Annotated in this window: 77 protein-coding genes and 2 pseudogenes (1 of these 79 cut by a window edge); 51 read left to right on the top strand and 28 right to left on the bottom strand. The window is 63.1% G+C overall.

Going from position 1 to position 91,152, the window contains the following annotated elements:
* The first annotated feature begins 255 nt into the window (after nucleotides 1-255).
* The 5 genes from E5X88_RS20895 to E5X88_RS20875 all read left to right on the top strand — a co-directional run bounded on the left by E5X88_RS20895 (nucleotide 256) and on the right by E5X88_RS20875 (nucleotide 6,752).
* Nucleotides 256-882: a CDGSH iron-sulfur domain-containing protein gene (locus E5X88_RS20895; protein WP_292164631.1), complete on the top strand. Its 627-nt coding sequence runs from the start codon at nucleotides 256-258 to the stop codon at nucleotides 880-882.
* 60 nt (nucleotides 883-942) lie between these two features.
* Complete coding sequence (locus tag E5X88_RS20890) at nucleotides 943-1,245, top strand: cupredoxin family copper-binding protein (RefSeq protein WP_292164629.1); 303 nt, start codon at nucleotides 943-945, stop codon at nucleotides 1,243-1,245.
* A gap of 251 nt (nucleotides 1,246-1,496) precedes the next feature.
* A complete protein-coding gene (locus E5X88_RS20885; protein ID WP_292164627.1) occupies nucleotides 1,497-3,518 on the top strand; it encodes a hydantoinase/oxoprolinase family protein in 2,022 nt (673 codons plus the stop codon).
* A 252-nt stretch (nucleotides 3,519-3,770) separates the two neighbouring features.
* Nucleotides 3,771-5,945: a malate synthase G gene (locus tag E5X88_RS20880; RefSeq protein ID WP_292164626.1), complete on the top strand. Its 2,175-nt coding sequence runs from the start codon at nucleotides 3,771-3,773 to the stop codon at nucleotides 5,943-5,945.
* A gap of 264 nt (nucleotides 5,946-6,209) precedes the next feature.
* A complete protein-coding gene (locus tag E5X88_RS20875; protein ID WP_292164624.1) occupies nucleotides 6,210-6,752 on the top strand; it encodes a hypothetical protein in 543 nt (180 codons plus the stop codon).
* A 107-nt stretch (nucleotides 6,753-6,859) separates the two neighbouring features.
* Here E5X88_RS20875 and E5X88_RS20870 read toward each other — a convergent pair.
* Nucleotides 6,860-7,762 (bottom strand): annotated as a pseudogene (locus tag E5X88_RS20870) (ATP-binding protein); the annotation flags it as partial.
* Between the two features lie 34 nt (nucleotides 7,763-7,796).
* On the opposite strand from E5X88_RS20870, the gene E5X88_RS20865 reads away from it, so the two are divergent.
* Nucleotides 7,797-9,359, top strand: a complete 1,563-nt coding sequence (locus tag E5X88_RS20865; protein ID WP_292164622.1) for a recombinase family protein — start codon at nucleotides 7,797-7,799, stop codon at nucleotides 9,357-9,359.
* 85 nt (nucleotides 9,360-9,444) lie between these two features.
* On the opposite strand, the gene E5X88_RS20860 is transcribed toward E5X88_RS20865, so the two are convergent.
* Nucleotides 9,445-10,380, bottom strand: coding sequence for a nucleotide-binding protein (locus E5X88_RS20860; RefSeq protein ID WP_292164620.1), 936 nt, complete (start codon nucleotides 10,378-10,380; stop codon nucleotides 9,445-9,447).
* Nucleotides 10,370-10,666, bottom strand: coding sequence for a hypothetical protein (locus E5X88_RS20855; protein WP_292164619.1), 297 nt, complete (start codon nucleotides 10,664-10,666; stop codon nucleotides 10,370-10,372). Before E5X88_RS20855 ends, E5X88_RS20860 begins: the two co-directional genes overlap by 11 nt.
* 142 nt (nucleotides 10,667-10,808) lie before the next feature.
* Between E5X88_RS20855 and E5X88_RS20850 the strand changes: the two genes are divergently transcribed.
* The gene (locus E5X88_RS20850) at nucleotides 10,809-11,057 is read left to right on the top strand and encodes a hypothetical protein (protein ID WP_292164617.1); all 249 of its coding nucleotides are present in this window, start codon (nucleotides 10,809-10,811) and stop codon (nucleotides 11,055-11,057) included.
* A 20-nt stretch (nucleotides 11,058-11,077) separates the two neighbouring features.
* Nucleotides 11,078-11,443 (top strand): hypothetical protein, encoded by a 366-nt coding sequence (locus E5X88_RS20845; protein WP_292164614.1) that lies wholly within the window; start codon nucleotides 11,078-11,080, stop codon nucleotides 11,441-11,443.
* A gap of 15 nt (nucleotides 11,444-11,458) precedes the next feature.
* Here E5X88_RS20845 and E5X88_RS20840 read toward each other — a convergent pair whose 3' ends face one another.
* Nucleotides 11,459-12,271, bottom strand: coding sequence for a thermonuclease family protein (locus E5X88_RS20840; RefSeq protein ID WP_292164612.1), 813 nt, complete (start codon nucleotides 12,269-12,271; stop codon nucleotides 11,459-11,461).
* A gap of 166 nt (nucleotides 12,272-12,437) precedes the next feature.
* Here E5X88_RS20840 and E5X88_RS20835 point away from each other — a divergent pair, with 166 nt between their 5' ends.
* The 3 genes from E5X88_RS20835 to E5X88_RS20825 all read left to right on the top strand — a co-directional run bounded on the left by E5X88_RS20835 (nucleotide 12,438) and on the right by E5X88_RS20825 (nucleotide 14,995).
* Nucleotides 12,438-13,322 carry a hypothetical protein gene (locus E5X88_RS20835; RefSeq protein ID WP_292164609.1) on the top strand — a complete coding sequence of 295 codons (885 nt, stop codon included), beginning with the start codon at nucleotides 12,438-12,440 and terminating at the stop codon, nucleotides 13,320-13,322.
* A gap of 682 nt (nucleotides 13,323-14,004) precedes the next feature.
* Nucleotides 14,005-14,166, top strand: a complete 162-nt coding sequence (locus E5X88_RS20830) for a hypothetical protein (RefSeq protein ID WP_292164606.1) — start codon at nucleotides 14,005-14,007, stop codon at nucleotides 14,164-14,166.
* A 196-nt stretch (nucleotides 14,167-14,362) separates the two neighbouring features.
* Nucleotides 14,363-14,995, top strand: coding sequence for a recombinase family protein (locus tag E5X88_RS20825; RefSeq protein ID WP_292164605.1), 633 nt, complete (start codon nucleotides 14,363-14,365; stop codon nucleotides 14,993-14,995).
* On the opposite strand, the gene E5X88_RS20820 is transcribed toward E5X88_RS20825, so the two are convergent.
* Genes E5X88_RS20820 through E5X88_RS20810 form a run of 3 tightly spaced genes read right to left on the bottom strand, consistent with a single transcriptional unit; the run spans nucleotide 14,922 to nucleotide 17,910 of the window.
* Nucleotides 14,922-16,490, bottom strand: coding sequence for a hypothetical protein (locus tag E5X88_RS20820; protein ID WP_292164604.1), 1,569 nt, complete (start codon nucleotides 16,488-16,490; stop codon nucleotides 14,922-14,924). The genes E5X88_RS20825 and E5X88_RS20820 overlap by 74 nt on opposite strands.
* Nucleotides 16,487-17,542: a hypothetical protein gene (locus E5X88_RS20815; protein ID WP_292164601.1), complete on the bottom strand. Its 1,056-nt coding sequence runs from the start codon at nucleotides 17,540-17,542 to the stop codon at nucleotides 16,487-16,489. Before E5X88_RS20815 ends, E5X88_RS20820 begins: the two co-directional genes overlap by 4 nt.
* On the bottom strand, nucleotides 17,539-17,910 hold the full coding sequence (locus tag E5X88_RS20810) for a helix-turn-helix domain-containing protein (protein WP_292164600.1): 372 nt from the start codon (nucleotides 17,908-17,910) through the stop codon (nucleotides 17,539-17,541). Before E5X88_RS20810 ends, E5X88_RS20815 begins: the two co-directional genes overlap by 4 nt.
* A 412-nt stretch (nucleotides 17,911-18,322) precedes the next feature.
* Here E5X88_RS20810 and E5X88_RS20805 point away from each other — a divergent pair, with 412 nt between their 5' ends.
* Nucleotides 18,323-18,790: a hypothetical protein gene (locus E5X88_RS20805; protein WP_292164597.1), complete on the top strand. Its 468-nt coding sequence runs from the start codon at nucleotides 18,323-18,325 to the stop codon at nucleotides 18,788-18,790.
* Between the two features lie 106 nt (nucleotides 18,791-18,896).
* A complete protein-coding gene (locus E5X88_RS20800; RefSeq protein ID WP_292164594.1) occupies nucleotides 18,897-19,820 on the top strand; it encodes a ParB/RepB/Spo0J family partition protein in 924 nt (307 codons plus the stop codon).
* Nucleotides 19,821-19,920: 100 nt separating this feature from the next.
* Here the strand turns inward: E5X88_RS20800 and E5X88_RS20795 are convergent.
* Together E5X88_RS20795 and E5X88_RS20790 are read right to left on the bottom strand one after the other, a co-directional pair.
* Nucleotides 19,921-20,568 (bottom strand): annotated as a pseudogene (locus tag E5X88_RS20795) (magnesium chelatase domain-containing protein); the annotation flags it as partial.
* A 284-nt stretch (nucleotides 20,569-20,852) separates the two neighbouring features.
* Entirely contained in the window at nucleotides 20,853-21,587 is a 735-nt protein-coding gene (locus E5X88_RS20790) for a cation transporter (protein ID WP_292164591.1), read from the bottom strand.
* Between the two features lie 65 nt (nucleotides 21,588-21,652).
* Here E5X88_RS20790 and E5X88_RS20785 point away from each other — a divergent pair, with 65 nt between their 5' ends.
* The gene (locus E5X88_RS20785) at nucleotides 21,653-22,090 is read left to right on the top strand and encodes a helix-turn-helix domain-containing protein (RefSeq protein WP_292164587.1); all 438 of its coding nucleotides are present in this window, start codon (nucleotides 21,653-21,655) and stop codon (nucleotides 22,088-22,090) included.
* A gap of 159 nt (nucleotides 22,091-22,249) precedes the next feature.
* On the opposite strand, the gene gshB is transcribed toward E5X88_RS20785, so the two are convergent.
* Entirely contained in the window at nucleotides 22,250-23,191 is a 942-nt protein-coding gene (gshB, locus tag E5X88_RS20780) for a glutathione synthase (RefSeq protein ID WP_292164584.1), read from the bottom strand.
* Nucleotides 23,192-23,423: 232 nt separating this feature from the next.
* Between gshB and E5X88_RS20775 the strand changes: the two genes are divergently transcribed.
* The 16 genes from E5X88_RS20775 to E5X88_RS20700 all read left to right on the top strand — a co-directional run bounded on the left by E5X88_RS20775 (nucleotide 23,424) and on the right by E5X88_RS20700 (nucleotide 39,636).
* Nucleotides 23,424-24,668 (top strand): glycosyltransferase family 2 protein, encoded by a 1,245-nt coding sequence (locus tag E5X88_RS20775; RefSeq protein WP_292164582.1) that lies wholly within the window; start codon nucleotides 23,424-23,426, stop codon nucleotides 24,666-24,668.
* Nucleotides 24,665-25,063, top strand: a complete 399-nt coding sequence (locus E5X88_RS20770; protein WP_292164580.1) for a GtrA family protein — start codon at nucleotides 24,665-24,667, stop codon at nucleotides 25,061-25,063. The genes E5X88_RS20775 and E5X88_RS20770 overlap by 4 nt, the downstream gene beginning before the upstream one ends.
* A 251-nt stretch (nucleotides 25,064-25,314) precedes the next feature.
* Complete coding sequence (locus tag E5X88_RS20765; protein WP_292164577.1) at nucleotides 25,315-27,063, top strand: GtrA family protein; 1,749 nt, start codon at nucleotides 25,315-25,317, stop codon at nucleotides 27,061-27,063.
* A gap of 101 nt (nucleotides 27,064-27,164) precedes the next feature.
* Nucleotides 27,165-28,514 (top strand): EAL domain-containing protein, encoded by a 1,350-nt coding sequence (locus tag E5X88_RS20760; RefSeq protein ID WP_292164574.1) that lies wholly within the window; start codon nucleotides 27,165-27,167, stop codon nucleotides 28,512-28,514.
* Between the two features lie 183 nt (nucleotides 28,515-28,697).
* On the top strand, nucleotides 28,698-29,465 hold the full coding sequence (locus E5X88_RS20755; protein ID WP_292164572.1) for an SDR family oxidoreductase: 768 nt from the start codon (nucleotides 28,698-28,700) through the stop codon (nucleotides 29,463-29,465).
* Nucleotides 29,462-30,421, top strand: coding sequence for a 2-dehydro-3-deoxygalactonokinase (locus E5X88_RS20750; RefSeq protein WP_292164570.1), 960 nt, complete (start codon nucleotides 29,462-29,464; stop codon nucleotides 30,419-30,421). Before E5X88_RS20755 ends, E5X88_RS20750 begins: the two co-directional genes overlap by 4 nt.
* Complete coding sequence (locus tag E5X88_RS20745; protein WP_292164568.1) at nucleotides 30,418-31,059, top strand: 2-dehydro-3-deoxy-6-phosphogalactonate aldolase; 642 nt, start codon at nucleotides 30,418-30,420, stop codon at nucleotides 31,057-31,059. The genes E5X88_RS20750 and E5X88_RS20745 overlap by 4 nt, the downstream gene beginning before the upstream one ends.
* Complete coding sequence (locus tag E5X88_RS20740; protein ID WP_292164565.1) at nucleotides 31,056-31,937, top strand: SMP-30/gluconolactonase/LRE family protein; 882 nt, start codon at nucleotides 31,056-31,058, stop codon at nucleotides 31,935-31,937. The genes E5X88_RS20745 and E5X88_RS20740 overlap by 4 nt, the downstream gene beginning before the upstream one ends.
* Before the next feature lie 109 nt (nucleotides 31,938-32,046).
* Complete coding sequence (locus E5X88_RS20735) at nucleotides 32,047-33,117, top strand: D-alanine:D-lactate ligase-like protein (RefSeq protein WP_292164563.1); 1,071 nt, start codon at nucleotides 32,047-32,049, stop codon at nucleotides 33,115-33,117.
* A gap of 168 nt (nucleotides 33,118-33,285) precedes the next feature.
* Nucleotides 33,286-33,954 (top strand): XRE family transcriptional regulator, encoded by a 669-nt coding sequence (locus E5X88_RS20730; RefSeq protein ID WP_292164562.1) that lies wholly within the window; start codon nucleotides 33,286-33,288, stop codon nucleotides 33,952-33,954.
* A 29-nt stretch (nucleotides 33,955-33,983) separates the two neighbouring features.
* Complete coding sequence (locus tag E5X88_RS20725) at nucleotides 33,984-35,051, top strand: extracellular solute-binding protein (RefSeq protein WP_292164561.1); 1,068 nt, start codon at nucleotides 33,984-33,986, stop codon at nucleotides 35,049-35,051.
* A gap of 10 nt (nucleotides 35,052-35,061) precedes the next feature.
* Nucleotides 35,062-35,952: an ABC transporter permease gene (locus E5X88_RS20720; protein WP_292164559.1), complete on the top strand. Its 891-nt coding sequence runs from the start codon at nucleotides 35,062-35,064 to the stop codon at nucleotides 35,950-35,952.
* Nucleotides 35,952-36,737, top strand: a complete 786-nt coding sequence (locus E5X88_RS20715; RefSeq protein WP_292164557.1) for an ABC transporter permease — start codon at nucleotides 35,952-35,954, stop codon at nucleotides 36,735-36,737. Before E5X88_RS20720 ends, E5X88_RS20715 begins: the two co-directional genes overlap by 1 nt.
* 1 nt (nucleotide 36,738) lies before the next feature.
* Entirely contained in the window at nucleotides 36,739-37,848 is a 1,110-nt protein-coding gene (locus E5X88_RS20710; protein WP_292164556.1) for an ABC transporter ATP-binding protein, read from the top strand.
* Nucleotides 37,849-37,871: 23 nt separating this feature from the next.
* Nucleotides 37,872-39,257: an FAD-binding oxidoreductase gene (locus E5X88_RS20705; protein WP_292164554.1), complete on the top strand. Its 1,386-nt coding sequence runs from the start codon at nucleotides 37,872-37,874 to the stop codon at nucleotides 39,255-39,257.
* 25 nt (nucleotides 39,258-39,282) lie between these two features.
* On the top strand, nucleotides 39,283-39,636 hold the full coding sequence (locus E5X88_RS20700; protein ID WP_292164553.1) for a cupin domain-containing protein: 354 nt from the start codon (nucleotides 39,283-39,285) through the stop codon (nucleotides 39,634-39,636).
* A gap of 23 nt (nucleotides 39,637-39,659) precedes the next feature.
* Here the strand turns inward: E5X88_RS20700 and E5X88_RS20695 are convergent, their stop codons facing one another.
* From E5X88_RS20695 to E5X88_RS20685, 3 genes are all read right to left on the bottom strand, one after another.
* The gene (locus tag E5X88_RS20695) at nucleotides 39,660-39,947 is read right to left on the bottom strand and encodes a DUF1330 domain-containing protein (RefSeq protein ID WP_292164551.1); all 288 of its coding nucleotides are present in this window, start codon (nucleotides 39,945-39,947) and stop codon (nucleotides 39,660-39,662) included.
* A 77-nt stretch (nucleotides 39,948-40,024) separates the two neighbouring features.
* Nucleotides 40,025-40,708, bottom strand: coding sequence for an orotidine-5'-phosphate decarboxylase (gene pyrF / locus E5X88_RS20690; protein ID WP_292164638.1), 684 nt, complete (start codon nucleotides 40,706-40,708; stop codon nucleotides 40,025-40,027).
* A gap of 17 nt (nucleotides 40,709-40,725) precedes the next feature.
* On the bottom strand, nucleotides 40,726-41,322 hold the full coding sequence (locus tag E5X88_RS20685; protein WP_292164549.1) for an NADPH-dependent FMN reductase: 597 nt from the start codon (nucleotides 41,320-41,322) through the stop codon (nucleotides 40,726-40,728).
* A 132-nt stretch (nucleotides 41,323-41,454) separates the two neighbouring features.
* Between E5X88_RS20685 and E5X88_RS20680 the strand changes: the two genes are divergently transcribed.
* A complete protein-coding gene (locus E5X88_RS20680) occupies nucleotides 41,455-42,462 on the top strand; it encodes an alpha/beta hydrolase (protein ID WP_292164547.1) in 1,008 nt (335 codons plus the stop codon).
* Nucleotides 42,463-42,507: 45 nt separating this feature from the next.
* Here the strand turns inward: E5X88_RS20680 and pmtA are convergent, their stop codons facing one another.
* The 3 genes from pmtA to dnaK form a co-directional block, all read right to left on the bottom strand.
* A complete protein-coding gene (gene pmtA, locus E5X88_RS20675) occupies nucleotides 42,508-43,116 on the bottom strand; it encodes a phospholipid N-methyltransferase PmtA (protein WP_292164546.1) in 609 nt (202 codons plus the stop codon).
* Nucleotides 43,117-43,257: 141 nt separating this feature from the next.
* The gene (gene dnaJ, locus E5X88_RS20670) at nucleotides 43,258-44,388 is read right to left on the bottom strand and encodes a molecular chaperone DnaJ (protein WP_292164545.1); all 1,131 of its coding nucleotides are present in this window, start codon (nucleotides 44,386-44,388) and stop codon (nucleotides 43,258-43,260) included.
* A gap of 212 nt (nucleotides 44,389-44,600) precedes the next feature.
* On the bottom strand, nucleotides 44,601-46,517 hold the full coding sequence (gene dnaK, locus E5X88_RS20665; protein ID WP_292164544.1) for a molecular chaperone DnaK: 1,917 nt from the start codon (nucleotides 46,515-46,517) through the stop codon (nucleotides 44,601-44,603).
* Nucleotides 46,518-46,857: 340 nt separating this feature from the next.
* Here dnaK and E5X88_RS20660 point away from each other — a divergent pair, with 340 nt between their 5' ends.
* From E5X88_RS20660 to E5X88_RS20650, 3 genes are all read left to right on the top strand, one after another.
* Nucleotides 46,858-49,155 carry a hypothetical protein gene (locus E5X88_RS20660; RefSeq protein WP_292164542.1) on the top strand — a complete coding sequence of 766 codons (2,298 nt, stop codon included), beginning with the start codon at nucleotides 46,858-46,860 and terminating at the stop codon, nucleotides 49,153-49,155.
* Nucleotides 49,156-49,166: 11 nt separating this feature from the next.
* The gene (locus tag E5X88_RS20655; RefSeq protein ID WP_292164540.1) at nucleotides 49,167-52,871 is read left to right on the top strand and encodes a hypothetical protein; all 3,705 of its coding nucleotides are present in this window, start codon (nucleotides 49,167-49,169) and stop codon (nucleotides 52,869-52,871) included.
* Nucleotides 52,872-53,039: 168 nt separating this feature from the next.
* Nucleotides 53,040-54,995, top strand: coding sequence for an EB domain-containing protein (locus tag E5X88_RS20650; protein ID WP_292164539.1), 1,956 nt, complete (start codon nucleotides 53,040-53,042; stop codon nucleotides 54,993-54,995).
* Nucleotides 54,996-55,049: 54 nt separating this feature from the next.
* Here E5X88_RS20650 and E5X88_RS20645 read toward each other — a convergent pair whose 3' ends face one another.
* Complete coding sequence (locus tag E5X88_RS20645) at nucleotides 55,050-56,264, bottom strand: GGDEF domain-containing protein (RefSeq protein ID WP_292164537.1); 1,215 nt, start codon at nucleotides 56,262-56,264, stop codon at nucleotides 55,050-55,052.
* Nucleotides 56,265-56,598: 334 nt separating this feature from the next.
* Between E5X88_RS20645 and rpe the strand changes: the two genes are divergently transcribed.
* Nucleotides 56,599-57,276 carry a ribulose-phosphate 3-epimerase gene (gene rpe, locus E5X88_RS20640; RefSeq protein ID WP_292164535.1) on the top strand — a complete coding sequence of 226 codons (678 nt, stop codon included), beginning with the start codon at nucleotides 56,599-56,601 and terminating at the stop codon, nucleotides 57,274-57,276.
* 164 nt (nucleotides 57,277-57,440) lie between these two features.
* Nucleotides 57,441-58,802: a malonyl-CoA decarboxylase gene (locus E5X88_RS20635; protein WP_292164533.1), complete on the top strand. Its 1,362-nt coding sequence runs from the start codon at nucleotides 57,441-57,443 to the stop codon at nucleotides 58,800-58,802.
* A 60-nt stretch (nucleotides 58,803-58,862) separates the two neighbouring features.
* On the opposite strand, the gene nagA is transcribed toward E5X88_RS20635, so the two are convergent.
* Genes nagA through E5X88_RS20615 form a run of 4 tightly spaced genes read right to left on the bottom strand, consistent with a single transcriptional unit; the run spans nucleotide 58,863 to nucleotide 62,741 of the window.
* Complete coding sequence (gene nagA, locus E5X88_RS20630; protein WP_292164531.1) at nucleotides 58,863-60,041, bottom strand: N-acetylglucosamine-6-phosphate deacetylase; 1,179 nt, start codon at nucleotides 60,039-60,041, stop codon at nucleotides 58,863-58,865.
* Complete coding sequence (locus E5X88_RS20625) at nucleotides 60,038-61,084, bottom strand: SIS domain-containing protein (RefSeq protein WP_292164529.1); 1,047 nt, start codon at nucleotides 61,082-61,084, stop codon at nucleotides 60,038-60,040. The genes nagA and E5X88_RS20625 overlap by 4 nt, the downstream gene beginning before the upstream one ends.
* Complete coding sequence (locus E5X88_RS20620) at nucleotides 61,081-61,863, bottom strand: GntR family transcriptional regulator (RefSeq protein ID WP_292164526.1); 783 nt, start codon at nucleotides 61,861-61,863, stop codon at nucleotides 61,081-61,083. Before E5X88_RS20620 ends, E5X88_RS20625 begins: the two co-directional genes overlap by 4 nt.
* Entirely contained in the window at nucleotides 61,860-62,741 is an 882-nt protein-coding gene (locus E5X88_RS20615; RefSeq protein WP_292164523.1) for an N-acetylglucosamine kinase, read from the bottom strand. Before E5X88_RS20615 ends, E5X88_RS20620 begins: the two co-directional genes overlap by 4 nt.
* A gap of 199 nt (nucleotides 62,742-62,940) precedes the next feature.
* Here E5X88_RS20615 and E5X88_RS20610 point away from each other — a divergent pair, with 199 nt between their 5' ends.
* The 7 genes from E5X88_RS20610 (at nucleotide 62,941) to E5X88_RS20580 (ending at nucleotide 69,709) form a co-directional block, all read left to right on the top strand.
* Nucleotides 62,941-63,897, top strand: a complete 957-nt coding sequence (locus E5X88_RS20610) for an N-acetylmuramic acid 6-phosphate etherase (RefSeq protein WP_292164521.1) — start codon at nucleotides 62,941-62,943, stop codon at nucleotides 63,895-63,897.
* Between the two features lie 2 nt (nucleotides 63,898-63,899).
* Nucleotides 63,900-65,159 carry an ABC transporter substrate-binding protein gene (locus tag E5X88_RS20605; RefSeq protein ID WP_292164518.1) on the top strand — a complete coding sequence of 420 codons (1,260 nt, stop codon included), beginning with the start codon at nucleotides 63,900-63,902 and terminating at the stop codon, nucleotides 65,157-65,159.
* Between the two features lie 243 nt (nucleotides 65,160-65,402).
* Complete coding sequence (locus E5X88_RS20600) at nucleotides 65,403-66,326, top strand: carbohydrate ABC transporter permease (RefSeq protein WP_292164516.1); 924 nt, start codon at nucleotides 65,403-65,405, stop codon at nucleotides 66,324-66,326.
* A gap of 8 nt (nucleotides 66,327-66,334) precedes the next feature.
* Nucleotides 66,335-67,174, top strand: coding sequence for a carbohydrate ABC transporter permease (locus tag E5X88_RS20595; RefSeq protein ID WP_292164514.1), 840 nt, complete (start codon nucleotides 66,335-66,337; stop codon nucleotides 67,172-67,174).
* Nucleotides 67,171-67,647, top strand: a complete 477-nt coding sequence (locus tag E5X88_RS20590) for a DUF4304 domain-containing protein (protein ID WP_292164512.1) — start codon at nucleotides 67,171-67,173, stop codon at nucleotides 67,645-67,647. The genes E5X88_RS20595 and E5X88_RS20590 overlap by 4 nt, the downstream gene beginning before the upstream one ends.
* Nucleotides 67,640-68,695 carry a Gfo/Idh/MocA family oxidoreductase gene (locus tag E5X88_RS20585; RefSeq protein ID WP_292164511.1) on the top strand — a complete coding sequence of 352 codons (1,056 nt, stop codon included), beginning with the start codon at nucleotides 67,640-67,642 and terminating at the stop codon, nucleotides 68,693-68,695. Before E5X88_RS20590 ends, E5X88_RS20585 begins: the two co-directional genes overlap by 8 nt.
* 15 nt (nucleotides 68,696-68,710) lie before the next feature.
* A complete protein-coding gene (locus tag E5X88_RS20580; protein WP_292164508.1) occupies nucleotides 68,711-69,709 on the top strand; it encodes an ABC transporter ATP-binding protein in 999 nt (332 codons plus the stop codon).
* A 141-nt stretch (nucleotides 69,710-69,850) separates the two neighbouring features.
* On the opposite strand, the gene E5X88_RS20575 is transcribed toward E5X88_RS20580, so the two are convergent.
* The 5 genes from E5X88_RS20575 to E5X88_RS20555 all read right to left on the bottom strand — a co-directional run bounded on the left by E5X88_RS20575 (nucleotide 69,851) and on the right by E5X88_RS20555 (nucleotide 76,070).
* Entirely contained in the window at nucleotides 69,851-70,696 is an 846-nt protein-coding gene (locus E5X88_RS20575; RefSeq protein WP_292164507.1) for a fumarylacetoacetate hydrolase family protein, read from the bottom strand.
* Between the two features lie 28 nt (nucleotides 70,697-70,724).
* Nucleotides 70,725-71,456, bottom strand: a complete 732-nt coding sequence (locus E5X88_RS20570) for an SDR family oxidoreductase (RefSeq protein WP_292164506.1) — start codon at nucleotides 71,454-71,456, stop codon at nucleotides 70,725-70,727.
* Nucleotides 71,457-71,635: 179 nt separating this feature from the next.
* A complete protein-coding gene (locus E5X88_RS20565) occupies nucleotides 71,636-74,008 on the bottom strand; it encodes an aldehyde dehydrogenase family protein (RefSeq protein ID WP_292164505.1) in 2,373 nt (790 codons plus the stop codon).
* A gap of 14 nt (nucleotides 74,009-74,022) precedes the next feature.
* Entirely contained in the window at nucleotides 74,023-75,078 is a 1,056-nt protein-coding gene (gene deoC, locus E5X88_RS20560) for a deoxyribose-phosphate aldolase (protein ID WP_292164504.1), read from the bottom strand.
* Nucleotides 75,079-75,242: 164 nt separating this feature from the next.
* Nucleotides 75,243-76,070 (bottom strand): ferredoxin--NADP reductase, encoded by an 828-nt coding sequence (locus E5X88_RS20555; protein WP_292164503.1) that lies wholly within the window; start codon nucleotides 76,068-76,070, stop codon nucleotides 75,243-75,245.
* Between the two features lie 221 nt (nucleotides 76,071-76,291).
* Between E5X88_RS20555 and E5X88_RS20550 the strand changes: the two genes are divergently transcribed.
* Nucleotides 76,292-78,376, top strand: a complete 2,085-nt coding sequence (locus tag E5X88_RS20550; protein ID WP_292164501.1) for a hydantoinase/oxoprolinase family protein — start codon at nucleotides 76,292-76,294, stop codon at nucleotides 78,374-78,376.
* 1 nt (nucleotide 78,377) lies between these two features.
* Entirely contained in the window at nucleotides 78,378-80,129 is a 1,752-nt protein-coding gene (locus tag E5X88_RS20545) for a hydantoinase B/oxoprolinase family protein (RefSeq protein ID WP_292164500.1), read from the top strand.
* Between the two features lie 126 nt (nucleotides 80,130-80,255).
* Here the strand turns inward: E5X88_RS20545 and E5X88_RS20540 are convergent, their stop codons facing one another.
* Together E5X88_RS20540 and E5X88_RS20535 are read right to left on the bottom strand one after the other, a co-directional pair.
* Nucleotides 80,256-81,665 (bottom strand): RtcB family protein, encoded by a 1,410-nt coding sequence (locus E5X88_RS20540; RefSeq protein ID WP_292164497.1) that lies wholly within the window; start codon nucleotides 81,663-81,665, stop codon nucleotides 80,256-80,258.
* 901 nt (nucleotides 81,666-82,566) lie between these two features.
* Nucleotides 82,567-84,126, bottom strand: coding sequence for an RNA-binding protein (locus E5X88_RS20535; protein ID WP_292164496.1), 1,560 nt, complete (start codon nucleotides 84,124-84,126; stop codon nucleotides 82,567-82,569).
* A 207-nt stretch (nucleotides 84,127-84,333) separates the two neighbouring features.
* On the opposite strand from E5X88_RS20535, the gene rtcR reads away from it, so the two are divergent.
* From rtcR to E5X88_RS20505, 6 genes are all read left to right on the top strand, one after another.
* Nucleotides 84,334-85,935 carry an RNA repair transcriptional activator RtcR gene (rtcR, locus tag E5X88_RS20530; protein ID WP_292164495.1) on the top strand — a complete coding sequence of 534 codons (1,602 nt, stop codon included), beginning with the start codon at nucleotides 84,334-84,336 and terminating at the stop codon, nucleotides 85,933-85,935.
* Between the two features lie 200 nt (nucleotides 85,936-86,135).
* The gene (locus tag E5X88_RS20525) at nucleotides 86,136-87,263 is read left to right on the top strand and encodes a transporter substrate-binding protein (protein WP_292164492.1); all 1,128 of its coding nucleotides are present in this window, start codon (nucleotides 86,136-86,138) and stop codon (nucleotides 87,261-87,263) included.
* Nucleotides 87,260-87,862 carry a transcriptional antiterminator gene (locus E5X88_RS20520; protein WP_292164490.1) on the top strand — a complete coding sequence of 201 codons (603 nt, stop codon included), beginning with the start codon at nucleotides 87,260-87,262 and terminating at the stop codon, nucleotides 87,860-87,862. The genes E5X88_RS20525 and E5X88_RS20520 overlap by 4 nt, the downstream gene beginning before the upstream one ends.
* Before the next feature lie 19 nt (nucleotides 87,863-87,881).
* The gene (locus tag E5X88_RS20515) at nucleotides 87,882-88,748 is read left to right on the top strand and encodes an ABC transporter permease (protein ID WP_292164635.1); all 867 of its coding nucleotides are present in this window, start codon (nucleotides 87,882-87,884) and stop codon (nucleotides 88,746-88,748) included.
* Nucleotides 88,745-89,665: an ABC transporter permease gene (locus tag E5X88_RS20510; RefSeq protein ID WP_292164489.1), complete on the top strand. Its 921-nt coding sequence runs from the start codon at nucleotides 88,745-88,747 to the stop codon at nucleotides 89,663-89,665. The genes E5X88_RS20515 and E5X88_RS20510 overlap by 4 nt, the downstream gene beginning before the upstream one ends.
* A 44-nt stretch (nucleotides 89,666-89,709) precedes the next feature.
* On the top strand, nucleotides 89,710-91,152 hold the 5' portion of the coding sequence (locus E5X88_RS20505; protein ID WP_292164487.1) for an ABC transporter substrate-binding protein. It continues 201 nt past the right edge of the window; 1,443 of the gene's 1,644 nt are visible here — the first part of the coding sequence; the start codon lies at nucleotides 89,710-89,712; its stop codon lies beyond the right edge, outside the window.

Below are 91,152 nucleotides of genomic sequence, written 5' to 3'. Positions count from 1 at the left end.
CACCCATCAGCCGCCTCGGCTTCGATCGGGACAACCTGCTGAGGCACCACAGCTAACCAAGCTGATGGTGGTGGCCGCGAAAGCGGCCGGAGAGGGGTCTTTTTAGTAGCGCCGCGCTTTTCGCGAAGCGCAGGTAACCGCCATCCTCTTCCACCCGACATTACAAAGCTCGCAAGGGGGAAGGGGCACCCTTCCCAGCTTGACGCCGTCCGGGTCACCGCCATAGCGTGACGCCTTGAGCGAAGGAGCACAGCTATGGCAGGCATGGTCGAAAGCGAAAAGATCGATGTCGGCTTTTCGGGTCGGCGCTGCATCCATTCGCGCAATTGCGTGCTTGGCGATCCGCATGTCTTCGTGCCCAACGCGAAGGGCCAGTGGATCCATCCCGAGGCGGCCAGCGTCGAGAAGATCGTGGCGATCGCCGAGAGCTGCCCGTCGGGCGCCATCACCTACATCAGGAAGGATGGCGGGCCGCAGGAGAAGCCCCCGGTGGTCAACACCGTGCGCATAAGGGAAAACGGCCCGCTGGCGCTGCATGCCGAAATCGTGCTCGGCGACGAGACGTTCTTCCGCGCCACGCTCTGCCGCTGCGGCGCTTCGGAAAACAAGCCGTTCTGCGACGGCAGCCACAACAAATCAGGCTTCACCGCCACCGGCGAGCCGGCGCTGAAGGACACGCCGGCGCTGGAGGCGAGGGACGGGCCGTTGAAGGTGACGCCGACGACCAACGGCCCGCTCAAGCTCGAGGGCAATCTCGAAATCGTCACCGGCACCGGGCATACGGTCGACCGGACGACGCGAACCTTCCTCTGCCGCTGCGGCCATTCCGCCAACAAGCCGTTCTGCGACGGCACGCATAAAAAAGTGGGGTTCGTGGCATGAACGGCCGCGCGCCGACGTTAGCGTAGCATGAGCCTTCTCGCGCTCAGGAGGAAATCCACCATGCGTACCGCGCTCGTCCTTGCTTTGCTTGTTTTCGCCATGCCCGCCTACGCCGCCAACCATGCGGTCCAGATCAAGGGCATGAAATTCCACCCGGCGAAAATCAGTGTCGCCGTCGGCGACACCATCACCTTCAAAAATGCCGATTCCATGACGCACACCGCCACCGCGCTGGACGGTTCCTTCGACACCGGCCAACTCGCCAAGGGCAAGAGCGCCAAGGTCAAGATATCAGCCGCAGGCGCTCACCCCTTCAAATGCTCGATCCACGCGTCGATGAAGGGCACTGTCACGGCGAAATAGCGCGCGACAGACCGCAAAAAAGTGGGGCTCGTCGGGCAAGTTGACGCTGCGATCTCCCCCTTAAGGGGGAGATCGCCGGCAGGCCAGAGGGGGTCGTCTCGCGTGGATCGGCGACCCCCTCTGTCGCCTTCGGCGACATCTCCCCCTCGAGGGGGGAGATTACGCTCTCTTTCCTTGGCCCAGCACTCGCGGCTTTATCGGCCGGCGCGTATCGGCTAAGGGGCGGGGAAGCAAATCTCCCGGACCCGCCAATGACCGCCAAGACCAAACCCCTGTTCCTCGGCATCGACACCGGCGGCACCTATACCGACGCCGTGCTGTGGTCCGAAGCCGAGGGGCCTCACGGAAAAGTGCTGGCCAAGGCCAAGGCGCTGACGACGCGCCACGACCTGGCGGTCGGCATATCGGGCGCGGTCGACGCCGTGCTGGCAAAGGCCGGCACCGATCCGGCGGCGATCAAGCTGGTGTCGATGTCGACGACGCTCGCCACCAACGCGCTAGTCGAGGGCCAGGGCGGCCGCGTGGCGCTGGTGATGATCGGCTTTTCCGAGGGCGATCTGGCTCGCGACGGGCTGAAGGCGGCGCTCGGCACCGACCCTGTGGTGTTCTGCCCCGGCGGCCATGACGTCCACGGCAATGCGGCAAAACTCGACCTGTCCGGGCTGGAGGCGGCGCTGCCGGAACTCGGCGCCTCGGTATCCGGCTTTGCCGTCTGCGCCTATTTCGCCACCCGCAACCCGGCGCATGAGCTCGCCGCCCGCGACCTGATCCGCGAAAGGACCGGCCTGCCGGTCACCGCCAGCCACGAGCTGTCGGCCAAGCTCGGCGGCCCGCGCCGGGCGCTGACGACGCTGCTCAACGCCAGGCTGATCTCGATGATCGACCGGCTGGTGGCGGCGACCGAAGGCTTTCTCGCCGCGCGCGGCATCGCCGCTCCGCTGATGGTGGTGCGCGGCGACGGCGCTTTGGTCTCGGCGGCGTTTGCCCGCCAGCGGCCGATCGAGACGATCCTGTCCGGCCCGGCCGCCAGCCTTGTCGGCGCCCGCCACATGACCGGGCTCGACAATGCCGTGGTCTCCGACATCGGCGGCACCACTACCGACGTCGCCGTGCTCGACGGGGGCCGTCCTAGGCTCGATCCGGAAGGCGCCACCGTCGGCGGCTTCCGCACCATGGTCGAGGCCGTCGCCATGCGCACTTTTGGGCTCGGCGGCGATTCCGAAGTGGCGCTGGAGGACGGCGCGCTCAACCCAAAGATCCTGCTTGGGCCGCGCCGCCTGGTGCCGCTGGCGCTGGCCGGCATGGTGCATGGCGAGGCCGTCACATCAGAGCTCGAACGCCAGCTGCGCGCGCCCAACCCCGGCCGCATGGACGGCCGTCTGGCGGTCAGGACCGGCGTGCCGGAGCGGCTGGCGGCGGGCCAGACCGGCGCCGAGGCCAAGCTCTATGAGATGATCGGTGTTGTGCCGCTCGCCCTCGACAGGCTTTTGACCTCGAACGCCCAGAACGCCACCTTGAACCGGCTGGTGTCGCGCGGGCTGGTGCATGTCGCCGGCTTCACGCCATCGGACGCCGCCCATGTGCTGGGCAAGCAGGCCAACTGGGATGCCGTTTCGGCTCGCTTGGGTGCGGAACTGTTCGCCCGCAAGCGCGACGGGCGCGGGCAATCGATTGCCGCCTCGCCGGAGGCGATTTCGGAGCGGGTGCTGACCACGCTGACCCGCCTGTCGGCGGAAGTCATCCTCGAGACCGCCTTTGCCGAGGACGGGCTGGACGGCGCGGCGACTGTCGCCCATGCGCTGGTCCAGCGCGCCGTCGACGCGCATCCCGGCATCGCCCGCCTCAGCGTCGCGCTCGACCGCCCGGTCATCGGCCTCGGCGCCTCGGCGCCGCTGCATTATGCCGGGCTGCCGCCACTGGTCGGCAATGGCTGCGTGGTGCCGGAGGATACCGATGTCGCCAATGCGCTCGGCGCCGTAGTCGGCCAGGTCAGGGTTTCGGCGGAGGCGCGGGTCAGCCAGCCCAAGGAAGGGCTGTTTCGCGTCGCCTCAGGCGAGAGCGTGCGCGATTTCCTCGATGAGGCCGCAGCGATCGCGGCGGCCGAAACCGACGTGCGGGCAATCGCGGCCGGGCGGGCGCGGGACGCCGGCACCGACAGCGCCGAAATCGAAGTCGCCAGCGAATTCCGCGTCTCCACCGTCGAAGGCCAGCGCATGTTCATCGAGGCGCATGTGGTGGCGGTGGCCTCGGGAAGGCCAAGGATTGCGGTGTGAGCGCATAATCTCCCCCCTTGAGGGGGAGATGTCGCCGAAGGCGACAGAGGGGGGTCGCCGCGCGTGGAGGGCAACTTGCTTCTATCGCAGGAGGCCGGCCCGGTCGGACTGACCCCCTCTGGCCTGCCGGCCATCTCTCCTCGAGGGGGGAGATCGGCAGCAAAACGCCCTCCTTCACCCTAAGCTGAATTGACCCTGCCACCCTGACATGCCAAAGGCCCGGCCAAAGCCTTTCATCTTGGAGAAACCCTGATGACCGATCGCGTCGAGATCGCCGGATTGCAGATTGCCCGCGAGCTTCATGATTTCATCGTGAACGAGGCGCTGCCGGGCACGGGCATCGCAGCCGACGCGTTCTGGACCGGCTTTGCGGCCATCGTTGGCGATCTGGCGCCGAAGAACCGGGCGCTGCTCGAAAAGCGCGACGCCCTGCAGGCGAGCATCGACCGCTGGTATCACGACAATGGCGCGCCGGTCGACATGGAGGCCTACAAGAACTTCCTCAAGGAGATCGGCTATCTCGTGCCGGAAGGGCCGGCCTTCTCGGTCGCGACCGAAAATGTCGACCCGGAGATCTCGGTGGTTGCCGGGCCGCAGCTGGTGGTGCCAGTGATGAACGCGCGCTATGCGCTGAACGCCGCCAATGCGCGTTGGGGCTCGCTCTACGACGCGCTCTACGGCACTGATGCCATCCCCGAGACCGATGGCGCCGAGAAGGGCAAAAGCTTTAACCCCGCGCGCGGCGCCAGGGTCGTCGCCTGGGCAAAGAGCTTCTTCGACGAGTCGGTGCCGCTCACCTCGGGCAAATGGGCAGGGGTGAACGGGCTTTCGGTTGCCAACGGCATGTTGCGGCTGGGCGAGGGCGCCGGCGCAACCACGCTTGCCGACCCCAGACAGTTTGCCGGCTATCGCGGCGATGCCGCCAATCCCGAAGCCGTCCTGCTCGCCAGGAACGGCCTGCACATCGAGATATCAATCGACCGCAACAACCAGATCGGCAAGACCGATCCGGCCGGCATTGCCGACGTCATCCTGGAATCGGCGCTGACCACCATCCAGGACTGCGAGGATTCGGTCGCCGCGGTCGATGCGCAGGACAAGGTCGTGGTCTACCGCAACTGGCTCGGCCTGATGAAGGGCGACCTGGCGGAAGAGATCACCAAGGGCGGCAGGACGTTCACGCGAAAACTCAATCCCGACCGGTCGTATACCGCGCCCGATGGCGGCACGCTGACCCTGCCCGGCCGCTCGCTGATGCTGGTCAGGAATGTCGGTCACCTCATGACCAATCCGGCGATAACAGACCGCGACGGCAACGAGGTGCCGGAAGGCATCATGGATGCGGCGATGACGGCGCTCATCGCGCTGCACGATGTCGGGCCGAACGGACGCCGGCAAAATTCCCGCGCCGGCTCGATGTACGTCGTAAAACCCAAGATGCATGGGCCGGAAGAGGTCGCCTTCGCGGTCGAGATCTTCGACCGTGTCGAAGCGCTGCTGGGGATGCCGGCGAATACCATCAAGATGGGCATCATGGATGAGGAGCGGCGCACCACCGTCAACCTCAAGGAGGCGATCCGCGCCGCCAAGGATCGCGTCGTCTTCATCAACACCGGCTTCCTCGACCGCACTGGCGACGAGATCCACACCTCGATGGAAGCCGGCCCGATGATCCGCAAGGGCGACATGAAGCAGGCCGCCTGGATTGCCGCCTACGAGGCCTGGAACGTCGACACCGGGTTGGAATGCGGGCTGGCCGGCCACGCCCAGATCGGCAAGGGCATGTGGGCGATGCCCGACCTGATGGCGGCGATGCTCAACGAGAAGATCGCCCATCCCAAGGCCGGCGCCAACACCGCCTGGGTGCCATCGCCGACGGCGGCGACGCTGCACGCCACCCACTATCACAAGGTCGATGTCCATGCCGCCCAAGTGGCGTTGAAGAGCCGGCCCAAGGCCAAGCTCGACGACATCCTGTCGGTGCCGGTCGCCGTGCGGCCAAACTGGTCGCAGGCGGACATCCAGAAGGAGCTCGACAACAACGCGCAAGGCATTCTGGGCTATGTCGTGCGCTGGATCGACCAGGGCGTCGGCTGCTCGAAAGTGCCTGACATCAACGACATCGGCCTGATGGAGGACCGCGCCACGCTGCGCATCTCCTCGCAGCACATCGCCAACTGGCTGCACCATGGCGTCTGCACCACCGATCAGGTGATGGAGACGATGAAGCGCATGGCGGCGATTGTCGACCGCCAGAACGCAGGCGATCCGCTCTACCGGCCGATGGCGCCCGACTTCGACAAGTCGATAGCCTTCCTTGCCGCCTGCGACCTCGTCTTCAAGGGCCGTGTCCAGCCCAACGGCTACACCGAGCCGGTGCTGCACGCACGACGGCTGGAGCTGAAGGCGAGGGATAGGGCTGGATAGCTGCCCGCGTTGCGGGGTGCGCCCAGACGCCTGACCTCACCTTGGATGTTTCCAGGTGGGTAGAAATTGTGCGCCTATCCGTGCTCAGGCCGAAGGCGCGTTGCAGGCATGCGCAGCCTGAATCACCCGATAGACATTAGAGATCGCTAAAGCGTCATTGTCCGGGTGCATGCGATCTGCTAGGATTTGACTATCGACAAACGGCTCTGGGAGGCCGTGCGTCCGACATCATGCACAAGATCAACTCAAAACCGGAGAACGGCCATGAAACGGCTTCTGACGGTCGCTGCCCTTTTGGCGGCGAGCAGTTTGTTCGCGATGCAAGGCGCAGCCGCCGATGACGCTGCGATGATCAAGAGCGCTGAATCTGCCGCACCCCCCGCTGTAGCAAGCGGCGCCACGATCCACGCTATGGATGAGAAGGGTGCAATGCGCACATTGCGCGAGGGCACAAACGGCTTCTGGTGCATGCCGGACAATCCGGCCTCGCCTGGCCCGGATCCAATGTGTGGCGATGCGAACGCGATGGAATGGGCAGCGGCGTGGATTGGAAAAAAGGAACCGCCCAAGGGCAAGGTCGGCTTCATGTATATGCTGTCCGGCGGCACCGACGGGAGCAACACCGATCCTTATGCAACAAAGCCCGAGGAAGGCAACAATTGGGTGGAGACCGGCCCGCACGTGATGATCGTCAATGCAACGGACATGATGCAGGGCTACCCGGCGGACCCCAAGCCGGACACGTCGAGGCCCTATGTGATGTGGGCGGGCACTCCCTACGCACATCTCATGATCCCGGTTAAGTAGCTGCTGCGAAAATGATTGGCGATAGCGGTCAGGCTGCGTAGCGTCAGAATGTGAGTCCCTTGCCGGCCCGGCCGCTTCCGGCTCGCCGGCGAAGGGGCAGGTCCTTGTCACGCCGCCTGCGCCATCCGCTCCGAGCTCATGCGGTAGGATATCGCCTCGGCCAGATGGATGCGGCCGACCGTCTCGCTGGCTTCGAGGTCGGCCAGCGTACGCGCCACCTTCAGCACCCGATGATAGGCGCGCGCGGAAAAGCCGAGTTTTTCGCTGGCATCCTTCAGCAGCGACAGGCCTGATGAATCCGGCATCGCGATCTCCTCGATGACGGAGGGCGAGCAATGCGCGTTGGTGGTGGCGGAGGTCGCGCCGAGCCGCTGGAAACGTTCGCGCTGGATCGTCCGGGCGCGTGCCACGCGCAGCGCGACATCGGCACTCTTCTCCGCCCGGTCCGGCCGGATCAGGTCGCTGGCCGAGACCGCCGGCACCTCGATCCTGAGATCGATTCGGTCGAGCAGCGGGCCGGATATCCGCGCCTGGTAGTCGGTGCGGCAGCGCTCGCCGCGCAGGCAGCGATAGCCAGGCTCGCCAGCCATGCCGCAGCGGCACGGATTCATTGCCGCGACCAGCTGGATGCGCGCCGGATAGGTGACGCGGTGGTTGGCGCGGGCGATCATGCAGTCGCCGGTCTCGAGCGGCTGGCGCAGCGCGTCGAGCGCCTGCGGCGAGAATTCCGGGAATTCATCGAGGAACAGCACGCCGTGATGAGCAAGCGACGCCTCGCCCGGCCGCACGCGCAGCCCGCCGCCGACCATCGCCGCCATCGAGGCCGAATGGTGCGGGGCGCGGAACGGCCGCCGGTCGGTGAGTTTTCCTTCGCCCAGCTCGCCGGCCACCGACGCGATCATCGAGACTTCGAGCAATTCCTTCGGCGCCAGCGGCGGCAGGATCGACGGCAGCCGCTGCGCCAGCATCGATTTGCCGGATCCCGGCGGTCCGATCATCAGCACGGTATGGACGTTGGACCTCTCACTCCTGTAAGGCAGCCCGATGACCAAGCACGTCGCCTCCCACATCACCAATCGCCCTAAAGCCTACTCCTATGTCCGGTTCTCGACACCTGAGCAGGCCAAGGGCGACAGCCTTCGGCGCCAAACGCAAGCAGCCGAGAGATACGCGGCACTGCATGGTCTCGACCTCGACGACGAACTGACGTTTCGCGATCTGGGCGTAGGGGCATTCAAAGGGGCGAACGTAGAGATAGGCCGCCTCGGCGCGTTCCTCGCGGCAGTCGAACATGACGACATCAAGTCCGGCAGCTACCTCCTCGTCGAGAGCCTCGACCGCCTAAGCCGACAGAAGCCGCGTAAGGCCGTGAAGGTGTTGGAGCGAATATGCGAGGCCGGCATTACTGTCGTCACCCTCGATGACCAACGGGTCTACACTGAAGCGGTCCTTGATGACGAGCCCTGGGCCTTGATGACTGCCCTCATGGTGGCTGCACGGGCGAACGAGGAAAGTACCAAGAAGGGGAAACGGGTTGGCGAGGCATGGGCGAACAAACGCCGCACGGCCGCCGAGAAGCCACTGACCGCCCTCTGCCCCGGATGGCTCACGTTACGCCCCGACCGTAGCGCCTACGACCTCATAGACGACCGGGCGGATACTGTGCGGCGGGTGTTTGACCTTACGCTGGCCGGGAGGGGACAAAACGCTATCGCGGAAACGTTCAACCGCGAAGGCGTTCCGATGTTTGGCAGGGGTAAGATGTGGCACCGGACTTACATCGCGAAGATGCTGTCCGACCGCTCGACCATCGGGACGCACACGCCTCACACGGTCGAGGTGATCGATGGTAAGAAGGTCCGCACGCCGACCGTGCCTGTTGAAGGTTACTTCCCGCCGGTGATCGATCGGGAGACGTTCGACCGCGTGTCCTCGCTGAGTAACGGCCGCCCGGCTCAACGGCATCGAGAGGGCTCTCTGGCAAACATCCTCGGGGGCCTTGCGAGGTGCCCTCAGTGTGACGCCACAATGACCCGCGTGAACAAGGGCACGAAGAAGGGTGGCAAGCCCTACTTGGTCTGCACCATGGCGAAGGCCAAGAAGCGCTGCGACTACCGCCAAGTCCGCCTTGAAGACGTGACGGCGACCATCATTCAGAAGGCCGGCGGCTTGTTTGGACTGCTCCCCGCGCCCAAGGCTGAATTGCAGAGGCAATGGGACAGCACGGTTGCAGCAGAAGCCGCAGTCAGTGACACGATTGAGAACCTAACGGCAGCGATTGAGCGGGCAGGACATTCCTCCGCCCTCCTCAACCGCCTGCGGAAGAATGAAGCCGCCCACAAGGAGCTTAAGCGCACTTTGACGGACCTTGAAGAGCGCATTGCTGACGTACAGACCAATCGCGTTCAGGAGACCCTTGGGCGGCTTGTGGACGCCACCGAGGCGGAAGAAGGTAGCTACGACCTGCCGATGATCAACGCCACGCTGCGGCAGCTATTTGACAAGGTCGTCATCGACTACCTCCAAGGCTACCTATGGCTGCACTGGAAGCACGCGCCGGGGGAGGTTTCGAGCCTCATGTATGCATGGCCGAAGGAAACGCACTGACACTGTGATGGATGAGCTAAGGATAGACTTCGGACGTTGAACGGCGGAAGGCGGGCCAGCCTAAACTGCAGTGCTCAAGAGCGCCTCAGCCGAACATGCGATTGGCGTCGAAATTCAGCTTGGCGGCTTTCATTTCCAGGACGAGCTTTGCCTTCCACCCTTCTGAGGGGTCTAAGTCAATGTAGAGGACCCCGTAAAGGTCGGATGGTATTTCGACATTGCCTTTGCGGAGCAGGCATACTCTGCCTCGCCCAAGGTGCCCGGCAAAATACCCAAGCTCAAAGATAACGTTTTGCCGTGCCCTATGGTTCTGTTCAGTCGCAGCCTTGGATGCACCCACATCGTCTGGGGTGAGCAGTATGACTGCAAAGGCCACCTCACTCGCGATCTGCTCATACTTCTCGATGATCGTACGACCTTGATTTGGTTCCTCTTGGAGGACTACGGGCACGAGGCCAAGTCTCTCAAGAAATCGCGCGAGGCCGTGACGGGCGCCGTCATCGTGGCCGTGAACAATGAAGACCTTGTTCGAGCCCGATCCAGTCATTCGCCCCTCCCGGTGGTTTTGCGATACGGGCAACACCAAAGGGATGTCGCTGCCGTTCCTGCTCTCAACGTAGGATTTGTAGTCACGTACGAAGGGGATCAACAGTTGCCGCACGACTGAGTGGATTGCCTCGCTGAGTTTGCTGCCAGAGTGATAGTAGCTGTGGCCGAGGGTGAGCATCAGTTCAGGCTTCTCGGCGAACCTGAAGATCAGCAGCAGCGTCAGGCCAAGCGCCTCTTGGGGGTCATCTGGCCAATCGAGGGTGTCCGAGCCCACGAGGCCTCCGCGCGGAGTTTGAGCCCCAAGGAACTTATCCAGATCGAGACCGACGGTCAGCTTGGCGTTGATCTCGGCAAGGTCGGGATTTTGCAACAGACGGGCCAGTGCCTTGAGGGGCCGCTGGTAAGTCTGATACTGCGATGCCTGGAGATCGAGCAGCGCGTTATTCATCTGCTTGAACAGGTCAGTCGCCATCGACTTCTTCGTCCTGCCCCAGCCGCGCCTCTGCGGCCCGATCCAAAATCCCCTGCCGATATTGCTCCTTCATGCCCTCGATCAGAGGCGCAATCACAGGGTTCTTCTCATAAGGGCCAAGTCGCTCGTCAATCATTGATCCAACGCTCTGAATGGCGGCTTCAATACTGGCTGGGTCGTCGGGATCGAAACTCACAGTCGCCAGCTCACCGTCGACCTCCCTGAGAGCCTTTTGAGCTTGCTCAAGTGTCTTGGTCAGTTTGTCGAGCCCCGTTATTTTGATCATTGCAGTCCCCATCAATTAGCAATGTTGCATACAATGCACAGAGGTAGATACGACGTAGCGTCAATTGTGCCAGAACATCATGCGACTTGACCAGTCGTTGACCTCGCCTAATCAGTCGAACATCGGAAACAGGGGCGGGAACATGACGCAGACTATCATCACCCAGAAACTCACAGAGGCAGGCATCCTTGGCGTGATCCTGATACTCGTCGGCCCGGCAATCGTCGGCTTCGCGTTAATGGGACTTTCCGGGGCCAGACGCAGCTTCGATGGCGTGCCACCCGATGTGACTTGGCTCTACATCGTCGCAGCACTCGGCGTCGTCCTGTCAGCGATGGCTATGCCTCTCATCATCGTGGGCAGGCAGTACACAGTTACCAAAGCTGAATAGATGGGTTTGGGATCGCCCGAATGACCGAGATAGCGGACGATCTCAAGGCGCTCACGACGTTGATGAACGCCTTGCAGAGGTTCAACCAATTCGACCCCAAGATGCAGGTCTCGACGGTTCTGACGCTCTTGGAGATAGCGGCGGCAGAAGAAGCCGACAAAGAGATTTCCGTCCAGGACATCGAGAGACAGGTAGGCCTCCAGTCCGGCACCGCGTCTCGCAACTGCTACTACTGGGCTGAAGGCCACAAGGACATGACGGGAGGGCACGAGATGGTGCGCATCGATTTCGATCGGAGCGACCGCCGAAAGCGCTCCCTGACGCTAACCAACAAGGGGCGGGCATTCATTAGAAGTCTCGCTTCGGACCTCAGGAAGAGGGTCTGATTACACCGGCTCAGGTTATGACCCGCACCACGGGCGAGGTGTCGGCGGGCAGCTTGTTGCGCCGCAGATGAACGGCACCGCCAATCCCTCCGAAATCAGCACGTCACCGACGTCCTGCCCGTTGGCGAACAGCGAGCCGCAGCTTCGCCCATAGTTACAGCGGTCTGTGCCCTCGGTCCCCGCAGGACAAGAACAAGGGATCATCTGCAATTCGAGCTTTGCGGAAGCGACCAGTTCGGTCAGGCGTGCCTTCGCTCGACGCCCAAGGGCTGCTTCAACCGTGCACCTCGGCTCGATGCTTTCGGGGGCATTGAAGCCGACCAGCCGGGTTCCCTTGGCAGCACCGTCGAGCCGGATAGTGTCTCCGTCCGTTATGGTGAACTGTGTTCTGGCAAGCGGTGCCCTGTCTGCCACGTCTGACCTCGCGAACGACGGCATGCTTGGCCAAGTGAAGTGCCCGCCCTTGATGACGAACGAGTAGATCAGGGAACCGATGACCAGTGCCAGAACGATCCCGAACGTTCTCGCGAACCTGGCTGCCAAGTACCGCGCCTCGCGAGCGAGTGGGCTGCGCCAACGGCGCGGTCGCCAGCGCGGCGGCGATGGGGGATTGTTCGGGCGAGATTGCGACGGCGCGTAGGCGCTTGGCGGTGCGGGGCCTATGATCTCGTAGAGCTTCGCCCACTGCTTAGCGCTCAGCCGTGTGCGCGGTCCGTACTTCACCAACCGGTCGCGCATGTCGAGGAGGAATTGTCGTTGCCATTGGCCAAGGCGGCCGCGAACAAGTGCAGCCTCGATACGGGACTTCAGCTCGTCCTCGGGCTCCATTCCGATGGCCCCACTCCTCCCTAACAATACTGGGTAGCCGGCTGGATGTGAATAGGGGCGGAGGAGCCCCACAGATCGATAGCCTGTGCAAAGGCCTTACTCTAAGTTGAAGACCCACCCGGTGGGCAGTACCGTATTGCGCTTAGCTTTGGGGTAGAGGCTGCAGATGGGCGTCGTAAACAAAGAAATACCACTCGGTTCCTACACGGTCTCAATCGAGAGTGTGCGGAAGATTTACAAGGGCCTCCAACGCACTGTTGACGAAGAGGCCGACCTTGCTCTGGCAAAGTGGGAGTTGCTACCCGATCAAACCAAGGAGCAGTCTGAGGCTCAAAAAAAGGAAGTCCGGGCGAAAGCGTTCAAAGTCACTGTGAGCCTCTATGCTGAAGATGGCTCCCGCACCTATGGAGAAACTGAGGAAATCTTCGATCTTCCTGAGGACGCCCCTTTCGTCACGAAGATCTATATGACCAATCAAACCTCCTTCAAGGCGATTGCAAACACCAACCCGGCAAACCTGTTCGAGCTGATGCTTGATTTTTCCCAGCCCCCGCTCCTCGATGCCAACAACGTGGTCTCAAGCCCTACCTACAATGCAAGCAAACTGACCATTGGCAGCGTCCGCGAAGGCTGGCTTGCAGGCATCGAGAAGATCGTTCTGAGCCACCTCGACAAACGGCACAGGTTCAGGACCCGGCTTCACGCGCCGTTCGCCTACGACCACGGATTGATAATCTTCGGATTTCCACTTGGTTTCTATGCTTGCTGGCTGGCGTCCGACCTCGTGGACAAATGGACGACCAACAATCAATTTTTGAGGACCGCTGCCTATGTCTACATCGTCGTCGCGAGCCTTTGGGTTTATCGGGTCCTATTCGGTTACACGAAATGGGCTTTCCCTCTTGCTGAACTGAAGGAACAGCGCGGCCGACCTAAGGTCCATAGAGCGTTCTGGTGGGGGCTCGTCCTGCTGTTGGCCGGTAAGGTCTTCTGGGATTTCTTCGATCCCTACCTCTCCATTTCGCACTGGTTTGGACCGCCGAGCCCGTAGCCGGGTCTCAAAGATCGGAGAGCAAGACGCCTTCCTCCTTGGTGTCCAAACGGAAGCATCTCCTGATCAAGGGCTCAAGGCTCCTCAAGTCCGATGCCGGGGTGGCCCTCGACCTGCCGGCCGCCCGGTGTGGCGGTCCACCACTGTCCAGCCCGCAGGGTCTTCCTTCATGCTATCAAGGAAGATAGGGGGCGGAATTTTTGCGGCAAACATTTGAGCGGGGGATCGGATGATCGGTTCACGCCGAGACCCCCCCTTGCCCCCCGCTCACGACAAATCAAACGCCTGTCGCAGTCGACGAAACGCGGATCAGTCCGGGGCGCGTCGCCCTTTGCGACGTGAGCAAACATAATTCATCACAGGCCCTTGTTTGTCGGTCCAGCGATCACCAACTCATGTCGCAGAAATGAGGACCGGGATGGGTGGTATTCCCCCAAACCGGACCGACCACCAAGGTCAGTTCCGCCGCCAGTGGTCAACAGAACCGTACAAGCCACCATCCCTTGCCGATAGGGTTTAGTCGGCAGACTTCTTCGGCTGATAGGCGCTACTCATCGCAAGAGGAGATGGTGCCGGCGGAAATCACCGAGAAGGCGAGCTTTGACCAACATGGTCGAGGACGCTTTCCGGTGCTTGTCAGCCCCCAAAAGCATTCTCGCCCCCAAAGAGAAGGCTTTTGTGAATGAGCATTCCTCCCTCCCTGACTACCATCGGCGTTGTGTGCGCGGTCGTGTACTTCGGCTTGGCCGGCTATGCCGGTACGCCCCCGTCCGCCGCCGGTCGTGATTTCCTCCTCGCCGTTATCGCTGCGATCGCTGCCACCATGATCTCGAAGCTTGATTAGCCTTGGCAGGGGCCACCTGGCCCTTGGCTGCGACGGGCATAGTCGGTTCGATCCCGATCGCCTCCGTCGGGGCCGGGCTCAGTTCTCTTGGGTGTGCCCTTTCCGAACCGGGTCGAAGCTGGTTCGATAAATAGCTGTTGACCAGTCAAATCGAACCGTGTATTAGCGAACCAGTCAAACCGAACTGGAGCGAGCTATGACATTCATTCGAGCCTACCTTAGGGCCTCGACTAAGGAACAGGACGCAGGGCGAGCGCGGGGTGATCTTGAGGCGTTCTGCCGGGAGCGGGGTCTGACAATCGCCGCTACCTACGAGGAGAACGAGAGCGGGGCTTCGCTGCACAGGCCAGAGCTGTTTCGGCTGCTCAGGGACAGCAAGCCCGGCGATATCTTGCTCACCGAACAGGTGGACCGCTTGAGCCGACTGTCGGACAAGGATTGGGACCAGCTCAAGCGCGAGATCAAGGACCGAGAGGTCAAGGTCGTCGCACTGGACTTACCGACCTCGCACATGATGCTGAAGACCGAGGACGCCTTTACCGGGCGCATGTTCGATGCGATCAACGGGATGCTGCTCGACATGCTCGCCGCCATCGCCCGCAAGGACTACGACGACCGACGCCGCAGGCAGGCTCAGGGGATCGCTAAGGCGAAAGCTGAGGGACGCATGAAGGGCCGGCCCGAGGATGCTGAGCGCAACGAGGCCATACTGAACATGCTTCAACGCGGCCAAAGCTGGAACTCGATCGTGAGTGCTACTGGGTGTTCACGTTCGACGTTGGCGAAGATTGCAAAGCGGCTTCCGAACCAGTCGATAGCGCTGGAATAATGTGAGGCTTAGCGAGTGCCGCCTCTGCTTCGATCAACACACTGTCGTCAGTGAGTGCAGCCTTGCTACGGCTATCCCGAGCCTCTTTGAGAAGTGCCTTAGCCTCGGGTAGCCCCGCAATGGCAGCTTCGCGAGCGAGGTAGGTTTGAGCTATCGCAACATGCTGCACCCTGTGCTGTTCGCGGAAGCCTTCGATCGCTGCGCGATAGTGCATAACGCCTGAGGCATGGTCTCCCCGGCGCATAGCCAATAATCCCCGGTTTGCTTCGCTTACGAACCAAGTGGGTTCTTCGCTCTTAATGATGCCACGCAAGCTATGCTCAGCCTCCTTCATGCGCCCCAGATGGATCAGCGCGAAGGCTCTATTATTCAACAACCAAGGCGCGTTCGGCCGGATCAGCAGACCTTTCTGTGCGATCGTCAAAGCCTCGGTGTATTTGCCGGTCGCGGCCGCCATTCCAGACGACACCTCGAATGGACGAATTGAGTATGGTTCCGAGGCTGACCATCTTTCGCAGGCCTCTGTGACACCTTGAACCTTCTTTTCCCGCAATAGATGTAGTGCCGTAGCCTCGCCTCCATCATTGCTGGACGTTAGCCTGCGCTCGGGGACGAGTTCAGTTCCGAAGAAGGGTGATGCCCACTCGGCCTGTGCCAGCGAGTTACCCGTTGGGTTGAGTAAGCTCTCGCGAAAGAAATCACGCGCTTTCTTCCTTCCGCCGGCCACGAGTTCTAACGTGCCCAGCGCGCTCGCCAGTTCGGTTGCTTGCCTCGGCCGCAGGGTCCCCGATTTGATCAGAGCCCGCCCCTGTCCAAAGAAACGTGCTTGTCGTTGCGCCAACTCAGCAATCGACATTTCGGCGGACATCAGCCACGGATCGGTTGGCGTCCGTGCGCTTCTAAGCAGAATGTCGTGAGCAAACTCGGGCTCGTGGAGGTGTAGAAACAGACGGGCGGCCGACCGCAGCACATGGCGACTGTCGGGGGCGAGTTGCAGCGCGACTTGCATCGAACGGCGAGCCGCCGCCCGCTTGCCGCTGATTACATCGTGCAATGATAATTCGACCCAAGCCAATGGGTTCGTTGAATACGCACGTGCCCTGGCCCGCCAGATTGCCTTGTCGGCACTGTCGTGGACTTGTAGACCTTCCGGAATGTCCTCGAGTTTCCCAGCCCGCTTCAATGCCAGCCCGGCAAGACGACGAACCGGGAGGGTCGCGGTAGACGAGGGGGAAATGAGAAAGCGTGCTGCGGAAACCGCCTCGCTCTCAAGCCCCTCAACCAATGCGGCCTCAAGCAGTTCACCCGCCGTGATAATGGAAGGATTAACGCGCCATTCGCCCAATTTGTCGATCAGAGAGGGCACCAAAGTCGGTTGCTCGTACTTCTCCGATACCGGCGACGGAACGGAAAGCTCGCCAGCCTCGATTGTCAGGGCAAGACTTCGCCAACGGGGCACCACCCGCCTTGGAACGGCAAAAGGCGATGGGATCATGCAGCCCCCAAGCGCGTCGCCACGCGAGCCTTGATTTCCAAAATGTCCACTGTGTGCGTCAGTTCGGCGATGTATCGTTCGAGGGAGTATTGGTCAGCGCGTCCAACGCTCTTCGGATGCCCACGCCTCGGCAGCTCGGGATTGCATAGCTGCTTCACGAAGCTCATCAGGTACGTCCTTACATCAGCGGGCAGCATGCCCTCCAGTTCTTCGAGGACCCGCGCAAATGCCTCTTGAACATATGGCAAGACACCATCGTAATCCGAGCGCCACTTGGTCCAGTGGTGTTGGGGGTCCAGTCGAGCCATGATTGACCCGGTCATGTTCGTTCCAGTGAACAGGAATGCTGCCAAGTTCCCAAGCATATAGAGATCGGTTCCCATACGCCGGGGCACGAAGTCGGGCGCTACATAGCCATAGAGCAGCTCGGGCGGCGCATATGAGCGATCTCCGGGGAAGCGCAGATCATCGTGCCAGATGGCATTGCCCCGCTTTGACGAACGACCGAAGTCGGCGATTTTGAAGGCACCGTCATCGTATGCCAGCACATTGGACGGCTTCACGTCCTGATGAGCGATGATCTCTCGGTGAACCTGAGCCAGCCCAAGACACACACTTCGCAGGGCGCGCATGCACCAAACCAAGTCTGAAGCCTCGGCCTCATCCATCTGGCATCGAATGTCTCCGGCCGCCTGCTCGAACACAAGGTAGTAGACGCGCCCCTCTACGGGACCCATTTCTGGCACCTCGACATACCCATGGTCGATCGCGACAGCTACGTGAGACAGCCGCTTGCCGCGACAGTGTTCAAGAACGTCCCTCTCATGCTCGTATGACGCGATGAGGGTGCCCAACCTCTTCAGAGTTTCCACGCCAGCTTCGAATGCTTCTGAGAAGTCAAATGCCTTTATGAAAGCGACCCGCCCGTCCTTCTCAGCCAGATAGCTGTTCGAGAAGGTGCCGCCCGACCCATTCGGGTTTCGAGGCAAGTTGCGAACGACCTTCCAACCACTTCCAAGAACAAGTCCTTTGAGTTGCGCGGACGCCGTCATGCGGCTTCTCCTTCGATGCCTGAGGTCGGTCCGTCAACGTTGATGATAGCCATAATTGCGTGGTGACCCTCTGGCGTCAGATAGAGGGCGCGCCGTCGGGGATCGTCTGCGCTTATCTCCTGTGTAACCAGGGCAATTGGCGGTTCCGCTGCATCTGTCTGATAACGCCCTGCAAGCACCGCGACATAGCGACTTGCCGACGCCTGCGGGGTGTTGGTCTTCTCGGCCAGTTCATTGACTGAGAGGCCGGGGTCGGCGGCTATCGTCAAAAGGCTCACCAAGTGGTCGAGGTTAAGACCACGGAGAGAGGCAATCGCATCCTTAAGTCGAAGCAGGCGCGCTCGTTGGGTCGCGTTGATGTCAGGCATATACCCTCCATATCCAGAATTGGATATATATTCTATTTTGATTTCATATTCAAGATCGACTGGTTTGATCTTTCGGCTGTGACAATCAGGCCAGCTTCGGCCCGCTCAAGCACCTGCTACACCCGCACCGCTGCCCTGAGGCGCGGGGTGGTCATTTTGAGGAACACGAGAATTGACGAATTGGACGGCGAGGCGTGAACGAAAGGCCGAGGTGAAGGGCCGGGCTCAGGAGCCGAGCAGCATGTTTAGCCGCTGTCGCGTTGTCGAATGCAGCAGGCCGGCCAGAGCGGGCACAGAGGACGGGCTGGACACTCGGTTCTGTCGGTCCCACGCGGATCACTACTCGCGCCATGGGAGCCCATATAGGCCCTCCTATGGGGCACGAGAGGTCGCACCATACCGGGCCGCAGCGATGGCGTGGGTGGAGGCCCACGGCGATGACACCTATGTCCGCAATGCGGTCGACCGTGTGGCCACCTTGCTGCGCGCCTCAGGGCCGCATGTGGAGGCGTTTAGGCTTCGCGGACTGTCTCCTCAGGACCGCGCCAAGGCCGCCTGGGCGAGGCTGCGAAGGGCCGCTGTGGACCCACGCCGGGTGGTAGCGGCTTGGCTCGCAATCGAGATGATCCTTCGGGACGATCCAAAGGCCGAGAGCAAGATCGAGTTCAAGCGAGTGCAGGCGGCGAAGCTGATCCACAAGATGGCTTCAGGGACACACAAGAGGTGGGGCGAGGGTTCGAACGTGAAGGAACTGCACGTCTATCCGAGGTCTCGGGGACGGGTCCTGAGGCACGTTGGCGAGGAGCTTGAGCAGGCGTGCGAGCTTCTTGTCGAACACCGTGGGCGCGATCTACCCCGACCGCAATCTGATAGGACGTGACCGTCTTCTGGCCCAGCTCATCCGAGCGACAACTCTCCCGGCCAACCAATGTACACCCGGAAAGGATACAAAGATGACAGGCGCAGGGCGGCAGCGATTGCCGCAAATGGAGCCCGCGCAGCGGCTGATCGAGGAGCTGGAGAAGGAGTGGACGGAGCAGCAGACGATCCTTCGGCGGTGGCGCGAGGACGGCGTCAAGTTCGATCTTGAGCGGCCTGAGAAGCTCGACATCAGGGCGATCAGCCTTGTGCCCGAGCTGTTCCAGCCCCGAGACGGGATCAGCGAGAAGCACGTCGCCGACCTGACAAAGGCCATTAAGAACGTCGGGGAGCTTGATCCGTTGACGGTGATTGTCGTCGGCAGGCGGACCATCCTGATCGACGGACACCACCGCGTAGAAGCCTATGGACGCGCTAAGTGGGGCCGAGAGGTGGCGGTGCGGTACTTCGACGGGTCACCCAGCGCGGCCGTTCTGGCAGCGAGCGAGGCCAATTCTGCCGTGAAGCTGCCCATGGAAAGCCGAGAAAGGCAGAACAGAGCGTGGAAGCTCGTTCTTATAGGGCGCTACTCCAAGCCCGAAATTGCCAGAGCGGCGGGAGTATCCGAACGGCAGGTAGCCAACATGCGGTCGGTTGTGAAGCAGCTTGGCGATGAAGCCTTTGCCCATAGCAAATCTTGGTTCCGAGCCAGGAATGCGGCGAAGGGCGGGTATCAGAATATGGACGAGGCAGAGGCGTCCGTCTGGCAGGACGAGTTGGCTCAACGGTATGCCGACGGCATGGCGAAGATGTTCTCAACCAAGATGGCAGATAACCCCCAAGTCGCTGCGATGGCCCTTGAGAAGTACTTCGGTAGGCGGCTTCCGGAAGTGTGGAGGGAACTGAGGGACTTTGTGGACGTCCGCGAGATTGAACTTGAAGACGCCGCCGAGGAGGCAGCAGTGGAGGCTGAGGAGTTCCGCATCGGAGCTGTGGCAAAGCCCATCAAGACCCCAGGACCCGACGAAGCAAGCCGCCGCGATGAGTTCTGAGCAATGACAGGGATGCAATCCTTATGGGATGCATTTTGCACCCCCGCAGTCAACCGAATGGCAAGCGAGACCACGGCCCAAAATGGGGGTCTTGCGTCCACAACATTAGCAGGTTGTGGCCGCCGGCCGCCGCCACCTCCAGCGCCCGCTTGGCGGTCTCCTGGCCCTTGATGTCGGCGAGATCAGGAAGGTCGCGCGCCGAAGCGTGGATGCCGGCCTCAGGCCGCGACAGAACCTGCGTGCCGCGAAAATGATTGGCGATGGCGATCAGGCTGCGCGGCGCCAGGATGTCGAAATCCTTGCCGGCCCAGGCCGCTTCCGGCCCGCAGGCGAAAGGACAGATCAGGCCCTTGCCCTCGGCATTGGCGCCGATCGCCGCCGGCAGCGCGCCGGCCACCGCGGCGATGGTGCCGTCGAGCGACAACTCGCCAAGCACGACATAACCGGCCAGCATGTCGCCCGGAATGGCGCCCAATGCCGCCATCAGGCCGAGCGCGATCGGCAGGTCGTAATGACTGCCTTCCTTGGGCAGGTCGGCCGGCGCCAGATTGACGGTGACTTTCTTCGACGGCATCGACAGGCCCGACGCATGCAGCGCCGCCTGCACCCGCTCGCGGCTTTCGGCCACCGCCTTGTCGGCCAGGCCGACGATGTGCATGTTGACCTTGCCCGGCGCGATCATCACCTGCACGTCGACCGGCACGGCCTCGATGCCCTGGAAAGCGACCGTACGGACCCGCGCAACCATCTTCTGCCCCCGGATACGGGCTCGCCCGAGCCCATGCGATCATGCCGCGAACGGCGTCACCGCAGACAACCACAGATTTATCGCCAAGGCAAGAACATTACAGGAACGGCTGAACGGCGCGGCTGCAAAGGAAGCGGCCGCAGATGCGCTACCCATGAACGCAGTCACAGCGTGCTGCTGCGGCGCTTTCCGTCGAAATATCACCCGGCATGCGCACGGTCGGCTTCGGCGTCAAACCCGGAGATGGGCATGGTCGCGCGCAAGTGCGGCTGTACCACTCACACCTACTTTGCTGCCGCGGAATGAGGTGTCTGTCCCTGGTGATATTCGCTCCAGGCTTGCCGCAGGATCTGCACCGATGAGGTCAAAAAGGTCCCCGCCATGGCCGCGGCCACGATCAAATCGGGCCACGCCGTTGCGGTTCCCCAAACCCCTAGCGCAGCAAGCATCACCGCCGTGTTGCCGATAGCGTCGTTACGGGAGCATAGCCAAACCGATCGCACGTTCGCATCTCCGTCCTTGTACGGCATCAGAAGGCCGACAGATGCGAGGTTGGCGGCAAGGGCCAGGAAGCCAATGACACCCATCACTTCGGCGCTCGGCACGCCAAGGACAAGCGTCTGATAGACGGTGGAGCCGAAAACCCAGAGGCCCAACAGGCTTAGCGAGAGACCCTTGAACAAGGCAGCGCTTGCTCTTGTTCGCAATGACGCGCCAATGACGGCAAGGCTGAGGCCGTAAGTGACGGTATCGCCCAAGAAATCCAGCGCGTCGGCTTGCAGAGCCTGCGATCCGGCGAGCTGACCCGCGACCATCTCGGTCAAAAACATCGCCCCGTTGATGCTGATGACGGTCCAGAGCACCCGCTTGTAACGCGGGTCCATGCCGTCGAAGACCGGCACGCCGCCTGAACAGCAAGTGTCTACGACCTGCGCAACCGCGTCCTTCTTTGCCGGAAACACCAATGGCGGCGGGGCGCAACAGATGTCCGTTTCGCGATTGCAGCAGTCGTCAGCCATGCGGTGTCTCCTTTTCGAAGGGCACCGTAGTCCCTATAGTGACTAGAGGTTCAAGAGGTTTTGAGATGGATTTTTCGATTGGCGAACTGGCACGGCGCACCAGGGTCAAGGTGCCCACCATTCGCTACTACGAACAGATAGGGCTGCTACCATCACCGCCGCGCTCGGAGGGCCAACAACGACGCTACGATGCAAGCCATGCCGCTCGGCTCAACTTCATCCGCCATGCTCGCGAGCTAGGCTTCGAGATAGGTGCCATACGCGAGTTGCTGGCAATGAACGCGAAGCCGGACCAGTCCTGCGTGGGGGTTGACGAAATGGCGCGGCGGCACATTGCCGAGATCGATCGCCGCATTGCGCACCTGACGACGCTGCGGGCGGAATTGCAGCGTACGGTCGATGAATGTGGGCGCGGACGCGTGTGTGAATGTCGGGTGATCGAAACCTTGGCCGATAGCGGTCACGATCACAGTAGACCGGCCGAACTCTGGTCACGACGATAGAGAATCCGCACGAGATCGACATTGCCAGCACGGCCTTGCTGCAAAAGAACTGCCATGCCTTGACGTTCGGTCCGCAAGTGGCGACCCGAAGGGCGAGCAGTGACTAACAGAAGTTTGCTTTCCGCTCACGGAACGCGGCCGGTTTCGGAAGCAATGAGGCTACTTGCGTTTGTCCTCGACCGCGTCCCAGAACAGGCTGGCGATGTCGGCGCCGCCGAAGCGCTGCACCTCGCGAATGCCGGTCGGCGACGTCACGTTGATCTCGGTCATATAGTCGCCGATCACGTCGATGCCGACGAGGATGAAGCCGCGCTCTTTCAGCGAGGGGCCGATGCGGGCGCAGATCTCACGCTCGCGCGTCGTCAGTTCGGTTTTTTCGGCGCGGCCGCCGACATGCATGTTGGAGCGTGAATCATGCTCGGCCGGCACCCGGTTGATGGCGCCGACCGGCTCGCCGTCGATCAGGATGATGCGCTTGTCGCCCTTGCGCACCTCCTTGAGGTAGCGCTGCACGATATAGGGCTCGCGGAACATCTGGCCGAACATCTCGAGCAGCGCGGCAAGATTGCGGTCGGCCTCGTGCAGATGGAAGATGCCGGCGCCGCCATTGCCGTAGAGCGGCTTGACGATGATGTCGCCGAACTCCCTGCGGAAGGCGGCGACCTCCAGCGGATCCTTGGTGATCAGTGTTTCCGGCATCAGGTCGGAGAACTCGGTGACGAAGATCTTTTCCGGGCTGTTGCGCACCCAGGCCGGGTCGTTGACCACCAGCGTCTTGGGATGGATGCGCTCAAGGATATGCGTGGTGGTGATGTAGTTCATGTCGAAAGGCGGATCCTGCCTGAGCAGGATGACATCCATCTCCGACAGGTCGGTGCGCACTTCTTCGCCCAGCGAGTAGTGATTGCCCTTCTCGTCGCGGACCTGCATTTCCTCGATGCGGGCAAACACCTTGCCGTCGCGCAGCGACAGCCGGTCGGGCGTGTAATGGAAGAGCTGATGGCCACGACGCTGTGCTTCCAGCGACAGCGCGAAGGATGTGTCGCCGGCAATCGAGACGGTGGAGATGTGGTCCATCTGGACGGCGATTTTCAGAGGCATGGCGGATCTCCGGCGGATCGGATGAGCATCTGTGTTTGCCTGTACAGGCTCGCCGGGCATCTGCCAATCGCGACATTTTAAGGATTGCCAGCTGCAGGCCGGGCCTGTCGGTCGGTTGGAGACAAAGCGAGGCTGTGCGTCATCGTTTTCTTAAACCTTGTCGTGCAAGGATAGGCGCCAAATGCTCTCCGGCCGGACAGACGCCATGCCGGGAGCTCCCGATGGAACAACGATGAACGCCGTCACCACCATCCGCGCCGCCTCGACCAGACCGCTCGAGCTCACCATCCTCATGCCATGCCTCAATGAGGCCGAGACGCTTGCCATCTGCATCGGCAAGGCCAAGGCCTTTCTCGACAAGGCTCAGATCTCAGGCGAGGTGCTGATCGCCGACAACGGCAGCACCGACGGCTCGCAGCAGATCGCGGCGGCAAGGGGCGCACGCGTCGTGCAGGTGGCACGAAAGGGTTATGGCGCCGCGATTCTGGGCGGTATCGCCGCCGCCAGGGGCCGCTTCATCATCATGGGCGATGCCGACAACAGCTATGACTTCGGCGCGCTGGAAGCGTTCGTCTCGCGCCTGCGTGACGGCGCCGATCTGGTCATGGGCAATCGTTTCCAGGGCGGTATCGAGAGTGGCGCCATGCCGCCATTGCACCGCTATCTCGGCAATCCGGTGCTCAGTTTCGTTGGCCGCCTGTTCTTCCGCATCAAGACAGGTGATTTCCACTGTGGCCTGCGCGGGTTCAACACCGAGAGCATCAGGAAGCTTGATCTGCAGACGACCGGCATGGAATTCGCGAGCGAGATGGTGGTGCGTGGCGCTCTTGCCGGCCTGCGCATCGAGGAAGTGCCGACCGCACTCAAGCCTGACGGTCGCAGCCGGCCGCCGCATCTCAGAACCTGGCGCGACGGCTGGAGGCACCTGAAGTTTCTGCTGGTGTACAATCCACGCTGGATGTTCTTCATTCCGGGCACGGTCCTGTGCTGTCTTGGCACGCTGTTTGCGGCGCTGCTTGTGTTCGGGCCGCTTAGAGTGATCGACAATCTCTCGCTCGACCTGAACACCTTCGTCGCCGCCTGTTTCATGGTGGTGACCGGCGTCCAGCTCATCACCTTCGGCGCCATTTCGCGCTACTATGCCGAGATAACCGGCATTCTGCCGCGCAGTCGGCATTCCGGCTGGTTGACCAGAACCATCAGCACCGACCGTCTCGCCGCCAACGCCGGCATCTGCTTTGCCGGCGGCATCCTGTTCTTCGGCTATGCCGTTCTGCGCTGGGCACATCTTGGTTTCGGCCCCCTGAACGATTCCGAAATCCCCCGCATCGTCGTGTTGGGATTGAGCCTCATCGTCATTTCATTCCAGGCATTCTTCTCGGCATTTCTGCTCGGGGTCCTAGAAATCCCGGTTACGCGGCTGAAAGCTGGCTCCGCCGGCCGATCCGACAATTCGTCGACGTGCGAAGACTCATGAACCAAGCACTGCCAGTCTTCGTCCAGACGCGCCTGGTCCGCTTCCTGACGGTCGGCGCCGGCGCCGCCCTGCTGCTGTTCGTTCTTTCGTGGTTCCTGGTTTCACTCGGCCTTTCGCCCTTCCTCGGCAGTGTCGTCGCCTATGCGATCACAGTCCTTGTTGCGTATTGCGCGCAGCGCGGCTGGACATTTGGTGGAAAGCACGATCATGCCCGCGCCATGCCGCGCTATTTTGCGCTGCAGGTTGGATGCGCGGTGTTTTCGGGCCTTGTGTCGCATGTGGCGGTAACACGTTTCGGCATGTCGCCTCTTTCCATGTCCGCGCTGATGACGATCGCAGCTAGCGCTGTAAGCTTCGTCCTGTCGTCCCTATGGGTATTTCCGGCGCGTGGCTAATGCATGTCGCCCAAAAGCAAGGGTGCGCACCGATTTCAGGATAACGACATGCATAAAGAACAAGGGCTTAAAGCGCGACGCACAAATCCTTCAGACGCGACACGCTTTGGTACGCTTTGCGTCCGGTTTTACGCTTTGTTGAACTGACCGGCGCTAGCCTACGCCGTTGAACACAGGCTGAAAGCCATCCCATGCCCGATGCTGTAATGCCTTCCAAAGGGACTGCTCGTATTTCCTGGCGAACGGACCTCATGCTGGCGCTGCTTGCCACGCTGGTGGCGTTCGCCGTCAATGCCTCGGTCGGGTTTCCGGAATTGACCAATGCCCACGGCGACAACGACAGTCTGCTGCGTCTGGTCGAGGTGCGCGACTTGCTGGCCGGCCAGGGCTGGTTCGATCTGCACCAGTACAGGATGGGGCTCGAAGGCGGCTTCGTTATGCATTGGTCGCGGCTGGTGGATGCGCCGATCGCCGCCATCATCCTTGCCGCGTCGGCTCTGACCGGCGACATGGCTCTGGCCGAGAATGTCGCCCAAGTGCTGTGGCCGGCGCTGCTCTTCTGCCTGGCGGTGTTTTTCATCATTCGCGGGGCGCGCAGCTTCGCCGGCAAGAGCGCCGTGCTGCCCGCTGCCGTCGTCGGCGCGGCGGCGCTGCATTTCATAGGCATCTTTTCGCCAGGCGCGCTCGATCATCACAATGTCCAGCTCATGCTGACCATGGCCAGCCTCAGCCTGCTGCTTGAAGCCCCTGCGCGGGGGCCGGCGGCGCTGTTTTCCGGCGTTTGCGCCGCGCTGATGCTGGCCGTCGGCATGGAAACGGCCCCCTATGTCGCCACCCTCGGTGCCTGCGTCGCGATCCTCTTCGCCTTTGACGGGGATGGCGAAAGACGGGTCTCCAGGGATTTCGGCCTTGGTTTTGCCGGCGTTTCCGCTCTCGTCTTCGTCGCCACTGTTCCCGTCTCCGCCTGGGGCCAGGCACAATGCGACGCCTTTTCGGCCGTGCAGTTCGTCGTTGCCATACTGGCCGGAACCGGCCTTGCCGCGATAGCCTCGATCGATGCCGCCGGTCGCATGCGCCGGCTGGTGTCGCTTGGCATCCTTGCCCTCGCGTTGGGCACGGTCGTCTTGGTGCTGTTCCCGCAATGCCTGGCGGCTCCTTACGCGAACCTCGATCTGCGTCTCATTGAGCTGTGGCTCGATCATATCGACGAAGCCCAGTCGCTGTTCGAGCTTGTCGTCCACGATCCGGCCAGCGTGATGGCGCGTTATGTCACGCCGGCAGTCGCGCTCGTCCTGATGGCGCTTCGCCTTGGCGGTGGCGGCTGGCGGCGGCAGGACAGCCTTGTCGGTGCGCTGCTTGTCATGGCGTTCGTCGTCAGCGCCTGGCAGGTGCGTGGCTCGACATTCTCGGTCGCGTTGGCGGTCATCCCGCTTTCCGCCTGGATCGCCAGCTGGCGTCAGCGGGCCGAGGCCAGCCCTTCGCGCAGCGTGGCGCTGCGCATGGCCGCCGTCTGGCTCGTCTCGGTGAATGCCGTCTGGACGGGCGCCGCGGCGGCGGCCTCGGTGGTGTTCGAAGCCGACAAGACGGTGGCCCATGACGGCGGTGCCGACATGGGCTGCCTGAGCCAGGCCTCCTTTGCAGCACTCGACCATTTGCCGGGCACCACGGTGCTGGCAATTTCCAATCTCGGCTCGCCGATCCTCGCCTATTCCGGCCATCGCGTCTTCGCCGGGCCCTATCATCGCAACATCGCCGGAAATCTGCTTGCGCTCGACGCCTTCCTGGGGTCGGCTGTCGATGCCAGGGCGATCGCGGAAACGCATCACGTCGGCCTTGTCGCGCTTTGTCGGGGCAGTACGGAAAGCACGCTTCTCGCCGCCAAGGCGCCGCAGGGTTTTCTTGCAGGGCTGATGCGCGGCAGCGTGCCGGACTGGCTCGAACCAGTCACGCAAATCAGCGGAGGTTCCGTCGAATTGTACCGCGTCCGGCTCGACCGCTGAAGTAGTTCTTCACCTGTGAAAGAAATCGATTTTTGGGATACGTTTCCTAAACGGTTTGCTGCCAGTCTCGGAATGGCTCCGACGTCAAAACAGGGACACCGATGCAAACGACGTTTGGCACCGGGCAGGCAGGCAGGGAAAGCACGGATCTGGCCTTTACCGATCCGTTGACCGGACTTGGCAATCATCGCCGCTTCTTCGACAAGGTCGATCGCCTGATCAGCGACCGCGCCGACGATCCGGCGCCGTTCACCGTCGGCATCCTTGACCTCGATGGCTTCAAGCCGATCAACGACCTGTTCGGACACAAGGCCGGCGACGACATCCTGATCCAGGTGGCGATGCGGCTGCGCGCGTCGATGGACAGTCATTCCATCGTCTGCCGCATCGGCGCTGACGAGTACGCCTTCCTCTATCCGATGGTGTTCAGCGAGGAGGCCGCGGCCGACAGGTCGCGTATGCTGATCGAGATCCTTTCGGCGCCCTACGATGTCGGCGAACGCACCGCCAGGCTTTCAGCCTCGGTCGGCTGCTCGATGTTCTATTCGGGTGACGAGACCACCGAAATCCTGGTCAGCAAGGCTGAGACGGCGCTGTATCATGCCAAACGTTCGGGGCGCGGGCGGGTCGTCGTCTATACACGCGAGATGGAAGAGGCGGCCAAGCGCGCCACCCACATCGAGCAGGCTTTGCGCCGCGCCGTCTCGGCCGGCGAGGTCGAGCCGCATTTCCAGCCCATCGTCGATCTCAAAACCCGCCGAGTCATCGGCTTTGAGACGTTGGCGCGCTGGACCGATCGCGACCTCGGTTCGGTCCCGCCGACGGTCTTCATTCCCATCGCAGAGGAGCGCGGCATCATCGGCCCGCTGTCGCAGCTTGTGCTGCGCAAGGCGACCGAGGCGGCTAGGAGCTGGCCGAAAGATCTGTTCCTGGCCTTTAACCTGTCGCCCTCGCAACTCGTCGACCAGAACACCGGCCTGCACATATTGGCGATCCTCGACCGCACCGGCTTCGACCCGCGCCGGCTGGAGATCGAGATCACCGAGACCGGCCTGATGAATGATCCGGCCTCGGCCGAGAAGATCGTCGACGATCTGCGTCGCGTCGGTATTCGGGTCTCTCTCGACGATTTCGGCACTGGCCAGTCCTCGCTCGGGCGCCTGCGCGAATTCCATTTCGACAAGCTCAAGATCGATCGCGCCTTCGTCTCCTCCATTCTCGATGACCGCCCGTCGGAACACATCATCCGGGCGATCCTGGCCATGTGTGAGGGGCTCGGCATGGACGTGGTCGCCGAAGGCATAGAGCAGGAAGCGCAGGCCGAGCGCCTTGTCCAGTTCGGCTGCGCCGGCGGGCAGGGGTTCCTGTTCGGCAGACCGGTCGATGCCGATGCCACACTCGCCTATTTGCGAAATTCGGTCCGCGGCGCCTTGCGCGCCAAGGCGATCTGACGACCGGTTGCGCTGCCGCCGCGATGCGGCGTCCTTTTGTCAGACATAAGCCCAAAAATTCGCATTTCACCCTTGCTACCCAGACATGGCTGGATAGGATGCGCGCCGACCAAACCACAGCGCCGCGTCCGTTTGGACCCGCAAAGGACGCTGCAGCCCTTTTGATCTTGCGGAGAAGAAATCATGATGCCATCGGCGCGTTTTGCCGACCTTGAAGGCGCTTCGGTGCTGATCACCGGCGGCGGCTCCGGCATCGGCGCGGCGCTGACGGAAGGTTTTTCCCGCCAGGGAGCGAAGGTCGCCTTCATCGACATCGCCGACGGCCCGAGCGCAGCACTGGCCGACCGCATCGAGAGGGATCTCGGCCGGCGACCCCTCTATCTCAAGACAGACATACGCGACATCGAGGCGCTGCGTGCATCAGTCGCCAGCGCCGCCGAGGCGCATGGCGACATCACCGTGCTGGTCAACAATGCAGCACTTGACGATCGCCACGCGGTGGAAGACGTCACGGTGGAATTCTGGGACAACAACCAGGCGATCAATCTGCGTCCGCATTTCTTCTCCGCACAGGCGGTGGCGCCGGGCATGATGCGCGCCGGCGGTGGCTCGATCATCAACTTCACCTCGACGTCGTTTCTGATCAACCACCCCGACATGCCGGCCTATACCGCGGCCAAGGCCGGTATCGTCGGCCTGACCAAGGGGCTGGCCGGCAAGCTTGGCGTCGACGGCATTCGCGTCAATGCGATCGCACCCGGCTGGGTGATCACCGAGCGGCAGAAGGAGCTCTGGGTCACCGAACAGGCGCTCGCCGCCCACGTTGCCAAGCAATGCATCAAGCGGGTGATGCAGCCGGAAGATATTGTCGGCACGGTGCTGTTCCTGGCGTCGGACGCTTCGCGCATGCTGACGGCTCAGATGCTGATCGTCGATGGGGGCTTCCTTTGAGCCTGGGATTTCCGGGCAAGGCGCCGGCCGTCGCGGCGGTCGATTGGGGCACCACCCGCCTCAGGGTCTGGCTTGTCGATGAGGCCGGAAACGTCCTTGCCGAACGTCGCGGCGACGATGGGCTGATCACCGCGCAGGCCGCCGGCTTTTCGACCATCCTCGAAGGACATCTGACGGCGATGGGCGCGCCGGAAGCGATGCCCGTCATCATTTGCGGCATGGCCGGCTCCCGCCAGGGCTGGCTGGAGGCGCCCTATGTTACCGTGCCGGCGCCGATTGGCGCCATCCTGGCGGGTGCTACGCGCATTCCCGGCCAGCGCCGCGACATCCGCATCGTGCCGGGGCTTGCCCAACGCCAAGCCGACGCACCCGACGTCATGCGCGGCGAGGAAACGCAGCTTGCCGGCGCCGGTTTGCCGGCAAAGGGCCGCCATCTCGTCTGCATGCCCGGCACCCACTCCAAATGGGTCCTGGTCGAGGACGGCACTGTTGCCGGTTTTGGCACCTGGCCGACCGGCGAGCTGTTTTCGGTGCTGGCGACGCATTCGATCCTGCGGCACTCGCTGGGCGAGCAGCCCAAGCCGGTTGCACCAGGGCATCCGTTCTTCCGGCGTTGGTGCGAACAAGCGCTGGCCGATGGCGGCGATGTCACGTCGAGACTGTTCTCGATCCGCGCCGCGGGCCTGCTGCAGGAGCTGAAGCCCGATGATGCCGCTGCTTGCCTGTCCGGGCTGCTGATCGGCGGCGAGATCGCCTCGGCCAGTCGCCGCCATGGAAACGGCGCGTCGTTCGTCGTGCTGGTCGCTTCCGGCGCGCTCGGCGCGCTCTACACTGAAGCTCTTGGCCTTGCTGGTCTTGCGGTTCGGACCGTCGATGCCGATGAGGCGGTGCGTGCCGGCCTGGTCGAGGCGGCGCGTGAAAATGGCATGATTGCTGGAAGCGGAGTTGCCGCATGACCGAGACCGCACCTTTTCCGAAGCTCGGGCGCGGGCTTGTCGCCATCCTGCGCGGCCTCAGACCGGACGAGGCGGTGGCCGTCGGCCGGGCGATCTTCGAGGCCGGCATCGAAGCGATCGAAGTACCGCTCAATTCGCCGGACCCGTTTGCGTCGATCGCCAGCATTGTCGAGGCTCTTCCAGTGACAGCATTGGTCGGCGCCGGGACTGTGCTGACATCAGCCGATGTCGATCGCCTGCACAAGACCGGCGGGCGGCTGCTGGTCAGCCCCAACATCGACGCCGAGGTCATGGGCCGCGCGATGAATTACGGCATGGTGACGATGCCCGGCGTGTTCACGCCGACCGAGGCCTTCCAGGCGATCCGGCTCGGCGCCTCGGCGCTGAAATTCTTCCCGGCGAGCGTACTTGGCGCGGCGGGGATTGCGGCGATGCGCGCGGTTTTGCCCGCCGAGACACTGGTCGGCGCGGTCGGCGGTGTTTCGGAAAAGGACTTTGCCGGCTACAAGGCGGCGGGCGTCAGCGTCTTCGGCCTCGGCTCCAGCCTGTTCAAGCCTGAAATGAGCGTCGACGAGGTGGCCGCGCGGGCCCGTGCTGCCGCAGGAGCCTGGGACGCGGCGTTTGGAGCCGCGCGATGAGCGAAGTCATCGTTTCGGTTTTTTCCGACCATGTCTGCCAGCTCGGCGAAGGGCCGAGCTATGATCCCGCCACCGATACGCTCTACTGGTTCGACATCGTCAACGGTCAGCTTCTGGAAAAACCCCTTTCCAGCGATGTGGTCAAGATCCATGAGCTTGGCCAGATGGCCAGCGCCATCGCCGTCATCGATGACACCAGACAGCTGATCGCCACCGAAACCGGCTTGCATGTCCGTGACGTGGCGACCGGCAAGCTGACGCTGCACACGCCGATCGAAGCCGACAATGCGGTCACCCGCTCGAACGATTCGCGTGTCCATCCCTGCGGTGCCTTCTGGGTCGGCACGATGGGCAAGGGCGAAGAAAAAGCCGCCGGCTCGATCTACTGGTTCTTCAGGGGTGAACTGCGCCGGCTTTATTCGGGCATCACCGTGTCGAACTCGATCTGCTTTTCCGAAGATGGAACGGTCGCTTATTACACCGATACCAGCACCGGCCTGCTGATGCGGGTCGACTGCGATCCGGCGACCGGCCTGCCGGCTGGCGAGCCGAAGATCTTCGTCGATCACCGCAAGGCCAAGGGCTATATCGACGGTTCGGTGCTCGATCGCGATGGCATCTTGTGGAACGCCTGTTGGGGCGGCAGCGTCGTGGAAGCCTACGGCCCCGACGGCAGGCTCGTCCGTTCGATCGCGACGCCGGTGACGCAACCGTCCTGTCCGGCCTTCGTCGGCAGGAATGCCGACCGCCTGGCGGTCACCTCCGCCTGGTCGGGGAAGGATGAGAAACAGCGCCTGCTGGACCCGCAAGCCGGCATGACGTTTCTGCTCGACATTCCGGTCAACGGCCGCATCGAGCCGCGCGTGCTGATTGCCTGAGCACATCTAACTGTCGTGCGAACGTCCGGCTGGCGTCGGTTTTTCGCGAAAGCCTGATACATTCGCCGTGCGATGGTAGGCAATCGCGCTGCCAGGAATCGCTCATCGCATGTCGAAGCAGAAGCCGAAGCTGTTCCTTGTCTACGAGCCGGAAAAGGCCTGCTTCGATCGACTGGTCGCCGATGGTCACGTGCCGGCGCGCGCCGCCGAAATCGCCTCCTATCTGGCGCAGTCGACCGACATGGCGCCTGAGTTCGACGCGCTGGCCGCAGCCTGCCAGGCGCGCGGCCTGTCCTTCGCGCCGGTGGCGCTTGACGATGCCGCAGGCGCGCTTGCCGGCGAAGACCCGCTGACCACGCTTGTCTGGACGCTAACCGACGGCGTCGCCTATTTCCGCGGCGGTGCAGCACCGGCTCTGGCAAGGCTGAACGGCCTGAAGACGATCGGCGCCGATGATGCGCTGTTTGCGCTTTGTCAGGACAAGTTCCGCTCCGGCGCCGTGCTCGGCGCGCTCGGCCTGCCTGTACCGCAAGCCGGGCTGGCCCGCGACGGCCGCTGGCTGGTCGAGCCACCGCCTTCGCCGGCCGGCTGGTTCGTCAAGCCGAATCGGCTCGGTGCCAAGATCGGCATCTGGCCGGATTCGCGCAGCAGTGATCTTGGCCACGCGCTGGAACTCAGCCGGCGTGTCTTCGCCGCCTATCGTGACGATGTCGTCGTGCAACCCTATGTCGCCGGGCGCAATGCGCGCGCCAGTTTTCTCGGCCTGAAGCCGGATACCGGCGTCGAGGCGCTCGGTATCGCCTTTGTCGATTCGGGTGGTGATTTCCAGACCATGGAGGACAGCCTGGCGCTCTACGGCGACACCGGCGCGGCTGCCAAGGCGGCAGGAACATATGCCGAGCCCGAACTGCTGCCGGTCGTCGCCAGCCAGCTGCGAGCCGATGCAAGGATCCGACGGGTCGCCGAAAGCCTGACGGCCGGGCTTGGCCTGCGGGATGTGTTTTCCATCGATTTCCGCGTCGAAGCCGATGATACCGTCCATCTTATCGAGTTCGAAGTCTGCCCCGGCCTGCCCTGCTTTGATTTCCGCGCCTATTGCCGTACGCAATGGGAGATGGGCCTCGCCGATGCGATGGCCGAGACCGCTGCGAGCCGTTTTCGCCGAATGGCCGCGCCTTAAGCAGAAAATCCTGCGTAATGCTGCCCCGAACCATGCAGCCAAGTCCGCCAGCGAAATGAGCAGCGCCTGCATGCGCAGCTGCGCCGGCGACCCATGAGCCCGTGTCTTCACAAATGGCTTGCGTTCCGGCGTTTCACTTAATAGGGTGTTAAGTGAAGGAGGAACTTGGTGACAGTCGACCCTGCGACATCCCCGGAGGTGGCCGTGTTGGCGGCGGCGGAAGCAGGCAGGGCGAAGCATGTCGGCGAGCGGATCAAGGCCATACGCACGGCCCGACGCATTTCGCTTCGCCAACTGGCCGACATGATCGGCACGACGGCGAGCTTCATCAGCCAGCTCGAGCGCAATCTGACCGGAGCCAGCGCCAGCACCCTGATGCGGATCGCAGCTGCGTTGGATCTCGGCATCAACGACCTGTTCGAGCAGACTGAAGGTGGATTCCACAAGGTGCTCACCAGAGCCGACCGCCCCCTGCTGCCGATCAGTCATGGTTGTCGAAAGACGTTGCTGTCGCGGCGGCCGATCCATGAATTCGAGGTCTATTCGGGCGATTTTGACGTCGGCGGCTCGACCGGCAACGATGCTTACACGCATGGCGGCAAGCACGAGATGTTCGTCGTTCTGAAGGGAACAGTCGAGCTGACGCTGGCAGACGAGCGCTTCGTCATGAACGAGGGCGACAGCATCGAGTATGCAACCTCGACGCCGCATCGCACGGTGAACATCGGCAAGACGCCGGCGCAGGTGCTCTGGATCATCGCGCCCCCGACCAGCGGCGCGGCGGAACTCAATCAATACATGCCCGGACAAGGCTCGCAGCCGGGTGGACAGAAGTAATGCGGGTGTACGTTAATGGGAGATAAAACATGAAGAAGATCGGACAGGTGACCGCGCTCGGGCTGCTGATGATCACGACCGCAGCGCTTGCACAGAGCAAACCCGTGGCGGGCGAGGTGGCCGAGGGCTCGCTGAAGGACAAGACGCTTACCTTCGTCTCGTATGGAGGCATTTATCAGGATGGTCAGATCGCCGCGCTAAAGGAATTCGTCGACAAGTCCGGTGTGACGCTGCTCAGCGACGGGCCGACCGAAATCTCAAAACTGCAGGCTCAGGTCGAGTCCGGCAATGTGACCTGGGACGTTGTCGATACCGGCGATTTCCCGCCCTACGTCTATTGCGGCAAGCTGTTTCAGAAGTTGGACCTCTCGAAGATCGATACGTCCAACATTCCAGAGGGCCAGATCAGCGAATGCAGTGTGCCGGCCATGAACTATGGCGTTGTGCTGATGTACAACACCGAAAAGTACAAGGATAACCCGCCCAAGAGCTGGAAGGATTTTTTCGACATCGAGAAGTTTCCGGGCTCGCGCGCTCTGGAGGGCAGCGGTGATCTGTCGGGCGGAATGATCGAGCAGGCGCTGCTCGCGGCCGGCGGGTCGGTGGAAAACATGACGGTGGCCGATATCGACAAGGCTATCGAGAAGGTGAAGTCGCTCGGTCCGGACACGATCTTCTGGAAGACCGGCGCCGATTCCCAGCAGCTCGCCGAATCCGGCGAAGCTGACATGATCGCGATGTGGACAGGACGTGCCATGACCGCGGTGAAGAACGGTGCGGCGTACACGCCGGTGTGGCAGGACTGGCTGGTCGTGATGGACCAGATGACCATCCCGATGGGCGTCAAGGATCCCGACGCGGCGCATGCGCTGATCAACGCCTATGTCGGCAAGAGCGCACAGGAGACGCTTGCAAAAACCACCTCGTATACCCCGATCCACAAGGACGCGAAGCCCGAAGTGGATGAGGTCACCGCGGCGTTCATGACCAACACGCCGGACAAGCTGAAGCTTGGCTATCAGCAGAACATCAAGTTCTGGGTGGAGAATTTTGAGGTGGCGAACGAAAAATGGAACGCGTTGATGGCGGGCAACTAGGTTCGCCGCTGTGACAGCGAGAGCAACCGACAGCCGGACCGCTGTTCCGGCTGTCGCGGCAGACGATCGGCGGCGCTGGTTTCGGGGACAGGCTTTCTGGCTTGTCGCGCCGGCGCTGCTGCTGCTCGTCATCTGCCTGGGCCTGCCGCTCGCCATCGTGACCTTGCGCAGCTTTTCCGAGCCGCAATGGGGATGGCAGAACTACGCCTGGTTTTTCGGCACACCGGTCAACCTGACCGTGCTTCAGCGGACCTTCACGATCTCCGCATGGGTGACATTGGTATGTCTCATTGCAGGCTATCCCTATGCCTACCTGATGACTGCGGTCGGACCCAAGATGCGGCTCATCCTCATCCTCTGCGTGCTGGTGCCGTTCTGGGTGAGCGGCGTGGTGCGCACCCTGGCATGGGTCATCCTTTTGCAGGACTCCGGCGTGATCAACTCCGTCATCCGCGCCGCCGGCCTCGGTTCGGTCAAGCTGATCCGCACGCAGACGGGCGTGGTGATCGGCATGGCGCAGGTGCTGTTGCCGTTTATGATCCTGCCGCTCTATTCGGTGATGAAGACGATCGACCTGCGGCTCATGCAGGCGGCACGAAGCCTCGGCGCGAGCCCGGCGCGCGCCTTTGCCCAGGTCTATCTGCCGCTCTCGCTTCCGGGCGTCTACGCGGGCGCCATCATCGTGTTCATTCTTGCGCTCGGGTTCTATATCACCCCCGCGCTGCTCGGCGGTCCGCGTTCGACCATGCTTTCGACCCTGATCCAGAACCAGGTGCTCAGCCTGCTCAACTGGGGGCGCGGCGGTGCGATGGGTGTGGTGTTGTTGATAGCGACCTTCGTCCTGCTCGCGCTCGCAGCACCGCTGACGCGCCAACCGCACAAGACGGGCTCGGGACGCTGATGAAACAGCCCGGTCGAATCCTGCTCGGTCTGTTCTGCCTGCTCGTCGCGGTCTGGCTGGTCGCACCGACAATCGTCGTCGTGCCGATGTCGTTCAACGACAAGAAGTCGCTGGCCTTTCCGCCATCCGGCTTTTCCTGGCAGTGGTACCAGAACTTTTTCACCAACCCCGAATGGTCGGCGAGCCTGGTCGGTTCGCTCAAGGTTGCCGTCGTCACGGCGGTGTTCGCCACCGTCATCGGCACGCTGGCGGCATTCGGCCTCGATCGCATGAAAAGCCGCGTCAGCGGCGTGCTTCGCGCCCTTCTGATCACGCCAATGGTCGTGCCCGGAGTGGTGCTCGCCGTCGGAATCTATGCGGTCTATCTCGATACGCAGTTGGTCGGCACCATGACCGGCTTCGTGCTGGCCCACACGATGCTCGCCGTCCCTTTCGTCATCATCGCCGTTTCCGCCAGCCTCGAAGTCTTCGACAAACGGCTGGAGACTGCTGCGGCGAGCCTCGGCGCGACCCGGCTGACGGCGTTCAGGACAGTGACGTTGCCGTTGATTGCGCCGGGCATCCTGTCGGGCCTGCTGTTTGCGTTCGTAACCTCATTCGACGAAATCATCGTCGCGCTGTTCATCACCAGCCCCTACCTGAAGACACTGCCGGTCCAAATCTTCTCCAGCATCACCCGCGACGCCGACCCCACCGTTGCAGCGGTGGGCACGCTGCTCTTCATCGCGACGTCGCTGGTGATCGGGGCGGGGCTGCTGATCGGTTCGAGACAGGGAAAACGTTGACATGGCTTCACCATCGACCCGCGGCGCAGCCATCGATCTCAGGTCTGTCGCCAAACACTATGGCAGCTTCGTCGCTCTCGATAACGTCTCGCTGCACATCGAACCGGGGGAGTTCATGACGCTGCTCGGGCCCAGCGGTTCAGGCAAGACGACCACGCTCAACGTCATCGCCGGCTTCACCGAGGTCAGCTCGGGTTCGCTTGATGTTGGCGGCAAGAGCGTCATCGGCGTACCGGCGCACAAACGCAACATCGGCGTGGTCTTTCAGCATTACGCACTGTTTCCGCACATGACGGTGAGCAGGAACGTCGCATATCCACTGACCTTGCGCGGCATCGCCAATCCCGATCGCGAGGCTCGGGTGCGCAAGGCCCTGGACATGGTGAAGATGGAGGATTTCGGCCACCGCTTCCCCAGCGAGCTCTCCGGCGGGCAGCAGCAGCGCGTTGCGCTAGCCCGCGCCATCGTCTTCGACCCGCCGCTGCTCCTGATGGACGAGCCGCTCGGCGCGCTCGACAAGAAGTTGCGTGAATGGCTGCAACTCGAGATCAAACGAATCCACCGGGAATTGGGCACCACCTTCGTCTACGTCACACACGACCAGGAGGAGGCCCTGGTCCTCTCTGACCGCATCGCCGTCTTCAACCAGGGACGCATCGAGCAGATCGGCACCGGTCGCCAACTCTACGACGAGCCCGAGACCCTGTTCGTCGGAAAGTTCGTCGGCGACTCAACGATACTGCGTGGCGCGGCCTCCACCTCCGGCGACGAGACCGCCATCGACATAGCCGGACGGAAAGTGGCCACCGCCAAACGCCTTCCCGACGGCGCCAAACCCGTGATGCTGCTGCGGCCGGAGAAGCTGAGCCTCGCCAGACGGGGGAAGGCCGGACAGGATCGAAACACCCTGCCCGGGCGCGTCGGCGAGGCCATCTATCTCGGATCGGGCTCCAAGTACGAAGTCGTGCTGGCCGACGCTTCCAAGGCGATCGTGCGCTCGACGCTGGACGCCGAGACCTTCGCTATCGGCGACGAGGTCGACCTCATATTCGCGGGCAGCGACGTGAAGCTGCTGGCGGACGACGAAAAGGCCGATTTCACGCTGACCTGAAACCTACCTGGGAAATCGCGACAATGGACGTGAAGAAGAACGGCGACGTTTCGTTCTGGTATACCGACATCGGCGGCGTGCCTGGCTATCGGCCGCCGTTGCAGGGCGATATCGTGGCCGACGTTTGCATCGTTGGGGCCGGCTACACCGGCCTTTGGACCGCCTATTACCTGAAGCAGGCAGCCCCGCACCTCAACATTGTCATCGTCGAAAAGGAGTTCGCCGGGTTCGGCGCTTCGGGACGCAATGGCGGCTGGTTGTCTGGCGGGTTCTCATGGTCGCGCGAAAAATATGAGCAGGCATCGTCGCGCGCTGGGGTCATCGCCATGCAGGCCGCGATGACGGGTACGGTGAACGAGGTCATCTCGGTCGCGGAAACCGAAGGCATCGACGCCGACATTCGCCGTACCGACGAACTGCTGGTCGCAACCAATGAGGCGCAGGAGCAGCGCGCCAGGGCGATGTATGCCGATGCCAGATCCTGGGAGCTGACCGACGAACGCGTGGGGTATATCGATGCTGCGGAGACCCGCCGGCGCATAGCGGTACACAACGCGCGCGGCGCCTTCGTCATCAAGAAAGTTGCGCGGGTTCAGCCCGCAAAGCTGGTGCAGGGGCTCGCCAGGGCGGTGGAGCGCCTCGGTGTTCCGATCTACGAACAGACGACCGTGCTGTCGATCGAAAAAGGCAAGGTCGCAACCAACCGAGGCGTGGTGCGCGCTGAAAAGATCGTGCGGGCGACCGAGGGCTTCACCGCAGGAATTGCCGGCCACGAAAGACTCTGGTTGGCGCTCAACAGCGCCATCGTGGTGACCGAGCCGTTATCCGAAAAGCTGTGGAGCGAAATCGGCTGGGATGGCTACGAGGTGCTCGGCGACGCCGCGCACGCATACTGTTACGCGCAGCGCACCCGGGAAGGACGCATTGCCATGGGCGGGCGCGGGGTGCCTTATCGATTCGGCTCGAAGACCGACATTCGAGGCGTCACCCAGCAGGCGACGATCGACAAGCTGCACAAGATCCTGACGACGCTTCTGCCGCAGACCAAGGGACTCAAGCTCGACCATGCGTGGTGTGGAACGCTGGGGGTGCCGCGCGACTGGTGCACGACGGTGGGCTTTGACAGGCAGACCGGAATAGGGTGGGCAGGCGGCTATGTGGGCCTGGGCGTGTCCACCTCGAACCTCTCGGGACGCACACTGAGGGATCTGCTGCTGGGCAACGACACCGACCTGACGCGGCTTCCCTGGGTCAATCGAACCGTGCGCAAATGGGAGCCGGAGCCGCTGCGCTGGCTCGGCGTCCATTCCATGTATCAGCTCTATCGAATTGCCGACGAGCGGGAAGCAAAGGGGCTGCCGCGCACATCGCGGCTGGCGGCCTTGGCTGATCGCATCACCGGGCATTGAACCGCATCACCTCGAGGACCTAGGAATGATCGACTTCAAGACCTTCGCGCACCTTGCGCATATCGACCTCGGCGATCCCCAGCTGAAACCCACCTCGGTGGAGGGCGATCAGCTGGAAGCAGCCAACACCCTCTGGACTTCGGACGATGGCAAGATCGAAGTCGGGGTCTGGGAATGTTCGCAGGGCCGGTTCACCGCGCGCCGAGACACGAATTCCGAGATTTGCCACATCGTCTCCGGCCGCGTGACGCTGCATGGTCCCGACGGCGCGGCCAAGGATGTCGGACCCGGCGAATTGCTTGTCCTGCCGCTTGGCTGGGAGGGCGAATGGACCATCCACGAGAAAACGCGCAAGCTTTACATCCTGCATTCGGTCTGATCGCAGCGGTGGTTGCCGCTGAACTAAAACCCCTCGACCAGCACGATCTCGCCGTCGGCCACCTTCTGGCGGATCGCGGCGGCGCGCTGGTATTCGGGCGAGTGGTAGCAATCGTGCGCCGCAGCCAATGACGGAAACTCGATGATCACGTTGCGGTCGCGACCCGGCCCTTCGGCCTTCTCATGCGCGCCGCCACGCGCCAGGAATTTCGCGTCGAAACGGTCGAAGGCCAGTTTGGCGGCAGCGACGTAGTCCTTGTAGCCTTCTGCATCGCGCACATCGACGCGGGCGATCCAGTATCCCTTGGGCATGCTTTTCTCCTGGTTTTGGCCTTACGCGGACCGATTTTGAAAGTCGCTCCGCCGGAGTAGAGTTTCGGAATTGGTCCTCAGGCCGAGCGCATTTCATCAAGGATCGCTTCCGCGACCGCCCGCCTGTCGGCGGCGCCGACGATCGGCCGGCCGACGACGAGATGGCTGGAGCCGTTGCGGATCGCCTGCGCCGGTGTCACCACGCGTTTCTGGTCGCCATGGTCGCTGCCCTTGGGCCGTATTCCCGGCGTGACGACGGCCATGTTGGGCCCGACGATCCGGCGCACCGCTTCCGCTTCCTCGGCCGAGCAGACGACACCGCCCATGCCGGCATGCAGGGCCTGCTCGGAGCGCCTCAGCACCAGCGTATGCGGGTCATATTCATAGCCGGCGTCGATCACGTCCTGTTCGTCCATCGAGGTCAGCACGGTGACGCCAAGTAGGCAGAGATCGCTGCCCCTGGCGGCCTCGACCGCTGCCTTCATCGTCTTCGGATAGGCGTGCAGCGTCAGCATGGTCATGCCCATCCTGACGATGGCCTCGACACCCTTGGCCACCGTGTTGTCGATGTCGAGCAGCTTCATGTCGAGGAAGATCCTGGTGCCGCCGCTGGCGAGTTCGCGGGCGAAATCGAGGCCGCCGGCGAAGGCGAGCTGATAGCCGATCTTGTAGAAGGAGACGACCCCGTCGAGCTCGCGCACCGCCTTCTCGGCTTCCTTCAGCGTCGGCACGTCGAGGCCGACGATCAGCCTGTCTCGCATAGTGTCTTCGGCGTGGATCAAGTCTCGATCCGCGTGGATAGCATGCGCGAGGTTTCGATCAGCGTGCGGCATAGGTGCTCCATCGATCTGTGCAGTCTCTCGTCCCTGAAATTCCCGTCCTCGTCGAAGGCGTTGCCGCCTTCCGGCACCGAGCACTCCGGCGTCACCACCTCCATCTGGCAGCGCACCAGCACGGCGCGCAGATGGTTGATGCAGCGTACTCCGGCGAAGTGTCCCTTGGAAGATGAACAAAGGCCGGCGGGCTTGCCGGTGAAAGGCCTGAGCGACCGGCCGCCATCCTGGCGCACCCGGCTCACCCAGTCGATCGTGTTCTTGAGCAGCGGCGGGATGGAGCCGTTATATTCGGGCGTCGCGATCAGCAGCCCGTCATGGGCGGCGATCTGGCGGGCAAGCTTGATGGCGTTTTCGGGAACGCCTTTTTCCTTTTCCAGGTCCTCGTCCAGGATCGGCAGCGGATAGTCGGCAAGCGAGATGCGGGTCACCTCGGCGCCTTGCATGGCAAGTTCCTTCTGCGCCACATCGGCGGTCCTGCCACTGTAGGCGCCAGTCCGAACCGAGCCCGCGAAGACGAGAATTTTCGGGATAACCGGCATCGCTGTTCTCTTGCTGTCCCTGCAGCTATAGGCGATGCACGGACCGAATCAATAGCCGAGATTGCAGAGGCTTGTTAACTGCCCTGGCACTGGCGCTTTGCCGGAGTCCAATGCCATGTATAGGGTGCAGCCATGAGATTGCGGTGGGTCGGCTATATCCTTGTCGGTCTGGTGACGGCCGTCGCAGCGAGCTACGCCGCGTTCAGCTTCAGCCCATGGCCTTCGGTCCTTCTGATCCGCTATGCCTTCCACAGGGATGCCGTGGAAAAGAACCGCGCGCTTGAAAAGCACGTGCCAGCCAATGTGGGCGAACTGCGCGACGAGCGCTATGGCGATAATCGGGAGGAGCGTTTCGATGTCTTCTTCCCGGCGCAGGCCCCTAGCCGAGCCTTGCCGGCAATCGTCTGGGTGCATGGCGGCGGTTTCGTTGCCGGAGACAAGACCGATGTTTCCAACTACATGAAAATCCTGGCCGGACGCGGCTATGTCACCGTCTCCGTCGGCTATTCGGTTGCCCCGGGCGCGCGCTATCCGACCCCGGTCCTGCAGGCCGGCAAGGCGCTTGCCTTCCTTTCCCGCAATGCCGGCCGCTATCGGATCGATCCCAACCGGCTTTTTCTCGCCGGCGATTCCGCGGGCTCGCAGATCGCCGCCCAGTTGGCCGCTACGGTCGGCAATCCGGCCTATGCTGCCATAGTCGGCGTCAATCCCGCCATCGAGCGCACGCAGCTGAGAGGCATCGCATTGTTTTGCGGTGTCTACGATGCTGCCATGGTCACGCCCGAAGGGCCTTTCGCGGATTTCATCAGGACCGTCATTTGGTCATATCTCGGCACGAAGCGATTGGGTGACGACCCGCGCGTTGCCGAATTCTCCGTCAACCGGCATCTGACGCCACAGTTTCCGCCGGCGTTCGTCTCGGTCGGCAATGCCGATCCGCTGGCGCCGCAATCCGCCCTGATGGCGGAGGCGATCAGGGCGCAGGGCGTTGACGTCGACACGCTGTTCTTTCCGAACGATTACAGCCCGGCCCTGCCGCATGAGTATCAGTTCGATCTCGACAGCAGCGCCGGAGAAAAGGCGCTCGAAAGGCTGACAGCATTTCTGGATCGATTGGCGAGCCAGCCCACCTTGCCATGATCGCCCGGCTGGTAACCAAGGAAAGCCCGGCTTTTCAGCCCCGTCTCAGTTGCTCTTGCCGCGCCGGTAGATCCAAAGCTGGGTCGGCGGGATGTTGCGAATGACGAAATGGAAATGCTCGACCGTGTAGTCGCCGCGGCCGGGCGGGATCGGCGACAGCGGGCCGTAGGTCAGCTGTACGATCGGGCGCCCCTCCGGGATGCGGTCGAGAAGGCTTTCGATATAGGCGATGCGCTGGGCGACTGGAAAATTGAGCAACGGCACGCCGGAGATGACGGAATCGAACTTCAGTCCGCTCTTGTCGCCGAGCGTCGCATCGAGATTGAAGGCGTCGCCCTCGATGACGTTGATATCAGGATAGAGCTGGCGCAGATGGCGCACGAAATCAGTGGAATATTCGACCGCATAGAGATTTTCAGGCTTTACGCCCTGGGCGAGGATGGCTCGGGTGATGACGCCGGTACCGGGTCCGACTTCGAGCACTGGCAGGCCCGATTTCGGGTTGACGACGGAGGCCATCTTGCGGGCGGTGATGGAACTGGTCGGCACGATTGAACCGACCGCCTTCGGCTTGTCGATCCAGCCCTTGAAGAACTTCAGTTCGTCGTCGAACTTTTCCGCCAGCGCCTTTCGCAATCCGGGACCATGTGCCATGCAAGTTCTCCTGAACGCTCCCCCGAGAGGCTACTTAGCAGCTACGGTGTCCAAGGCAAGGCGGACGTCGGTATAAGATGTTGATGACGCTTGGGAAGCTTCCGCTAATTGTACTCTATACCCGATTGGCAAGAATAGGCATCAGCGCTCGCCGAAGGTTTCGAAAAAGTCCTTCATGCGGGCGAAAAAGCCGCTCGACTGGGGCGAATTATCCTTCGAGGAAAGCTGCTCGAACTCCTCCAATAGCTCGCGCTGGCGGCGGGAAAGGTTCTGCGGCGTCTCGACCGCGGTCTGGATATAGAGATCGCCGACGTTGTGCTGGCGCAGCACCGGCATGCCCTTACCCTTGAGACGGAACTGGCGGCCGTTCTGGGTGCCTTCCGGCACCTTCACTTTCGTCTGGGTGCCGTCCAGCGTCGCCACCTCGAAGGAGCCGCCAAGGGCGGCGGTCGTCATCGAGATCGGCACCTTGCAGTAAAGATCGGCGCCGTCGCGCTGGAAGAATTCGTGCGGCTTGACCGCCAGGAAGATATAGAGATCGCCCGACGGACCGCCCCGCAGGCCGGCCTCACCCTCATTGGCAAGGCGGATGCGAGTGCCGTCCTCGATGCCGGCAGGGATGTTGACCGACAGCGAGCGCTCCTCGGTGACGCGGCCTTGGCCGGCGCATTTCGGGCACGGCTCCTTGATGGTCTGGCCTCGCCCCTGGCATTGCGGGCAGGTGCGCTCTATCGAAAAGAATCCCTGGGTGGCGCGCACCTTGCCGTGGCCGTTGCACATCGAGCAGGTGACCGGCTGGGTGCCAGGCTTGGCGCCGCTGCCGGAGCACTCCGTGCAGGAGATCGAGGCCGGGACGCGAATTTGCGCGGTCTTGCCGGTGAATGCCTCCTCCAGCGTGATTTCCATATTGTAGCGCAGGTCGGCGCCGCGCTCGCGGCCGCTGGACGAGCGGCGCTGGCGCCCGCCCATCATGTCGCCGAAGATATCCTCGAAGATGTCGGCGAAACCGCCGGCGCCGAAGCCTTGAGCGCCGCCATTCATGCCGCCCTGTTCGAAGGCGGCGTGGCCGAAACGGTCGTAGGCCGCGCGCTTCTGCGGGTCCTTCAGCGTCTCGTAGGCTTCGTTGATTTCCTTGAATTTGTGCTCGCAGGAATGATCGCCGGGATTGCGATCGGGATGGAACTGCATGGCGAGCTTGCGGAACGCGCTCTTGAGCTCCTTCTCGTCGGCCCCCTTCTGCACGCCCAACGTTTCGTAGAAATCAGCTTTCATTTTTTCCTGCAGTCCGGATATTCAACGTCTTGAAGCCCTGTTGCGTCGTTCGCCGGCACGCAGTTCCGATTTAGGTGCGATGGGGCCGGGATGCCAGTGTCGACGCGGGATTGCTCGCATTTTTTCGGCCAAGCCCAGCATTTTTTCAGCAAGGGTTGCAAAAAAGCCCGGCTTTGCGCCGGGCTTTTCCGCTTTATCTGCCGTCAGACGGTTCAGGCCGACTTCTTCTTGTCGTCGTCCTCGTCGATTTCCTCGAAGTCGGCATCGACCACATCGCTGTCCTTGGCGGCGTCCGCCTTGGCGTCAGCCTCCGCGGCTTCCTTCTGCGAAGCCTCGTACATGGCCTGGCCGAGCTTCATCGATGTTTCGGCGAGCGCCTGCGTCTTGGCCTCGATCTCGGCCGCGTCGTCGCCTTCGGCAGCGGTCTTCAGCGCCGCGATCGCATCGGCGATCGCCGTGCGGTCGGCCTCGGAAACCTTGTCGCCATATTCCTTCAGCGACTTCTCCGAGGAATGCACCAGCGCCTCGGCCTGGTTGCGGGCCTCGACCAATGCACGCCGCTTCTTGTCGGCCTCGGCATTGGCTTCGGCGTCCTTCACCATCTTCTCGATGTCGGCGTCCGAAAGGCCGCCGGATGCCTGGATGCGGATCTGGTGCTCCTTGCCGGTGCCCTTGTCCTTGGCCGAGACGTTGACGATGCCGTTGGCGTCGATGTCGAAAGTGACCTCGATCTGCGGCACGCCACGCGGCGCCGGCGGAATGCCGACCAGGTCGAACTGGCCGAGCGCCTTGTTGTCGGCGGCCATTTCACGCTCGCCCTGGAACACGCGGATGGTCACGGCCGACTGGCTGTCTTCGGCCGTCGAGAACACCTGGCTCTTCTTGGTCGGGATCGTCGTGTTGCGCTCGATCAGCCGCGTGAACACGCCACCCAGCGTTTCGATGCCGAGCGACAGCGGCGTCACGTCGAGCAACAGCACGTCCTTGACGTCGCCCTGCAGCACGCCGGCCTGAATGGCGGCGCCCAATGCGACGACCTCATCTGGATTGACGCCCTTGTGCGGCTCCTTGCCGAAGAACTGCTTCACGATCTCCTGGATCTTGGGCATGCGGGTCATGCCGCCGACCAGGACGACCTCGTCGATTTCGCCAGCCTTCAGGCTGGCATCCTTGAGCGCCGCCTTGCAGGGCTCGATGGTGCGCTGGACGAGATCCTCGACCAGGCTCTCGAACTTCGCCCGCGTCAGCTTCAGCGTCAGGTGCTTGGGGCCGGTGGCATCGGCGGTGATGAAGGGCAGGTTGATCTCGGTCTGCGTGGTGGACGACAGCTCGATCTTGGCCTTTTCGGCCGCTTCCTTGAGGCGCTGAAGGGCGAGCTTGTCGCTCCGCAGGTCGATACCCTGTTCCTTCTTGAACTCGGCCGCCAGATATTCGACCAGACGCATGTCGAAATCCTCGCCGCCGAGGAAGGTGTCGCCATTGGTCGACTTCACCTCGAAGACGCCATCGCCGATTTCGAGCACCGAAATGTCGAACGTGCCGCCGCCAAGGTCATAGACGGCAATGGTCTTGCCTTCCTTCTTGTCTAAGCCGTAGGCAAGTGCGGCCGCGGTCGGCTCGTTGATGATGCGCAGCACTTCGAGGCCGGCGATCTTGCCGGCATCCTTGGTGGCCTGGCGCTGGGCGTCGTTGAAATAGGCCGGAACGGTGATGACCGCCTTCTCGACCTTCTCGCCGAGATAGGCCTCCGCCGTCTCCTTCATCTTCTGCAGGATCATCGCCGAAATCTGGCTGGGCGACTGCTTCTTGCCGCCGGCTTCGACCCAGGCGTCGCCATTGTCGCCCTTGACGATCTTGTAGGGGACAAGCTTCTTGTCCTTGTCCGTCACCGGATCGTCATAGCGGCGGCCGATCAGGCGCTTGACCGCGAAGATGGTGTTTTCAGGATTGGTGACCGCCTGGCGCTTGGCCGGCTGGCCGACGAGGCGCTCGCCATCACTGTTGATGGCGACGATGGAAGGAGTCGTGCGCGCGCCTTCCGCATTCTCGATGACCTTCGACTCCTTGCCGTCCATGATGGCGACGCAGGAGTTCGTGGTTCCCAGATCGATACCGATTACTTTTGCCATTTTTCTAGTCTCTCCGCTAAGCAGGCTCTCAGGACCCGTACAGGCGTTCCGACGAAAGCCCCTGTTCACAAGAAATCCCGTTCCGGCAACCGGCATTCCGGCACCGAACGGCTTGGCGCGTATATAAGAACAGGCTGCGCGGCGCGCAAGCATTCTGCGCAAGGCGTCCAACATCCTTTGCCCCAGCCGCCCTGCGGGGGGACGGAGCCAGCCCGGCCGGCCCTTCCCCGGCCATGGCACGGTGAGCCCAGGCCGTCCAGCGCTTCCCATGAACCTTTCCGCGTCCGTTCGCGACTGACACCCAGGTGCCGCATGGTGCGGCCCCGGAAAGGAAAGCCCCATGACTGGAAACCCAGAGATTCCACGGTCGCCGAGAACAACGGGAACTCAGTGCGACCACCGCTTTCGGGACGGCGTCGATGCGCTGGGCTTTCCGCTGCTTCCGTTGACCCTGCGTAAGAGCCGGCGTATCGTGACTATGAGGAAAGCAGACAATTCGATCAGGGAAAAACGTGCCGGAACGTCGCGCCTTGCCCTGATTTGCGCGGCAACGCCGGATGTTTCTCCCGTCGCCTGCGGGGGGAATTTCATGTCTTGCGACCACGGCTCGTTCGTGCACTCTCGTGCTGGCTGCTTGCGCCGTACGACCCAATTAACCAGTGGATTCTTGGCAACCGGCGGCTTCCTGGCGCTGGCGCTCGCCACCACCCTGTGGCTTGGCGGTACCGCTCAGGCGCAGGAAACGCAGATCATTTATCCAGGTTCGATGGCGGTGACCGGATTTTCCGGCACCGTCATTCCCAATTTCGAAGAGGGCCCCAATTTCGAAGAGGGCCCCAGTTTCGAAGAGGGCTTGCCGCCCGGCGTCGATCCGGTCGACGAAACCTTCATCGACACGACGCGCGCAACCTTGCGCGTTTTCGACGTTTCAAGGCTCGGCGGGCCGGCCTCCGGCCAGCTCGTCTTCACGCCGCCGCCCTTCGAAGTGACGGCTGGGCAGATCGGCCAGGTGTTCGGCATCACCTATGACGACGGCGTCCGCGATGGCGTTCCCTCAGGCATTCCGAACCTCTATGCCGGCGCCACCTCGCTGCACGGCATCCGCATCGTCACATCGGACGAAGATGCGGACGGTCGCCCAGAGCGGCAGCGTCGCGGTGCTGCCGGCGCTACCTTCATGGACGGTCAGTTCGGCACCGAGAGCGGTGGCGGACCGGGCACGGTCTGGAAGATCGACGGCATCACCGGCCAGGTGAGCAAATTCGCCGATATCGATACCAACAGCGGTCCCGGCGTCGGCGACATCTCTTTCGACAATGTTCACCGCCAGTTCTTCGCCAGTGACCTCGACACCGGTCTCATCCACCGCATCGACGCCAACGGCGCGCCGGTCGACACGTTCGACCACGGCGTTGCCGGGCGCCCGGCGCACGGGCTCGCCCCGCTTGCCGACGATGGCTCGGTGATGGACATCGAGGGCGCGGTCTTCGACAGCGAAGATCCCGATAGTTGGGGCTACACGCAGGACGAGCGCAGGGTCTGGTCCGTCGCCTATCATGGCGGCCGGCTCTATTATTCGGTCGGTGAAAAGGCCGAGATCTGGTCGGTTGGCGTTACCCGCGACGGCAGCTTTGCCGGCGACCCGCGCTGGGAGTTGACGGTCAAGGCTGACAAGGATCACGCCGTCACCGATATCGCCTTCGACAACAAGGGCTTTATGTACCTGGCCCAGCGCGGCCCGGTGGAAAACCGCTACGACTACAGCCAGTTCGCCGAGTCCGGCAAGGGCGAGGTCATCCGCTACTGGCGCGAAAACCCGGACGATCCGGCGACGGTCACGGTCTGGGTGGAAATGCCGCAGGAATATGCGGTCGGCTTCCCGCAAGACAATCGGCAGTCGGCCGGCGGTCTTGACCTGCAATATGGCTATGACGCCGACGGCAATCTCGACACGAGCGTCTGCACCGACACGCTGGTTAAGTCAGGCGACAAACTGCGCGACAATCCAGCACTCGCCGAACAGCTCGCCGCTGGCGGCCCGCTTGCCGTACACGGTGTCCAGATCACGCCGACGGCGCTGGTCAAGCCGGCCAACGTGCCGCCCTTCAGCTCGTGGTTCGTCGACTTCGACGGCTATTTCGAAGACCCCGAGATTGAAGGTTCCGAGGTTCAAGGTCCCGAGGTTCAGGGTCATGTCGGCGACGTCGAGGTCTGGCGCCCCTGCGAGGGCCGTGCGGGCTATTATGAGCAGATACCGGGCGGCGGTTACCTGCCACCTTTCTATCCGCCCGACTTCCCGCCCCCCGGTGGTGTGTCTCCTTGCCTCGATGTCGAGGATGTCAGGTATTTCTGCACGCCTTCCGGCCTCGAGGCCGAACTCTATCTCCACGACTCTGCCGGCTTCGGCGGCGATTCGATCAAGGCTCTGTCCAGGACACCAGGCGTCGCGGTGACTTCACCCCTGTCGCATGCTCCCGGCGCGCCCCACACGATCGGCATCACCGGCCATTATCCTGGTGAGACGGTCGATGTCGGGCTCTGCTTCTACAGGCAGTCCGACCGCGACAAGGGCGGCTACTTCCCTTGCTGCAAGATGACCGTGCCGCTCAGAACCCCAGCCGTCAGCTGCGAACGTTGAGGAGCGGGAAGATGAGCATTTCAGCACGTTCCCCGTTCGCGACGAGCAATCAAGCAACCGGCAATCAAGCAACCGGCATGGGGACGACCATAAAGCCCCTGTCACTTGCCAGGCGTGGCGCGCGCTGGCTGATGGCGGCCGGTGTCGCGGTCGCCATGCTGAACCCGGTGCCAGGTTTCGCCCAGGATATCGTTCCGGCTCAGGCCAGCCAGACCGACCTCGACAAGCCCACCGATTCCGGTCCGCTCGAAACCGCCAGTCCCGATTTCGGCTTCGACCTCGATGAGCCGCGCATCGTCAATCCGCGGCCCGGCCGGGTGGTGCCTTTTTTCACCAAGAAAGGCAGACAACGAGGCTGCGACCATGCCGTATATTCCCTGAGCTTCGGCTTGCGCGGCAGCCCGCAAGCTTTTGCCAGCCCAGGCCTCGCGGCCGCGCTGGAAAAAGCCAAGATCGACTTCAAGGACCAGCTCCCGCATGGCCTGCGGATCGTCGGCGTGCATGTGTCCGGCGACGGCACGGATGCGTCCGGCGGGCCGCTGCCCGGTGCTACGATCAGCACGTCGGCCAATCCGAACGATACAGCAACGGTTTCCGATTTCCGGATTTCCGCCAGCGATCTCGACGGCGTCGGCGCTCCCAACGAGCGCGTCGTCACCTTCCAGATCACCGCCAAGATCGACCATGCGGCGTTTGCCTCGCCGACAGTCGTCGACAATCAGGGCATGATCAAGATAACCGTCGGACCCGGCACGGGGACCATCATCCCGTCGCAGGACCCGGGCAAGCCGGACGACGGCAATTTCCTCACCGGCGAAAAGACCTCGATCAAGATCGACGTCACCAAATGCGATCGGCCGCCACCGCCTCCCGGGAAGGAATGCTTCAAGGTGGAACGCGGCACAGTCGATTGCGTGCCCGGCGGCGGCGCCTTCATCTATCACATGCCGGTTGGCGCCGAGATGGCCGGCAAGTGGGTACAGCTTTCGACGACGACGCCCGGCATCACCATCATCCCCGACACGCAGTTGGTGCCGGAGGGCGGCGGCGTGCTCGACTGGAAGATCGTCGGTGCCTCACCCGGCGACGTCATCCACCTCGTCGTCACCGGCATCGAAACCTATGCCGGCCCGGAGGAGGGCTGGGGCCTGTGCTGCACGCAGACGATCGACATCGTCATTCCGCGTGACCAGAGATGCCCGCCCAAGGACAAGGAGCCGGATCTCAAGGTCGAAAAACGCGCCGAGGTTCGGCGTTGCACGATGGGCGGCGGCTGCGACTTCACCATCAGGGTCACCAATGTCGGTGACGGGCCCTACCACGGCAAGATCGTTCTCGATGAAGTGACCTTGCCTGCCGGCTCCACTCTCGATTCAGGGCCGAATGCGCCCTGGGTCTGTGCGCCGGCGACAACCCCAATGACGTGTACCCATCCGGTGACCACGCTCAACCCGGGTGCCTCTCTCGACCTCGAACTCGGCTTCAAGCCGACCGGAGGCTGGCAAGGCCGCGTCTTGCGCAACTGCGCCGCCTATAATTATGGCGCCAGCGGCAAGCCGCTGTTCGGCAGCCAGCAAAACGACCGCGGCTGCGCCTCGATCCCGATCTGCCGGCGTGGCGACCGTGATCGCGACTGCCGGCCGCCGGTGGAAAGGAAGGTCGATCTGATCCTAAAGAAGCGTGCCCGCACCGAGGCTTGCACGGCCGATGGTGTCTGCACCTTCGTGATCGACATCATCAACAACGGCGGCGTCCCCCATGACGGGCCGCTGACGGTCATCGACACCTATCCGGGCGGCACGCCGGCGTCCTCGACCTTCGGCCCGACCCCGCCCTGGACATGCGGTCCGAACGGCCCCGGCCAGTTCCGCTGCGACAATGCCGGTATCGTGCTCTTGCCGGGCGCCTCGACGCCGATCTTCGTCAAGGCGGTGATGCCGGCCGGTTACCGGCCGGACACGGTCGAGAACTGCGCCGAGGTGAAGGCCATCCCAGGTGAGGGCGACCTCACCAACAATCGGGCCTGCGCCAAGCAACGCATCCGTCATCCCGACGGTGGCAAGCCGGCCATGCGCATCACCAAAGTGTGCAACGGTTCGCTGGCCGGTGATGCGGCCGTTACCTGCCGCATCACCGTCATCAGCACCGGCACCGCTGCTCCCACCGGTCCGGTGAGGGTCAACGATGCCGCCACGCTGGTGGCCGGCGGCGCGCCCGTCCAGATCCAGACCGTCACCCCTGACGGCGCGGAATGGGCTTGCGGACCGGTTCCAGCCAATACGCTGTCGTGCCGGATTCCGGGCGCTGTCATGACTCCCGGAACCAGCCGCCACTTCGACGTGACGGTTGCCGCCAATGGCGCGTTCGAGAACTGCGCACGCGGCTCTTACGGCCCGGCGCCTGGCGACGACATCGTCTATCCGATCGGCCGGGCTTGCGCCAAGGGCGGCGGCACCTCGACCATCCGTGTTGAGAAGACCGGCGATGCAGAGTGCCGGGTCGGTCAACCCTGCTCGTTCGCGATCACCATCGCGAACGATGGGGCGAGCGCCTTCTCCGGTCCGGTTCGCATCGGGGATGCGATCGGCCTGGACGGACTCGGCCGGCTGGAAGGTGTTGCGATCACCTCGATCGAGCCGCCCTTCGGCTGCACGCCGGAGCCGGCGACCTTGCCTGCCTCCTGCGTCGCGAACCTGACGCTCGGCGCCGGGGAAAGCCACGTTCACCGTGTGACCGTGATCATTCCCGACGGCGGCCGCCTGACCAATCTGCAGGATACCGTCAGTGGCCAGAACTGCGTCGGCGTGCTGTCTCCCGACACGCCGGTGCGAGGCGCAGGCGACGTGCTCTCCCGCGACCTGACCGACGTGCAGGGCGATCGCGGCAAGGCCTATGCCTGCCATCCCTTCGCCATCAAGCGTGAGGTGAAGAAGGAGTGCTCGCGAGGCTTTGTCATGAACGACGCCGGCAACTGCGTCTGCCCGCCAGGCACAATTTTCCGCAACGGCCAGTGCTCGTCCGGTGGCGGCACGGTCATCATACCGAAACCGAAGGACCCGCAGCGCTGCGTGCTGCTCAAGGGCCAGATCCGGACCTCCGACGGGCGTTGTATCTGCCCGCGCGGAACCGAGTTGGAGAACGGCAGGTGCGTGTCGACCGACGAGCCGCCGGCACGCCTGTGCAAGCTGCTGCCCGGCCAGATCCGTACCCAGGATGGCGATTGCATCTGCCCGAGAGGAACGGAACTGAGGGGCGACGCCTGCCGGCCGATCCGGAAAAAGCCGCCCGTAGTGGAGCAATGCAAGCTGCTGCGCGGTCAGATCCGCACCAAGAACGGCGACTGCGTCTGCCCGAGGGGGACGGAACTGAAGGGCAGGGCCTGCGTGCCGATCGTCAAGAAGCCGACCGTGGAACAGTGCACCATCCGCGGCCAGGTTCACAACAAGCGCGGCGCCTGTGTCTGCCCGCGCGGGACCGAGGTGATCAGAGGCGCATGCCGCCGGCCGTCGGTGGAGTGCGCGCCCGGCTCAAGGCTGATCAACAGCCAGTGCCAGCCGATCGTCAAACGGCGCTGCCCGGCCGGGACAGTCGGACAGTATCCGGACTGCATTCCGATCCGCAGGACGCCGACGCTGCAGATCAACCCGAACCTGTTGCTGAACCCGGACATCCTGCAGAGGCCTATGCCGAGGCACAGGCCTCGAGTTCCCCAGTAGGAGGATCCGGCGCGAAACAAGCCGTGATCTTTTGTACCGCAACGCCCAGGACCCCGCCGGAGCAATCCGGCGGGGTCTTTCATTGGCCGGAACGCGTTTCGCAGCTGCGTGAACCTTACAGCGGCGGGTGGCGACAAACTCCTGAAGGAACATTTCAGGAGAGAGAAAATGTCTTCAGCCAAGCATGTTTTCCGCAACACGGCGGCGACCGTGGCCCTGATCGCAGCTGCGCTTGCCACCACGCCGGCTTTCGCCAAGCAGGCGAACATCAAGTCAATGTCGTTCCACACCGAAAGCGCCAACACGACGATCCATGTCGGCTCGAGCGACAAGCAAAAATGGGACACGCTGAAAAGCGGCAATGTCCAGTTCTGGGGCCACATGAAACTCAACACGCGGTGGCCAGGCTATGTACAGGACGTCGGCGTGGCGCTCGGCGTTTGCGGACCGGGGCAGTGCGGCGCGTTTCCGCCGATCTGGAGCGCGTCGCCTGTCAGCCGCGACTACGATCACCAGGAGAATTTCTCCTTTGATCCCTCCATCATACCGCAGTCATCGGACACCGGCATCGCCGTCGTGCCCTATGGCGACCAGATCATTAGCAAGTGCAATCAGCACCTCCAGGCCGATGGACCGACGAAGTCCTATTCGTTCACGCATACCTTCCATGCGAGCTTCTCGGCCCTTACCGACACAGCGCTCGACATGGACAATGCTGTCAGCGAGGTACAGGGCGGCAGCTGGCCCCATCCGCTTTCCGACTCGCACTATGCCGAACACGGTTCGTTCGACGTCCAGGTCGTCTGCGACCCGGTGATCAAGCCGAAGGTTCAGGACATCGCCAACGATTTCGGCGAATTCGACGTGGAGAACGTCAAGCTGTTCCTGACCACCTACCAGTCGAACCAGCCCGGCTCGACGCCAGGCACTGTTTGCCCTTCGTTGAAGGTCACGAGCCGGGCGCAAGCCAATCAGGCCGGGCCGGTTTCGATGCGCATCTGGCGGCAGAAGAACGCTGGGCCGATCACGTCCGAGCTGCAGCAGGCGTGGGCGTCATACGATGCGACCAAGAATGGCTATTTCGCCACCTATGAGAAATGGGAGGATGTCGGCACCACTGCCTACTTCCAGTACAAGACCGAGATTGTCGGCAACGGTCCGTTCGAGCCCTTTGACGGCTGGAAGGACATCACAGTCCACTGCACCGGTGCAGGCGGGGGCGGCTTCACCGACGCACCTCAGGGCAACCCGGACAACCCCCCGGCGCATTCGGACTGGCAGGGCGAGGTCACTGTGTCCGACAGCGCTGGCTTCAAAAAACTCTGCCCGCGCAAGGGCCAGGTGGCGTTCGAGGTCGAGCGCGATGCGCCGGGTGCGTTTCACTACCGCATCAGCTGCTCGAACGGCGCATTCTTTACCGGCACGACGGCTGCCTTCAACAATGGCGGAGTGTTCAAGGCGAGTGCGGCACACGAGCTCAGCATCGTCAGGACGCGCTCGATCCAGTGCACGCTGCAGGAAATCAAGCAGAATGGTTCGATCGCCACGGTTGACAACGACGGCGAGGATTTCACCTGCATCAAGCGCAATTTCGACCCGAAAGCCGACGATCTGGCGGTCGATACGCGACCCAATCCCGGTAAACCGCAACTTCCACCGGTCGTGATCGATGCCGGCCGCACATGCCTGCCGAGCCAGAGGCTGATCCGCGGCAAATGCGTCGACAGGCCGCTCGTGGCTGCCTGCCGCCGCACCGAAAAACTCGTCAACGGCAGGTGCGTTGGCGTCAGCATCCACTGCCTTCCCGGTTACCATCAAGTGGGCCTGAAATGCGTGCGCAATGCGGTGATCGCCGACAGGTGCAAGCGCAACGAACAGCGCATCGACGGGAGATGTGTGCGCAAGCCGCCCATCATTATCGACTGCAAGCGCGGCTACCATCTGGTCGGCAAGGCATGCGTGAAGAACCCGGCGATCGTCACCGCCTGCCGGGCAACCGAAAAACTGGTGCGCGGACACTGCGTGCCCAAGCCACCCGTGAAGCTCAACGTGCAGAAAATGAAGCAAGGCAGCGGCAAGGTCTCTCTGCCACGACCGGCCAGGCCGCGGCATCCGGCGAACTGAATCGCGACGCTTGCATAGGGAGAGAGGCGGTCGACACCGCCTCTCCCCGGATCATCATCGAACAGGTCGAACTGTATGGGCCGACATCTCTGTCTCTCCATCGACCTTCGAACTTGAGAATTCTTGGGCAATCGTACGATTGCGCCCGGTCCGCTTCGCTTCGTAAAGCCTTGCATCGACCCGCTTGTACAGGCTCGACCAGGCATCGCTGGATTTGAACGTTCCCACGCCGAAACTCGCGGTGAGCTGCCTCGCGCCCGCCAGCGCGGAAAAACTGGTGTTCTCGATGGCGATCCTTAGTCGTTCGGAGCATTCATAGGCTTCCTCGGCACTGGTATCTGGAAGGAACACCGCGAATTCCTCGCCGCCAAGCCGGCCGACGATATCGCCTTTGCGCGATGATTTGCGCAGCACACGTCCGACCTCTCGCAGGACATTGTCGCCGACGTCATGACCGTGGGCGTCGTTGATGCTCTTGAAATTGTCTACGTCGCACAAGACGAGCGATGCGGTGCCTTGTCCGCCGTTTCGCAAATAGGCGGCCGAACGCTCTTCAAAACCGCGGCGGTTCAGAACGCCGGTCAGCAGGTCGGTATCGCGCTCCCGGCGGAGATCGTCAATCACGTCGGTAACGGCGGCGGCGAGGATTGCCAGGGCGAGGCCTACACCGAGCACAGCAAGAGAAAGCTGAAGCAGCTGCCAAAACATCGAGTTCGCGAAGGCTGTTTTATCGGTGGGCACCGAAAGCCCGACCGTCAATAAGGTCCGTGGGAAAAAATGCAGGGCGAATGCCAGGAGAATCCAAAACAGCACCCTGTCGACGTACCGGCCTCCGGCAAGGGGCGAGAGTCGCACTGCTGCAACGAGCAGGATGATCCCGTACCCGAAATTCTGGATGTAGACCCGGGCAAGAAGGTTGCGGTCAACGTAGAAGAAATACGCCAGTAGAAGCGTGAATCCGATCAGGACCGCCGCGTCCATTCTCAGGCCGAGCCTCGTTCCCGAGCGGAGGAGGATACCCTCGGCCGCTGCGAGGACAGCCGATGTATAGATCGCGCCAGACACGATTGCATTGGGTCCGGCCCCTGGCGGCCAACCGAGAATCTGGGATATCGCACCAAGAGCAAACAAAGCGCACGCGCTCGCCAGCACGAGGAGATAACTTCGCTTTCGTTCGATAAGCCAGGCGCAGACGAAGGCAATCCCAAAGACAAGCAATATTCCAGGGCTTATCAACGAGAGTGTGGTCCTGACGATCGCCCCGTCCATGATGCAATCTTCCTGTTACGCCGAGACGCCGCCCTTGATATGCGTAGTCCCGATCGCCGCGGGCATACTCCGAAACCTTTATCCAATTCGATAAGAAAAGCTTTGGATTCGAAATCGGTCTGGTTCCTTTCAGCTGGACCTCACGGTGCACGGTCGGCTGAAACAGCGCAGCAGCCAGAGCACTTTGCAGCCAAGTGAAATCACTTGGCGTCGCAGAAATACGGCTAAAACAAAGAGATAGAGCGGGACGCGCTGTCCGATTTCTGCCACGACGACTGGCCATTTTCGGGCCGATGCGATAGGGCGGGAGCGGGCTCAAGAACGGGAAGCGGACATGGCTCACAAGACCCTGATCGCGCCATCGGTGCTGGCGTCGGATTTCTCGAAGCTCGGCGACGAGGTCGAGGCGGTGGCGGCGGCCGGCGCCGACTGGATCCACCTCGACGTCATGGACGGCCATTTCGTGCCCAACATCACCTTCGGCCCGCCGGTGATCAAGGCGATCCGCAACCGCACCAAGGCCTTCTTCGACTGTCATCTGATGATCGCGCCGGCCGATTCCTATCTGGAGGCCTTCGCCGAGGCCGGCTGCGACGGCATGACGGTGCATGCCGAGGCCGGGCCACATCTCGACCGTTCGCTGCAGACGATCAGGAATCTCGGTAAGAAGGCCGGCGTGTCGCTTAATCCGGCGACGCCGGAAACGGCAATCGAATATGTGCTCGACCGGCTCGATCTGGTCCTGATCATGACCGTCAATCCGGGCTTCGGCGGCCAGGCCTTCATTCCGGGTGTCGTCGACAAGGTGAAGCGTGTGAAGGCGCTGGTCGGCAGCCGGCCGATCCGGATCGAGGTCGACGGCGGCATCTCGCCGGAAACTGCACCGTTGGTCACCGCGGCCGGCGCCAGCGTGCTTGTCGCCGGTGCGGCCATCTTCAAGGGCGGCAGCGTCGAAGCCTATCGGACGAACATCGAGGCGATCAGGACAGCGGCCGACCGGGCGGCCGGCTGACGCGCTGCGGCTGCCGGTCCGCCGTCGCCGGCACACGCTCCCTCCGGTCAGGAATTCGTTGGCCGACGCCGGCGCGCTTGTGCTCATGAGATGCGGTCCCATATTGTCTGTTTCATCCTCATGCCTTTCCGGGCCCGCAGGCTCCTCTTCGACGGTCGGGATCGATGAACCGCAGCCCTTTCTTTGTTGACCTGCTGAACACCATCGCCGATCGCGGCCGGATGATGCTGAACCTCGTTCGCGGTGACGAGCCGATTTCAGTCGACAGCCTGGCACGTCTGTGCGCCCGTCTGCTTTCCAGCCAGGGCGAGGCGTCGGGCGTCGCCTATGCTCGGGAGATACTCGATCGCTGGCGCACCCTCGACGCCGACGGAAGGCTGGCGTTCCTGCATGTGCTGCGCGATCGTTTCGGCACCGATCACACCAGGCTTGCCGCCGCGGTGGATGCCTATCGGGCCGCGCCCGACGATCGCACGGCGTTTGCCCTGCACGACGCCGCCGAGCCGGCCAGGCAGGAGCTCTTGCGCCGCCTGAACCTGGCGCCTGGTGGCATCGAGACCCTCGTGCGCGTGCGCGAGGACCTGCTTAGCCGGCTGATCACATCGCCCGACCTCGCCATCGTCGATGCCGACTTCACGCACCTCTTGTCGTCGTGGTTCAACCGCGGCTTCCTGGTGCTGCGGCGGATCGACTGGTCGACGCCGGCCAACATATTGGAAAAGATCATCCGCTACGAGGCGGTGCACGCCATCCACAACTGGGACGATCTGCGCCGCCGGATCGAGCCCGACGACCGGCTTTGCTACGCGTTCTTTCATCCGCAGCTCGGCGACGAGCCGCTGATCTTCGTCGAGGTCGCGCTCACCCGGACGATGCCGACGGCGATTGCTGAGCTGCTTGCCGACGAGCGGCCGTCGGTGCAACCACGGCAGGCCACGACGGCGGTGTTCTATTCCATCTCCAACTGCCAGGAGGGCTTGCGCGGCATCTCGTTCGGCAATTTTCTGATCAAGCAGGTGGTCGAGGATTTGCGCCGCGACCTTCCCGGCCTGACCGATTTCATCACGTTGTCTCCGGTGCCGGGTTTTGCCCGCTGGCTGGCCGAGCAGGCCGAAACCATCCCCGGTGCCGCTCAAGTGCTGGATCTCCTTGCCAATGAGGGCTGGCATGCGGACGCCGCCACGCGCGACCGCGCGGGCCAGGCCCTGCTCCCCCTGGCAGCGCAGTATTTCCTCGAGGCCCGCACCGCGTCCGGCAAGGTGATCGACCCCGTCGCCCGGTTCCATCTCGGCAATGGCGCTCGGCTCGAGCGCATCGACCATCTCGGCGACCTGTCGCCCCGCGCCCTGCGTCAGGCGCATGGCCTGATGGTCAACTACCGCTACAAGCTCGACGATATCGAGAAGAACCACGAGCTGTTCGCCGCCAGGAACGATGTGGCGGCCGCGCCCGCCGTGCGCCGCCTGCTGCCGAAAGTGGCGAGACCGGCCGCGCTTCGGCTTCCGGCGCAACCTCAGGGCCAATGAGGACAAGAGGGACATATGAACAACCACCCGCTTCAGGCAGTGGGCCGAACGGCTGGCGCCTCAGGCGCCCCTTGCGACACCAGCTCCAAAAACCCTGTTGCCGCCGATCCAGACGCTTTTGACGTCCAGATCGTCCGACAGCGAAACAATATCGGCGGTGGTTCCGTTGGCGAAGCGCCCGAGCCGGTGTGATTGGCCCATCGCTTGCGCCGGATAGAGCGAAGCCATGCGCAGCGCCTCCGACAGGTCCAGTCCGACAATGCGATGGACGAAGCGCACGGCGGAGATCATGTCGAGATCGGCGCCCGCCAGCGTGCCGTCGGCCAGCCGCAGGCTGCCGTCCTTGCGGTGGATGGTGCGGCCGTTGAGCGTGAACGAGGTCATATCGGTGCCGATCGTCGCCATCGCGTCGGTGACAAGGACGATTCTTCCCGGCCCCTGCTTGGCGCGCAAGGCAATCGCCATGGTGGCGGGATCGACATGGATGCCGTCGGCGATGATGCCGGCAAACAATGTGCCGGTGTCGATGGCCGCACCCGCCAGCCCCGGCTCACGATTGCCGATCTGGCTCATCGCGTTGAACAGATGGGTAACCACCGTAGCACCCGCATCGGCGAAGGCGCGCGCCTTGGCGTAACCGGTGTCGGAATGGCCGAGGCTGACGATAACACCGGCCCCAGCGAGCGCCGAAACGCGCGCGGGGTCGACGGATTCGGGCGCTATCGTCGTCAGCAGCACCGGCAGATTTTTCCGTGTCGCAATCAGCATCGCTTGGTCGGCATCCAGCATCGGCCGGATCAATGCCGGATCGTGCGCACCCTTGCGGGCGATCGACAGATGCGGACCTTCCAGATGCAGGCCCAAAAAGCCAGGCACTTTCTGCTGTGTGGCCTCGGCCCCCGCCGCAACCGCTGCTGCGGTGATCTCGGTCGTGTCGGTGATCAGCGTCGGCAGCAGCGCCGTCGTGCCAAAGGGTGCGTGCGCCCGGCAGATGGTTTCGATCGAGGCGACATCGGGATGGTCGTTGAGCATGACGCCGCCGCCGCCATTGACCTGCAGGTCGACAAAGCCCGGCACAAGCATGCCGCCGCCGGTCTCGATACGCGCAACACCGGACGGAATGGCGCCGGCGGCAACGATGGCCTCGACCAGGCCGTCGCGCACGACAAGGGCGGTATTGTCGTGCCAGTCGTCGCCGTCGAATATCCGGGCGCCGGTCAGGGCAAAACGGTCGCTCATGTGGTTTCCGTGACCTTGCGAAGATTGGGCGGCGCGTCGGGATCGAGGCCGCGATGGCGGGCAAAGGCCTCGACGAAGCCATAGAAGGACACGATCAGCGTCAGTGGATCGGTCAGTGGATGGCCGGTGGCGACATGCGGCAGCTGCTGAGCAACCTTTGCCTTGTCCGAGGTGACAAAGACAGCCGCACCCTTGCCCGCCAGGCTATCGGCGGCCTCGGCGACCGACGGCTCTGAAGCATCGCGGGCGGCGAGCGCCAGCACCGGAAAGCCGGGCCCGACCAGCGCCAGCGGCCCATGCATGACTTCGGCCGCGCTATAGGCCTCGGCATGCATGGCGCAGGTCTCCTTGAACTTCAGCGCCGCCTCGTTGGCAAACGCCGAGGACGGGCCGCGACCGAGGATGAACAGCGATCTTGGCGTCTCCAACGCACCGGCCAGCGCCATCCAGTCACAGGCGATCGCCTTGCGGAAATGCTCCGGCAGCCGGGCGAGCGCCGCCAGCAATTTGTCGTCGCCGGTGCTGTGCGCCATCAGGGCAAGACCGGCGACCGCCGAATTGACGAAGGTCTTGGTCGCCGCAACACTGCGCTCCGGCCCGGCTAAGATATCGATGGCGTAATCCGAGGCTCGCGCGAGCGGCGAATCGGCAGTGTTGGTGATGGCGACGGTCAGCGCGCCGCCGGCCCTAGCCGCTTGCGCCATGGCGACGATATCCGGGCTCTTGCCAGACTGTGAGATGGCGAGGCAGGCCGAGCCGGCGAGCTTGAGTTTCGCACCATAGATCGAGGCGATCGACGGGCCGACCGAAGCAACCGCAAGGCCGGCGGTCAGCTCGACGGCATATTTCATGAAGGTGGCGGCATGGTCGGACGAGCCGCGCGCCACGGTGACGATAAAATGCGGGTCGCGTTCGCGGATGCCGCGTCCGGCCTCGGTCAGCACCGCTGCCGAACCATCGAGCAGGCGAGCGGTGGCCTCCGGGATCTCCTCGATCTCGCGCCGCATATGGGTAGTCCCCATTTGGGTGGTCGTCGCGCTCATGGCCGGCCCTCTTCGCCCGGCCCGCTCAGCCGGAGTTCGGCGACGAAATCATAGGCATCGCCCCTGTAGATGGAGCGGGTGAATTCGATCACCTTGCCGCTCGCCAGATAGGAAATACGCTCGATGTGCAGCCCGGCAATGCCGGGCGGCACTTCGAGCAGGCGCGCATCGCTGTCGCCGAGATTGGCTGCGGAGATGCGCTGCACCGCCCGAACCGGCCGGAGGCCCGTCGTTTCCAGCGCCGCGTAGAGCGAGGACCCTATTCCTGCCGGATCGGGCAGCACGCTTGCCGACAGTGCGGCGCGTTCGATCGCCAACGGCGTGTCGTTGGCAATGCGCAGGCGCGCCACGCGCGCCACCAGCTCGTTCGACGACAGGCCGAGCACCATCATTTCGTCGGGCGACGGCGCATAGAGGCCGCGGTCGAGCCAAGCCGATCGCACGGCCATGCCGCGCCGGGCCATGTCCTCGGTGAAGGATGTCAGCCGCGACAATGATTGCTCGACACGCTCCATGCGCGGCGCGACGAAGGTGCCGGAGCCGTGGCGCTGGACCAGGATGCCGCCCTTGACCAGATCCTGCACCGCCTTGCGCACGGTGACGCGCGAAATGTCGGCCTTGGTGGCGATGTCGCGCTCGGAAGGCAGTGCGTCACCCGGTCCGATCAGGCCGCGATTGACCGCGTCCTCGATGCTCTTCCTGAGCTGCAGATAAAGCGGCGCGCCGCTTTGCGACGATTGTTTCAGCGTGGCGAAGATCTGGTCGGCGGCTTCGTTCATCGCGGTGCCTCCACCGCGCTGGCGAAGACACGAACCGCCATCTGCACCGCGCCGCCCAGCGCATCGTCGAGCGGCGGCTTCAGCAGCGCCCGGTAGCGCGCCGACAGCCGCGGGGCATAAAGCGGCGCCAGCCCGCCGAGCAGGCACAGAGGATCGTCGCCGCCGAGATCGAGCACGCCGAGTGCCGCCTCGACATCGCCGACCGCCTTGTCGAGGATCCAGTTGGCGACGATGTCGCCCTTGGCGGCATGGTCGAAGACCTTGGGCGCGAAGCCGCCGAAATCGCCAGGTTTGGCATTGGTGGTGAACTCGACCAAATCCTCGGGATTGTTGCGGAAGATGGCGAGCATGGCTTGCGTCAGCGGCGATCCCTCGCGGATGCCGTCATAGGCGAGCAGTGTCTGTTCGAGCAGGTCGCGGCCGATGCGGGCGCCGCTGCCCTGGTCGCCGACCTGGAAACCCCAGCCGCCGATGGCGCGCGACTTGCCTTGTCTGCGCGCCATATAGGCGGTGCCGGTGCCGAGAATGGCCATGGCGCCGTCGCCGGAGCCGACCGCGCCTTCCAGCGCGATCTCGGCGTCGGTTTCGACACGGCTCGCGCTGAACGGCAGAATGGCTTCGAGCTGCTGCCTGTAGGTACCGACATTGGCGCCGGCAAGGCCGAGTATGGCCGGGGTTTGCGGGATCAGTTCAGGGTCCTGCCCGGCGGCGACAAAGGCCTGCCGCGCCGCATCGACGATGTTGGCCCTGGCGCCGGTGAGGTCCGTGCGGATGTTGGCGGCACCGCTCTTGGCACGGCCGACGACGGTGCCGTCCGCTGTCGCAAGGGCTGCCCTGCAACTGGTGCCGCCGCCATCGATGCCAAGCACGAAATTCACGCGATTTCTCCTCCAGGCGGATAATACCAATAAAATACCAATAGCCAAGGGTTAATTTCGGTTTCAAAAAGATTAAGTCGTATTTTATTGAAAAATCTGCGCATTTTGCTGGTCGGCCACTCCTGGCGCAACGAATTCGTTAATCCGTGTGGACAAGTGGTATTTTTTTGGTATTGTTTTCTGGATTGGAGGAAAGCGGATGGCCGAAACGCGCACCGAAGCGCTTCACCAGAATGCCGAGGGGCTGGACATCCAGGCTCCGGACGCCATCCTTTCCTTTTTGGCCAATGCGCAGATCGAGGCCGCCCAGGCCGTGCGCGGCGCCATTCCTGCCATCGCCAAAGCAGCCGAGATCATCGCAAGCCGGCTGAAAAGCGGTGGCAAGCTCGCCTACGCTGCAGCCGGCAGCTCTGGCCTGATGGCGCTGGCGGATGCGCTGGAACTGCCGGGCACCTTTGGCATTCAGCGCGACCGCATCGCCATCCTGATCGCCGGCGGCGACGAAGCCTTCAAGACGCTGGCCGGCGGACCGGAGGACGATACCGACGAAGCCTCGGCATCAGTTGCCGCTGCCGGCATCGGCGAGGGCGACTGCCTGATCGCGGTCTCGGCCAGCGGCTCGACACCCTACGCTGTCAGCGCGATCGAGAACGCTAGGCGCCGGGGGGCGGCGACCATCGCCATCGCCAACAACAAGGATGCGCCGCTGCTTCGGCTGGCCGACATCGCCATATTGCTCGAAACGCCGCCGGAGCTGATCGCCGGCTCGACGCGCATGGGCGCCGGCACGGCCCAGAAGATCGTGCTCAACATGCTGTCGACGCTGACCGCCATCCATCTCGGCCATGTGCATGACGGCTATATGGTCAACCTCATGGCCGACAACATCAAGCTGCGCGACCGCGCGGCGCGCATCGTCGCCGCCATCAGCGGGCGCGACAAGGAGGATGCGGCGCGCCTGCTCGAGAAAAGCGGTGGCAGCGTCAAGACCGCCATTCTGCTCGCCGCCGGCGCCGCCAGTGCCGATGCGGCCGAGAAGATACTGGAGGGGACCGGCCAGAAGCTGCGACCGGCTCTTTCCGCGATCGAGGGGAGCATGGGGCAGAAAGCCCCTGTTCTCAAAACCGAACCTGAAAAAGGTCAACAGGGAGACTGAGCATGACAACGAAACTACTGACGGCACTTCTTCTCGGCACCAGCATTCTCGGCTCCGCCGGAATGGCCTATGCCCAGGATGTAACGCTCAACATCGAAAGCTGGCGCGGCGACGACCTTGCCATCTGGAAGGACAAGTTGATCCCGGCTTTTGAAGCCAAGAACCCGGGCATCAAGGTGGTGTTCGCGCCGTCGGCGCCGACCGAGTATGACGCCGCACTCGGCGCCAAGCTCGCCGCCGGCTCGGCAGGCGACCTGATCACCTGCCGCCCGTTCGACAAGTCGCTGGAACTCTACAAGAAGGGCAACCTCGCCGATCTTTCGACGCTGCCCGGCATGGAGAACTTCTCCGACGTCGCCAAGGCCGCCTGGCAGACCGACGACGGCAAGGCGAGCTTCTGCGTGCCGATGGCCTCCGTCATCCACGGCTTCATCTACAATAAGGACGCCTTCGATCAGCTCGGCATCAAGGTGCCGACGACCAATGAGGAATTCTACGCCGCGCTCGACAAGATCAAGGCCGACGGTACCTACATTCCGATGGCGATGGGCACCAAGGATCTCTGGGAAGCCGCGACCATGGGCTACCAGAACATCGGCCCAAACTACTGGAAGGGCGAGGAAGGCCGCGCAGCCCTGATCAAGGGCGAGCAGAAGTTGACCGACCCCCAGTGGGTCGAGCCCTACAAGGAGTTGACCAAGTGGAAGGACTACCTCGGCGACGGCTTCGAGGCGCAGACCTATCCGGACAGCCAGAACCTGTTCACGCTCGGCCGCGCCGCCATCTATCCGGCCGGCTCGTGGGAGATCGGGCTGTTCAACACGCAGGCGCAGTTCAAGATGGGCGCGTTCCCGCCGCCGGTACAGAAGGTCGGCGACACCTGCTACATCTCCGACCACACCGACATCGGCATGGGCCTCAATGCGGCCTCGAAGAACGCGGACGCCGCCAAGACCTTCCTGACATGGGTGGCCTCGCCGGATTTCGCCACCATCTACGCCAACGCGCTACCGGGCTTCTTCAGCCTGAACAACACCCCGGTGAAGATGGAAGACCCGCTGGCCCAGGAATTCGTCTCCTGGCGCGACAAATGCAAGTCGACGATCCGCTCGACCTACCAGATCCTGTCGCGCGGCACGCCGAACCTCGAGAACGAGACGTGGGTTGAATCGGCCAACGTCATCAACGGCACCGATACGCCGGAAGCTGCCGCCAAGAAGCTGCAGGACGGCCTCGACAGCTGGTACAAGCCGGCGAAGTAAGAGCTCAGACGACGGCCAGGTCGCGCCTCGCGCGCGGCCTGGCGTCAAAACTGCCCAATGACAGTCGACTGCGCCGCCCCTCATCCGCCTGCCGGCACCTTCTCCCCGTAAGCACGGGGAGAAGGACGAAGCCGCAACGCTGGCGGCCCCCTCTCCCCGTTCTTCACGGGGAGAGGGTAAGGGTGAGGGGCAGCGCCGCCGTCGAAAGCAATTGCAAAGACCTGATCGGCGGAGACCGAACACATGGCCGCAGCACCGAAACGACCGTTCCGCTGGCATATCGTCGTCTTCCTGGCGCCGGCGCTGCTAGTCTATACGGCGATCATGATCCTGCCGCTGGCCGGCACGCTGCAGCTTTCGCTGTTTCGCAACATCGACCAGGCCCAGGTCTTCGTCGGACTGGAAAACTTCCGCAGGCTGTTCGGCGATCCCAACTGGTCGGTCAATTTCTGGAACGCCCTCAGGAACAATGTCTGGTTCTTCATCATCCACATGCTGGTGCAGAACCCGATCGGCGTCCTTTTGGCCGCACTTCTGTCCAGCCCGCGGCTGAGATTCTCCGCCTTCTACCGCACGGCGATCTTCGTGCCGACGATCCTGTCCTTCGTTATAGTCGGTTTCGCCTGGAAGCTGATCCTGTCGCCGCTATGGGGCGTGGCGCCGAATCTGATGGATCTCGTCGGCCTGAAAAGCCTGTTCACGCCGTGGCTGGGCAAGGAGCAATATGCGCTGACCGCGCTCAGCCTGATCTCGGTGTGGCAGTTCGTCGGCATCCCGATGATGCTGATCTATGCCGCGCTGCTGTCGATCCCCGACGAGGTGATCGAGGCGGCTGAATGCGACGGCATCACCGGCATGTCGCAGTTCTGGAAGATCAAGCTGCCGCTGATCCTGCCGTCGATCGGCATCATCTCGATCCTCACCTTCGTCGGCAATTTCAATGCCTTCGACTTGATCTACACCGCGCAAGGGGCGCTCGCCGGACCGAATTATTCGACCGATATCCTCGGCACCTTCCTCTACCGCGCCTTTTTCGGTTTCCAGTTGCAGGTCGGCGATCCCAACATGGGCGCGGCGATCGCCACGATGATGTTCCTGATCATCCTTGGCGGCGTCTGCGTCTACCTCTTCCTCGTCCAGACGCGCCTGCGTCGCTATCAGTTCTGAGGCGCAAGATGAGCACGGCAACCCGTTCGCTACCCCGCACCATCGGCGCCCACGCAATCCTGTTGACCTACACGGCGATCGCGCTGTTTCCGGTGATCCTCGTGATCATGAATTCGTTTAAATCCCGCGCGGGCATCTTCGGCGCGCCGCTGACGCCGCCGACGCCAAAAACCTTCGACCTGATCGGCTACACCACCGTCATCGGCCAGGGCGACTTCATCCACTATTTCCAAAACAGCCTTGTCGTCACCGTCGCCTCGCTATTCTTCGTGCTGCTGTTCGGCGCAATGGCTGCCTTCGCGCTGTCGGAATACCGCTTCCGCGGCAATTCGCTGATGGGGCTTTACCTGGCACTCGGCATCATGATCCCGATCCGCCTCGGCACTGTCGCTATCCTGCAGCTGATGGTGGCAAGCGGGCTGGTTAACACGCTGACGGCGCTGATCCTGGTCTACACGGCACAAGGCCTGCCGCTTGCCGTCTTCATCCTGTCGGAATTCATGAAGCAGGTATCCGACGACCTGAAGAACGCCGGACGGATCGACGGCCTGTCCGAATACACCATCTTTTTCCGGCTGGTGCTGCCGCTGGTCAGACCATCGATGGCGACCGTCGCCGTCTTCACCATGATCCCGATCTGGAACGATCTGTGGTTCCCGCTGATCCTGGCGCCGTCGGAGGAAACCAAGACGGTGACGCTCGGCGCCCAGCTGTTCATCGGCCAGTTCGTCACCAACTGGAACGCGATTCTGGCGGCGCTGTCGCTGGCGATCATGCCGGTGCTGACCCTCTACGTCATCTTCTCGCGGCAGCTGATCCGCGGCATCACCTCGGGAGCGGTCAAGTGAGCGAGGGTCGAGACATTATCGTCCAGAGCCTTGCCGAGAGGGCAAGCCGATATGGATTTCCAGGAGTGCGCGCCACGAATTACTACCGCGAATGGCCGGAAACGGTCTGCCTGCTTAACCTTCAGAAGTCCGCCTGGGGACCACAGTTCTATCTCAATGCGGCTGTCTGGCTGACGCGGTTAGGGGCGGAGCGCCGGCCAAAAGAATACAACTGTCATATTCGCTGGCGTGTCGATTCCCAGATGGAAGACGAGCAGTCGAAGACGTTCACCCAGGCGCTCAATCTTGAGCATCCTTTGCCTGACGATCATAGGCTTTCGCTGATCAAGGAAGGGGTCGATGCCTATGGCTTCCGACTTTTGTCCCGCTGTGACAGTGAAGCAGCGGCTTTGCGGGTCGCAGATGAATGCGAGCCACGGGTACTCGTGGCTCTCGTAGCTCGCAGGCAAGAAAAGGAAGATCGAGATGGCTGAACCCCTTCGCGTCGTCGTCGCTGGCCTCGGCAATATGGGCCGCAGCCATGCGCTGGCCTACCACACCAATCCAGGCTTCGAGATCGCGGCTCTGGTCAACCGTTCGGACGTGCCGTTGCCGGACGGGCTTTCAACCTATGGTATCAAGCGCTCCTTTGAAGAGACTTTGCGCGACGAGAAGCCCGATGTCGCCTGCATCGCCACCTATTCCGACAGCCATGCCGACTATGCGGTGAAAGCGTTCGAGGCCGGCAGCCACGTCTTCGTCGAAAAGCCGCTCGCGACGACGGTGGCGGATGCGAAACGCGTCGTCGCCGCGGCCAAGGCCAACGGCAAAAAGCTGGTGATCGGCTACATCCTGCGCCACCACCCGTCCTGGATCAGGCTGATCGCCGAGGCGCGCAAGCTAGGCGGCCCTTACGTGTTCCGCATGAACCTCAACCAGCAATCCTCCGGCCATAGCTGGGAGACGCACAAGCAGTTGATGCAGACGACATCGCCGATCGTCGATTGCGGCGTTCATTATCTCGACGTGATGCTGCAGATCACCGACGCCAGGCCGGTCGAGGTGCGCGGCATGGGGTTGAGGCTGACCGAGGAGATCGCGCCATCGATGTACAATTACGGTCATCTGCAGGTGCTGTTTGATGACGGTTCCGTCGGCTGGTACGAGGCCGGCTGGGGGCCGATGATCTCGGAGACGGCTTTTTTCGTGAAGGACGTGATCTCGCCCAAGGGCTGCGTCTCGATCGTCATGAAAGAAGGCGTCAGGTCCGACGACATCGACACCCACACCAAAACCTCGACCATCCGCCTGCACAGTGCGGCGACTGGCGCGGACGGCAAGTTCACCAAACCGGACGAGATGCTGTCGATGGAAGGCGAGCCCGGCCATCAGGACCTGTGCGATCTCGAACAGGCGTTCGTGCTGAAGGCGATCCGCGAGGATCTCGATCTGACCCGCCACATGGATGACGCGGTGAAGTCGCTCGCCGTCTGCCTTGCCGCCGACGAGAGCGTGCGCGGCGGCGTCGCCGTCAAACTCTAGAACAGGGACGAAGCCGTGGGTTCGCTGAACATCGAGAATGTGAAGAAGGCTTTCGGGCCGGTCGAGGTGCTGAAGGGCATCAACCTCGAAGTGACGGATGGCGAGTTCGTCGTCTTCGTCGGTCCCTCCGGCTGCGGCAAGTCGACCCTGCTCAGGGTCATTGCCGGGCTGGAGGATTCGACCTCGGGCCGTGTCGTCATCGACGGCGCGGACGTCTCCGCAACCCCGCCGGCCAAGCGCGGCATCGCCATGGTGTTCCAGACCTATGCGCTCTACCCGCATCTGACGGTGAAGAACAATATGGGCCTCGGCCTCAAGCAGGCGGGCACGCCGGCGACCGAGATCGACCGCCGCATCGGCATCGCCTCGTCGATGCTGTCGCTGGAACCTTATCTCGAAAGGCGGCCGGCCGAATTGTCCGGCGGCCAGCGCCAGCGCGTCGCCATCGGCCGCGCCGTAGTGCGCGAGCCCAAGCTTTTCCTCTTCGACGAGCCGCTGTCCAATCTCGACGCCGCACTGCGCGTCAACACGAGGCTGGAGATCGCCCAGCTGCACCGTCGGTTGAAGGCGACGATGATCTACGTCACCCACGACCAGGTCGAGGCGATGACGCTGGCCGACAAGATCGTCGTGCTGAACGCCGGAAAGATCGAGCAGATCGGCGGGCCAATGGAACTTTACAATTCGCCGGCTAACGAATTCGTCGCCGGCTTCATCGGCTCGCCGAAGATGAACTTCATTGATGGCGCCAGGCTTGGCGAAACGGCCAAGACCATCGGCGTTCGTCCCGAGCATCTGACCGTCGACGCGAAATCCGGCACCTGGAAGGGCACGGTCGTCCATGCCGAGCATCTCGGCGCCGACACCAATCTCTACCTCGACTGCGAGAAGGCCGGACTGATCACCGTACGCATCTTCGGCGTCTACAATGCCGAACCCGGCGCAACGCTCTACGCAACGCCGGATCCGGCGAGGACTTATAGGTTTGGAGTTGATGGCAAGGTGCTGAAGTAGCGCCTCCCTTTTTCCTTCTCCCCTTGTGGGAGAAGGTGGATTGGCGCGCAGCGCCAAGACGGTTGAGGGGTGTTGGACGGAGTGCCGGCGGTGCCAAGCTGGAACACCCCTCATCCGCCCGAGCTTCGCTCGGAAGAGCTCCTACACGTCCGCCTTGAACGTCTGCTTCTGCGTGCCCAGCCCTTCGATGCCGAGTTCGACGACGTCGCCGGGCTTCAGGAACACCGGCGGCTTCATGCCGAGGCCGACGCCGGGCGGCGTGCCGGTCGAAATGATGTCGCCCGGATGCAGGGACATGAACTGGCTGAGATAGGACACCAGGTAGGCGACGCCATAGACCATGGTCTTGGTCGAGCCGTTCTGCATGGTCTTGCCGTTGACCTTCAGCCACATCGGAATGTTCTGCGGGTCCTTCACCTCGTCCTTGGTCACCAGCCACGGACCGATCGGCCCGAACGTGTCGCAGGATTTTCCCTTGGTCCATTGGCCCTGGCGCTCGGCCTGGAACGCACGTTCGGAAACGTCATGCGCAACGCAATAGCCGGCGACATAATCCAGCGCCTCGGCCTCGGTGACGTATTTCGCGGTCTTGCCGATGACCACGCCAAGCTCGACTTCCCAGTCGGTCTTGACGGAGCCGCGCGGGATCAGCACGTCGTCGTCCGGCCCGACGATGGCCGAGCTTGCCTTCATGAAGATGATCGGTTCCGGCGGCACGGTGGCACCGGTTTCGGCGGCATGGTCGGAATAGTTCAGGCCGATGCAGATGAATTTGCCGGTGCCGGCGACGCAGGCACCGATGCGGGGCTTGCCGGAAACCGCCGGCAGCGATTTCGGATCGAGCTTCGACAATGTCTCAAGGGATGCCGGGTCGAGCGCCTTGCCGGCAATGTCGGTGACATGGGCGGAGAGGTCACGGATCGTCCCATCCGCATCGAGCAGGCCGGGGCGTTCGCTCCCCACCTCGCCATAGCGCAGCAGTTTCATAGAATTCCTCTCCTTGATTCAGATGAGCTCAGATCGACCAGCCACCGTCGATATTATAGGCCTGCCCCGACGTATAGGTGGCGCCGGCCAGATAGACGGCGAGATCGGCGATTTCCTCCGGCGTGCCGAGGCGGCCCATCGGCTGGCGGGCGATGAAGGCGGCGCGCGCCGCCTCGTAGTCACCCTGCGCATGCATGCGGTCCTCCAGCGACGGACTCTCGACCGTGCCCGGGCAGATAGCATTGCAGCGTATGCCCTTGCCGACATAGTCGGCGGCGATAGACTTGGTCAGGCCGATGACGGCCGCCTTGGTCAGCCCGTAGACGAAGCGGTTCGGCACGCCCTTGGTCGAGCCGGCCAGCGACGACATGTTGATGATCGAGCCGTCGCCGCGCTCCAGCATGCCGGGCAATACGGCGCGGATGGTGCGGATCATCGAGCGGACATTGAGATCGTAGGCAAAGTCGAGATCGCCGTCCTTCATTTCGAGAATCGAGCCCGAATGGACGAAGCCGGCGCAGTTGAACAGCACGTCGACGGGACCGATCTCCGCGAAGGCCGACGTCACCGCCTCGTCGTTCAGCACGTCGAGCTTGCGCGTCTTGATCCCGGACGTCTTGCCGAGTTCGGCGAGCATCACCTCGTTGATATCGGTGGCATGGACGATGGCGCCCGCCTTGGCGAAAGCCAGCGCGCTCGCCCGACCTATGCCTTGCGCCGCCGCCGTGACGACCACGACCTTGCCTGTCAGATCCGCCATTCTTTTCTCCTCTGTGGCCGCCCGGTTTTTACCGGCACGCGACCAAGGCGCAATGTGCCAGACGGGCACCCTTGTGCCGCCTGCGTCGCCGTTCGCTTTGGGGCAAATGTTTTTTCTCGGTAAAGAGCATCTTTCCTGCCGTCAAGCCCGGACGTCCTCTGCGAGCGCCCGACGGAAGCTCAGTCGCCGTAGGGCACCCAGACGTTCTTGACCTCGACGGCACGGCGCAGGAAGGCATCGCCGGCGGCCTCGGTCGAGGTCCAGTCGAGGCTGCGGCCGTGGCCGGTCCAGACGCGCTTGAGGTTGCCGATCGACTCGGCCTCGGCCTTGGCGCAGGTCTCGGCATCGGCGAACACCCAGAGCCCGTCGACGTCGTCATGCTTGGCCAAGACGCCGGTAAGTTCGGCGGTACGGCCGGTGACGATGTTGATGGCGCCGGCCGGAACGTCGGAATATTCGATGACCTGGTAGAGGTCGGTGGCGAGCAGCGGATATTTTTCGGAAGGCACCGCGACCACCGTGTTGCCCATGGCGAGCGCCGGCGCAACCAGCGAGATCAGGCCAAGCAAGGGCGCGTCGTCGGATGCGACGATGCCGACGACGCCGACCGGCTCGTGCAGCGCCAGCGTGACCGCGCGGGCCGGCGGCTGGTGGACGCGGCCCTCGAACTTATCGGCCAGGCCGGCATAGAGGAACAGCCGCTCGATCGACTGGTCGACCTCCTCGCGCGCCGCCTTGGCGGTGGCGCCGGTGAGCTGGGTGAGTCGCGCCGCAAATTCGTCGGCACGACCGGAGAGGTTCTCGGCCAGATAGTAGAGCACTTGGGCACGGTTGTAGGCGGTCGCCGCCGGCCAGCCCTTACAGGCACGCGCGGCCGCGACAGCATCGCGGATATCCTTGCGATTGCCGAGACCGACCTCGCCGGCGAGCTTGCCCTTGGCGGTGGGGACGGCGATCGAGTAATTGCCGTCCGGCCTGACCTGCTTGCCGCCGATGAACAGCTTTGCCGTGCGGTCGATGGCATCGCTTTCGGCCTGCTCGACAGGCTGGACCGAAGCCGTTGCCGGCTTGATGGCGGCTCCGAGCGGCAGTTTTACCGAGAGGTATTCGAACATGCCCTCGCGCCCGCCTTCGCGGCCGAAGCCGCTCTCGCGGTAACCGCCGAAGCCGCAGGCTGCGTCGAACATGTTGGTGCCGTTGACCCATACGACGCCGGCCTTCAATTGCGGCGCGACATGCAGCGCAAGGTTGACGTTCTCGCTCCACACCGAGGCGGCCAGCCCGTAGCGGGTGTTGTTGGCAAGCTCGATCGCTTCCTCGGTATTGCGGAAGGTCATGGTCGCGAGCACCGGCCCGAACACCTCCTCCTGCGCCAGGATATTAGCCGGCGAAACGCCAGTGGCGAGTGTCGGCAGATGGTAATAGCCGGAAGACGGCAGTGCCGCGTCCGGCTGCCAGCAGACGGCGCCCTGTTTGGCCCCTTCCGCGACCAGACCCTTGACGCGGTCAAGCTGGCTCAAGTCGACCAGCGGGCCGATGTCGGTGTTCTTGTCGAGCGGGCTGCCGACGCGCAGCCGGCTCATCCTCACCTTGACCTTGGCAATAAAGGCATCCGCGATGCCTTCCTGCACCAGCAGCCGCGAACCGGCGCAGCAGACCTGGCCCTGGTTGAACCATATACCGTCGACCAGTCCCTCGACGGCGCTATCGAGATCGGCATCCTCGAAGACGACGAAGGCCGATTTGCCGCCAAGTTCCAGCGATAGTTTCTTGCCCGAACCGGCGGTGGCCTTGCGGATGATCTTGCCGACCTCGGACGACCCGGTGAAGGCGATCTTCTGAATGCCGGGATGATTGACGATTGCCGCGCCCGCTTCCGGCCCGCCCTGGACGATGTTGACGACGCCCTTCGGCACGCCTGATCGTTCGCAGATCTCGGCGAACAGGATGGCGGTGAGTGGCGTGAACTCGGCCGGCTTCAGCACGATCGTGCAGCCGGCGGCGAGTGCCGGCGCGATCTTCCAGGCCAGCATAAGCAACGGGAAGTTCCACGGAATGATCTGGCCGACGACGCCGACGCCCTTATGGCCGGGAAAATCCCTGTCCAGCGCTTGCGCCCATCCGGCATGGTGGATGAAATGGCGAATGGCCAGCGGTACATCGATGTCGCGGCTTTCGCGGATCGGCTTGCCGTTGTCGATCGATTCCAGCACCGCGAACAGGCGCTGGTGGCGCTGCATGGCGCGGCCAATGGCGTAGAGCACTTTCGCGCGCTGATAGCCGGAGCTGGCGCTCCATTTCGGCAACGCCTTGGCCGCGGCCGAAACCGCCGCGTCGATATCGGCAGCATCGGCATTCGAGACCTTGGCCAGCAATTTTCCGGAGGACGGATCGCTGGTGTCGAAGGTCTTGCCGCCGTCGGCTGACTTCCAGTCGCCGCCGATGAACAGCGCCTTTGAGAAATCGCGTGCTGCCAGCCAGGCATCGGCCTCGTTGCGGGCCTCCGGCGCCGGGCCGTAATCCATGGCGTGATAGCGTTCGAGAATGTTCATGGAGCGCTCCGAAATCACGCCATCGCGTGACGATGATTGGCCGAATAACGGCCCGTCAGATGATGTTCGAGCTGGCGCTCGATGTCGGTCAAAAGGCTCGATGCTCCGAAGCGGAACAGATCGGGCTCCAGCCACCGCCGGCCGAGCTCCTCCTTCATCAGCACCAGCCAGTCGAGCGAAGCCTTGGCGGTTGAAATGCCGCCAGCCGGCTTGAAGCCGATGAGATAGCCGGTCTCCTCGAAATAGGCGCGGATGGCGCGCACCATGGCAAGGCCGACAGGCAGCGTCGCGTTGACGCTTTCCTTGCCGGTCGAGGTCTTGATGAAGTCCGCGCCCGCCATCATCGCCACCATCGAGGCGAGCATGACGTTGCGCAGCGTGGCGAGGTCGCCGGTGCCGAGGATGACCTTCAGATGCGCCTCGCCGCAGGCAGCACGCATCGCAACGATCTCGTTATAGAGCTCCTGCCACTTCGCCGCGAAGACCAGCCCGCGTGGAATGACGACGTCGATCTCGTCGGCTCCGTCGCTCACCGACGCCTCGATCTCCTGCAGACGCGTAGAAAGCGGGGTGAGGCCGTGTGGGAAAGCGGTGGATACGGCGGCGACATGGATGCCGGTGCCGCGCAGCGCATCGACCGCGGTGGCGACGAAGGGATGATAGACGCAGACCGCCGCCGGGCGGATATTTTCGCCTGCAATGCCGAGGCCTTCGACGATGTCGCGGCGGAAAGGATTGATCGCCTTGGCACAGAGCCGGCGCACGCGTTCGTCGGTATCGTTGGAGTTCAGCGTGGTCAGGTCCATGCAAGCGACGGCGCGCAGCAGCCAGGCCGCCTGATTGTCGGCCTTGATCGAACGCCGCTTGGTCAGGCTGGCGACGCGGCGTTCCAGCGCCGAGCGGTTGACGCTGCGCATCGATTCCATGAAGCCGAGATCGAGCTTCATGCCTGGATTACGGGCAATGCCGTGCGCTTGCGGCGCTGGTGCGTTGGCGGCGGTGCGCGCCGGCAGCGGCGTGACCTTGGAAGGCCCGGCACCGAGATCGGCTTCGCGGATTGTGCTGCTCATCTCCTGCCCTTTCGTTCGACGACTTGTGCCGAAGATAGACCGTGAAGCAGCGCTTCACGAGTCCTTCAGGCGGTCATAGCGGAAAAAGCCTGCGAAAACAGCTGATTTTGACCGCATGGTCAAAATCAGAGTCTGAATGCAGCAAACGCTGGACTGCTGGCGTCTCAGCCGACGAAGGCGCGCTCGACGACGAAGCTCGCCGGATGATGCAGCGAGCCTTCCTGGAAGCCGAGGCTTTCGGCCAGTTCCTTGACGTCCTTGAGCATGTGCATCGAGCCGCAGATCATGATGCGGTCGGTCTCCGGGTCGAGCTTGTCGATGCCGAGGTCGGCATAGAATTTTCCCGAGCCGATCAGCGCGGTGATGCGGCCCATGCGCTCGGACTCTTCACGCGTCGTAGAATTGTAAAGGGTGACGCGGCCACCGGTCAGCTCACCGATCAGCGGGTCGTTCTCCAGCTCCGCCACCAGCTCCTGGCCGTAGGTGAGTTCGGCCTTGTCGCGGCAGGTGTGGGTCAGGATCACCTGCTCGAACTTCTCATAGGTATCGGGATCGCGCAGCAGGCTGGCGAAGGGCGCGATGCCGGTGCCGGTCGAGATCATGAACAGGCGCTTGGCTGGAGTCAGCGCGTCGAGCACCAGCGTCCCGGTCGACTTCTGCCGCATGATGATGGTGTCGCCGACCTGGATCTTTTGCAATTCCGAGGTCAGCGGGCCGTCCGGCACCTTGATCGAGAAGAATTCCAGCTCGTCGTCCCAGGACGGGCTGGCGATTGAATATGCGCGGAACACCGGCTTTTCGGCATTGGGCAGGCCGATCATGACGAACTCGCCGGAGCGGAAACGCAGCGATTGCGGCCGGGTGATGCGGAACGAAAACAGCCGGTCGGTATAGTGCTTCACCGAGACGACGGTCTCGGCATAGACATTGGCCGGAATAGGGAATTGCAACGGCCGGGCGCCGACGGTGTTGAGCGCGGATGTGGTGTTCATCAAACCTATCCTTCTGGCCCAACCCCGAGGTGCTGACGCCAAATCCTCTCCTGCGCGCCCGAACCGGTCAGGTTCCGGCGTGCCGTTTGCACACTGCGAAGCGGTAAGCTCTTGTGTCCGGAATTTATTAGTATACAAATGATATTTGCGTCAAGACGCTAGCGTAAAACGCCTTTCCAAACTGCGACATATAAGTAGTCCGGGCATTTCGGGTTTCGACAATGAAAGAGAATTTTTCGGCGCAGACGCTGGATTCCCTAGGCAGCGTCGTCGCCGGCATCGATGTCGGCGGAACCTTTACCGACCTGCTTCTGATCGACGGCCGTAACGGTGGCCGGGTGCATATCGCCAAGACCCCGACCACGATCGACAACCAGGCTTTCGGTGTCGTCTCTGCGCTCAGTGCCACCGGCTTTCCGGTCGATAGTATAGACCTCATCGTCCACGGCACGACGACCACCACCAACGCCGTGCTGGAACGCCGGCTGGCCAAGACTGGCATGATCACCACGCGGGGCTTTCGCGACGTGATCGAGCTTGGCCGGCGGACGCGGCCGCAGCCCTATGGCATGACGGGCACCTTCGTGCCGATCATTCCGCGCAATCTGCGGCTTGAAGTGTCGGAGCGCGTCGAGGCCTCGGGCGCGGTGCGCATTCCGCTCGACGAGGCCGAGATGCGGGCTGCGGTAGAAAGGCTGATCGCGGCCGGCTGCGAATCCCTCGTCATCCATTTCCTGCATTCCTACGCCAATCCGGCGCATGAGCGGCGCGCCGCCGAGATCGCCGCGGAGCTTTGGCCGAACGGCTACATCACGTCGGGCCACGCGCTGCTGTCGGAAGCGCGCGAATTCGAACGCGGCGTCACCGCCTCGGTCAACGCCTCGGTGCAGCCGATCCTCCAGCGCTACGTCGAGCGGCTGCGCAAGGAATTGGAATCAAAAGGCTACGCCCGCGACTTCCTGATCATGAACGGCAATGGCGGCATGATCTCGGCCCGCTTTGTCACACGTGAGTCGGCCAAGACCGTCATGTCCGGCCCGGCTTCCGGCGTCATTGCGGCAGCCTATACCGGCAAACGCGCCGGCTTCGAAAACCTCGTCACCTACGACATGGGCGGCACCTCGACCGACGTGGCGCTGATCCGCAATGCCGAGCCGGCAGTTTCGAACGAGATCGAGATCGAATATGCCATGCCGATCCATGTGCCGATGGTGGCGGTGCACACGGTCGGCGCCGGCGGTGGTTCGATCGCCCGCGTCGATGCGGCTGGCCTGATCCAGATCGGCCCGGAAAGCGCCGGTGCCAATCCCGGCCCGATCTGCTACGGGCGCGGTGGCTTGGAGCCGACCATCACCGACGCCAATCTGGTGCTCGGCCGGCTGGCGCCGAAGAAGCTACTCGCGGTCGAGAACCCGGTCACCGTCGAATACGTCACCGGCATCTTCGAGGACAGGATCGGCCGCACCACCGGCCTGTCCGGTGTCGATGCGGCGGGTGCGGTGCTGCGGCTCGGCAACATGAAGATGGCCGGCGCCATCCGCATGGTGTCGGTGTCGCGCGGCCACGACCCGCGCGATTTCGCGCTGTTCGCCTTCGGCGGCGCCGGGCCGCTGCATGCGACCGCCTTGGCCCGCGAGCTCGGCCTGCCCAAAGTGCTGGTGCCGGCGCGGCCGGGCATCACCAATGCGCTCGGCTGCGTCGTTGCCGACCTGCGCCACGATTTCGTCAACACGGTCAACCAGCCGGTGGTGGGGCTCGATGAAGCCCAGCTTCACTCGATATTGGAACGGCACCGAAACGAAGGCGAAGAGCTGATCGGCAAGGAAGCGGTGAAGCCGGAAGCGATCCGCGTCACGCATTCCGCCGACATGCAGTTCGTCGGCCAGACCCACATCATCAACGTGCCGCTGCCGTCGTCCGCGGTGACGCGCGAGGTACTGCAGCAGCTTTTCGAGAAGGCCTATTTCGCGCGCTTCAAGGTCGAGCTGCCGGAAATCCGCGCCAATCTGGTCAACCTCAACACCTCGGTGACTGGTGTCAGGCCAGCGATGGATCTTTCCCGGCTGATCGACCCGGCGGGGCGCGCCAAGACACTCGATGAGGCGCGGCGCGAGATCCGGCCGGTCTGGTATGGCGGGCGCTGGCACGACACGCCGGTTTACAGCAGGGAAAAGCTGCCGCTCAACGCTGTCCTCGAAGGGCCGGCGATCCTCGAACAGATGGACGCGACTACCGTGCTTGAACCCGGCGACCGAGCGCGCTCGGACGCCGACGGCAACATCATCATCGACATTGGTGAGGCCTGAGATGGAAAAGCTCGACGCCATTACGCTTTCGGTCCTCCAGGCGGCACTGCAGCAGGTCTGTGACGAGATGGACCTGACCTTCTCGCGCGCCGCCTTCTCGCCTGTCATCGCCGAGGCCAATGACCGCTCCGACGGCATCTATTCGGCGGTCGACGGTTCGCTGATTGCGCAAGGCAGCCAGGGCCTGCCGGTGTTCGTCGGCGTGATGCAATATTCGACGCGGACGGTGATCGAGATGATCGCCGACGGCCGTTGCCTGCCGCCCGAGCCCGGCGACATCTACATAGTCAACGACCCCTATCTCGGCGGCACCCATCTGATGGACGTGCGCTTCGCCATGCCCGTCTACAGGGGTGGCAAGATTTTCTGCTGGCTGTCGAACACCGGCCATTGGCCCGACATTGGCGGTTCGGTGCCCGGCGGCTTTTCCGCCTCGGCAACAGCGGTCGAGCAGGAAGGTTTGCGGTTGCCGCCGGTGAAACTGTTCAAGAAGGGCGTTCTCGACCCAGAGATCTACGCCATCATCTGCTCCAACATCCGTGTCGCCGACCAGCGCATCGGCGACATCCGCGCGCAGGCGGCGGCACTGCTGATCGGCCAGGACAGGCTGAACGAAATCCTAGATCGTTACGGAGACGAAATGGTTATCGGCGCGATCGCCGAATTGCGCCGCCGCGCCGCCGAGCAGATGCGCACCAACATATCAGCCATTCCCGACGGCACCTATCATTCGAAAGCCTTCGTCGATTCCGACGGGGTGGTGAACGAGCCGCTGACCATCGCGCTTGCGGTGGAGAAACAGGGCGACACACTCAGCTTCGACTTCGCCGGCTCGTCAAAGCCCTGCGCCGGGCCGATGAACAGCGTGCTGGCGACGACCTTGTCCTCGGTCTATCTCGCCATGCGCCACATTTTCCCGGACGTGCCGATCAGCGCCGGCGCCTTCGAGCCACTGATCGTCAAGCGGCCGGAAGGCACTTTTCTCGACGCCAAATATCCACGCCCGGTGTCGGGCTGCGCGGCCGAGGTTTCGCAGCGCATCGCCGAAGCGGTGTTCGCGGCGATGGTGCAGGCGCTGCCGGACAAGGTGACGGCGGCCCCGGCCGGCTCCAGCGGCAATTTCGCACTCGGCGGCAACGATCCGGCGCGCGGCCGCGACTATGTCATGTACCAGATCTCCGGCGGCGGCTATGGCGGCAACGCCGGTCACGACGGCCTGACCAATGGCTGCTCGACCATCGGCATCTCCAAATCGCCGCCGGTCGAGATCATGGAACAGGCCTTTCCGGTGCTCTACCGCCATTATGCCCTGCGCGAAGGCTCGGGCGGCGCCGGCAAGCATCGCGGCGGTTTTGGCCTCGCCTATGAGGTCGAAATCCTGCGCGGCGACGCCCGCGCCTCCTTCGTCATGGATCACGGCCGTTTCGGCCCACAAGGCGCGCTCGGCGGCAAGGACGGCGCGGTCAATACGGTGACCGTGTTCCGCGACGGCGAGGAGCACGTGCCGCCGCATCTCTCCAAGGAGCAGGATATCGCGCTGAAGGCCGGCGACCGTGTGCGTGTCGGCACGCCGGGCGGCGGCGGCTACGGCGACCCGTTGCAGCGCGAGGCTGATCTGGTGCTGAGGGATGTTGCCTTGGGCTATTACACGCCCGAGGAGGCCTGCGAAAAATTCGGTATAACCCTGTCGGCGGATGGGCTGGCAATTGACCGCGAGGCGACGGCAACGACGCGCGCTTCCGCACGTCGTTGACTGCCTGACATTGCTCCGCTTCGCTTCGCCGGACTGGCCCGCGACCAGCCGGTCGCTGGCCCATTGGATAAACATCATAGTCGCGCATGGGCGTTTTCCGGCTCGCGCCCACTGCGGTTCTAGAGACTACAACTGACGCCCCTGCTGCCAGCGCATCTCCCTTTTCTTGCGCCAGGGCGCGTTGGCTTCCCAGTCGCCGGCCATGATGCAGCCATAGGGCACCACCTCGTCGACGATCTCGGCCAGGCCAAAACGCTCGATCTGCCGACGCATCGAAGCCGCGTTCTTGTAGGCGCTCGGCAGCTCCGAAATATCCGTCACGCCCGAGAAGAAGCGGGCATCGATGCCCTTCGTCTCTTCCGCGAAGATATCGGCGTCGCTGCGCCCCGCCTGCATGCGCCGGTGCTGGGTGCGCGAGAAATTGCGCCCGGCGCCGTGCGGTGAGAAGCCAAGTCCGTGCGCTGCATTCTTGCCGCGCACGATCAACACTGGTTCCGCCATGTTGAGCGGGATCAGCGTCAGATCGGTCGCGTCGTCGGCCCAGTTGTCGAAGGCCGGCGTGGCCCCCTTACCGTGGTAGAACAGCCCGTCCGAGCGGCGGAAGACGAAGTTGTGCTCGTTCCAGAACCGGTCCGACACACGCGTTGACAGGCGCTCGGCCGCCAAATCGTGGATGAGCAGGTGATTGCCCTTGGTCCACTCGCGGATCGTCTGCAATGCCGTCCAATAGTCCTCACCCTCCCTGGTGTCAGCAGGTATCCAGGCGTTTTGCGGCAAGGTCTCCGGCGACAGGATCTTGCGAAAACCCTCGGCGATTTTCATCCCCTTGCTGTAGAGCCGGGCGCCCGGCGAACGCGAGCCATGATGGGTGACCAGCGCGGTCTCGCCGCTCGACTTCAGCGTGCCGACATAGGCGAAATGGTTGCCGTCGCCCTGCGTGCCGAAATGCTCGATCGCCGCGCTCTTCACGTCACGCAGCAAGGGACTGGCCTCGAAACGCTCGAAAACCTGCTGCGCCGGTCGGAACTGCTGGCCACGCGGCCGCCCGCCCGGACCGAAATGGGTGACCGTCTGGACGGCGTCCAGCAGCGCGGCAGGCGCCACGCCAGGGAATACCGAGATCGCCATTGAGCAGCAGATGTCGGCCGAGTGCATGCCAGGATGGATTGCCTCGGATACGGCGACACCGCCAACCGGAATGGTGCCCGACGGACCGGTCGGGCAGGCATCCGGCATGATGGCACCGGCGCGGATGACCGGCGTGCGCATCAACTCGATCATGCTCAGCCTGACCATTTCGACATTGGCGGCTTCCTCAGGCGTTTCGGCCTCGATGTTCAGATGCAGTGGCATGGAGGCAGCTGCATGCAGCGGCATAGCCGGCGGCGGTGCGAAAGCGCGCGCGGCCTCCAGGGCATCGCCATGCGATCCGCCACTCTCCAGCACCGCGTTTGCAGCGACGAGCGCCTTGCCGAACCACTTGCCCTGCGGCATTCCGGCGTCGATCAAATCCTGTCCACTCAAAATCTCGATCATGGCTTTCACTTTCGGTACCACTGCCCTTGGCAGCACTTCGTATTGCGAACAGACGACAAGAAAATACGAGACATTTTTCCGCCACTTCGCGAAGCTGCGAAGGAGGGACACGAACCCTCACGCCTTTCGGCACCCGCGTTTGCGAGCTGCGTCTACCTGTAGTCCCGTCAGCATTCGCCCTGTTCAATCGGCTGGCGACAAGGATCGGCAAGACGGTGACTGCGCCACCCCGCTCCGCAGAGCGAGAGAGTGATTTGAACACCCGACCTCCCGCCTTTCGACGGGCGCGCTACCTGTAGTCCTGCCTGCATTCGCCATTTCGCTCAGTCGCCGCGGCGACAAGGGATGATGAAACACCGGGAGTCCCGCTCGTGCCAGAGAGCGCCTGCAAGGTGAGGAGTCGAACCTCACGGAGCATCCCGTTCCTGATGCTGTAGTTCCATCCGGCATTCGCCGCGGTTTTGTTGAGAGGTCATGACGGCAAGGTGTTGGTGAAACGTTTCCCGCCGACCACTTGGCTACGTGCCCGATGGGACACGGCAGGAATCGAACCTGCGTAAGGAGCACCTGAAGCTGTAGTTCCAACCGGCATCCGTCATGCCTTGTGTTCAGTTCCTTTCTTCCCAAGGCTCGATCGGAGCCGCGCAAAGCCGTCGGGCATGACGACAAGGTTTGACGAAACGTCCCGCTCTAACCGCTGAGCTACGGGTCCATAGTGGCGGACCCGACGGGATTCGAACCCGCGACCTGGAGGTGAACAGCCTGTAGTTCCATCGGCATTCGTCATGCCCTGAATTTGTTCCAGATGGTCCCGGCAGGCGCGCTGCCGGGACCGTTGTCTATCTCTTTGTTTTGACGCAATTCCGGACGGAAAACCGCTTCACACTTTTCCTGGAACTGCTCAGAGTTCGACCGCCTCGATCGTGCGCACCCAATGGTCCGGGTCGCCGCTCGAGGACAGCATGGTCCCGATCACGTCGAAGACGCGGTCGGAGAACCCACCGACATTCAGGATGTCGGCCTGCGGCTTGGCCTGCGTTGTCGTGTACGGCTGGATGTCGACGCAGACCAGCTTGGCTGCCGGGTTCAACCCCTTCAGCTTCTGCCATTCCTGCATCGTTGCCGTGCCCTGATGGGCATGTGCAGACGCATCCACCCAGGACTGGTTGTCCGACACGAACACCACCAGGTCGACCTTGGCCTTCTCGCGAACCAGCCGTGCCAGCGGAGCCGAACAGTTGGTTCCGCCGCCACCGATGGCGGCAAGCTTCGCGGCATTGGTCATCACCGCGTCGCGCGCGTTGAGGCTGACATCCACCACATCGTTCTCGAACGGCAACACCCTGGCCGTCGGATTGCGTCGCAACATTGCGGCGGCCACCAGGGCAGCCACATCGATGCAACGCACGGCCGAAGTCGCGCCCTTGCGGTAACCGGTCGCCGGCGACGCCATCGACCCCGAAACGTCCGGGCACACGACCACGTTGCCCTCGATCCGGGGCACGTTGCCGAGCGCGATTTCCATCGCATCCTGCAGCGCATCCCTGACCACGCCAGGCACTTTCGCATCGACCATGGTGAACGCCACCATGAGCTGATACGGGTACACCCGCGCGCGCCGGATCTCTTCCGGATCGCGCAAGCGCGCCGCCAGCCTTTCCGCGAACCCTTCCACTTCGAACACGCCGTTGCGGGCAAAAGTGTTCAGGTTCTGCCGCAGCATCTGCCAGCCGGCCGTCGCCGCGATCTGCACCCAATGCTCTGATGTCAGCGGCATCGAGGTCAGCATCTGGAACGGCACTTCCGGCACGGGCAGCGTCGGATCGCGCTTGAACGCCTCGAAGGCCTTCACCACGTCCGGCAAGGCCGCAGCTTCATGCGGCTTACCGATCAGGTAGCCATAAAGCGCCTCACGCGACGCCGATTTCGGCTTCGGGTGAACCATCTTGATGACGTCAGCCAGCGACGGATCATTGCCGACCGCAGCCCGCATGATCTCGTAATCGGCCGCCTGTTCGAGCCAGGCCTGGACAAGGCGCTTCGGCCGCGTGCCGAGCGACTTGCGCCCGGTGGCGCCGGAACGCATGACCTGCACGAAATTGCGCAGCATCTTGCCGTTCCTGACGACTCGCCCGAACGCCCGGTTGAACTCGTCGCCCTGCATTGACGAGAGAACAGCCAGCAGTAGCGCCGGCATGTCCTTCATGTAGCCCTGCTCGAAGGCGTGGACGGCGGTGCGCGCCAGGAATCCCGGCTCGACCTGCCAGGCCAGCTTCAGCACCTCGTCCAGTTGCTCGCGCGGCTCGGCATAGAAGGTCGCGTTGAACGTTCCCGTCGCCGCCAGCTGCGCCAGAGCCTGATGAGGCGACAGGCGGTAAGCCTGGGCGCCTTCATGGTTCCGAGCGTCAGCCGGCGGGAGCAGCTTTCCTGCAATCGTCGCAAACACGGATTTGTTCGCCATTGTTCTCATCCTTCATTTTCACACCAGTAGCATTACAAGCCGCGTGCCAGTTTAATGGAGGAATCTGGTTTTGGATTGCGGGCGACATACAAACCATTGTTTTTACTATGAAATAATTTTGAAGGAAATCGGCTGACAATCGGAGATGTTTAGGCCAGTATCAGAAAAGTGATATTTTAATATCGTAGTTTATACTGAGGGATAAAAATGCGAAGGCGGGTCGCGATCGGCATTCTCGGCACCACGCTCGACGCCAGCGGGCGGGACGACCGCTGGAAGAGGTGGCGACCAACGGTTGCGCTGTGCCAGCAGCCGGGGCTTTTCATCGATCGGCTGGAGCTCATCCACGACGTGCATTCGCAGCGCTTGGCCACGCAGATCATTGCCGACATCGAGGAGGTTTCGCCGGCCACTGAGGTCAGGTCACATATCATCGGCATGAAGGATCCTTGGGATTTCAGCGAGGTTTACACCGAGCTGCGCGACTTCGCCCGCGCCTATGTGTTCGACCCCGAGAAGGAAGACTATCTCGTCAACATCACGACTGGCACGCATGTCGCCCAGATATGCTGGTTCCTGCTCACCGAAGCCCGCTTCATCCCGGCGCGTCTGCTTCAGCTTTCGCCACGCAAACGCGAGGGCAGTGACGATCCTTCCGGCAGTTATTCGATCATCGATCTCGACCTTTCCCGCTACGACGCGATTGCCACGCGCTTTGCCGCCGAACGCGATGAGGCAACGTCGTTTCTGAAATCGGGCATCGCCACCCGCAATCCGGCTTTCAACCAGATGATCGATCAGATCGAGAAGGTGGCGATAAGGTCGCGTGCGCCGGTGCTGCTGACCGGTCCAACCGGGGCCGGCAAGTCGCAACTGGCCAGGCGGATCTACGAGCTCAAGAAGGCGCAACGGCAGGTCTCCGGTGCCTTCATCGAGGTCAATTGCGCCACGCTGCGCGGCGACCAGGCGATGTCGACGCTGTTCGGCCATGTCAAAGGTGCGTTCACCGGCGCCCAGAACGGGCGCGCAGGGCTGATGAAATCGGCCAACAAGGGCGTCCTGTTCCTCGACGAGATCGGCGAACTCGGCCTGGACGAGCAGGCCATGTGCCTGCGCGCCATCGAGGAAAAGCGTTTCCTGCCGGTCGGCGCCGATCAGGACGTGATGTCGGATTTCCAACTTCTCGCAGGGACCAATCGCGATCTTTCGATCGGCGTCAAAGAGGGCAGGTTTCGCGAAGATCTGTTCGCGCGACTAAATCTGTGGACTTTCCAGCTCCCCGCCTTGCGGGATCGCAAGGAAGATATCGAACCAAACCTCGAGTTCGAACTGCGCCGGTTCAGCGAGCGTGAAGGACAAAACGTCACCTTCAACAAGGAAGCGCGAGGGCTCTATCTGAAATTCGCGATGGCGCCGGAGGCCATGTGGCGGGCCAATTTCCGCGATCTTTCGGCATCCGTCACACGCATGGCAACGCTTGCGCCGCTCGGCCGCATCAACGAGGAGACCGTGCACGAAGAAATCGATCGCCTGAGGGTGTTGTGGCGCGCCGGTTTAGCCGCCGGCGACGGGGAGTGCATCCTGTCGGAAATTCTCGGCCCCGAGCGCCAAAGCCGGATCGACATGTTCGACCGGACGCAGCTTGCCGCCGTGCTCGAGGTTTGCCGTGACAGCAATTCCATCAGCGCGGCCGGGCGAAGATTGTTCGCGGTCTCGCGGCTGCAAAAAACTAGCGGCAACGATGCCGACCGGCTGCGTAAATATCTCTTGCGATTCGATCTGAGCTTCGACGACATTACCCAAAAATGATCGGACACGTTCGCGGCTCAACCTGTCGTCGGACGCAACGCGGTCACTTTCCCGGCCCTCACTTTCCCGCTTGACTGACTCGCCGTACCGAATACGCTAATGGGGAAAATACCGGCTCCGACCGCCGGGCGGCAAAAATGCCTCGTATGCCTCGCCTTCCGCGGCGGCGGCTGCGGGGCATTGTTATTTTGGGGATTTGCTTGGGACGGCGTATCGAAATCGGCATCCTTTACTCGCGATCGGGCAACTACCGCCTGCTGTCCGAATCCTGCCGTTCGGGTGCGATGACGGCCATCGCCGATGTCAACGCCGATCCTGCCATCCCGATCGAATTCGTTCCGGTGGAGCGCGACCCGCAAGGCAACATCGACGGCTACGCGACGGGCTGCGCCGACATTCTCGCCAACAGCGGCGCGCGCCACATCATCGGCTGCATCACGTCGTGGAGCCGCAAGGAGGTCATTCCGATTCTCGAGCGCGCCGGCGGCACGCTCTGGTACGCCTGTCCCTATGAGGGCTTCGAAGCGAACGAGCATGTCGTCTACATGCACGCTTGCCCGAACCAGCATCTCGTCCCGCTGCTGGCCTATGTCGTGCCGCGCTTCGGCGCCAACGGCTTCCTGCTCGGCTCGAACTACATCTGGGGCTGGGAGACCAACCGTGTCGCCCGCGACCTGATCGCCGACGCCGGCGGCAAGGTTTTGGGCGAGCGCTATCTGCCGCTCGGCGAGGTCGATGTCTCCAGGCTGATCGCCGAGATCCAGGCGACCCGGCCGGAGTTCGTCCTGAACAACCTGATAGGCTCCTCGTCCTATGCCTTCATCGCGGCCTATGCCGAACTTGCCGAACGCGACCCGCATTTCAGGCCGGAGCGCTGCCCGATCCTGTCCTGCAATCTCACCGAATGCGAGTTGCCGGCGCTCAACGAGGCGGGCAACGGTCACCTTTCCGTCGGGCCGTACTTCCACGATATCTCGGCGGCCCATCGCCAGGGCGATTCGGTGCCTTCCATCATGCCTGCCTCGTCCTTCGAGGCGGCGGCCTATGCCTCGGTGCGGACGCTTGCCGAAATCCTCGCCCGCAATCCCGGCGCACAATGGCCGGACCTTCCTCAGGCCTTTTTCGGAACGTCATTTCGAACCCCGCTGGGCGACATCTCAATCGATCCGCAAACCCAGCACGCCACCTTGCCGGTGCAGATCGGGCGCATCGAGGGCACCGCGTTCAGGACCGTCACGGTAACCAAGGGTGTCGCGCCCGATCCCTATCTGTCCCGGTATGACCGGACCGAGACGTTCGGCCGCCCGCGCCTGAGGGTGGTGTCGTGAGCAAGGTCCCGCGCATCCCGAATCTCGGCGGCGCCAGGGCCTTTGTCCTGCATCGTCCGCATCCGACGGTGCAGACGATCACACGGCAATTGTCGGCCATCGGCCTCGAGACGGTCGGCTGCTGGCCGGAGCTGCCGGCCGAGGCGCTGGCGGCGGATTTCGTCTTCTTCGACGCCGATCTCGGCTTCGACGAACAATTCCCGTGGACGCCGGGCGAGGCGCCGATGCCGCTGGTGGCGCTGATCGGCTCCGAAGCGCCAGGCCGCATCGAGTGGGCGCTGTCGCACAAGGCCGACGCCCAGCTGCTGAAGCCGGTCGGCAACGCCGGCGTCTATAGCGCCCTGTTGATCGCGCGGCAGAGTTTCGAGGCGCGCAAGCTTTTGGCCAGCGAGATCGCCTCGCTTCGGCTGCGGGTCGCGGAACGCCAGACCATCGTGCGCGCGGTCGAGGCCTTGTCGAAAAGCGCCGGGGACGGCCGCGCCTATGCGCAGCTTCGGTCGCTGGCGATGAACTGGCAGATCAGCGTCGAGGAGGCCGCGCGCCGGATCGTGGCGATGACGGAAGAAGAAGGCGGCGATGACCAATCCCATCGCGCCTGACCTTCCGGCAGCAGGGCGCATGCCAATCAAGCCACGCGCCGGCGTCTGGCGGCGTCTGGTCAAGCGTCCCCTGGCATTGATCGGCCTGGTGATCGTTGCCGTCGTAGTGGCCGGCGCGATCCTGGCGCCGTGGTTGACGGGCTACGATCCGAACGAGCAGATGTTCGACGGGCTGACGCTTGAAGGCGCGCCCTTGCCGCCGAATGCCAGCTTCTGGCTGGGCACGGACCTGCTCGGCCGCGATCTCTTGACCCGCATCCTTTTCGGCGCGCGCACCTCGCTGATCATCGGCATCGTCGCAAACGGCGTGGCGCTTCTGATCGGCACGCTGGTCGGCGTCACCGCGGGTTATTTCCGCGGCTGGATCGGCGGCGCGCTCATGCGCTTCACCGATCTGATGATGGCCTTTCCGGCGCTGCTGCTCGCCATCTGCCTGGCGGCGGTGCTCCAGCCAAGCCTGTGGATCGTTGCCATGGTGATCGCACTGGTGAACTGGGTACAGACCGCGCGGGTCATCTATACCGAGACCAGTTCGCTCGCCGAGCGCGAGTTTATCGACGCCGAGCGCACCATCGGCGCAAGCGCGCCACGCATCCTGTTTCGCCATATCCTGCCGCATCTGCTGCCGACAATCATCGTCTGGGGCACGCTCGGCATCTCGACCACCGTGCTTTTGGAAGCGACGCTCAGCTATCTCGGCATCGGCGTGCAGCCGCCGACCGCATCCTGGGGCAACATCATTTTCGAGAACCAGACCTATTTCCAGGCGGCGCCCTGGCTGGTGTTCTTTCCGGGCGCTGCGATCCTAGCGCTGGCGCTGGCCTTCAACCTCGTCGGCGATGCGCTGCGCGACATCCTCGATCCGACGCAAAGGGGCCGGGCATGATCGCCTATCTCGGCCGCCGGGTCATCCAGTCCGTGCTCATCCTGCTCGGCGTCTCGCTGATCACCTTTGCGCTGCTTTATCTTTTGCCCGCCGATCCCGTCCGCCAGATCGCTGGCCGCAGCGCCACGCCCGAGACGGTCGAGAGCATCCGCCGCCAGCTCGGCCTCGATCAGCCCTTCGTCATCCAGTACTGGCACTATCTGGTGAGCCTGCTCAGCGGCGATCTCGGACGCTCCTACATCCAGCGTTCCGAAGTCACGGAGCTCATCGTCTCGCGGCTGCCGGCAAGCCTGCTTTTGATGGTCGGCGCCATCCTTTGCGAGTTGGCGATCGGCCTGACGATGGGCCTGCTTGCCGCCGTCAGGCGCGGCACCGCCACCGACCAGGCACTGATGGTCGCGTCCTTTGTCGGCGTCTCGGCGCCGCAATTCGTCGTCGGCCTGCTGCTCCTTTATGTATTCGCCGTGCGGCTCGGCTGGTTTCCGATCGGCGGCTACGGCAGCTGGCGCCATCTGGTGCTGCCCTCGCTGACCATGGGGATCCTTGGCGCCGGCTGGTACGCCCGCATGATGCGCTCGTCGATGATCGACGTGCTGCGCCAGGACTATATGCGGACCGCCCGCGCCAAGGGCCTTGCGCGCGGCGCCATCATTTTCCGCCACGCACTGCCCAACGCCATCCTGCCGGTCATCGCCATGATCGGCATCGACATCGGCATCTTCATGGGCGGCATCGTGGTGGTCGAAAGCGTGTTCGGCTGGCCCGGCATCGGCCAGCTTGCCTGGCAGGCCATCCAGCGCGTCGACATTCCAATCATCATGGGCGTCACCCTGGTTTCGGCCTTCGCCATCGTACTCGGCAATCTCCTGGCCGACACCGTCGCACCGTTCATCGACCCGCGCATCAAGCTCAGATGAAAACCAAAAAAGAGACCGATAACAACCAGAGAAGGGAACATGAGATGAAGAAATTCTTGACCTCCACCGTGGCCGTGTCGGCGCTCGCGCTGATGCTCGGCATGACAAGCGCCCGCACCGAGGACGCCGTCGATCCGAACGCCAAGCAGGGCGGTGCGATCACCATCACCTACAAGGACGACGTCGCCACGCTCGATCCAGCCATCGGCTATGACTGGCAGAACTGGTCGATGATCAAGAGCCTGTTCGACGGCCTGATGGACTACGAGCCGGGCACCACCAACCTCCGGCCAGACCTCGCCGAGAGCTATGAGATCGCCCCCGACGGCAAGACCTTCACCTTCAAGCTGCGCCACGGCGTGAAGTTCCACAATGGCCGCGAGATGACCGCCGACGACGTCAAATATTCGCTCGACCGCGTCACCAATCCAAAGACACAGAGCCCGGGCTCCGGCTTCTTCGGTTCGATCAAGGGCTATGACGACGTCGCTGCCGGCAAGGCGGAAGGCCCGGCGGGCGTCACCGTCGTCGATCCCTACACGATCAAGTTCGAACTGACCCGGCCCGACGCCACCTTCTTGCATGTCATGGCCATCAACTTCTCGCATGTCGTGCCGAAGGAGGAGGTCGAGAAATACGGCGCGGACTTCGGTAAGCATCCGGTCGGCACCGGGGCTTTCAAGCTCGCCGAATGGACACTCGGTCAGCGCGTCGTCTTTGAGCGCAACCCGGATTACTGGCACAAGGGACTGCCGCATCTCGACAAGATCAGCTTCGAGATCGGCCAGGAGCCGATCGTCGCGCTGCTGCGCCTGCAGAAAGGCGAGATCGACATTCCAGGCGACGGCATTCCGCCGGCCAAATTCCAGGAGGTGATGGCCGATCCCGAGCAGAAGGCCCGCGTCGTCGAGGGCGGCCAGTTGCACACCGGCTACATCACCATGAACACCACCATGGCACCCTTCGACAATGTGAAGGTGCGGCAAGCGGTCAACATGGCGATCAACAAGGACCGTATCGTCCAGCTGATCAACAACCGTGCGGTGCCGGCCAACCAGCCGCTGCCGCCGTCGATGCCCGGCTACGACAAGGAATTCAAGGGCTATCCCTACGATGTGGCCAAGGCCAAGGCTTTGCTTGCCGAGGCCGGTCATCCCGATGGTTTCGACACGCAGCTGTTCGCCATGAACACCGACCCCAACCCGCGTATCGCCCAGGCGATCCAGCAGGATCTGGCGGCGGTCGGCATCAAGGCCAGCATCCAGTCGCTCGCGCAGGCCAACGTCATCGCCGCCGGCGGCGACAAGGCCGGCGCGCCGATGATCTGGTCCGGCGGCATGGCCTGGATCGCCGATTTCCCCGATCCGTCCAATTTCTACGGACCGATCCTCGGCTGCGCCGGCGCGGTTCCAGGCGGCTGGAACTGGTCGTGGTACTGCAACAAGGACCTCGACGCCAAGGCGGCGGAGGCCGACTCGATCGTCGAT

This window comes from Mesorhizobium sp., assembly GCF_004962245.1.
Lineage (GTDB): Bacteria > Pseudomonadota > Alphaproteobacteria > Rhizobiales > Rhizobiaceae > Mesorhizobium.
This window is presented reverse-complemented; position numbering and strand designations above follow the sequence as displayed.

Coding starts and splice junctions, on each gene's coding strand:
- E5X88_RS20515 (WP_292164635.1), top strand. CDS start 87,882: ATGCCAATCAAGCCACGCGCCGGCGTCTGGCGGCGTCTGGTCAAGCGT.
- E5X88_RS20555 (WP_292164503.1), bottom strand. CDS start 76,070: ATGAACACCACATCCGCGCTCAACACCGTCGGCGCCCGGCCGTTGCAA.
- E5X88_RS20600 (WP_292164516.1), top strand. CDS start 65,403: ATGGCCGCAGCACCGAAACGACCGTTCCGCTGGCATATCGTCGTCTTC.
- E5X88_RS20725 (WP_292164561.1), top strand. CDS start 33,984: ATGAAGAAGATCGGACAGGTGACCGCGCTCGGGCTGCTGATGATCACG.
- E5X88_RS20700 (WP_292164553.1), top strand. CDS start 39,283: ATGATCGACTTCAAGACCTTCGCGCACCTTGCGCATATCGACCTCGGC.
- E5X88_RS20565 (WP_292164505.1), bottom strand. CDS start 74,008: ATGAACATTCTCGAACGCTATCACGCCATGGATTACGGCCCGGCGCCG.
- E5X88_RS20895 (WP_292164631.1), top strand. CDS start 256: ATGGCAGGCATGGTCGAAAGCGAAAAGATCGATGTCGGCTTTTCGGGT.
- E5X88_RS20880 (WP_292164626.1), top strand. CDS start 3,771: ATGACCGATCGCGTCGAGATCGCCGGATTGCAGATTGCCCGCGAGCTT.
- E5X88_RS20835 (WP_292164609.1), top strand. CDS start 12,438: ATGGGCGTCGTAAACAAAGAAATACCACTCGGTTCCTACACGGTCTCA.
- E5X88_RS20850 (WP_292164617.1), top strand. CDS start 10,809: ATGACGCAGACTATCATCACCCAGAAACTCACAGAGGCAGGCATCCTT.
- E5X88_RS20755 (WP_292164572.1), top strand. CDS start 28,698: ATGATGCCATCGGCGCGTTTTGCCGACCTTGAAGGCGCTTCGGTGCTG.
- E5X88_RS20775 (WP_292164582.1), top strand. CDS start 23,424: ATGAACGCCGTCACCACCATCCGCGCCGCCTCGACCAGACCGCTCGAG.
- E5X88_RS20570 (WP_292164506.1), bottom strand. CDS start 71,456: ATGGCGGATCTGACAGGCAAGGTCGTGGTCGTCACGGCGGCGGCGCAA.
- pyrF (WP_292164638.1), bottom strand. CDS start 40,708: ATGCGAGACAGGCTGATCGTCGGCCTCGACGTGCCGACGCTGAAGGAA.
- E5X88_RS20545 (WP_292164500.1), top strand. CDS start 78,378: ATGGAAAAGCTCGACGCCATTACGCTTTCGGTCCTCCAGGCGGCACTG.
- E5X88_RS20805 (WP_292164597.1), top strand. CDS start 18,323: ATGGCGTGGGTGGAGGCCCACGGCGATGACACCTATGTCCGCAATGCG.
- E5X88_RS20645 (WP_292164537.1), bottom strand. CDS start 56,264: ATGGACGGGGCGATCGTCAGGACCACACTCTCGTTGATAAGCCCTGGA.
- E5X88_RS20510 (WP_292164489.1), top strand. CDS start 88,745: ATGATCGCCTATCTCGGCCGCCGGGTCATCCAGTCCGTGCTCATCCTG.
- E5X88_RS20830 (WP_292164606.1), top strand. CDS start 14,005: ATGAGCATTCCTCCCTCCCTGACTACCATCGGCGTTGTGTGCGCGGTC.
- E5X88_RS20715 (WP_292164557.1), top strand. CDS start 35,952: ATGAAACAGCCCGGTCGAATCCTGCTCGGTCTGTTCTGCCTGCTCGTC.
- E5X88_RS20660 (WP_292164542.1), top strand. CDS start 46,858: ATGACTGGAAACCCAGAGATTCCACGGTCGCCGAGAACAACGGGAACT.
- E5X88_RS20605 (WP_292164518.1), top strand. CDS start 63,900: ATGACAACGAAACTACTGACGGCACTTCTTCTCGGCACCAGCATTCTC.
- E5X88_RS20550 (WP_292164501.1), top strand. CDS start 76,292: ATGAAAGAGAATTTTTCGGCGCAGACGCTGGATTCCCTAGGCAGCGTC.
- E5X88_RS20595 (WP_292164514.1), top strand. CDS start 66,335: ATGAGCACGGCAACCCGTTCGCTACCCCGCACCATCGGCGCCCACGCA.
- E5X88_RS20625 (WP_292164529.1), bottom strand. CDS start 61,084: ATGAGCGCGACGACCACCCAAATGGGGACTACCCATATGCGGCGCGAG.
- E5X88_RS20860 (WP_292164620.1), bottom strand. CDS start 10,380: ATGGCGACTGACCTGTTCAAGCAGATGAATAACGCGCTGCTCGATCTC.
- E5X88_RS20540 (WP_292164497.1), bottom strand. CDS start 81,665: ATGATCGAGATTTTGAGTGGACAGGATTTGATCGACGCCGGAATGCCG.
- rtcR (WP_292164495.1), top strand. CDS start 84,334: ATGCGAAGGCGGGTCGCGATCGGCATTCTCGGCACCACGCTCGACGCC.
- E5X88_RS20815 (WP_292164601.1), bottom strand. CDS start 17,542: ATGACGGCGTCCGCGCAACTCAAAGGACTTGTTCTTGGAAGTGGTTGG.
- E5X88_RS20685 (WP_292164549.1), bottom strand. CDS start 41,322: ATGCCGGTTATCCCGAAAATTCTCGTCTTCGCGGGCTCGGTTCGGACT.
- E5X88_RS20810 (WP_292164600.1), bottom strand. CDS start 17,910: ATGCCTGACATCAACGCGACCCAACGAGCGCGCCTGCTTCGACTTAAG.
- E5X88_RS20695 (WP_292164551.1), bottom strand. CDS start 39,947: ATGCCCAAGGGATACTGGATCGCCCGCGTCGATGTGCGCGATGCAGAA.
- E5X88_RS20800 (WP_292164594.1), top strand. CDS start 18,897: ATGGAGCCCGCGCAGCGGCTGATCGAGGAGCTGGAGAAGGAGTGGACG.
- E5X88_RS20825 (WP_292164605.1), top strand. CDS start 14,363: ATGACATTCATTCGAGCCTACCTTAGGGCCTCGACTAAGGAACAGGAC.
- E5X88_RS20855 (WP_292164619.1), bottom strand. CDS start 10,666: ATGATCAAAATAACGGGGCTCGACAAACTGACCAAGACACTTGAGCAA.
- E5X88_RS20785 (WP_292164587.1), top strand. CDS start 21,653: ATGGATTTTTCGATTGGCGAACTGGCACGGCGCACCAGGGTCAAGGTG.
- gshB (WP_292164584.1), bottom strand. CDS start 23,191: ATGCCTCTGAAAATCGCCGTCCAGATGGACCACATCTCCACCGTCTCG.
- E5X88_RS20575 (WP_292164507.1), bottom strand. CDS start 70,696: ATGAAACTGCTGCGCTATGGCGAGGTGGGGAGCGAACGCCCCGGCCTG.
- E5X88_RS20740 (WP_292164565.1), top strand. CDS start 31,056: ATGAGCGAAGTCATCGTTTCGGTTTTTTCCGACCATGTCTGCCAGCTC.
- E5X88_RS20635 (WP_292164533.1), top strand. CDS start 57,441: ATGAACCGCAGCCCTTTCTTTGTTGACCTGCTGAACACCATCGCCGAT.
- nagA (WP_292164531.1), bottom strand. CDS start 60,041: ATGAGCGACCGTTTTGCCCTGACCGGCGCCCGGATATTCGACGGCGAC.
- E5X88_RS20710 (WP_292164556.1), top strand. CDS start 36,739: ATGGCTTCACCATCGACCCGCGGCGCAGCCATCGATCTCAGGTCTGTC.
- E5X88_RS20745 (WP_292164568.1), top strand. CDS start 30,418: ATGACCGAGACCGCACCTTTTCCGAAGCTCGGGCGCGGGCTTGTCGCC.
- E5X88_RS20585 (WP_292164511.1), top strand. CDS start 67,640: ATGGCTGAACCCCTTCGCGTCGTCGTCGCTGGCCTCGGCAATATGGGC.
- E5X88_RS20765 (WP_292164577.1), top strand. CDS start 25,315: ATGCTGGCGCTGCTTGCCACGCTGGTGGCGTTCGCCGTCAATGCCTCG.
- E5X88_RS20875 (WP_292164624.1), top strand. CDS start 6,210: ATGAAACGGCTTCTGACGGTCGCTGCCCTTTTGGCGGCGAGCAGTTTG.
- dnaJ (WP_292164545.1), bottom strand. CDS start 44,388: ATGAAAGCTGATTTCTACGAAACGTTGGGCGTGCAGAAGGGGGCCGAC.
- E5X88_RS20760 (WP_292164574.1), top strand. CDS start 27,165: ATGCAAACGACGTTTGGCACCGGGCAGGCAGGCAGGGAAAGCACGGAT.
- rpe (WP_292164535.1), top strand. CDS start 56,599: ATGGCTCACAAGACCCTGATCGCGCCATCGGTGCTGGCGTCGGATTTC.
- E5X88_RS20610 (WP_292164521.1), top strand. CDS start 62,941: ATGGCCGAAACGCGCACCGAAGCGCTTCACCAGAATGCCGAGGGGCTG.
- deoC (WP_292164504.1), bottom strand. CDS start 75,078: ATGAGCAGCACAATCCGCGAAGCCGATCTCGGTGCCGGGCCTTCCAAG.
- E5X88_RS20890 (WP_292164629.1), top strand. CDS start 943: ATGCGTACCGCGCTCGTCCTTGCTTTGCTTGTTTTCGCCATGCCCGCC.
- E5X88_RS20885 (WP_292164627.1), top strand. CDS start 1,497: ATGACCGCCAAGACCAAACCCCTGTTCCTCGGCATCGACACCGGCGGC.
- E5X88_RS20655 (WP_292164540.1), top strand. CDS start 49,167: ATGAGCATTTCAGCACGTTCCCCGTTCGCGACGAGCAATCAAGCAACC.
- E5X88_RS20770 (WP_292164580.1), top strand. CDS start 24,665: ATGAACCAAGCACTGCCAGTCTTCGTCCAGACGCGCCTGGTCCGCTTC.
- dnaK (WP_292164544.1), bottom strand. CDS start 46,517: ATGGCAAAAGTAATCGGTATCGATCTGGGAACCACGAACTCCTGCGTC.
- E5X88_RS20680 (WP_292164547.1), top strand. CDS start 41,455: ATGAGATTGCGGTGGGTCGGCTATATCCTTGTCGGTCTGGTGACGGCC.
- E5X88_RS20840 (WP_292164612.1), bottom strand. CDS start 12,271: ATGGAGCCCGAGGACGAGCTGAAGTCCCGTATCGAGGCTGCACTTGTT.
- E5X88_RS20820 (WP_292164604.1), bottom strand. CDS start 16,490: ATGATCCCATCGCCTTTTGCCGTTCCAAGGCGGGTGGTGCCCCGTTGG.
- E5X88_RS20705 (WP_292164554.1), top strand. CDS start 37,872: ATGGACGTGAAGAAGAACGGCGACGTTTCGTTCTGGTATACCGACATC.
- E5X88_RS20535 (WP_292164496.1), bottom strand. CDS start 84,126: ATGGCGAACAAATCCGTGTTTGCGACGATTGCAGGAAAGCTGCTCCCG.
- E5X88_RS20845 (WP_292164614.1), top strand. CDS start 11,078: ATGACCGAGATAGCGGACGATCTCAAGGCGCTCACGACGTTGATGAAC.
- E5X88_RS20735 (WP_292164563.1), top strand. CDS start 32,047: ATGTCGAAGCAGAAGCCGAAGCTGTTCCTTGTCTACGAGCCGGAAAAG.
- E5X88_RS20865 (WP_292164622.1), top strand. CDS start 7,797: ATGACCAAGCACGTCGCCTCCCACATCACCAATCGCCCTAAAGCCTAC.
- E5X88_RS20650 (WP_292164539.1), top strand. CDS start 53,040: ATGTCTTCAGCCAAGCATGTTTTCCGCAACACGGCGGCGACCGTGGCC.
- E5X88_RS20790 (WP_292164591.1), bottom strand. CDS start 21,587: ATGGCTGACGACTGCTGCAATCGCGAAACGGACATCTGTTGCGCCCCG.
- pmtA (WP_292164546.1), bottom strand. CDS start 43,116: ATGGCACATGGTCCCGGATTGCGAAAGGCGCTGGCGGAAAAGTTCGAC.
- E5X88_RS20620 (WP_292164526.1), bottom strand. CDS start 61,863: ATGAACGAAGCCGCCGACCAGATCTTCGCCACGCTGAAACAATCGTCG.